The organism is Bacillus sp. FSL K6-2869 (assembly GCF_040869405.1).
GTDB classification, from domain to species: domain Bacteria; phylum Bacillota; class Bacilli; order Bacillales; family Bacillaceae; genus Bacillus; species Bacillus altitudinis.
In genome coordinates, this window is sequence record NZ_CP152035.1 from 3,422,469 (window position 1) to 3,537,811 (window position 115,343).

The 115,343-nt window shown below is 42.1% G+C and carries 125 protein-coding genes (1 of these 125 only partly in view); 26 read left to right on the forward strand and 99 right to left on the reverse strand.

Annotated features, from left to right (window positions below; all coding sequences use genetic code 11):
* Nucleotides 1-11: 11 nt before the first annotated feature.
* On the reverse strand, nt 12-242 hold the full coding sequence (locus tag MHI58_RS17675; protein ID WP_025208130.1) for a DUF1146 family protein: 231 nt from the start codon (nt 240-242) through the stop codon (nt 12-14).
* A gap of 170 nt (nt 243-412) precedes the next feature.
* Here MHI58_RS17675 and MHI58_RS17680 point away from each other — a divergent pair, with 170 nt between their 5' ends.
* Nucleotides 413-889 carry a hypothetical protein gene (locus tag MHI58_RS17680; protein ID WP_045033929.1) on the forward strand — a complete coding sequence of 159 codons (477 nt, stop codon included), beginning with the start codon at nt 413-415 and terminating at the stop codon, nt 887-889.
* A gap of 42 nt (nt 890-931) precedes the next feature.
* Here the strand turns inward: MHI58_RS17680 and MHI58_RS17685 are convergent, their stop codons facing one another.
* From MHI58_RS17685 to prfA, 21 genes are all read right to left on the reverse strand, one after another.
* On the reverse strand, nt 932-1,327 hold the full coding sequence (locus MHI58_RS17685) for a F0F1 ATP synthase subunit epsilon (protein ID WP_008343393.1): 396 nt from the start codon (nt 1,325-1,327) through the stop codon (nt 932-934).
* A gap of 24 nt (nt 1,328-1,351) precedes the next feature.
* A complete protein-coding gene (gene atpD, locus MHI58_RS17690) occupies nt 1,352-2,773 on the reverse strand; it encodes a F0F1 ATP synthase subunit beta (protein ID WP_008343395.1) in 1,422 nt (473 codons plus the stop codon).
* 24 nt (nt 2,774-2,797) lie between these two features.
* Nucleotides 2,798-3,664 (reverse strand): F0F1 ATP synthase subunit gamma, encoded by an 867-nt coding sequence (locus MHI58_RS17695; RefSeq protein WP_007497628.1) that lies wholly within the window; start codon nt 3,662-3,664, stop codon nt 2,798-2,800.
* Between the two features lie 88 nt (nt 3,665-3,752).
* On the reverse strand, nt 3,753-5,261 hold the full coding sequence (atpA, locus tag MHI58_RS17700; protein WP_008343398.1) for a F0F1 ATP synthase subunit alpha: 1,509 nt from the start codon (nt 5,259-5,261) through the stop codon (nt 3,753-3,755).
* Between the two features lie 16 nt (nt 5,262-5,277).
* Nucleotides 5,278-5,823, reverse strand: a complete 546-nt coding sequence (locus MHI58_RS17705) for a F0F1 ATP synthase subunit delta (protein ID WP_007497632.1) — start codon at nt 5,821-5,823, stop codon at nt 5,278-5,280.
* Nucleotides 5,820-6,332, reverse strand: a complete 513-nt coding sequence (gene atpF, locus MHI58_RS17710; protein ID WP_007497634.1) for a F0F1 ATP synthase subunit B — start codon at nt 6,330-6,332, stop codon at nt 5,820-5,822. Before atpF ends, MHI58_RS17705 begins: the two co-directional genes overlap by 4 nt.
* 120 nt (nt 6,333-6,452) lie before the next feature.
* Complete coding sequence (gene atpE, locus MHI58_RS17715) at nt 6,453-6,665, reverse strand: F0F1 ATP synthase subunit C (protein ID WP_003214968.1); 213 nt, start codon at nt 6,663-6,665, stop codon at nt 6,453-6,455.
* Between the two features lie 48 nt (nt 6,666-6,713).
* The gene (gene atpB, locus MHI58_RS17720; RefSeq protein ID WP_007497637.1) at nt 6,714-7,448 is read right to left on the reverse strand and encodes a F0F1 ATP synthase subunit A; all 735 of its coding nucleotides are present in this window, start codon (nt 7,446-7,448) and stop codon (nt 6,714-6,716) included.
* 7 nt (nt 7,449-7,455) lie between these two features.
* On the reverse strand, nt 7,456-7,839 hold the full coding sequence (locus MHI58_RS17725; protein WP_007497639.1) for an ATP synthase subunit I: 384 nt from the start codon (nt 7,837-7,839) through the stop codon (nt 7,456-7,458).
* 498 nt (nt 7,840-8,337) lie between these two features.
* Nucleotides 8,338-8,967 carry a uracil phosphoribosyltransferase gene (upp, locus tag MHI58_RS17730; RefSeq protein ID WP_003214553.1) on the reverse strand — a complete coding sequence of 210 codons (630 nt, stop codon included), beginning with the start codon at nt 8,965-8,967 and terminating at the stop codon, nt 8,338-8,340.
* A 147-nt stretch (nt 8,968-9,114) separates the two neighbouring features.
* Nucleotides 9,115-10,362 carry a serine hydroxymethyltransferase gene (gene glyA, locus MHI58_RS17735; RefSeq protein ID WP_024718755.1) on the reverse strand — a complete coding sequence of 416 codons (1,248 nt, stop codon included), beginning with the start codon at nt 10,360-10,362 and terminating at the stop codon, nt 9,115-9,117.
* Between the two features lie 177 nt (nt 10,363-10,539).
* Nucleotides 10,540-11,079, reverse strand: coding sequence for a TIGR01440 family protein (locus MHI58_RS17740; protein WP_045033928.1), 540 nt, complete (start codon nt 11,077-11,079; stop codon nt 10,540-10,542).
* Between the two features lie 12 nt (nt 11,080-11,091).
* On the reverse strand, nt 11,092-11,541 hold the full coding sequence (gene rpiB / locus MHI58_RS17745; RefSeq protein WP_045033927.1) for a ribose 5-phosphate isomerase B: 450 nt from the start codon (nt 11,539-11,541) through the stop codon (nt 11,092-11,094).
* A 141-nt stretch (nt 11,542-11,682) separates the two neighbouring features.
* The gene (locus MHI58_RS17750; RefSeq protein ID WP_045033926.1) at nt 11,683-12,141 is read right to left on the reverse strand and encodes a low molecular weight protein arginine phosphatase; all 459 of its coding nucleotides are present in this window, start codon (nt 12,139-12,141) and stop codon (nt 11,683-11,685) included.
* A gap of 63 nt (nt 12,142-12,204) precedes the next feature.
* The gene (locus tag MHI58_RS17755) at nt 12,205-12,759 is read right to left on the reverse strand and encodes a manganese efflux pump MntP family protein (protein ID WP_045033925.1); all 555 of its coding nucleotides are present in this window, start codon (nt 12,757-12,759) and stop codon (nt 12,205-12,207) included.
* A gap of 60 nt (nt 12,760-12,819) precedes the next feature.
* On the reverse strand, nt 12,820-13,872 hold the full coding sequence (locus MHI58_RS17760; RefSeq protein WP_024718758.1) for an L-threonylcarbamoyladenylate synthase: 1,053 nt from the start codon (nt 13,870-13,872) through the stop codon (nt 12,820-12,822).
* 161 nt (nt 13,873-14,033) lie between these two features.
* Nucleotides 14,034-14,477: a GNAT family N-acetyltransferase gene (locus MHI58_RS17765; protein ID WP_007497650.1), complete on the reverse strand. Its 444-nt coding sequence runs from the start codon at nt 14,475-14,477 to the stop codon at nt 14,034-14,036.
* A 63-nt stretch (nt 14,478-14,540) separates the two neighbouring features.
* Nucleotides 14,541-15,191 (reverse strand): stage II sporulation protein R, encoded by a 651-nt coding sequence (gene spoIIR, locus MHI58_RS17770; RefSeq protein WP_007497652.1) that lies wholly within the window; start codon nt 15,189-15,191, stop codon nt 14,541-14,543.
* A 163-nt stretch (nt 15,192-15,354) separates the two neighbouring features.
* Nucleotides 15,355-15,834 carry a hypothetical protein gene (locus tag MHI58_RS17775; protein WP_045033924.1) on the reverse strand — a complete coding sequence of 160 codons (480 nt, stop codon included), beginning with the start codon at nt 15,832-15,834 and terminating at the stop codon, nt 15,355-15,357.
* A gap of 137 nt (nt 15,835-15,971) precedes the next feature.
* Complete coding sequence (gene prmC, locus MHI58_RS17780) at nt 15,972-16,859, reverse strand: peptide chain release factor N(5)-glutamine methyltransferase (RefSeq protein WP_045033923.1); 888 nt, start codon at nt 16,857-16,859, stop codon at nt 15,972-15,974.
* Entirely contained in the window at nt 16,849-17,916 is a 1,068-nt protein-coding gene (gene prfA / locus MHI58_RS17785) for a peptide chain release factor 1 (protein ID WP_008343422.1), read from the reverse strand. The genes prmC and prfA overlap by 11 nt, the downstream gene beginning before the upstream one ends.
* Nucleotides 17,917-18,126: 210 nt before the next feature.
* Between prfA and racA the strand changes: the two genes are divergently transcribed.
* Nucleotides 18,127-18,678: a chromosome-anchoring protein RacA gene (gene racA, locus MHI58_RS17790; protein WP_045033922.1), complete on the forward strand. Its 552-nt coding sequence runs from the start codon at nt 18,127-18,129 to the stop codon at nt 18,676-18,678.
* A gap of 34 nt (nt 18,679-18,712) precedes the next feature.
* Here racA and MHI58_RS17795 read toward each other — a convergent pair whose 3' ends face one another.
* From MHI58_RS17795 to MHI58_RS17840, 10 genes are all read right to left on the reverse strand, one after another.
* Nucleotides 18,713-19,669, reverse strand: coding sequence for an AEC family transporter (locus MHI58_RS17795; RefSeq protein WP_007497662.1), 957 nt, complete (start codon nt 19,667-19,669; stop codon nt 18,713-18,715).
* Between the two features lie 91 nt (nt 19,670-19,760).
* The gene (gene malS / locus MHI58_RS17800; RefSeq protein WP_024718762.1) at nt 19,761-21,461 is read right to left on the reverse strand and encodes an oxaloacetate-decarboxylating malate dehydrogenase; all 1,701 of its coding nucleotides are present in this window, start codon (nt 21,459-21,461) and stop codon (nt 19,761-19,763) included.
* 278 nt (nt 21,462-21,739) lie between these two features.
* Nucleotides 21,740-22,342 (reverse strand): thymidine kinase, encoded by a 603-nt coding sequence (locus MHI58_RS17805; protein WP_007497666.1) that lies wholly within the window; start codon nt 22,340-22,342, stop codon nt 21,740-21,742.
* Between the two features lie 87 nt (nt 22,343-22,429).
* A complete protein-coding gene (gene rpmE, locus MHI58_RS17810) occupies nt 22,430-22,630 on the reverse strand; it encodes a 50S ribosomal protein L31 (protein ID WP_003215407.1) in 201 nt (66 codons plus the stop codon).
* A gap of 130 nt (nt 22,631-22,760) precedes the next feature.
* A complete protein-coding gene (gene rho / locus MHI58_RS17815) occupies nt 22,761-24,044 on the reverse strand; it encodes a transcription termination factor Rho (protein WP_007497667.1) in 1,284 nt (427 codons plus the stop codon).
* 364 nt (nt 24,045-24,408) lie between these two features.
* Complete coding sequence (gene glpX, locus MHI58_RS17820) at nt 24,409-25,374, reverse strand: class II fructose-bisphosphatase (protein WP_007497670.1); 966 nt, start codon at nt 25,372-25,374, stop codon at nt 24,409-24,411.
* A gap of 32 nt (nt 25,375-25,406) precedes the next feature.
* Complete coding sequence (locus MHI58_RS17825) at nt 25,407-26,696, reverse strand: UDP-N-acetylglucosamine 1-carboxyvinyltransferase (protein ID WP_017360051.1); 1,290 nt, start codon at nt 26,694-26,696, stop codon at nt 25,407-25,409.
* 246 nt (nt 26,697-26,942) lie between these two features.
* Complete coding sequence (gene fsa, locus MHI58_RS17830) at nt 26,943-27,581, reverse strand: fructose-6-phosphate aldolase (protein ID WP_003215343.1); 639 nt, start codon at nt 27,579-27,581, stop codon at nt 26,943-26,945.
* A 111-nt stretch (nt 27,582-27,692) separates the two neighbouring features.
* Nucleotides 27,693-28,550 (reverse strand): class II fructose-bisphosphate aldolase, encoded by an 858-nt coding sequence (locus tag MHI58_RS17835; protein WP_007497678.1) that lies wholly within the window; start codon nt 28,548-28,550, stop codon nt 27,693-27,695.
* A gap of 178 nt (nt 28,551-28,728) precedes the next feature.
* Nucleotides 28,729-29,103: a response regulator gene (locus MHI58_RS17840; RefSeq protein WP_003214681.1), complete on the reverse strand. Its 375-nt coding sequence runs from the start codon at nt 29,101-29,103 to the stop codon at nt 28,729-28,731.
* A 180-nt stretch (nt 29,104-29,283) separates the two neighbouring features.
* Between MHI58_RS17840 and MHI58_RS17845 the strand changes: the two genes are divergently transcribed.
* A complete protein-coding gene (locus MHI58_RS17845) occupies nt 29,284-29,814 on the forward strand; it encodes a DUF2529 domain-containing protein (protein ID WP_008343445.1) in 531 nt (176 codons plus the stop codon).
* A 41-nt stretch (nt 29,815-29,855) separates the two neighbouring features.
* On the opposite strand, the gene pyrG is transcribed toward MHI58_RS17845, so the two are convergent.
* Both pyrG and rpoE read right to left on the reverse strand, forming a co-directional pair.
* Complete coding sequence (gene pyrG / locus MHI58_RS17850; protein WP_017360053.1) at nt 29,856-31,463, reverse strand: glutamine hydrolyzing CTP synthase; 1,608 nt, start codon at nt 31,461-31,463, stop codon at nt 29,856-29,858.
* Nucleotides 31,464-31,701: 238 nt separating this feature from the next.
* Entirely contained in the window at nt 31,702-32,238 is a 537-nt protein-coding gene (gene rpoE, locus MHI58_RS17855; RefSeq protein ID WP_017360054.1) for a DNA-directed RNA polymerase subunit delta, read from the reverse strand.
* Nucleotides 32,239-32,609: 371 nt separating this feature from the next.
* Here rpoE and MHI58_RS17860 point away from each other — a divergent pair, with 371 nt between their 5' ends.
* On the forward strand, nt 32,610-33,089 hold the full coding sequence (locus MHI58_RS17860; protein WP_100324682.1) for a DUF2798 domain-containing protein: 480 nt from the start codon (nt 32,610-32,612) through the stop codon (nt 33,087-33,089).
* 13 nt (nt 33,090-33,102) lie between these two features.
* Here the strand turns inward: MHI58_RS17860 and MHI58_RS17865 are convergent, their stop codons facing one another.
* The 6 genes from MHI58_RS17865 to MHI58_RS17890 all read right to left on the reverse strand — a co-directional run bounded on the left by MHI58_RS17865 (nt 33,103) and on the right by MHI58_RS17890 (nt 39,987).
* Complete coding sequence (locus MHI58_RS17865; protein ID WP_034647437.1) at nt 33,103-33,300, reverse strand: hypothetical protein; 198 nt, start codon at nt 33,298-33,300, stop codon at nt 33,103-33,105.
* A gap of 130 nt (nt 33,301-33,430) precedes the next feature.
* Nucleotides 33,431-34,573 (reverse strand): acyl-CoA dehydrogenase, encoded by a 1,143-nt coding sequence (locus tag MHI58_RS17870; RefSeq protein WP_047945753.1) that lies wholly within the window; start codon nt 34,571-34,573, stop codon nt 33,431-33,433.
* A gap of 16 nt (nt 34,574-34,589) precedes the next feature.
* Nucleotides 34,590-35,702, reverse strand: a complete 1,113-nt coding sequence (locus MHI58_RS17875; protein WP_045033917.1) for an acyl-CoA dehydrogenase family protein — start codon at nt 35,700-35,702, stop codon at nt 34,590-34,592.
* An 11-nt stretch (nt 35,703-35,713) separates the two neighbouring features.
* Nucleotides 35,714-36,577, reverse strand: coding sequence for a 3-hydroxybutyryl-CoA dehydrogenase (locus tag MHI58_RS17880; protein WP_045033916.1), 864 nt, complete (start codon nt 36,575-36,577; stop codon nt 35,714-35,716).
* Nucleotides 36,578-36,596: 19 nt separating this feature from the next.
* Entirely contained in the window at nt 36,597-37,772 is a 1,176-nt protein-coding gene (locus tag MHI58_RS17885; RefSeq protein WP_045033915.1) for an acetyl-CoA C-acetyltransferase, read from the reverse strand.
* A gap of 103 nt (nt 37,773-37,875) precedes the next feature.
* Nucleotides 37,876-39,987, reverse strand: coding sequence for a (Fe-S)-binding protein (locus tag MHI58_RS17890; protein ID WP_045033914.1), 2,112 nt, complete (start codon nt 39,985-39,987; stop codon nt 37,876-37,878).
* 143 nt (nt 39,988-40,130) lie between these two features.
* Here MHI58_RS17890 and cls (MHI58_RS17895) point away from each other — a divergent pair, with 143 nt between their 5' ends.
* The 3 genes from cls (MHI58_RS17895) to MHI58_RS17905 all read left to right on the forward strand — a co-directional run bounded on the left by cls (MHI58_RS17895) (nt 40,131) and on the right by MHI58_RS17905 (nt 42,630).
* Nucleotides 40,131-41,327, forward strand: coding sequence for a cardiolipin synthase (gene cls, locus MHI58_RS17895; RefSeq protein WP_019743242.1), 1,197 nt, complete (start codon nt 40,131-40,133; stop codon nt 41,325-41,327).
* 12 nt (nt 41,328-41,339) lie between these two features.
* Nucleotides 41,340-42,302, forward strand: a complete 963-nt coding sequence (gene uvsE, locus MHI58_RS17900; RefSeq protein WP_041507907.1) for a UV DNA damage repair endonuclease UvsE — start codon at nt 41,340-41,342, stop codon at nt 42,300-42,302.
* A gap of 73 nt (nt 42,303-42,375) precedes the next feature.
* On the forward strand, nt 42,376-42,630 hold the full coding sequence (locus tag MHI58_RS17905) for a hypothetical protein (protein WP_017360064.1): 255 nt from the start codon (nt 42,376-42,378) through the stop codon (nt 42,628-42,630).
* 153 nt (nt 42,631-42,783) lie between these two features.
* Here the strand turns inward: MHI58_RS17905 and MHI58_RS17910 are convergent, their stop codons facing one another.
* From MHI58_RS17910 to cls (MHI58_RS17920), 3 genes are all read right to left on the reverse strand, one after another.
* A complete protein-coding gene (locus MHI58_RS17910; protein ID WP_045033913.1) occupies nt 42,784-43,782 on the reverse strand; it encodes a S66 peptidase family protein in 999 nt (332 codons plus the stop codon).
* Between the two features lie 209 nt (nt 43,783-43,991).
* Nucleotides 43,992-45,707 carry an ABC transporter ATP-binding protein gene (locus tag MHI58_RS17915; protein ID WP_041507909.1) on the reverse strand — a complete coding sequence of 572 codons (1,716 nt, stop codon included), beginning with the start codon at nt 45,705-45,707 and terminating at the stop codon, nt 43,992-43,994.
* A 105-nt stretch (nt 45,708-45,812) separates the two neighbouring features.
* Complete coding sequence (gene cls / locus MHI58_RS17920) at nt 45,813-47,315, reverse strand: cardiolipin synthase (RefSeq protein WP_041507910.1); 1,503 nt, start codon at nt 47,313-47,315, stop codon at nt 45,813-45,815.
* 151 nt (nt 47,316-47,466) lie between these two features.
* Here cls (MHI58_RS17920) and MHI58_RS17925 point away from each other — a divergent pair, with 151 nt between their 5' ends.
* Nucleotides 47,467-48,435, forward strand: coding sequence for a S66 peptidase family protein (locus MHI58_RS17925; protein ID WP_045033912.1), 969 nt, complete (start codon nt 47,467-47,469; stop codon nt 48,433-48,435).
* Nucleotides 48,436-49,066: 631 nt separating this feature from the next.
* Complete coding sequence (locus tag MHI58_RS17930; protein ID WP_045033911.1) at nt 49,067-49,387, forward strand: hypothetical protein; 321 nt, start codon at nt 49,067-49,069, stop codon at nt 49,385-49,387.
* Nucleotides 49,388-49,438: 51 nt separating this feature from the next.
* Here MHI58_RS17930 and argS read toward each other — a convergent pair whose 3' ends face one another.
* The 5 genes from argS to speE all read right to left on the reverse strand — a co-directional run bounded on the left by argS (nt 49,439) and on the right by speE (nt 53,852).
* Nucleotides 49,439-51,112, reverse strand: coding sequence for an arginine--tRNA ligase (argS, locus tag MHI58_RS17935; protein ID WP_008343507.1), 1,674 nt, complete (start codon nt 51,110-51,112; stop codon nt 49,439-49,441).
* Complete coding sequence (locus MHI58_RS17940) at nt 51,109-51,531, reverse strand: DUF1934 domain-containing protein (RefSeq protein ID WP_045033910.1); 423 nt, start codon at nt 51,529-51,531, stop codon at nt 51,109-51,111. The genes argS and MHI58_RS17940 overlap by 4 nt, the downstream gene beginning before the upstream one ends.
* 124 nt (nt 51,532-51,655) lie before the next feature.
* A complete protein-coding gene (locus MHI58_RS17945; RefSeq protein WP_035389831.1) occupies nt 51,656-52,003 on the reverse strand; it encodes a hypothetical protein in 348 nt (115 codons plus the stop codon).
* Between the two features lie 76 nt (nt 52,004-52,079).
* Nucleotides 52,080-52,952 carry an agmatinase gene (gene speB, locus MHI58_RS17950; protein ID WP_045033909.1) on the reverse strand — a complete coding sequence of 291 codons (873 nt, stop codon included), beginning with the start codon at nt 52,950-52,952 and terminating at the stop codon, nt 52,080-52,082.
* Between the two features lie 69 nt (nt 52,953-53,021).
* On the reverse strand, nt 53,022-53,852 hold the full coding sequence (gene speE / locus MHI58_RS17955; protein ID WP_045033908.1) for a spermidine synthase: 831 nt from the start codon (nt 53,850-53,852) through the stop codon (nt 53,022-53,024).
* A 225-nt stretch (nt 53,853-54,077) separates the two neighbouring features.
* On the opposite strand from speE, the gene MHI58_RS17960 reads away from it, so the two are divergent.
* Nucleotides 54,078-56,147, forward strand: coding sequence for a transglycosylase domain-containing protein (locus MHI58_RS17960; protein WP_045033907.1), 2,070 nt, complete (start codon nt 54,078-54,080; stop codon nt 56,145-56,147).
* A gap of 125 nt (nt 56,148-56,272) precedes the next feature.
* On the opposite strand, the gene MHI58_RS17965 is transcribed toward MHI58_RS17960, so the two are convergent.
* A complete protein-coding gene (locus MHI58_RS17965; protein WP_012011599.1) occupies nt 56,273-56,791 on the reverse strand; it encodes a YwhD family protein in 519 nt (172 codons plus the stop codon).
* Between the two features lie 12 nt (nt 56,792-56,803).
* Nucleotides 56,804-57,460, reverse strand: coding sequence for a site-2 protease family protein (locus tag MHI58_RS17970; protein ID WP_234710282.1), 657 nt, complete (start codon nt 57,458-57,460; stop codon nt 56,804-56,806).
* A gap of 113 nt (nt 57,461-57,573) precedes the next feature.
* On the opposite strand from MHI58_RS17970, the gene MHI58_RS17975 reads away from it, so the two are divergent.
* Nucleotides 57,574-57,759: a 2-hydroxymuconate tautomerase gene (locus tag MHI58_RS17975; protein ID WP_008343530.1), complete on the forward strand. Its 186-nt coding sequence runs from the start codon at nt 57,574-57,576 to the stop codon at nt 57,757-57,759.
* A 53-nt stretch (nt 57,760-57,812) separates the two neighbouring features.
* Here the strand turns inward: MHI58_RS17975 and MHI58_RS17980 are convergent, their stop codons facing one another.
* The 4 genes from MHI58_RS17980 to MHI58_RS17995 form a co-directional block, all read right to left on the reverse strand.
* A complete protein-coding gene (locus MHI58_RS17980) occupies nt 57,813-58,625 on the reverse strand; it encodes a zinc-dependent metalloprotease (RefSeq protein ID WP_045033905.1) in 813 nt (270 codons plus the stop codon).
* Nucleotides 58,626-58,847: 222 nt separating this feature from the next.
* Nucleotides 58,848-59,348, reverse strand: coding sequence for a YwgA family protein (locus tag MHI58_RS17985; RefSeq protein ID WP_045033903.1), 501 nt, complete (start codon nt 59,346-59,348; stop codon nt 58,848-58,850).
* A 30-nt stretch (nt 59,349-59,378) separates the two neighbouring features.
* Nucleotides 59,379-60,680 (reverse strand): HD domain-containing protein, encoded by a 1,302-nt coding sequence (locus MHI58_RS17990; protein ID WP_007497716.1) that lies wholly within the window; start codon nt 60,678-60,680, stop codon nt 59,379-59,381.
* 170 nt (nt 60,681-60,850) lie between these two features.
* On the reverse strand, nt 60,851-61,072 hold the full coding sequence (locus MHI58_RS17995) for a DUF1450 domain-containing protein (protein ID WP_045033902.1): 222 nt from the start codon (nt 61,070-61,072) through the stop codon (nt 60,851-60,853).
* A gap of 242 nt (nt 61,073-61,314) precedes the next feature.
* Here MHI58_RS17995 and MHI58_RS18000 point away from each other — a divergent pair, with 242 nt between their 5' ends.
* A complete protein-coding gene (locus MHI58_RS18000) occupies nt 61,315-62,115 on the forward strand; it encodes an RsfA family transcriptional regulator (protein ID WP_045033901.1) in 801 nt (266 codons plus the stop codon).
* A 35-nt stretch (nt 62,116-62,150) separates the two neighbouring features.
* On the opposite strand, the gene MHI58_RS18005 is transcribed toward MHI58_RS18000, so the two are convergent.
* The 16 genes from MHI58_RS18005 to pta form a co-directional block, all read right to left on the reverse strand.
* Nucleotides 62,151-62,384 carry a DUF5970 family protein gene (locus MHI58_RS18005; protein ID WP_045033899.1) on the reverse strand — a complete coding sequence of 78 codons (234 nt, stop codon included), beginning with the start codon at nt 62,382-62,384 and terminating at the stop codon, nt 62,151-62,153.
* A complete protein-coding gene (locus tag MHI58_RS18010) occupies nt 62,381-64,657 on the reverse strand; it encodes a glycosyltransferase (RefSeq protein ID WP_045033898.1) in 2,277 nt (758 codons plus the stop codon). Before MHI58_RS18010 ends, MHI58_RS18005 begins: the two co-directional genes overlap by 4 nt.
* Before the next feature lie 103 nt (nt 64,658-64,760).
* On the reverse strand, nt 64,761-65,246 hold the full coding sequence (locus tag MHI58_RS18015; RefSeq protein WP_045033895.1) for a tetratricopeptide repeat protein: 486 nt from the start codon (nt 65,244-65,246) through the stop codon (nt 64,761-64,763).
* 35 nt (nt 65,247-65,281) lie between these two features.
* Nucleotides 65,282-66,127 carry a lipoate--protein ligase family protein gene (locus MHI58_RS18020; RefSeq protein ID WP_045034058.1) on the reverse strand — a complete coding sequence of 282 codons (846 nt, stop codon included), beginning with the start codon at nt 66,125-66,127 and terminating at the stop codon, nt 65,282-65,284.
* Nucleotides 66,128-66,363: 236 nt separating this feature from the next.
* On the reverse strand, nt 66,364-66,759 hold the full coding sequence (locus MHI58_RS18025) for an SMI1/KNR4 family protein (RefSeq protein ID WP_045033894.1): 396 nt from the start codon (nt 66,757-66,759) through the stop codon (nt 66,364-66,366).
* A gap of 32 nt (nt 66,760-66,791) precedes the next feature.
* A complete protein-coding gene (locus MHI58_RS18030; protein ID WP_045033893.1) occupies nt 66,792-67,067 on the reverse strand; it encodes a hypothetical protein in 276 nt (91 codons plus the stop codon).
* A gap of 254 nt (nt 67,068-67,321) precedes the next feature.
* Nucleotides 67,322-67,759 (reverse strand): SMI1/KNR4 family protein, encoded by a 438-nt coding sequence (locus MHI58_RS18035; protein ID WP_008355101.1) that lies wholly within the window; start codon nt 67,757-67,759, stop codon nt 67,322-67,324.
* An 8-nt stretch (nt 67,760-67,767) separates the two neighbouring features.
* Nucleotides 67,768-69,555 carry a T7SS effector LXG polymorphic toxin gene (locus MHI58_RS18040; protein ID WP_045033890.1) on the reverse strand — a complete coding sequence of 596 codons (1,788 nt, stop codon included), beginning with the start codon at nt 69,553-69,555 and terminating at the stop codon, nt 67,768-67,770.
* Between the two features lie 11 nt (nt 69,556-69,566).
* Nucleotides 69,567-69,845, reverse strand: a complete 279-nt coding sequence (locus tag MHI58_RS18045; protein ID WP_008343583.1) for a YwqI/YxiC family protein — start codon at nt 69,843-69,845, stop codon at nt 69,567-69,569.
* Between the two features lie 4 nt (nt 69,846-69,849).
* Nucleotides 69,850-70,248, reverse strand: a complete 399-nt coding sequence (locus MHI58_RS18050; protein ID WP_045033888.1) for a DUF5082 family protein — start codon at nt 70,246-70,248, stop codon at nt 69,850-69,852.
* A gap of 170 nt (nt 70,249-70,418) precedes the next feature.
* A complete protein-coding gene (locus tag MHI58_RS18055) occupies nt 70,419-70,685 on the reverse strand; it encodes a hypothetical protein (protein WP_045033886.1) in 267 nt (88 codons plus the stop codon).
* 13 nt (nt 70,686-70,698) lie between these two features.
* Entirely contained in the window at nt 70,699-72,033 is a 1,335-nt protein-coding gene (locus MHI58_RS18060; protein ID WP_045033885.1) for a TRAP transporter large permease subunit, read from the reverse strand.
* 43 nt (nt 72,034-72,076) lie between these two features.
* The gene (locus tag MHI58_RS18065; protein ID WP_045033883.1) at nt 72,077-72,955 is read right to left on the reverse strand and encodes a prephenate dehydrogenase/arogenate dehydrogenase family protein; all 879 of its coding nucleotides are present in this window, start codon (nt 72,953-72,955) and stop codon (nt 72,077-72,079) included.
* 11 nt (nt 72,956-72,966) lie between these two features.
* Complete coding sequence (locus MHI58_RS18070; protein WP_082055539.1) at nt 72,967-73,638, reverse strand: RraA family protein; 672 nt, start codon at nt 73,636-73,638, stop codon at nt 72,967-72,969.
* A 142-nt stretch (nt 73,639-73,780) separates the two neighbouring features.
* Nucleotides 73,781-74,632, reverse strand: coding sequence for a MurR/RpiR family transcriptional regulator (locus tag MHI58_RS18075; protein ID WP_045033879.1), 852 nt, complete (start codon nt 74,630-74,632; stop codon nt 73,781-73,783).
* A gap of 136 nt (nt 74,633-74,768) precedes the next feature.
* Complete coding sequence (pta, locus tag MHI58_RS18080; protein WP_045033878.1) at nt 74,769-75,740, reverse strand: phosphate acetyltransferase; 972 nt, start codon at nt 75,738-75,740, stop codon at nt 74,769-74,771.
* A 239-nt stretch (nt 75,741-75,979) separates the two neighbouring features.
* Here pta and hemQ point away from each other — a divergent pair, with 239 nt between their 5' ends.
* A complete protein-coding gene (gene hemQ / locus MHI58_RS18085) occupies nt 75,980-76,750 on the forward strand; it encodes a hydrogen peroxide-dependent heme synthase (protein ID WP_024719459.1) in 771 nt (256 codons plus the stop codon).
* A gap of 417 nt (nt 76,751-77,167) precedes the next feature.
* Here hemQ and MHI58_RS18090 read toward each other — a convergent pair whose 3' ends face one another.
* On the reverse strand, nt 77,168-78,136 hold the full coding sequence (locus tag MHI58_RS18090; RefSeq protein WP_110487176.1) for an alpha/beta hydrolase family protein: 969 nt from the start codon (nt 78,134-78,136) through the stop codon (nt 77,168-77,170).
* A gap of 84 nt (nt 78,137-78,220) precedes the next feature.
* Nucleotides 78,221-78,700 carry an Lrp/AsnC family transcriptional regulator gene (locus MHI58_RS18095; protein ID WP_056408380.1) on the reverse strand — a complete coding sequence of 160 codons (480 nt, stop codon included), beginning with the start codon at nt 78,698-78,700 and terminating at the stop codon, nt 78,221-78,223.
* A 145-nt stretch (nt 78,701-78,845) separates the two neighbouring features.
* On the opposite strand from MHI58_RS18095, the gene MHI58_RS18100 reads away from it, so the two are divergent.
* The 6 genes from MHI58_RS18100 to MHI58_RS18125 all read left to right on the forward strand — a co-directional run bounded on the left by MHI58_RS18100 (nt 78,846) and on the right by MHI58_RS18125 (nt 84,948).
* Nucleotides 78,846-80,078 carry an MFS transporter gene (locus MHI58_RS18100; RefSeq protein ID WP_056408384.1) on the forward strand — a complete coding sequence of 411 codons (1,233 nt, stop codon included), beginning with the start codon at nt 78,846-78,848 and terminating at the stop codon, nt 80,076-80,078.
* 149 nt (nt 80,079-80,227) lie between these two features.
* Nucleotides 80,228-80,833: a bacilysin biosynthesis protein BacA gene (locus MHI58_RS18105; RefSeq protein WP_017368256.1), complete on the forward strand. Its 606-nt coding sequence runs from the start codon at nt 80,228-80,230 to the stop codon at nt 80,831-80,833.
* Nucleotide 80,834: 1 nt separating this feature from the next.
* The gene (locus tag MHI58_RS18110; RefSeq protein ID WP_056408389.1) at nt 80,835-81,542 is read left to right on the forward strand and encodes a cupin domain-containing protein; all 708 of its coding nucleotides are present in this window, start codon (nt 80,835-80,837) and stop codon (nt 81,540-81,542) included.
* On the forward strand, nt 81,539-82,300 hold the full coding sequence (locus MHI58_RS18115; protein WP_056408391.1) for an SDR family NAD(P)-dependent oxidoreductase: 762 nt from the start codon (nt 81,539-81,541) through the stop codon (nt 82,298-82,300). The genes MHI58_RS18110 and MHI58_RS18115 overlap by 4 nt, the downstream gene beginning before the upstream one ends.
* Before the next feature lie 15 nt (nt 82,301-82,315).
* On the forward strand, nt 82,316-83,737 hold the full coding sequence (locus tag MHI58_RS18120) for an acetyl-CoA carboxylase biotin carboxylase subunit family protein (RefSeq protein WP_045033870.1): 1,422 nt from the start codon (nt 82,316-82,318) through the stop codon (nt 83,735-83,737).
* Nucleotides 83,738-83,751: 14 nt separating this feature from the next.
* Nucleotides 83,752-84,948, forward strand: coding sequence for an aminotransferase class I/II-fold pyridoxal phosphate-dependent enzyme (locus tag MHI58_RS18125; RefSeq protein WP_082055538.1), 1,197 nt, complete (start codon nt 83,752-83,754; stop codon nt 84,946-84,948).
* A 15-nt stretch (nt 84,949-84,963) separates the two neighbouring features.
* Here MHI58_RS18125 and MHI58_RS18130 read toward each other — a convergent pair whose 3' ends face one another.
* From MHI58_RS18130 to MHI58_RS18185, 12 genes are all read right to left on the reverse strand, one after another.
* Complete coding sequence (locus MHI58_RS18130) at nt 84,964-85,755, reverse strand: SDR family oxidoreductase (RefSeq protein WP_272871307.1); 792 nt, start codon at nt 85,753-85,755, stop codon at nt 84,964-84,966.
* Between the two features lie 92 nt (nt 85,756-85,847).
* On the reverse strand, nt 85,848-86,303 hold the full coding sequence (locus MHI58_RS18135; RefSeq protein ID WP_008343612.1) for a dTDP-4-dehydrorhamnose 3,5-epimerase family protein: 456 nt from the start codon (nt 86,301-86,303) through the stop codon (nt 85,848-85,850).
* Nucleotides 86,296-87,150, reverse strand: coding sequence for a dTDP-4-dehydrorhamnose reductase (gene rfbD, locus MHI58_RS18140; protein WP_045033867.1), 855 nt, complete (start codon nt 87,148-87,150; stop codon nt 86,296-86,298). The genes MHI58_RS18135 and rfbD overlap by 8 nt, the downstream gene beginning before the upstream one ends.
* A 3-nt stretch (nt 87,151-87,153) precedes the next feature.
* Nucleotides 87,154-88,119, reverse strand: a complete 966-nt coding sequence (gene rfbB, locus MHI58_RS18145) for a dTDP-glucose 4,6-dehydratase (protein ID WP_050826716.1) — start codon at nt 88,117-88,119, stop codon at nt 87,154-87,156.
* A complete protein-coding gene (locus MHI58_RS18150; protein ID WP_056408393.1) occupies nt 88,116-88,856 on the reverse strand; it encodes a sugar phosphate nucleotidyltransferase in 741 nt (246 codons plus the stop codon). Before MHI58_RS18150 ends, rfbB begins: the two co-directional genes overlap by 4 nt.
* A gap of 2 nt (nt 88,857-88,858) precedes the next feature.
* Nucleotides 88,859-89,887, reverse strand: a complete 1,029-nt coding sequence (locus tag MHI58_RS18155; protein ID WP_056408399.1) for a glycosyltransferase — start codon at nt 89,885-89,887, stop codon at nt 88,859-88,861.
* Entirely contained in the window at nt 89,884-90,624 is a 741-nt protein-coding gene (locus MHI58_RS18160; protein WP_056408415.1) for an NTP transferase domain-containing protein, read from the reverse strand. The genes MHI58_RS18155 and MHI58_RS18160 overlap by 4 nt, the downstream gene beginning before the upstream one ends.
* A complete protein-coding gene (locus MHI58_RS18165) occupies nt 90,614-91,738 on the reverse strand; it encodes an N-acetylneuraminate synthase family protein (RefSeq protein WP_056408418.1) in 1,125 nt (374 codons plus the stop codon). Before MHI58_RS18165 ends, MHI58_RS18160 begins: the two co-directional genes overlap by 11 nt.
* 1 nt (nt 91,739) lies before the next feature.
* Nucleotides 91,740-92,615: a GNAT family N-acetyltransferase gene (locus MHI58_RS18170; RefSeq protein ID WP_056408421.1), complete on the reverse strand. Its 876-nt coding sequence runs from the start codon at nt 92,613-92,615 to the stop codon at nt 91,740-91,742.
* Entirely contained in the window at nt 92,612-93,790 is a 1,179-nt protein-coding gene (locus MHI58_RS18175; protein WP_045033856.1) for a DegT/DnrJ/EryC1/StrS aminotransferase family protein, read from the reverse strand. Before MHI58_RS18175 ends, MHI58_RS18170 begins: the two co-directional genes overlap by 4 nt.
* A gap of 21 nt (nt 93,791-93,811) precedes the next feature.
* Nucleotides 93,812-95,224: a CDP-glycerol glycerophosphotransferase family protein gene (locus MHI58_RS18180; RefSeq protein ID WP_045033854.1), complete on the reverse strand. Its 1,413-nt coding sequence runs from the start codon at nt 95,222-95,224 to the stop codon at nt 93,812-93,814.
* A gap of 6 nt (nt 95,225-95,230) precedes the next feature.
* Entirely contained in the window at nt 95,231-96,001 is a 771-nt protein-coding gene (locus MHI58_RS18185) for a glycosyltransferase family 2 protein (RefSeq protein WP_039165390.1), read from the reverse strand.
* A gap of 175 nt (nt 96,002-96,176) precedes the next feature.
* On the opposite strand from MHI58_RS18185, the gene MHI58_RS18190 reads away from it, so the two are divergent.
* From MHI58_RS18190 to MHI58_RS18200, 3 genes are all read left to right on the forward strand, one after another.
* The gene (locus tag MHI58_RS18190; protein ID WP_045033852.1) at nt 96,177-96,851 is read left to right on the forward strand and encodes a YIP1 family protein; all 675 of its coding nucleotides are present in this window, start codon (nt 96,177-96,179) and stop codon (nt 96,849-96,851) included.
* 341 nt (nt 96,852-97,192) lie between these two features.
* Nucleotides 97,193-97,726, forward strand: coding sequence for a spore coat protein GerQ (gene gerQ, locus MHI58_RS18195; RefSeq protein ID WP_041091352.1), 534 nt, complete (start codon nt 97,193-97,195; stop codon nt 97,724-97,726).
* Nucleotides 97,727-97,857: 131 nt separating this feature from the next.
* Nucleotides 97,858-98,475 carry a cupin domain-containing protein gene (locus tag MHI58_RS18200; RefSeq protein ID WP_045033850.1) on the forward strand — a complete coding sequence of 206 codons (618 nt, stop codon included), beginning with the start codon at nt 97,858-97,860 and terminating at the stop codon, nt 98,473-98,475.
* A gap of 40 nt (nt 98,476-98,515) precedes the next feature.
* On the opposite strand, the gene MHI58_RS18205 is transcribed toward MHI58_RS18200, so the two are convergent.
* The 3 genes from MHI58_RS18205 to MHI58_RS18215 all read right to left on the reverse strand — a co-directional run bounded on the left by MHI58_RS18205 (nt 98,516) and on the right by MHI58_RS18215 (nt 100,631).
* Nucleotides 98,516-98,887 (reverse strand): DUF423 domain-containing protein, encoded by a 372-nt coding sequence (locus tag MHI58_RS18205; protein ID WP_003215282.1) that lies wholly within the window; start codon nt 98,885-98,887, stop codon nt 98,516-98,518.
* Between the two features lie 67 nt (nt 98,888-98,954).
* Entirely contained in the window at nt 98,955-100,265 is a 1,311-nt protein-coding gene (locus tag MHI58_RS18210) for a purine/pyrimidine permease (protein ID WP_041507947.1), read from the reverse strand.
* Between the two features lie 33 nt (nt 100,266-100,298).
* Nucleotides 100,299-100,631 carry a YwdI family protein gene (locus tag MHI58_RS18215; RefSeq protein ID WP_008343634.1) on the reverse strand — a complete coding sequence of 111 codons (333 nt, stop codon included), beginning with the start codon at nt 100,629-100,631 and terminating at the stop codon, nt 100,299-100,301.
* A gap of 172 nt (nt 100,632-100,803) precedes the next feature.
* Between MHI58_RS18215 and MHI58_RS18220 the strand changes: the two genes are divergently transcribed.
* On the forward strand, nt 100,804-102,162 hold the full coding sequence (locus MHI58_RS18220; RefSeq protein WP_045033846.1) for an aldehyde dehydrogenase: 1,359 nt from the start codon (nt 100,804-100,806) through the stop codon (nt 102,160-102,162).
* Nucleotides 102,163-102,188: 26 nt separating this feature from the next.
* Here MHI58_RS18220 and MHI58_RS18225 read toward each other — a convergent pair whose 3' ends face one another.
* Complete coding sequence (locus tag MHI58_RS18225; protein WP_045033843.1) at nt 102,189-102,875, reverse strand: uracil-DNA glycosylase; 687 nt, start codon at nt 102,873-102,875, stop codon at nt 102,189-102,191.
* A complete protein-coding gene (locus MHI58_RS18230; RefSeq protein WP_045033842.1) occupies nt 102,872-103,699 on the reverse strand; it encodes a glycosyltransferase family 2 protein in 828 nt (275 codons plus the stop codon). Before MHI58_RS18230 ends, MHI58_RS18225 begins: the two co-directional genes overlap by 4 nt.
* A gap of 127 nt (nt 103,700-103,826) precedes the next feature.
* On the opposite strand from MHI58_RS18230, the gene MHI58_RS18235 reads away from it, so the two are divergent.
* Both MHI58_RS18235 and MHI58_RS18240 read left to right on the forward strand, forming a co-directional pair.
* On the forward strand, nt 103,827-104,132 hold the full coding sequence (locus tag MHI58_RS18235) for a general stress protein (protein ID WP_045033840.1): 306 nt from the start codon (nt 103,827-103,829) through the stop codon (nt 104,130-104,132).
* Nucleotides 104,133-104,258: 126 nt separating this feature from the next.
* A complete protein-coding gene (locus MHI58_RS18240) occupies nt 104,259-105,068 on the forward strand; it encodes a bifunctional hydroxymethylpyrimidine kinase/phosphomethylpyrimidine kinase (RefSeq protein WP_008343648.1) in 810 nt (269 codons plus the stop codon).
* A 45-nt stretch (nt 105,069-105,113) separates the two neighbouring features.
* Here MHI58_RS18240 and MHI58_RS18245 read toward each other — a convergent pair whose 3' ends face one another.
* The 10 genes from MHI58_RS18245 to MHI58_RS18290 all read right to left on the reverse strand — a co-directional run bounded on the left by MHI58_RS18245 (nt 105,114) and on the right by MHI58_RS18290 (nt 113,792).
* The gene (locus tag MHI58_RS18245) at nt 105,114-106,190 is read right to left on the reverse strand and encodes a chitobiase/beta-hexosaminidase C-terminal domain-containing protein (RefSeq protein WP_045033837.1); all 1,077 of its coding nucleotides are present in this window, start codon (nt 106,188-106,190) and stop codon (nt 105,114-105,116) included.
* A 155-nt stretch (nt 106,191-106,345) separates the two neighbouring features.
* Nucleotides 106,346-106,600, reverse strand: a complete 255-nt coding sequence (locus MHI58_RS18250) for a hypothetical protein (RefSeq protein WP_008359596.1) — start codon at nt 106,598-106,600, stop codon at nt 106,346-106,348.
* Between the two features lie 387 nt (nt 106,601-106,987).
* On the reverse strand, nt 106,988-107,113 hold the full coding sequence (locus MHI58_RS18255; protein WP_073413072.1) for a DUF2651 family protein: 126 nt from the start codon (nt 107,111-107,113) through the stop codon (nt 106,988-106,990).
* A gap of 45 nt (nt 107,114-107,158) precedes the next feature.
* Entirely contained in the window at nt 107,159-108,277 is a 1,119-nt protein-coding gene (locus tag MHI58_RS18260; protein ID WP_045033834.1) for a hypothetical protein, read from the reverse strand.
* 66 nt (nt 108,278-108,343) lie between these two features.
* Nucleotides 108,344-109,153, reverse strand: a complete 810-nt coding sequence (locus MHI58_RS18265; RefSeq protein ID WP_045033832.1) for a septation ring formation regulator EzrA — start codon at nt 109,151-109,153, stop codon at nt 108,344-108,346.
* Between the two features lie 96 nt (nt 109,154-109,249).
* On the reverse strand, nt 109,250-109,468 hold the full coding sequence (locus MHI58_RS18270; protein ID WP_350168605.1) for a DUF5839 family protein: 219 nt from the start codon (nt 109,466-109,468) through the stop codon (nt 109,250-109,252).
* A 41-nt stretch (nt 109,469-109,509) separates the two neighbouring features.
* Nucleotides 109,510-110,967 carry a sucrose-6-phosphate hydrolase gene (locus MHI58_RS18275; RefSeq protein ID WP_045033830.1) on the reverse strand — a complete coding sequence of 486 codons (1,458 nt, stop codon included), beginning with the start codon at nt 110,965-110,967 and terminating at the stop codon, nt 109,510-109,512.
* Nucleotides 110,968-110,986: 19 nt separating this feature from the next.
* Entirely contained in the window at nt 110,987-112,375 is a 1,389-nt protein-coding gene (locus tag MHI58_RS18280; RefSeq protein WP_007497804.1) for a sucrose-specific PTS transporter subunit IIBC, read from the reverse strand.
* Nucleotides 112,376-112,628: 253 nt separating this feature from the next.
* The gene (locus tag MHI58_RS18285; RefSeq protein ID WP_024719487.1) at nt 112,629-113,462 is read right to left on the reverse strand and encodes a PRD domain-containing protein; all 834 of its coding nucleotides are present in this window, start codon (nt 113,460-113,462) and stop codon (nt 112,629-112,631) included.
* Between the two features lie 51 nt (nt 113,463-113,513).
* A complete protein-coding gene (locus MHI58_RS18290; RefSeq protein WP_041091342.1) occupies nt 113,514-113,792 on the reverse strand; it encodes a hypothetical protein in 279 nt (92 codons plus the stop codon).
* Between the two features lie 501 nt (nt 113,793-114,293).
* On the opposite strand from MHI58_RS18290, the gene MHI58_RS18295 reads away from it, so the two are divergent.
* On the forward strand, nt 114,294-115,343 hold the 5' end (the start) of the coding sequence (locus tag MHI58_RS18295; RefSeq protein WP_024719489.1) for a S8 family serine peptidase. Its footprint extends 1,374 nt past the window's final position; the window shows 1,050 of its 2,424 coding nt (coding positions 1-1,050); the start codon lies at nt 114,294-114,296; the stop codon falls past the right edge of the window.

A 115,343-nucleotide genomic window follows, 5' to 3' on the forward strand; every position in this document is an offset into this window, starting at 1 on the left:
AACCTTTTATGTTAAAACATATAAGGGATTTGTCTGGAGAAATTTAAATAATCAAGGAAGAAATTGCTGACTGCCGATGCAATAGCAATCGTGATCAGCATCATGAGCAATCTAGCTTGAATAATTTTTCCTTTTTTAATCAGTGGATCGATATTCACCGCAAGCAATGCCCACCACGTAATGGCAATAAAAAATAGGTGGATCACAATACTGACAATTGCTTGTTGTCCTACGTCTTCCATACACTTGAATCCTCCTTTTATTGATTTCTGTAAAGGAAAACTCCCTTTCATTATATCCTCCAAAATCGGAAAGATGAATCATTTGGAAAAAAGAGCTACATTTAGAGTGAATCCCCTCTTATTCTGATGCGAAGGAGATGATATACTGCGGTGGAAGGAGCTGATCATATTTGAAAGATTCTTTTCCTGACTTTGTTGATTTGTACGGAGAACTGGTTCCCTCATTTGAACATGAATGGGAAGCCATTGCTTTCTACTTTGATTATAGACAGACACAGCTAGAAGAATTAGCACAATTGTGTCATTTTCATAACATTTCTTTGGATTACTCAGAGGAAAGCCTTTATCAGTTAGAGTCATTATACTTCGATGCCTTCCGTCAGCAGCTTTTTGCTGAGTGGAAAATGCCAATAGATGCATTAGAAGCGATGATGAGTGTGTATTTAGGAGAGGTTGTCATCCGTCATCATTCAGATGCTGACTGGGTCGTGCGGCCTTATATGGACTCTTCGCACCAATATACGCTTGGCTTACGTAGAAACAATAAAACATGGCATTGCAGTACGCAATTTTGCGAGCAGTTATATCTTGAAAAGCAAGCATCTCATCCGTATGTGTCGATGTATCAATCTCTCATGTCATCCTAAAAAAAATCCTTCTTATCATTGTGATAAGAAGGATTTTCTGTTTTATTTCCCTGCTACATTTAAACGGTTTAATGCCCGTTTTAATGCGAGTTCCGCCCTGCGTACATCACTTTCATTCGGGTGGTTCAAATGCTCTTCAGCACGCTGTTTCGCTGATTTTGCACGATCGACATCAACTTTGTCTGATGTTTCAGCAGCCTGAGCAAGAATGGTTACTTTTTCGGGGCGAACTTCAACAAATCCACCGCTTACTGCAACCAATTCAGTTGATCCACTATGTTTTAAGCGAACTGCACCGATTTTTAGCGGAGCAACCATTGGAACGTGGCCAGCTAAAATCCCAAGCTCACCGCTTTCTGCTCTTACACTGACCATTTCCACATCCGCTTCATACACTGGGCCGTCGGGAGTAACGATATTGACTTGAACGGTCTTCATGCTTTTACCCTCCTAAGGACCAGATTAGGCCTCTACACCCATCTCTTTGGCTTTTTCAACCACTTCTTCAATGCGGCCGACTAAGCGGAATGCATCTTCTGGAAGGTGATCGTATTTACCAGATAAGATTTCCTTGAAGCCTTTAACAGTTTCTTGCAATGGCACATAAGAACCTTTTTGGCCAGTGAACTGTTCTGCTACGTGGAAGTTTTGAGATAGGAAGAATTGAACACGACGAGCTCTGTGTACCACAAGCTTATCGTCCTCAGATAATTCATCCATACCTAAAATGGCAATGATATCTTGCAATTCTTTATAACGTTGCAATGTTTGCTGAACTTCACGCGCGATCGCATAATGCTCTTCGCCAACAATCTCAGGTGCAAGGGCACGAGATGTTGAAGCAAGTGGATCTACCGCTGGGTAAATCCCCATCTCTGTCAACTTACGCTCAAGGTTTGTCGTTGCATCAAGGTGAGCGAACGTTGTAGCTGGAGCTGGATCTGTATAGTCATCCGCAGGTACATAGATCGCTTGAATCGATGTAACCGATCCTACGTTTGTAGACGTGATACGCTCTTGAAGCTGACCCATTTCTGTTGCAAGAGTTGGCTGATAACCTACCGCTGAAGGCATACGTCCAAGAAGGGCTGATACTTCAGAACCTGCTTGTGTAAAACGATAGATGTTATCGATGAAGAACAATACGTCTTGACCTTGTTCATCACGGAAATGCTCTGCCATTGTCAAACCAGTTAGAGCTACACGCATACGTGCACCTGGTGGCTCGTTCATTTGGCCGAAGACCATCGCTGTTTTTTCGATAACGCCAGAATCTTTCATTTCGTAGTAAAGGTCATTTCCTTCACGTGTACGCTCTCCAACACCAGCGAATACAGAAATACCGCCGTGTTCTTGTGCGATGTTGTTGATCAATTCTTGAATCAGAACGGTTTTACCAACACCGGCTCCACCGAATAGACCGATCTTTCCACCTTTGATGTAAGGAGCAAGAAGGTCAACAACTTTGATACCTGTTTCAAGAATTTCAACTTCTGTAGAAAGTTGATCAAAAGAAGGCGCTTGTCTGTGGATTGGGTCTCTTTGCGCTTCCACACCAAGTGGCTCATCTAAGTCAATGTTATCTCCCAGTACGTTGAATACACGTCCAAGTGTTACGTTACCAACTGGTACTGAAATTGGTTTTCCAAGGTCTACAGCTTCCATACCGCGCTTCACACCGTCTGTTGATGCCATTGCGATGGTTCTCACTGTATCATCACCTAAATGTAGTGCTACTTCTAAAGTTAAGTCGATATCAACTTCACTTTCGCTTTCCGCTTTATGCGAAACTTTGATCGCATTATAAATCTCAGGCAAGTGACCGTCTTCAAAACGAACGTCTACGACTGGTCCCATGATCTGACTGATGCGTCCTGTTTTCATTGCATTCCCTCCTGACAATTATTTCTATTCTAAGGCAGCTGCTCCGCCGACAATTTCTGTAATCTCTTGTGTAATCGCTGCTTGACGAGCACGGTTGTAAGAGAGTGTCAGGCTGTCGATCAATTCTTTTGCGTTGTCTGTTGCACTCTTCATTGCTGTCATCCTTGCAGCATGTTCACTTGCTTTGCTGTCAAGAAGCGCACCGAAAATCAAACTCTCTGCATATTGAGGAAGGAGAACTTCAAGAATTTCTTCTTCAGAAGGCTCAAACTCATAAGATGCGGAACGTTTATTTGGTGTCGCTGCGGCCGAAAGGTCCGTTAGCGGCAATAATTTTTTCTCTGTTACTTCTTGCGAAATGGCACTGACGAAATGGTTATAGAACATGTAAAGCTCATCAAACGCTTCATCAGAGAACATTTGTACTGTACTGCTTGCTAATTCTTTAATATCAGCAAACGCTACTTCGTCTCCAAGCCCTGTGACTTCAGAAATAACTGGAATACCACGCTTTTTGAAGAAGTCGCGTCCGATTTTACCAATCACAATCACCGCATATTCATCAGCAGATTGATGACGAGATTGAATGGCTTGGTAAGCGGCACGTAAAATCGAGCTGTTAAAAGGTCCTGCAAGTCCTCGATCAGATGTAATGACGAGATACCCTGTTTTCTTAACAGGTCTTGAAAGAAGCATTGGGTGCTTAGCACTTGTTCCAGTTGCGATTGCCGCAACGACTTCTTGGATTTTCTCCATGTAAGGAACAAAGGACTTCGCATTATTTTCAGCACGATTCAGTTTCGCAGCTGATACCATTTGCATCGCTTTTGTGATCTGACTCGATTTTTTTGTTGACGTGATCCTTGACTTAATATCGCGTAATGAGGCCAAAGATTTCACCACCTTTTTTCAGGAATCCGTGTTCATTTACGTGAAAAGAGAGAAAAAGAGAATCTTTTTCTCTCGGAAAGATTACTAATTAGTTGCTTGGTGCAAACGTACGTTTAAAGCCTTCGATCGCTGCTTTCCACTCTTCATCAGCAGGCATGTTTCCTGTTTGAGAGATTGTGTCAAACAAGTCTTTATGGTTTTCTTCAATGTACATGAATAACTCAGCTTCAAAGCGTTTGACATCAGCAATCGCTACATCATCTAAGTATCCTCTTGTCAGTGCATAAAGAATCGCTACTTGTTTTTCAACTTTCAGCGGCTTGTTCAAGTCTTGTTTTAAGACTTCAACTGTTCTAGCACCACGGTTTAATTTAGCTTGAGTCGCTTGGTCTAGATCAGATCCAAACTGAGCGAATGCTTCAAGCTCACGATAAGAAGCAAGATCCAAACGAAGTGTACCTGCTACCTTTTTCATCGCTTTGATTTGTGCAGAACCACCTACACGAGATACAGACAATCCTGCGTTTACCGCTGGACGTACGCCTGAGAAGAAGAGATCCGATTGTAAGAAGATCTGTCCATCTGTGATTGAGATAACGTTTGTTGGGATATATGCAGAGATATCACCAGCTTGCGTTTCTACGAAAGGCAATGCTGTGATAGAACCGCCACCCTTTTCATCACTAAGCTTCGCTGCACGCTCTAATAAACGAGAGTGAAGGTAGAAAACATCACCAGGGAATGCTTCACGACCTGGAGGACGACGAAGCAATAATGAAAGCTCACGGTAAGCTGCCGCTTGTTTAGAAAGGTCATCATACACAACAAGCACATGCTTGCCGTTATACATGAATTCCTCACCCATCGTTACACCTGCATAAGGAGCAAGGTAAAGAAGTGGAGCTGGCTGTGATGCAGAAGCTGTGACAACGATTGTGTAGTCGAGCGCACCATGCTTACGAAGTGTTTCAACAACACCACGAACAGTTGATTCTTTTTGTCCGATCGCTACATAGATACAGATCATGTCTTGATCTTTTTGGTTCAGGATCGTATCGATTGCAACAGATGTTTTACCTGTTTGACGGTCCCCAATGATCAATTCACGCTGTCCGCGTCCGATTGGAATCAAGGCATCAATTGCTTTAATTCCCGTTTGAAGCGGCTCATGTACCGATTTACGATCCATAACGCCTGGTGCTTCACTTTCGATTGGACGTGTTTTGCTTGTTAAAATTGGACCTAGTCCATCAACAGGCTGACCAAGTGGGTTCACAATACGTCCGATTAACTCTTCTCCTACTGGAACCTCCATGATACGACCTGTACGTTTTACGTCGTCACCTTCACGGATATCTTTGTAAGGTCCTAAGATTACGATACCTACGTTAGACTCCTCAAGGTTTTGAGCCATACCCATTACACCGTTAGAGAACTCAACAAGCTCTCCTGCCATAATGTTGTCAAGGCCATGTACACGCGCGATACCGTCCCCTACTTGAATGACTGTACCGACATCTTTTACTTCAATTTCAGATTGATAGTTTTGGATTTGCTGCTTTATCAGCGCGCTAATCTCTTCAGCTTTGATACTCACTAAGGTTTCACCCCTTCTAACGATTTTCGCCTGCAAGCTGACGTTCAATGCGGGAAAGCTTTCCGCTGACACTGCCGTCATAAATGCGGTTTCCGATACGGATTTTCACTCCGCCTATTAGATCCTTGTCAATCACGTTTTCTACACGCAGTGATGTGACTCCGGCTTTTTTGGCAAATACTTCAGATAAAGATTGAATTTCAGCTCCGCTGAGCGGTTTCACTGAATACACGATCGCATCGTCTATTTGTTTCGTACGGTTTGCAAGTTTCACAAACTCAGACGCCATTTCAGGAAAAATATTCGTGCGTCCACGGTCAATCAGTAAATACATTGTGTGCAAAACATATGTCGAAACACCTTTGAAAGCTTCTGCAATCAGATGTTTCTTTTTGTCTGCCGTAATCTTCGGATGAACAAGAAAGTCATTTAATTCTTGGTCAGCCTTGAGAACTTTTTTGATCTCATTCAGCTCTTTTTCAGTTTCGTCTACTGCCGAAGAAGCAAGAACGATGTCAAAAAGAGCAGAAGCGTAACGCTTAGAGACAATAGTCACGCTCATCGGCTTTCGCCTGCCTCTTTAAGATACTCTTGGATCAATTTCTCTTGTGCTTGCTCATCAAGTTCTTTTTCAATCACTTTAGAAGCAATTAATACAGAAAGTGATGCAACTTGCTCGCGCAGTGCAGCCACAGCTTGTTCTTTTTCTTTCACGATTTCAGTTCTAGCAGACTCTTTCAAGCGCTCTGATTCTTGACGTGCTGCTTGAATGATGTCTTCTTTTTGTTTCTCACCAATCTTTTTCGCATTTTCGATGAGTGTATGTGATTCTTCGCGTGCTTCTTTCAATAAGACACGTTGTTCTTCAAGAAGCTTTTCAGCTTGAACGTGCTTTTCTTCAGCACTTGAAATTTCATTTCCTATATAATCTTCACGCTGTTTCATAATCCCTAATAAAGGCTTAAGCGCAAATTTCTTTAAAAGTGCAAGCAGGATGAGCATAGCGATCAGCTGGAATATGATATCTCCGGTGTTTAGACCTGCTCCTAAAACTACTGGTAACTGAGACATTTAGTACGGCAACTCCCTTCTTTAAATAATATGTTAAGAAACAAAACATAAAGGAATGGCGAAGTTTCGAACTAATCTGATCTTCGCCATTAAAATTCATATTAGAACGCTTCTCACATATTAACCAAAGAATGCCAAGAATGCGATAACGACAGCGATAATTGGAAGTGCCTCAACTAAAGCTACCCCGATGAACATAAGAGTTCTTAGTTCTCTACCAGCTTCTGGCTGACGAGCGATTCCTTCAACTGTTTTAGATACGATTAGACCGTTACCAATACCTGCTCCTAGTGCTCCTAAACCGATTGCAATTGCTGCTGCTATTAAATTCATTAAAAAGCTCCTCCTTTAAAATAACGTCCTTTTTGGACTCTCAATTTTTTAGTGTTCGTCGCTGACTTTATGGGAGATATACACCATTGTCAGCATGGTGAAGATAAATGCCTGGATGGTTCCGACAAACAAACTGAATGCCTGCCATACAATCATCGGCACTATGGCACCTAATGTACCAATGATACCTAGTGCAAGGTTTTGCGAATAGAAATTAGTCGCAAGTCCTGCAAGTAAACCAAGAAGAATCTCTCCAGCGAAAATATTTCCATAAAGACGCAAACCAAGTGTTAATGTGTTTGCAAATTCTTCAATAATTTTCAGCGGTACTAAAAGTGGGATTGGTCTAAAGTAGTCTTTTGTATATTCCTTGACTCCTTTTGCTTTAACACCATAGTAGTGTGTCAATCCCATGACCATAACCGCTAGTGTCATTGTGATTGCAGGATCAGCAGTTGGTGATTTCCACCATAAGTTGTGATCGACCGTAATCGAGAATGGCAGTCCAAGCATGTTTGAAACAAATATGTACATGAGTAATGTAACGCCAAGCGCTAGAAATGGGGCTCCTGTTTTCATGTCCATCGAACTACCTATGATATTTCGAACAAAATCAACAATCCATTCCATGAAGTTCTGCGCCTTTGTCGGACGAATAGCCAGAACACGAGTAGTCAGCACCGCTATGAGAAGAACGATGATACTAGCAATCGTAATCATGAGAACATTGGATAAGTTGAACGTTAACCCTAAAAATTCTGTAGTTTTTGAACTGTGACCCAAAGAGTATTCACCTCTCTTCCATAGTAGAACGTTTAAGTTGAATGAAGGAATCTATCATAATGACAGGATATATTGTCATTAATCCTATAACAACACCTGCCAGATGAACTTCGTTAGGGTAACGCCAAGCAATCGCTACTGCGAGAATTGCGTTGGCCCACCTGGCTGTACTTCCCATTGAACGAATAGATTTTCCTTTTTTAACTGCTCGATCAAAAGCATGCATTCTCCGAATAAGCAGGAATAAATTAAAGAAAGCAAAAATTGTGCCGATAATGAAACCAAGAAACAGTGGTTTAAAACCAGGCATGGCATAGCCAAACACAAAAATTGCCAATAAATAGAACATATATTTACTCTGTCTGCGGAAAATGACGTTTGGATCGTTCATTCATCTGACTCCCGATGAAAAATATTGTAAAAAAGGTGATAAATGGTGATGAAAACTGCGTAGAAGACGCTTATGATAAGCCATCCTGTTTGAAAAAAATCAATCACCCATCGGTCTAATTGTGCAATCAGACTTGAAATCTTTAGATCTATGGGATTCTGCTTCATTCGCTGATACAAACCCTGATTATTAAAGGGTTCACAATGAGGATTAGTAGAGTGCTATAGGCTATGAAAACCTTACCATAATACCCTCGTTTAGCATACAATAGCGTCTATGATGTGTCAATCCGTTGAAAGTTAAAAAACTTTTCTATAATGAGAGAGCACACAAAATGTTCACAATTTCATCAAACTTTAGGAGAGTTGTGACATTCATGCAAAAAAACTGCTAATGTTCAGTATACATTGATTTTTCTAAGAACGATATCAACCGTTTGTCATATTTTTCAAAAAAGCCCACATGCACGTTTGCATGTGGGCTTTTCATGAATCATTCTTATTTTGTTCCATACATACGGTCACCAGCATCACCAAGACCTGGGATGATGTAACCTTTTTCGTTTAACTTCTCATCTAATGCCGCAATGTAGATATCAACATCTGGATGATGTTTTTGCATTTCTTCTACACCTTCTGGCGCAGCAATCAGACACATGAAGCGGATGTTTTTCGCACCGCGTTTTTTCAAGCTGTTTAATGCTTCTACAGCTGATCCGCCCGTTGCAAGCATTGGGTCTACTACGATAAATTCACGCTCTTCCACATCAGATGGAAGCTTCACATAATATTCAACAGGCTTTAATGTCTTCGGATCACGGTATAAACCGACATGTCCCACTTTGGCAGCTGGAATGAGTTTCAAAATCCCGTCTACCATTCCAAGACCTGCTCTTAAAATCGGCACAACTCCGAGTTTTTTACCTGAGATCACGTTTGATTTAGCGACTTGTACAGGTGTTTCTACATCTACCTCTTCAAGCGGTAAGTCTCTTGTGATTTCAAATGCCATTAATGTTGCGACTTCATCCACTAGCTCTCTAAATTCTTTTGTTCCTGTATGAACGTCACGAATATATGTAAGTTTGTGCTGAATAAGCGGGTGATCAAATACATAAACCTTTGCCATTGCTTGCTACAACTCCTTTTCTGTCATCTTCCGGTGAACTTTGCACACTTCCTACAATTCTACATAAAAAGACATCATCTTTCAATATGATTCGCAAATCCTACAAAAAAAACCCACATGCCAAAAATAGGCAAATGGGTCTGCATCTTAATAATCTAATTCTTGATATAGAGGGAAACGAGCTGTCAGATCAGATACACGCTTTTTCGCCTCTTCTAATTTCGCTTCATCTTCATGATGTTTCAGAGCAAGCGCAATAATGGAACCGACTTCTTTCATCGCTTCTTGATCGAAGCCACGGCTTGTCACTGCTGCTGTACCTACACGTACACCACTTGTAACAAATGGCTTCTCTGGATCATATGGAATTGCATTTTTGTTCACCGTGATACCAATTTCATCAAGAACGTTTTCTGCAATTTTTCCTGTAATGCCAAGAGAGCGCAAGTCGATGAGAACAAGATGGTTATCTGTTCCACCAGATACAAGCTGAATATCCTCAGATAAAAGTGTTTCAGCTAGTTGTTTTGCGTTATCAATCACGTTTTGTGCATATGTTTTGAAATCTCCGTTCAATACTTCACCGAAAGAAACAGCTTTTGCAGAGATCACATGCATGAGTGGTCCACCTTGAATACCAGGGAAGATCGATTTGTCGATCTTTTTACCAAACTCTTCACGGCATAGAATCATTCCGCCGCGAGGTCCGCGCAATGTTTTGTGAGTTGTCGTTGTCACAAAATCAGCGTAAGGAACTGGATTTGGATGAAGACCTGCTGCAACAAGACCCGCGATGTGAGCCATGTCCACCATAAAGTAAGCACCGACTTCATCGGCAATTTCACGGAACTTTTTGAAATCAATTTGACGTGGGTAAGCACTTGCCCCCGCTACGATTAGTTTCGGCTTATGCTCACGTGCTTTTTCAAGTACATCTTGGTAGTCGATATGTTGTGTTTCTTTATCTACACCGTATTCTACAAAGTTGTACTGTACGCCACTAAAGTTTACAGGGCTTCCATGTGTTAAATGCCCGCCATGTGATAAGTTCATGCCTAGCACTGTATCGCCATGCTCAAGGATTGTAAAGTATACGGCCATATTCGCTTGAGCACCTGAGTGAGGCTGTACGTTCACATACTCAGCGCCAAAAATTTCTTTTGCGCGGTCACGTGCGATATCTTCTACAACGTCTACATGTTCACAGCCGCCATAGTAGCGTTTACCAGGGTAACCTTCTGCATATTTGTTTGTTAAGACAGAGCCCTGCGCTTCCATGACTGCTTCGCTTACGAAGTTTTCTGATGCAATTAATTCGATTTTGTCCTGCTGGCGTTTCCGCTCTAGTTGAATTGCTTTGAATACTTGTGCGTCTTGCTCAGGTAAATGTTTCATCAGCGAAATCCTCTCCAATCTATTTCCATTCGATGTTTTCACCATCTCATTGTACACGGTTTTTGAGTAAAATGTAAAAGTTTTTTTTGGAAAATCGACTTCTTTTTTATGAAAACCCGAATATTCAAAGGGTGAAGCGTCTTCATCATTCAACATTATATTAGAAATATATCCGAACTATGAACTTGTATAAACGGCTCGTTCTCCGCCAATCAGCTTTGGACGAGTTTTTGCAAACGTCACATGTGCTTGTCCTAATTGATGACGGCTGAGACGGACCGGTACAGCTACCCGCTTTAAGTGCATGCCGATTAATGTATCACCGATATCAATCCCTGCATGCGCTGAAATGGATTCAACCAGCACAGGGTGTTCCATTTGCTGATACGCATGCGCCGCCATAGAACCACCCGCCTTACGGACAGGTACTGCCGCTACAATTTCTAAGTTAAGCCGGTACGCCACCTCTTCTTCCACAACGAGGGCACGATTCAAATGCTCGCAGCATTGGAAGGCCAATTCAATTCCTGTCTCGCGTCTCAGTTGATCGAGCTCTTGATAAATAGCTTCAGCAATTTGCTCACTTCCCGCTGTCCCAATGTGCTCGCCAGCCACTTCTGATGTACTGCAGCCAATCACTAAAATGTGGCCGGCTCGCAGTTCAACTGTTTGATGAAACTCTTTTAACATTTCAAGCCAATCTTGACCAATGTTCATGTTAAGCGCTCCTTACAGGTGCTTTTCTTCGTAATCAGCGATTTTACCAATCCGCACAGCATGACGTCCTGCAGTAAATTCTGTTGTCAGCCAAATGTGAGCAATCTCTCTTGCCAATCCTGGTCCAATGACTCGTTCTCCCATCGCAAGAACATTTGTATCATTATGTTCTCTCGTCGCCTTTGCACTGAATGTATCATGCGCCAGTGCACAGCGGATGCCTTTCACTTTGTTTGCTGAAATGCTCATACCGATACCTGTCCCGCAAATCAAAATGCCTCGATCGACTTCCCCGTTTGCCACCATATTGGCTACAGGAAAAGCATAGTCAGGGTAGTCTACAGAACCTGATCCACATTCACAACCCATATCAATGTATTCAATCATTAATTCATCCATTAGTTGTTTGATTTCTTCACGAATATTCGTTCCGCCGTGATCGGATGCAATGGCTACTTTCATCGGGCAATTCCTCCTAAGGGTGAGTTAATCTGTCATGTCTTACATTCATTCTTTATTTACAGTTATATTTTAACCTCTGCCTAGTCATTTGCAAACAAAAGCAGAAAAACCGTTTGCACAACGGTTTTACAGGTTGTCCATTTATGAGGATTTATGATCCTGTTTAAGCTTTTTAGCAAGTTGATACAATAGCGTTTCTAGTTCATCTCGTGTCTCCTGATAAATGGAGAGACTCCCTCCAAATGGATCCGACACGTCACCTTCTGATCCTGTAGCAAATTCTTTAAGAGTGAAGACCTTGTCTTTCACATGAGCATATTGCTCCACAATCAACTGCTTATGCTGAATCGTCATGGTGAAGACATAATCTGCTTCATGAAGAAGTTCTTCTGTTAGTTTAGACGACGAGTGATTCAGTGGAATGCTTTTCTCAAATAATGCTTCGACTGCTTGAGGAGAAGCCTTCCCTGCATCAGAGGTGAAGATGCCCGCTGATTTTACAGTGACCTGTAAGCCTTTTTCATCTGCAATGGAGGAAAAAAGGGCTTGAGCCATCGGACTTCTGCAAGTATTTCCCGTACAAACAAATAAGATATTCATCTTTCGACCTCCTTTTCTTCTATTATATAGCATTTCATTCTACATGTTATGTAAGGAGACTGGCTAGAGCGGAAATAATAATTTGATTCCAAAGGCTAGTAAAATCAATCCGCCAAGCGCCCCGCTGTATGAACCTACCCATGACCGAACCTGTTTACCGAGTAATAATCCAAGCCATGTGAGCATCATACTAAAAAAGCCAAACAATAAAATGGTCATCAACACCCGAGAACCGTAAATCCCCAGGCTTAAGCCAACGGAAAAACTATCTAAACTCACACTTGTTGCAAAAAGAACGAGACCGGCCCCAACAGGTGCGATAAATGGCTTATCTTCTTTTCGGATAGAAGCGATGATCATTTGCAGACCCAGCACCAAAAGCAGCGCCCCGCCTATATAGGTAGCAAGGAGACCGAGCCAGCCAGATAAAAGCTGACCTGTTAGCATGCCAAAAAGAGGCATAAACATATGAAATATCCCAATGACAAGTCCAATATATAGGATCTGGCGGAATCTCAGGTGAATCATCCCCATGCCGAGTCCAACCGAAAAGGCATCCATTCCAAGTGCAAAAGCCATGATACTGAGTGTCAGCAATTCGCCAGCTAGTTCGTACATGTAAATCCCCCTTGGACACGCATTCTCCTTTAACCTATGTTTGTCCAAGAGAGGTTAGAACTATTTGAATGAAGAGAGAGTGCGCCCTCCTGCCGCTTTTTGCAGACGGTTCATGATCGCAGAACCAACTCCCTGCTCTGAGAAGGCTTCTGAAATGATCAAGTCTACATCCGTTTCATCAAATTGTCTCAACACACGATATAAGTTTGCCGCAACCGTTTCAGGCTTTTCTCTCCATCCACAGCTAAAGATAACATCTGCCGCAAACCATTCCTTCTTTTCTTCTGTCGTCAGCACACCTACTTTTAGTCCTTCAGCTCGGTACTTCTGAATGTGCAGCTGCATGTCTTCATCACTTCCATGAAATATATACATTTGTGCTTCAGGTGCATAATGTGTGTATTTCATTCCCGGCGATACAGGCGCCTCGTCCTTTTTCGTCAACCCTGGATCCGTGTTGACTGTTCCTACGACCTCTTCTAACGCTTCTTTTGTAATACCGCCCGGCCTTAAGATCACTGGAATCTCGTCTACACAGGATACAACCGTTGACTCCACGCCAATACCTGTTGAACCACCATCGACAATGCCAGCAATTTTCCCATCAAGATCACTCGCGACATGATCCGCAAGTGTCGGCGACGGTTTTCCCGAACGGTTGGCACTAGGCGCGGCAATTGGCAGACCAGCTGCTCGGATGAGTTCAAGCGCAACAGGATGATCAGGCATTCTTACGCCTACTGTCGTTAAACCTGCCGTCACCTGCTTTGATAATGTGCCCGGCTTACAAGGTAGAACAATGGTGAGAGCGCCTGGCCAAAAGGCATCCATCAGCGCTGTTACTTTTTCATTTTCTATTTGCGCAAATTCATGAAGCTGTTGAACGTCCGCAATGTGAACAATCAACGGATTATCACTTGGGCGTCCTTTCGCTTCATAAATTTTCTTCACAGCCTCTGTCTCTTTTGCATTTGCCCCTAGTCCATAAACCGTTTCTGTCGGAAAAGCGACCACTTCATTCTGCCGCAACAACAGAGCTGCTTGTTCAATTTGTGGATAGTATGTGGATAAATCCTTTTTTAAATCCACAGACCACCTTTTTGTATTTAACATCATACAAACTCCTTTTAAAAAAGATAAAACTGTTGATATATCTCAATTATCCTTTTGAAAGTATAAAAGATGCTGCTAAATAAAACAAGCGTTGTCCACAATTTGTGGATAACGCTTGTTTTACAGTGGATAAGTATGTGAATAAGTCCGGTGTTTTGTGATTAACTCGCTGTTTTTTGCAGCACAACCGCCTGCTCTTTTCCCAAAGACTCTTTTGCATGCGCAGATACCCACACACTTTCTGGGATTTCCTCTATAGGCGTAAAGCCCATCAGCGCTAAAAAATCATGCGAAGAGGAGTGATTGGCTACAACATAAAAGGTGTCCACACCTTGTTTTTCCCCTAGCGTTTGAACACTTTGGAACAGAGAAACGATATGCCCCTGACCAAGTTTATCTGATATCACAAGTGATCTTAGCAATCCTTCTTGTTCATTTAGTCGTTCAAGACCTAAACAGCCTGCAAGCTCACCGTCTGCATCTTCCATGACCACAAATGACGTACGCTCTGCAATCGTCACCCCGCCTTTTGCTTGGCCTTTTTCAAGAAAAGCATTAATGGCCGGGGCATCTTCTTCTGTCGCTATTCTTAATTGATAATACATGCTTTCACCTCTTTTTGTTCTCTTACTTCAACTCTATGAGGCAAAAACAGATTTAGACCTTTTTTAAGAGAAAAGACTAGAGACCCATTCGAACAGAAAGAATTTCACTTCACCCGTCTCTTCTTCTTTTACCACTTCATTTACAGATTCATTTGATGGCTCTGCGGCTACCTGCTCTTTATCATCTCCTTCTGGTGAGGCGATCGCTTCTCCGTTTGAAAAATCGATAAAGCAGAGAGGTGGGAATAACACACACCACCAATTGGCTCCGTCTCCTTCCCCTAACGTAATCAAAATGGCTTCATATTTCCCAGCAGGATAAACAAAGTTGCCATATAGCTTTGTTGGAAATGAGGCTTTTTGAAAGCTGACCGATACGGATTGATCAATGTGTTGTTCCTTTAATTTTGCTTTGGCAATACGATTGATGTCTGGAAGCTTTGAACGAATCACACGTCTAGCTTCTTCAATGGATGTGAGGTCTTTCACCCATTCCGTTATATTGGCATTGACCTCATCTCGAATACTTCGTTTCACATCTTGATCTGCCGACCGGTCACTGTTGGCTAAAATGCGTAAACGAATGGCTTCATCTGGAATCACAACAGGCTGATTGGCAGAAGCAGCCGCCGTCTCCTCTTTTCCAAGGTTTGCAAAAGCACCACATAATAATAGAAACATATAAAGACAAATCATCATTTTACTTTTGAACATAATGTGTTCCCCCCACTTTATCTCTTCGCTACAAACATTGTGTCCAGGAAACGCATCTCGTAAACAGCAAAAATGATTTTTTTAATAGATTATGAGTAAAAAACAACTACATGAGGTGAGCGAATCAATGTTTTTTCTGCATGAAAAAAAGCCATTCAACAACTTATGAACGGCTTTTTAGTGAGGATTGGTAATCGGAAGGGTACAGTCTTCCATCCCAATCTCGGCTGATTTTTAATCCCGAATCTGTTTTGATAACTGTCATTGCACCTTTTTTCTCAATTTCCTTTTTGACCTTTCCTTTATGGTCAATAAATTGAATGATCATTTCATAGTCAAATTCAATCCTGTCATCGCTTTCATCTGAAGGTGTAAACGTAATTTTTTTCAGTTTAATTTGACAATCTTGATCTTTTGCTGCTTCTAATACACTTGGAAACATACTGTCTTCTGTATATTCTTGATATTCATGCTCGGTTAAATAATCCTTCAACTTCTCCTTCATGTCAGATAGGTCATCCGTCCGATTCACTGTGTATTGTGCTTTTTTATAGTTTTCCCCAAATGCTGCTGCTTCTTTTTTAAAGCTCGGTTTACCGCAAGCACTCACAATCAATAGTACACTGGCGATGACCAACACCATCGCATACCTTCTGTTCACACCATTCGCTCCTTCAAAACAAATTTATGTAAAAAATCATGATCAGAATGTTCATTCTTCTATATATACGTTTCCCTTTTACCATAAGTTTCATCTTTACATAATAAAATAGTCCGACTTTATTCAGCCGGACTTCCGTTTTGAATGTGTGCGCAAACCGCTCGATCCTTTCCGTTGATGTCCTTGATGATATGAACATCAGCTGAAGGGAACGCCTGCAAAAGAAGCGCTTTTACATCTTGTGCTTGTGTATGTCCTATTTCAAGGACAACCACCGCTTGCTGATGAAGTACTTTGTGGAGATCACAGGCGATACGCTCATAAAACCACAGGCCATCACGCCCATCTGTCAGCGCATTGACAGGTTCATGCTTTGTGACAACCTCTGATAAACCATCCATTTCTTCTGCCGCAATATAAGGCGGATTGGAAATAAACACATCGACTTTGATGCCCTGAGCCATAATCGGTTCAAGTAAATCCCCTTGGACAAAATGAACGTCTGCACCAAGCGCTTCTTGATTTCGCTTTGCTACTTCAAGTGCTTCATGTGAAATATCCGTCGCTGTCACAGTGAGAGATTCTTTTTCAAGAGCTAACGTAATCGCAATTGCACCGCTACCTGTTCCTACATCAACAGCTTTGAGCGGCTGATCATTAGGAAACACACGATTCATCATATTCAATGCCGCCAGCACCACTTCCTCCGTTTCAGGACGAGGAATCAGAACGTGTTTGTTTACCTCAAAAGGACGCCCATAAAAAAATTCAACACCCGTTAAATGCTGCACAGGCACTCCACGCTTGTGCTGTGCGACGAACTTGCTGAATTGTGAATCTTGCTCCTCTGGCAGTGGATCATGAAAACGGGCAAGAAGTTCACTTCTGCTCCATCCAAGCACATGCATCAACATTAACTCTGCTGCGTTTTGGTCTCTGCCCGCTTCCGTTAACAAAGAAGAAGCCCATTTAAGGGCTTCAAAGATCGTTCGCTCTTTATTTTGCATTTTGAAGTTTTCTTGCTTGGTCTTCCATAATTAATGCATCAATGACCTCGTCAAGTTTTCCTTCTAAAATTTGATCAAGCTTTTGAATCGTCAATCCAATGCGGTGGTCCGTCACACGGTTTTGCGGGAAATTGTACGTACGGATACGCTCTGAACGATCCCCTGTTCCAACAGCAGATTTACGGGTTTGATCATATTCAGCTTGTGCTTCACGCTGGAATTTATCATAAATTCTCGCACGCAAAACTTTCATCGCTTTTTCTTTGTTTTTGATTTGTGATTTCTCATCCTGACAGGAAACCACTACACCTGTTGGAAGGTGAGTCAAACGAACAGCAGACATTGTGGTATTAACACTTTGTCCCCCTGGTCCGCTTGATGCGAATGTATCCACACGAATATCTTTTTCGTGGATATCAATTTCAACTTCCTCCGCCTCTGGTAATACAGCAACTGTCGCTGTTGATGTATGAATACGGCCGCCTGACTCAGTTTCAGGAACACGCTGCACGCGGTGTGCACCGTTTTCAAACTTTAGTTTAGAATATGCACCTTTACCGCTAATCATAAAGATGATCTCCTTATAACCGCCAGTTCCAGTGACACTCGCTTCCATGACTTCCGTTTTCCAGCCTTGCATTTCAGCATAACGGCTGTACATACGGTACAGGTTTCCTGCAAACAGCGCAGCCTCTTCTCCGCCCGCTGCACCACGAACCTCCACAATAACGTTCTTATCGTCATTCGGATCTTTCGGGATGAGCAAGATTTTCAGCTCGTCTTCTAAACGTTCTGTTTCCTCTGTGAGCTCTGAAATTTCTTCTTTGACCATGTCGCGCATATCGGCATCGAGCTTATCTTCCAGCATGGCTTTCGCATCACTTAGCTGATCATATGCCGCACGATATTGTCTATATACCTCAACAGTTTCTTGAATATCAGATTGTTCCTTCGAATATTCACGAAGCTTCTTAGGGTCGTTCACCACTTCAGGGTCACTTAAATATTCATTTAGCTTTTCATAGCGTTCTTCAATTGATTTTAAACGGTCTAACATGGTCTTCACCTCTGTTTTGTGCGTAACAGTCTAATTATAGTATAGCGGGGTATGACAGTCAAAAAAATTTCCAAAACAATTGATTTTCTGCAATTTTTCACTAGAAAACACGATCTTTGGCGATTGGTTACTTGTTTTGTCTAACGTGAAGGAACGGATGCTCACGAAAGAGAATGGTACTTGTAATTGAAAAAAGGGAGGGCATTTGGTTTGAATACAAATGAGGTTGCAAAGGAAATTGGTGTATCTTCAAAAACCATTCAGCGCTGGGTTAAACAGCTCAACATCCCTGTCGCCCGGAATGAACTTGGACATTACGAATTTCATGATGACATTGTCCAGCTGCTCAAAGAGGTCCAACACCAAATGAACGAAGGTGTGATTCTCCATGACATTAGACTGCCGATCCATGAAGAAACCGCCCAGCAATTATCACCTGCTGTAGAAACTTCTGACTCATCAAAACGGATAGAAGCCTTAGAAGAACAAGTGAAACAGCTCCTTCAAGAGCAATCACATGTCAGTCATATTGAAGCCCGTTTCCAAGAAATAGAACGGAAACTCGCTAAGAAAGCAGATGAAGGCGTTTCCTACCAGCTCCTCCAGCACAGAAGAGAAATTGAAGAATTAACTGCAAAATTAGAACGCCTCACAACCACATTGACAAAACCAAAACCATCAAAAGAAGAAGAAAAGGAAAAGGCACACCCCGACATGAAAAAAAAGCGCGTGCTCTTCCCTCTGTTTCATTCATTTCGCTAAGAAAGGCTGCCTATAAGGCAGCCTTTCTACTATATTATACGGTAAGTGCAATAATGATCGGTAATGTAATGAGTGACATGATCGCACTGATCACAAATGCCGATGCTGTTTCTGCTTCCTGTTTCTCAAATCGAGTGGCGATCATGGCCGCAACAGCTGAACCTGGGAAGGCAACAAGCAATACAGCTTTTGTAATTTCATCCGCCGAAAGACCCATAAGAATGGCGATAAAATACATAAGTAACGGTTGTACAGCTACTTTGAGCAATGCGATACTGAAAGCTGGTAAGCTCAGTTTAATTTTGCGGATACCGACTGTGACACCGACTGCAAAGAGCGCAACCCCTGATGTCACACTTCCAATTTCCTCTAGCATTTCATGTCCGATTTCAGGAAGTTTAAATCCTAATAGAACAAGAATGATACTTGCTAACGGTGCAAGCGCAAGCGGCTCTGATAAACCGTGCAAAATCGCTTTCGTCGTCATTTTCAGGAAACTTTCGCCGTCTTTGGCTTTTCCTTTTGTTTTTTCACCGACAGTTGACACAATAATAGCAATTGGATCAAGCAATGCATTTACAACTATTCCGGTAATAGCAATCGGAATTGCAACTTCTTGAGCCCCAAATAAACTGCCCAAGACCGGAATCCCCATAAATGCAAAGGTCGGTTGTGCTGAGTTTAATGAGAAAACAGATGAATCTGTTAAATCATATTTAAAAGCAAATTTCGTAACTAAAAGGATAATGATATAAAAGCCTACGATTCCGAGAATCAATGCAACGAAAAATGGAATTTGACTATAGAATTTATCTTTTGGTGTTGACAGAATGCTGGCGATAAAGTGCGCTGGTAAAGCATACTTTGTAACAAGTGTACTTACACCTTTTGCAGATTTAGCGTCATAGCTGCCGAAGTTCCCTGCGAACCAACCCAGCGCGATAACGAAAAAAATCGGTGCTAGGAGGATCAAAATATTTAAAAAGTCCATCTTACTATTCCTCCTTGAATCCTTTACATGTTTCTTATTTTATAGCGGCATTGCTTACATTACCCGAAACAATGCCGCGTTACACATTTTATTATGCTCTTACAATTTTTTTATATTCAGGAATCCACATAGCATCTTTCACAGCTTGTTCGATGTTGTCAGGTGTTCTTCTTGCGACACCATCTTTAATTGCTGCTTTTGCTACTTCAACAGCTACCTTGATTGATACTTCTTGCAATTTATCAATGCTTGGAAGCAGTCCAGCGCCTGGTTTTTCATGATCAACCATTTCAGCGATCGCATTTGCAGAAGCAACGAACATGCCTTTTGTGATAATTTTTGATTCCGTTACGATTGAACCAAGACCAAGTCCAGGGAAAACGAACGCATTGTTTGATTGTCCGATTTCATGTTCAATTCCGTTATACTCGACATTTTCGAATGGGCTTCCAGTTGCAACAAGCGCACGACCGTCTGTCCATTTGAATAGATCTTCCGGTACTGCTTCAGCAAGTGGAGTTGGGTTAGACATCGGCATGATCACTGGACGCTCTGTATGAGCTGCGATTTCTTTAATAATTTCTTCAGTGAATGCGCCGCCTTGACCTGATGTACCAATAAGAATGGTTGGCTTCACCTTGCGAACAGCTTCAGCAAATGAGATTTGTCCTTTTTCATCACGAGCCCAGCCTTCTACTTCATCAGAAGAACGAAGGTATGGTTTTTGGAAATCAAGCACTTCATCTTCAAACTGATCTGTTAGCAATCCTCTGTAGTCTAACGTCCAGAATGCATTGTTTGCTTCTTCTTCACTTAGACCTTCAAGAACCATTGTGTCACGCATTTGATCGGCGATTCCGATTCCAGCTGATCCAGCTCCGAAAATCATCACACGGTGATCTTTCAATTGAGTACCAGTTTTCTTGACAGCTGCAAGAACACCCGCTAAAGTAATGGCACCAGTACCTTGGATATCATCATTAAATGTTAAGATGTTGTCGTTGTATTTTTTCATGATGTTACGCGCATTTTTGTTTCCAAGGTCTTCCCAGTGAAGCAATGCTTTCGGGAAGAATTTAAGTGCTGCTTTGACATACGCATCAATGAACTCTTCGTATTTTTCACCTTGTACACGTTTGTGGTGGTTCCCGATGTACAATGGATCATTTAATAGTTTTTCATTGTTAGTTCCAACATCTAATACAACTGGAATCACGCGGCTTGGATCAATCCCTGCTGCAGCCGTGTAAACAGCTAATTTACCAATTGCGATGTTGATACCACCAACACCCCAGTCACCAATTCCAAGAATACTCTCAGAGTCAGTTGCTACGATGAGGTCGATGTCGCCTGCTGTTGCATGTAAGTTTTCAAATGCTTTCTCAATACCGTCAATGTTGTCGATTGAAAGGTAGACACCATGAGGTCTTCTGTATTCATGGCTGTATTCTTGAATCGCTTCACCAACAGTTGGTGTGTAAACAACAGGAAGCATTTCACGAAGCTTGTCCGTTAGAAGCTTATAGAATAATACTTCGTTACGGTTTTGCAAATCACTTAAGTATACGTTTTGACGAAGACGATCTGGCTGAGCTAGAAATTGCTTGTATGCTCTCTCTGCTTGCTGTTCTAAAGTCAGAACAGTTGGAGGAAGTAATCCTTCTAGTCCAAGCTCTTGTCTTTCTTCTTCAGAGAAAGCAACGCCTTTGTTCAACGTTGGAATCGATAATACATCTTTACCTGTCAAAGTGGTTTCGAGGTACCCTTCTTTTGTTTTCTTCACGTTGTTCATCAAAAACTACCCTCTTTCTAAAATATAAATAAAGTGAACTATTAATACAAAGAACGATCAAGGAGAAAAATCCTTAATCAAAAAAATTATGACAAGAAATCGAACTTTTCGTTTAAATGCTTTACACTACAGTTAGTCATTTTATGCCTGCTTATACCAAAACGCAAGCGTTGAAAATTAGATAATTTTTTCGTAGCGTTATTTAATTTATTTAAGTACAAATGATGGGTGTTCAGCCAAAACTCGAAAAACGAAACACAGCGGCATTTGCTATTTTTTTAATTGTCAAGTGTTGTACCAACATCTAGTTTTGGTACTTCATGGTGATGTCTGCATCGTGCTTCGTATGATTCCTGCGCACCTACTAAAATAATGGGATCATCATAAGATGCGGGTTTACCGTCGATCAAGCGTTGTGTTCTACTCGCTGGGGAGCCGCATACCGAACAAACTGCTTGAAGTTTTGTTACAAGCTCTGCACATGCCATTAAATGCGGAACAACACCAAATGGCTCTCCTCTGAAGTCTTGATCAAGGCCTGCAACAATGACTCGGTAGCCTTTATCAGCCAATTGAGTGACAATATCAATGATTGTCTCATCAAAAAATTGCACCTCATCAATGCCAATGACATCGGTTCGTTCTGATATGTGCGTTATTATGTCTTTTGGTGAGGTTACTGCAATCCCATCGACGGATGAACCGTTATGTGACACAACTGAGCTTGTGCTATACCGGTTATCAATCGCTGGTTTGAATATTTTTACTTCTTGTTTGGCAAAGGTGGCTCTTTTGGCTCTCCGAATCAATTCTTCCGACTTTCCAGAAAACATACTTCCGCAGATGACTTCAAGCCAACCGCTTTGTTTCATCACATACATAAGGTCTTCTCCCCCGTTTTAAAGTTCCATCAATCCACGTAAAAAAACAGGCAAGAACGGATTCCTGCCTGTTTATTGTATCTATTATTACTTAAGACCGTATTTTTTGTTAAAGCGGTCAACACGTCCATCAGCAGAAGCGAATTTTTGACGGCCTGTATAGAAAGGATGGCACTCAGAGCAAATCTCGATGCGTACCTCTTCTTTTACTGATCCAGTTTCAAACTCATTTCCACAAGCGCATTTGACTGTAGCTTTTTTGTAGTTAGGATGAATTCCTGTTTTCATCTACTGTCATCTCCTTCCGCCCTGAATCCAATTCGGAAACAGAGTTAATATCTCAGAATAAATTCTGAAACGCACATGATAAAATTATAACAGTGTGAGTCTATGATTGCAAATGTATTTTTTCAGGAAGCTATCTTCTTGATGCAGACATATTTGCTTGTTTCCACTCTTGCGTTAAAATATCGAAAAATTCTTGGTTTGTCTTTGTTTTTCTCATTTTGCGCATGAATTTCTCAGCGAAATCAGGTGTATCTGACATTGATTTTCTCATCGCCCATAGACGATCAAGATGTTCTTTAGGCACAAGCAGTTCTTCTTTTCTTGTACCGGAACGACGAATGTCGATGGCTGGGAAAATTCTTCTTTCTGCAAGAGAACGATCTAAATGGAGCTCCATGTTTCCTGTTCCTTTAAACTCTTCATAAATCACATCATCCATACGTGATCCCGTATCAACAAGTGCAGTAGCTAAAATGGTCAAGCTCCCACCTTCTTCGATGTTACGCGCAGCACCAAAGAAGCGTTTTGGACGGTGGAAAGCCGCTGGATCAATACCGCCGGAAAGCGTTCGGCCGCTTGGCGGGATGACAAGGTTGTATGCACGAGCAAGCCTTGTGATGCTGTCCATTAAGATGATGACATCTTTTTTATGTTCAACTAGACGCATCGCACGCTCTAATACAAGCTCTGCTACTTTAATGTGGTTTTCCGGTACTTCGTCAAAGGTTGAGCTAACGACATCCCCTGCAACAGAACGTTCGATATCTGTTACTTCCTCTGGACGTTCGTCAATAAGAAGAACAATCAGTTCTGCCTCTGGATGATTTTCAGAGATGCTGTTGGCAATTTCTTTGAGCAAAATGGTTTTCCCAGCCTTAGGCGGTGCAACAATTAAACCACGTTGCCCAAACCCAACTGGCGCCATCATATCCATAATTCTAGTAGACAGGTGATTAGGCTGTGTTTCAAGAATCATTTGACGATCAGGGAATAGCGGCGTGAGTGCAGGAAAGTGAACACGTTCCTTAGCTGATTCTGGGTCGTCCCCATTTACCGCTTCGACATGAAGGAGGCCATAGTAGCGTTCATTCTCTTTTGGAGGTCGTACCTTTCCAGACACCTTATCACCATTTCTTAAATCAAAGCGTCTGATTTGTGAAGCTGAAATATAAATGTCTTCAGAACTTGGGGAGTAGTTAATTGGTCTTAAGAAACCAAATCCCTCTGACTGAATAATTTCTAGAACCCCTTCCATAAATAAGAGATCCTCTTGCTCAGCATTCGCCTTTAAGATGGCAAAAATTAATTCTTTTTTTGTTAGTTTGCTGTAATAAGAGATTTTGTACTTTTTTGCTAACTCATACAGCTCTTTTAATTTCATATTTTCCAAAGATGAAATCGAAACATCTTTCAATATGGACACCACACTTTTCTAGTCAATGTATTTCATTACAAATGCATGACCATTGTATTTGATTAGCTTTTAATTCCGTTTTTGTTGGAATGACCTCGCTCTCATGGTAACGCTCCCACTCGTTTTATCGTAAAGATAGGAACAATGTGAAATTGAGCTTTGTCAACATAGAGAAGGATAATGAGTATATCGTCATGATGCGGCAGTATTTAAACTTGTTGAAGCTTAAAAGAAGTAAATTCGCAGAAAATTTCGCAGCACTCTTTAGTTTTACCTCATTTGCAGGGAATATTCAACTTTAAAAAGAAAATGATATATATTTGACACCTATATGAAAAGCGGGTAAAGAATACCCGCTTTCAGATTACGGACGAATGACAAGATTCGGTTTTTTCTTTAAACTGTGTCTGCCATCGACGAATCGAACAGTACCTGATTTCGCACGCATGACAACACTATGTGTTGTTCCAACAGAGCCTTTAAATTGAACACCTTTTAATAACTCGCCATCTGTTACACCTGTCGCTGCAAAAATGGCGTCATCGCCTTTCACGAGGTCTTCCATTCTGAGGACTTTTCCAACATCCAGCCCCATTTTCTCACAGCGTCTCAGCTCTTCTTCACTTTGTGGAAGAAGCTTACCGTGGATTTCTCCACCAAGTGCTTTTAACGCAACAGCAGAAAGGACACCTTCAGGCGCTCCACCTGAACCAAATAGAATATCAACACCTGTGTGATCAAATGCTGTATTAATGGCTCCTGCAACGTCACCATCATCGATCAGCTTGATTCTTGCTCCAGCTTCTCTCAGCTCAGCAATGATCTTTTCATGTCGCTCTCTGTTTAAAATTGTCGCAACAACATCTTCAATATCTTTGTTCTTTGCTTTTGCAACAGCACGAAGATTGTCAATGACAGGCGCTTCAATGTCGATGCAGCCTACCGCTTCTGGACCTACTGCGATCTTATCCATGTACATATCAGGTGCATTCAGCAAGTTGCCATGATCTGCAACAGCGATAACAGCTAAAGCATTCCAGCCGCCGCTTGCTACAATATTTGTTCCTTCCAATGGATCAACAGCGACATCCACGCGAGGTCCATATCCGTTTCCAAGCTTTTCCCCAATATAAAGCATTGGCGCTTCGTCCATTTCTCCCTCGCCGATGACCACAGTTCCCTTCATCGGAATCGTATCAAATACATCACGCATGGCACTTGTTGCAGCATCATCCGCTTCGTCTTTTAAACCTCTACCCATCCAACGAGCAGATTTTAATGCAGCTGCTTCTGTCACCCGTACTAGTTCCATCGATAAACTTCTTTCCATTTTTGTCCAAATCTCCTCTCACAGTCAAAGCCTTATGAATTTTGAAGTTCTTCTATTTCTTGGTCACTCAGCTTTTCACGCCAGATGGTTGCACCCAAGCCTTCAAGCTTCTCCTCAAGCATACTATATCCTCTGTCTATATGTTCAAGCCCTGTGATTTCGGTCACACCGTCTGCCATTAACCCTGCAACAACGAGACAAGCACCTGCTCGCAGATCACTTGCTTTGACCTTTGCACCTTGAAGCTGCGTTTGACCTGTAATAATGGCAGATCTTCCTTCCACCTTCATATTAGCACCCATTCGACGCAATTCGTCAATGTGTTTAAAGCGGGCAGAGTAAATGGTATCTGTCACGACACTCGTGCCTTTCGCTTTTGTTAACAAAGCCGTCATCGGCTGTTGAAGATCGGTCGGAAAGCCCGGATACACAAGGGTTTTGATATCGACAGGCTTGAGTCCTTCATTTCTGCCAACGATCAGCATTTGATCGTTGCTTGTTTCAATTGTGAACCCCATCTCTCTAAGTTTCGCCGTAATTGATTCTAAATGAGTTGGGATCACATTATCAAGCACAACTTCATCCCCCATCGCTGCACCTGCAATTAAAAATGTACCTGCTTCTATGCGGTCAGGGATGATGGAATGCCTGCAACCATGGAGAGATTCCACACCTTCGATCCGAATCACATCCGTCCCCGCACCTTTGATTTTAGCTCCCATGCTTGCAAGCAGTGTCGCTACATCAATAATTTCGGGTTCTTTTGCGGCATTTTCAATCACTGTTTTCCCTTCAGCCAGCACGGCTGCCAGCATGATGTTGATGGTCGCACCTACACTGACAACATCAAGATAAATTCGGGCTCCGACTAATTTTTCAGCGCGCAAATAAATCGCACCCTGTTCGTTTGTCACCTCGGCTCCAAGTGCTTCAAAGCCTTTGATATGCTGATCGATCGGTCTAGGTCCTAAGTGACATCCCCCTGGCAACCCAATGACAGCCTGCTTGAATCTACCGAGCATGGCGCCCATTAAATAATAGGATGCTCGTAGTTTCTTCACTTTCCCATTAGGAAGCGGCATACTGATCATGGAGGTAGGATTGACAACCATCTCACCTTTTTCAAACGTGACCTTTCCGCCAATCTCTTCTAACAGATCTCGTAATGTGTCAATATCTGAAATATGCGGAAGGCCTTCAATGGTTACTGGAGAATCAGCGAGAATCGTGGCAGGAATCAGTGCCACAGCACTATTTTTCGCACCACTAATATGTACGGTCCCGCGCAAGGGGTCACCGCCGGCAATGTTTAACTTTTCCATATTTGTCTCCCTTCTTAAAGAAGATCACTGTTGGAGTTATACTGTTTGTGGATGTCGCGCTTTAAAAGGTCTTGTCCAAAATTTAGCCAATATCAAGAGAAAGAATACAGGTTAAACGAAATTTGTCGGAAGAAAAATAATCGAAGCTTTGCGAGGCTGTGATGTTCTCTTCTTTGCACAAAACATTTCTTAGCGTATTTAAGGAAAACTGCGGCAAACGGATGCGTATCCGTCTGCCACAATCACTTATTTATTCCAGTCTGCTAAAAATTGCTCAATGCCTGCATCCGTTAATGGGTGTTTTGTCAGCTGCTTGATGACTTTCAGCGGCATTGTGCCGATATGAGCACCTCTAAGCGCAGCTTCTGTCACATGTTGCGGGTGACGAATGGATGCAGCAATGATTTGTGTATCTAATCCATGAACATCAAAAATGGTTTTCACTTCACTAATGAGATCAAGACCATTTTGGCCAATGTCATCTAAGCGGCCGAGGAATGGAGAGACATACGTCGCACCAGCTCTAGCTGCAAGAAGTGCCTGGTTTGCACTAAAAATCAACGTGACGTTTGTTTTAATCCCAAGGTCTGTTAACGCTTTGACCGCTTTAAGACCGTCTGTTGTCATTGGGATTTTCACTGTGATATTTGGCGCAATAGCAGCAAGCTCTTTTCCTTCTTCGATCATTTCTTCTGCTTTGAGAGAAATGACTTCCGCACTAACTGAACCTGATACCACATCAGTGATTTCACGAAGGCGGTCGTGGAACGATACGTCCTTTTCTTTCGCTACTAAACTAGGGTTTGTTGTCACGCCTGCTAAAATGCCAAGCTCGTGTGCCTCTTTGATGTCTGCGATATTCGCTGTGTCTACGAAAAATAACATAACTGTGCCACTCTCCTATCAATAAATTGTCTGAAATGTAAATTTGATTGCGCTTTCTCAAGATATGGAGAAAACCGCCTGTGACTCAGGCGGCTTTCGGTTCTCATCAAATTATGCTTGGTTAGAAGAACCAAATTCACGCATTTTGCCGATAACAGTCGCTTTAATTGCGTCACGAGCTGGTCCAAGATATTTACGTGGATCATACTCTTCTGTTTTTGCAGCAAGTGTTTCGCGAACTGCTTTCGCAGAAGCAATTTGGTTTTCAGTGTTTACATTGATTTTTGCTGTACCAAGTGAAATCGCACGCTTGATGTCAGCAGTTGGGATACCTGTTCCGCCGTGAAGAACAAGTGGAAGTCCAGTTGTTTTACCGATTTCTTCCATTTCAGCGAAACCAAGGTTTGGTTCACCTTTGTATGGACCATGAACTGAACCTAGTGCAGGCGCAAGGCAGTCAATACCAGTACGTTCTACAAGCTCTTGGCACTCTTTTGGATCAGCATAAATAACGCCCTCAGCGATGACGTCGTCTTCTTGTCCACCAACAGTTCCAAGCTCAGCTTCTACAGATACACCGTGGAAATGTGCAAGCTCAACTACTTTTGCAGTTGTCGCTACGTTCTCATCAAATGGATGGTGAGAAGCATCAATCATCACAGAAGTAAATCCTGCATGAATGGCTTTTGCACAAGATTCAAAGCTTGAACCGTGATCTAAATGAATCGCAACAGGAACTGTTACATTATATTCTTCGATTAACGCTTTTACCATTGCGACAACTGTTTTAAAGCCGCCCATGTAGCGTCCTGCTCCTTCAGATACTCCTAAGATAACTGGAGATTTCTCTTCTTCAGCAGCTTGTAAAATCGCTTGCGTGAATTCTAAGTTATTTAAGTTAAACTGTCCAACAGCGTAACCTTTTTCCTTTGCGTCTTTCAACATTTCTGTCATTGAAACTAAAGGCATGATGAAAAATCCTCCCTATGTAGCTAATTTGCTTACTAAAAAAAGCTCTCCACCCTAGCATGACCAGAATTTCTCGCCATATGTAAACTTTCAAAGTCAGATCGCTTTCTTCTTCTTATCTAGAATACCAATTATTCGACAAATCGGCAACAGAATGACTTGATTCAATCATTTCCATCTAGCCATTTGTTTCGAGCGGCAAGTATTCTTTGACTGCATCACGGATTTCATCAATATCAAATGGTTTAGCAAAATGCGTTAATGCACCGAGCTCTTTAGACTCTTGAATCATATCTAGTTCGCCATAAGCTGTCATAATGATCACGCGGATGTCTTCATCAATTAATTTCATGCGTTTTAAAATCTCAATGCCATCCATTCCGGGAATCTTCATATCAAGCAGGACGAGGTTTGGTCTATGGTTTTTCACAATATCTAATGCCTGTAGTCCATTAGCGGCTTGAAAGGTTTGATAGCCTTCTTTATGAAACACTTCATTCAGCAATATTCTAATACCGTACTGATCATCGACAATTAAAATTTTCTCATTCATCTGTTACACCCCATTGCTTTCATTTTTCGCCATAAAAAGAGCTGTTGTTAAATAATTCTGTTTGATTTTCACATTTCCTTTAATTATAATAGTTTACTTTACGACATTTTCTGAGCATTTTTCCTAATATTCTCTTTATATTCTATTATAAAATGATCTGACAGAAGGAGGAAATGAGTCTTGTTAAAAATTTTCACTACCCAATTATCAGGTATTTTTTCACGTATTGGAGATAAGCAGGCCGAAGCGATCGAAGACGGTGCACGCCTTCTTGCTCAGGCCGTTGTCAGTGGACATGCCGTGTATTTTCATGGCAAGAATGAACTGGCGGCTGTAGCCTTAGAGGCATCTGAGAGCAAGGAGCCGTTTCCGGGTGCGAAGGTTCTGCCGCTGGATCAAAAGGAGCGCAGCTTACTTCATCCAAGTGACAGGGTGCTTTTATTTTATTCAGATCCAGAAGATCAAGAGATTCAATCCCTTGTCAAAGAGCTGCACGAACAAGGTACACCTATTGTCGGGGTCGGTCCTGCACAAAAGGAGACATCATTCATTGAAGAGCATTGTGATGTCCACATTGATTTTCAGCTCAAAAAACCACTTGTGCCTGCTGAAGATGGAACAAGGTTCGGCTATCCTGCACTGATGACCTGCTTATATGTCTACCATGCTCTATCGTTTACTGTGAAAGAAATCGTTGAGGAATATGAATAAAAAAACTGCCGAGAAGATGATATTCTCGGCAGTTTTTTGTTTTATTTTGATTCAGATGCCTGTAGTGAAGCACCAACGAAATCTCTAAATAACGGCTGTGGTCTTGTCGGTCTTGAAATGAATTCTGGATGGAACTGAGAAGCAAGGAACCAGGGGTGATCCTTCAGTTCAATGATTTCAACAAGGCGTCCGTCTGGGCTTGTACCAGAGAAGACAAAACCTGCTGCTTCCATTTGCTGTCTGAATTCGTTATTAAACTCATAGCGATGACGGTGGCGTTCGTACACGACTTCGTCATTGTATGCAGCAAATGCTTTTGAGTCTTCGTTTAATTTACAAGGGTATAGGCCGAGGCGAAGTGTTCCACCTAAGTCATCAACATCCTTCTGTTCTGGAAGAAGGTCGATGATTGGGAATGCTGTTTCCGGATCAATTTCAGCGGAATGTGCTCCCTCTAAACCTAGTACGTTTCTCGCATATTCGATAGATGCGACTTGCATACCTAAGCAAATTCCGAAGAATGGCACTTTGTTTTCGCGCGCATATTGTGTTGCAATGATTTTCCCTTCTACTCCGCGGTCTCCGAAGCCTCCAGGAACAATAATGCCGTCTACATCTTGAGCGAAATCAGCCATATTTTCTGCTGTGACTTCTTCTGCGTTGATCCATTTGATTTGAACATCCGCATCAAATGCATAGCCCGCATGACGAAGTGATTCAACGACAGAAATGTATGCATCTTGCAGCTCAACATATTTCCCTACAAGACCAATTGTGACTTGTTTTGAAAGGTTTTGCACTTTATCAACAAGCGCCGTCCACTCCGTCATGTCCGCATCTTGACAGTCAAGCTTCATGTGCTCACATACAAGCTTGTCTAATCCTTGTTTTTGTAAATCAAGCGGAATCGAATAAAGGGTATCTGCATCCTGACATTCGATGACTGCTTTCGTATCAATATCACAGAATAGCGCAATTTTGTCCTTCATGTCTTGTGCCAATGGCATTTCAGTTCTGACCACAATGACATTTGGCTGAATACCTAGACTACGAAGTTCTTTTACACTATGCTGTGTTGGTTTTGTTTTCAGTTCGCCTGCAGCACGGATGTAAGGAACAAGGGTACAATGAATGTACATCACGTTTTCACGGCCGATGTCACTCTTCATTTGACGAATCGCTTCTAGGAATGGAAGGGATTCGATATCTCCAACTGTTCCACCGATTTCTGTAATGACAACATCTGCACCCGTTTCTTTCCCTGCACGGTACACACGGTCTTTGATTTCATTTGTAATATGGGGAATGACCTGTACGGTTCCACCTAAATAGTCGCCGCGGCGCTCTTTTTTCAGGACTGTAGAATAGATTTTACCAGTTGTGACGTTGCTGTATTTATTCAAGTTAATATCAATGAAGCGCTCGTAGTGACCTAAGTCAAGATCTGTTTCAGCACCGTCATCTGTGACAAATACCTCTCCGTGCTGATATGGACTCATTGTCCCTGGGTCTACGTTGATATATGGATCAAATTTTTGAATGGTGACATCCATCCCTCTATTTTTCAGAAGGCGGCCTAACGATGCAGCCGTGATCCCTTTTCCAAGTGAGGAAACAACTCCTCCTGTTACAAAAATATACTTTGTCATTTCGTATGCTCCTCTCTTTTTTACCCTTGCATGACTAGACATGCACAGCTTCATCCTTTTAGAGTGTATCCCTAAATCTCTTGAAAAATAAGAAAGCTCCCTTTCAAATAAATGAAAGGGAGCGTAAATGAACGTATCTTTACGTACTCTTTTTTAGAGAGCCCAAAATACATACTACATAGTTCGCTCTGGAAAGTCAAGACGGTTTTGTCCTGTTTTCAGGACCGGTTTGTGAGGGTTATTTGTCTTCCTCATCATCGTCTAAATCGTCTTCATCAATTTCCGTTAAGCCGTCATCATCTTCATCATCATCTTCGTCGAACTCTTCTATCTCTTCATCGATTTCTTCATCGTCTAGGTCAAGGTCCTCGTCGTCTTCAACAAGATCAAGATCTTCTTCAAGCTCGTCGATTTCTTCTTCCTCTTCAATATCATCGAAGTCTTCTTCAACGACAGCAGCTTTTGTTTTTTTCTTTTTCGCTTTTGTTTTCACAGCTGGCTGAACTTCTTCTTCGATTTGATCAACTGGATACCAGCTGCGAAGTCCCCATCTCTGATCACCTAACGAAATAAAGCGGCCATCTATATTTAAGTCTGTATAAAATTGAGCAAGTCGATCATCAAGATCAGATTTTTGTATCCCTTGCAAACGGACCATTTCATCTATTAACTCGGAAAACGTAATCGGCGTTTTGCTGTCTCTGAAAATTTCATAAGCAAGTTCAACTAAAGACATTTGTTTGAGCTGTTCCTGTGAGTATTCTTTCAAACTCAAGGTCAGACACTCCCTTTCTATTACATGTATGTATCCATTTATCAGTGAAATAATAAGTATTTATACCTTATTCTTACGACAAACCATACCTCTCATTATAAACAAATTAGGGGAGTTTATGCCACCTTTATTGATGTTAATTTTTGATTTTTTCACAAGAGGAGCCTCTAGCGGTCAATCATTTGTGCCGAATTGGCACAATTCATGTGTGAAGCACACGTTTTGCATGCTTTTTTGTCTTCTCTTTTGATGAATACAAAGCCATTTACTCTTCTTAAAAAAGGGGAATTATTCCTTCACAAAATGTTCACTTACGACGAATTGAAACAGAAATCTATAATAAATAGACTAATTTTGAGAGGTTGATCGAATTGCCAATGACAAAAAAAGAAGATATACAATTTGGTGTCTTGATGTGTTTTTGTATGTTTTCAGTGATGTTCTTTTATAACCTATTTCTAAATGGACGGCTTGGACATATGACATGGTTAGAAGGTGTACTCACCTATGTGATCGGTTTTGCCATCACGTTGTTGATTGAGATGTGTATTGTTGGGCCTTCAGCAAAAAAAGCAGCCAACCGTTTTGCCCCAAAAGGCAAGAAAATCTATTTTATTCTCACTCTTTCTATCTTTATCGTGTTTGGGATGGTGTCTCTCATGTCTTTATGCGGATATGTCGTTCAAAGCATCAGCACAGGATTTCAAACACAATCGATTCTATCTGATTACTTAACGATTTTCGGTCATAATGTCATGTTGGCGTTCCCTTTGCAAATGTTGATTATGGGACCGCTTGTCCGTTTTGTTTTTTTCAAATGGGTGAAATTAAAACAGACAGCAGCGGTTTAGTCGAATGGATATGTTACAGCTGGATATTCTGAATGAGTGAAAAAACCAAAGGTACGGTGAATAAAGTGCCCGCAGACACGAGTACAATGAGTTTTCTGCGGCTGTTTTCTTTTTCTTCCTTCCTTTTTGGAGACTTTGAAAGCTCTGTGGAGACCATAATCCATATGATCATCGTGACGATTCCTAAAATGCCAATAAATGTTGTGTTCATCAAGATAACCTCCATTTTGGTTCTTTTCCCAATTTTACCATAGTGATCAGGTGATATGAGATCATATTGGAGAGATTTCACATTTCACACAAAAAAAGACCACCTCATATCAGGTGGTCTTTCTTGGTTTCTACATATCTAGCAGTTTCCGTGAGATGACCAGCCGTTGGATTTCTTGTGTACCTTCATAGATTTGAGTGATTTTCGCATCACGCATGTATCGTTCGACTGGGTAATCCTTTGTATAGCCGTATCCGCCGAAGATTTGTACGGCTTCTGTCGTCACCTTCATGGCTGTATCACCGGCAAAGAGCTTGGACATAGCTGATTCTTTCCCATACGGAAGCCCTTTCGTTTCAAGCCATGCTGCCTGATAGGTGAGCAGTCTTGAGGCCTCAATTGCCGTTGCCATATCCGCTAACTTAAAAGCAATGCCTTGCTGCTGAATGATTGGTTTGCCGAATTGTTTACGCTCCTTTGCATAATTGACTGCTGCATCCAGAGCACCTTGAGCAATACCAACAGCTTGTGCGGCAATACCGTTTCTGCCGCCGTCAAGTGTCATCATCGCTATCTTAAAACCTTCGCCTTCTTGACCAAGCCGGTTCCTTTCGGGTATACGACAGTCTTCAAAGATGATTTCTGTCGTTGGCGATGAGCGGATGCCCAGTTTGCTTTCTTTTTTGCCTATTGAGAAGCCTTGCGTCTCTTTTTCTACGATAAAAGCGGTTGTATTACGGGATGAAGGATCTTGGTCGGTAACGGCAAACACAATATAATAATCCGCAATGCCTCCATTGGTAATAAAAATCTTTGCCCCGTTCAAGACGTATTCATTCCCTGCTTTTACTGCTGTTGTTTTCATTCCGCCGGCATCTGAACCCGAGCCGCTCTCGGTCAGTGCGTATGCGCCGATCTTCTGTCCTTCTGCAAGCGGCTTTAAATACGTCTCCTTTTGCTCATCTGTTCCGAATGTATAGATTGGCCATGAGGCGAGTGATGTGTGAGCAGATAGGGTGACGCCTGTTGAGGCGCACACTCGTGAGAGCTCTTCAACCGCTATGACATAGGCCAAATAATCACTACCAATCCCCCCATTTTCTTCTGGCCAAGGGATTCCCGTTAAACCAAGCTCCGCCATTTGACGAAAAATAGCGGGATCATACGATTCTGTTTCATCTCGCTCTGCTGCTGTTGGCTCCACTTCATTTTTCGCAAAATCTCTCACCATTTTTTGTATCATTTCGTGTTCGTCACTTAATTGGAACTGCATCATGAGCCACCTCACTTCATATTAGCTGTTTACAAATAACCAGCCTTTGTATTTCACTTGTTCCTTCATAAATCTCACAAATTTTCGCATCACGAAAGTACCGCTCTGCTCGGTATTGCTTCGTGTAACCGGCTAGACCAAGCAAATGGATGACTTCAGTACTAATATCAACCGCTGTTTTAGATGCAAATAACTTCGCCATCGACGCTTCCTTCGTGACAGGGCGATTGGCCTCTTTATAAGAAGCTGCTTGATAGACAAGAAGTTTTGCCGCTTCCAGCTTGGTGCCCAGATCGCCCAACCGAATGGTCGTTTCAAGGCCAGCTGGATGCTGCTTTAAATGCGTGACCGCCTCAGCTAATGCGGCTTCTGCAATACCAAGGCTTTGAGCCGCAATACCAATTCTCCCCGCATTTAAGCTAGACATGGCAATCCGAAAGCCTTCTCCTTCTGCTCCGAGCAGCTGTTTTTTTGGAATTCGAACACCGTCAAAATGAAGTGTGACTGTTTTTGATCCATGCAGGCCCATCTTCTTCTCATCTTTTCCGATCGTAAATCCTGGTGTCCCCTTCTCCACAATGAACGCTGATATATTTTTCTTAGCAGAAGCAGGGTCTGTCACGGCAAATACAAGATAGACTTCCGCTTCACCGCCGCTTGTGATAAAAATTTTCGTTCCATTTAACACATAGTGATCGTCTGCCCGTTCTGCTTTCAACTGAATACTAGAGGCATCTGATCCTGCCTTCGGTTCAGTTAGACAAAAGGCGCCCAGCTTCTGCCCGGACGCAAGCTTGGGAACGTAGGATTCTTTTTGTTCAGTCGTTCCAAACGCCAAAATCGGCATCGTCACAACAGATGTATGAACGGATACAATGACACCGATGGTTGCACTTACTTTGGATAATTCATGAATCGCCATGATATAGGTTGTGAAATCTGCCCCTAATCCGTGATACTGATCTGGGATCGGAATGCCTAAAAAGCCTTGCCGACCCATTTCAGCTAAAAGCATTTTCGGGAACACGCCCTGTTCCATCGCTTCTATTTCAGGGAATACATGCTGGCGTGCAAATTCTGCTACTCGTTTTCTCCAAAGACGTTGTTTTTCTGTCAGCAACACATCCATCTTGACTCCCCCTATGAGTGGTCGTGGTAAGTGTAAAAACCTCTCTTTGTCTTTTTGCCTAGCCAGCCTGCGTTCACGTATTTTTTCAAAAGAGGACAAGGTCGATATTTGCTATCTCCAAGACCCTCGTGAAGGGTATTCATAATAAATAAACAAGTATCGAGCCCGATGAGGTCGGCGAGACGAAGCGGGCCCATTGGATGGTTCATTCCAAGCGTCATGATGCCGTCAATACTTTCTACATCTGCTACGCCTTCATAAAGGGTATAAATGGCTTCATTGATCATTGGCATTAAAATGCGATTTGACACAAACCCAGGGAAGTCTTCCACTTCAATTGGCGTTTTGTCTAATGTCTTTGCGGTGTCAAAAACAAATTGGTACGTGGCATCATCCGTTTGTAGCGCACGGATTACTTCCACAAGTTTCATCACGGGAACTGGATTCATAAAATGCATGCCAATCACTTTCTCAGGCCGTTTCGTCACGGCTGCTAATTCTGTGATCGACAAGGAAGACGTATTTGTCGCAAATATCGTGTCATCAGGTGCAAATTGATCGAGGGTTTCAAAGATTTGTTTTTTGATTTTCATTTGTTCAGATGCGGCTTCAATCACTAAATGCGTCTGCTGTACATCCTTTAAATCTGTTGAAACAGCCAGTCGCTGTGTAATATCACGGACTGCCTGATGTGCCAGCTTTCCTTTTTCTGCTCGTTTCGTCAGTTGTTTGGTCATAGAGGAAATGGCTCGATGAATCTGCTCCTCTTCCGTATCATGGAGCAGGACTGTATAACCTGACTGTGCAAATACTTGGGCAATACCCGTGCCCATTTGCCCAGCCCCAACGACCATGACGGTCTCTTCTATACTCATGACAATGAACGCCTCCCTTTTAATCCACCTTGATCATGATCGCATCACCTTGACCCCCGCCGCTGCAAATCGCCGCAATGCCGATACCGCCGCCTCTTTGTCTGAGTGCATGGATCAAGGTCAATATAATACGTGTTCCGCTTGCTCCAATCGGGTGACCAATCGCGACTGCCCCTCCGTTCACATTCATTTTCCGCCGATCCAGTCCAAGAATTTTTTCGCATGCCAATGCAACCGCTGAAAAAGCCTCATTGATTTCAAACAAATCGATATCCTCTACTCGCTTCCCTGTTTTCTTTAACACTTTTTCGATGGCATAGGCTGGTGTTTTCGGAAAATCCTTTGCCTCTACTGCTACTTGCGCATGCCCAAGCACAACTGCCATAGGTTTTTCACCTTGCTGCATGGCGTATGTGTCTTTCATTAATAGAAGCGCACTTGCACCATCATTGACACCCGGTGCATTGCCAGCGGTAATCGTACCTGCCTGATCGAAAACGGGCATCAGTTTTGACAAACGTTCATATGACGTATCACGCCGCGGGGCTTCATCTTCTGAAATCAGCTGATCTCCTTTTTGATTCTTGACGGTAACGGGGATGATCTCATTTTTAAAAAAGCCGCTTTTTTGCGCCTCAATGGCTCGTTCATGACTTCTTAACGCCCAAAGGTCTTGTTCTTCTCGTGTAATGCCAAGCTCTTTCGCCGCCATGCTTCCATACTCACCCATATGAACACCTGTAAACGAACAGGTTAATCCATCTAAAATCATGGCATCTTGTACTGCACCATCTCCCATTTTGTAACCCCATCGTGCTTTTTTCAGAAGATAAGGAGCATGAGACATGGATTCCATGCCGCCTGCCATGATCACCTTGGCATCTCCCGCTCGAATGATTTGATCGGCTGTCGTGACACTGCGCATTCCTGAAGCACAGACTTTGTTGATGGTTTGCGTCGGAACCGACCAAGGGAGATCTGCATGTCTAGCTGCCTGTCTTGAAGGAATTTGACCTTGTCCTCCTTGAAGGACACTGCCCATGATGACTTCATCCACTTCATGGACATTTGAGGCTCTATCCAGCGCAGCTTTTATCGTCATCCCGCCTAATTCTGCAGCAGTCAAACGACTTAAAGTCCCACCTAGTTTTCCAAATGGTGTTCTCGCCCCAGATACAATGACCGTCGTGCTCATTTCTTCCCCCTCCTATTTGTTACCGCTTACATAAATGCTAGACAGTTCATAAAATATCGGTGTCCACTGGCCGATGAACAGTCGATCCATCGGCCTGACACCTTTATGAAGCCTGCGTTCTCGTTTCGCCAAACACTGATTTTTCAAGAAGTTCTGCGACATCAAATGTGCCGACCTGCTCTTCTACTTCCTTCGCTTTCGTCCCATCCCCAAGCATGGTTAAACAATATGGGCACCCTGAGCTGATGATGGACGGCTGTACCTGTAAGGCCTGCTCCGTCCTCGCTGTGTTAATTCGAGTACCTGTCTCTTCTTCCATCCACATTAAGCCGCCGCCGGCACCACAGCACATCCCCGATTCACGATTCCGTTCCATTTCTTTCAGTGTCACACCAGGAATGGCTTTTAAAATATCTCTTGGCGGATCATAGACCTCGTTATATCTGCCTAGATAGCAAGAATCGTGGAAAGTAATGACTTCGTTCACTTCATGAATAGGCGTTAATTTCCCCTCTTTTACTAGCTCTGCCAGTAATTCTGTATGATGATACACCTCTGCCTCAAGTCCAAAGTCTGGGTATTCATTTTTAAATAAATTGTAAGCATGCGGATCGATCGTGACGATTTTGGTTACGTCATTTTTTTGAAATTCTTCGATGTTTTTTGCAGCAAGCTCTTGGAACAAAAATTCATTCCCAAGTCTTCTCGGTGTATCACCTGAGTTTTTCTCTTTATTGCCTAGGATGGCAAAAGAAACCCCTGCTTCATTGAGCAGTTTTGCGAAGGCAAGAGCAATCTTTTGGCTTCTATTGTCATATGCACCCATCGATCCAACCCAGAATAAATAATCGAAGGTTTGATCTGCTTTTTTCAGTTCTTTCACTGTCGGTACGTGCACATCTTTTCTTAGATCACGCCAGTTTTCTCTTTCTTTTCGATTCAATCCCCATGGGTTCCCTTGTCGCTCGATGCTTGTCATCGCACGCTGTGCATCTGCATCCATTTTTCCTTCTGTCAGCACTAAGTATCTGCGCATATCAATGATTTTGTCGACGTGTTCGTTCATGACAGGACACTGGTCTTCACAGTTTCGGCATGTCGTGCATGCCCAGATTTCTTCTTCTGTAATGACCTCACCAATGAGAGAAGGATGGTACATCGCGCTCGCCGCAGATTCTTCCGCTCCAGCTCCCCTTGCCTGTAATGCCAGCTGATTTCCTGTCGTCTGTTTGAAAGCAAGTTGCGGAACCCACGGTGTTTTTGAAGTAATGGCAGCCCCTTTATTTGTTAAATGATCTCTTAATCGTAAAATCAAATCCATTGGAGACAGCATTTTCCCCGTCCCTGTCGCCGGACACATATTCGTACAGCGCCCGCACTCCACACAAGCGTAAAGATCGATCAGCTGAGATTGACGAAAATCTTCAATTTTCCCAACGCCGAACGTTTCTTGTGTCTCATCTTCAAAATCAATTTTTTGCAGTTTGCCTGGCGGGTCCAATCTGCTGACAAATACGTTGACCGGGCCAGCGATGAGATGGGCATGCTTAGACTGCGGGACGTACACTAAGAACGTCAGTAAAATAAGAAGATGCACCCACCATGCGACATAGAACACAATTGTTGCCGCAAGTGGTGACAGCCAGCCCAGCAAGAAAGCAATGCCGGAAGCAATTGGCTCAGTTGCTGATAGTGAGTGCCCATGCCAAATGATGTTCATTCCGTTTCCCAGTAATACGGTCAGCATCAATCCGCCAATAAACAAAAGGACAAGCCCTGATTTAAAGCCTCTTTTTAAACGGACTAACTTCTCGACATATCTTCTATGGAACGCCCAAACCACCGCCACTAAAATGAGAAGTGTGACTACCTCTTGGAAGAACGTAAAGACACCGTAAAGCGGACCTAATGGTAGCCCGCTGTCTGGAACAAGTCCCTTCATAATAAAATCAAGGGCTCCGAACTGCACTAAAATAAATCCATAGAAAAACAGCACATGAATGATGCCGCTCTTCTTGTCCTTCAGCAGTTTCTTTTGCCCAAACACATTCACCCAAACACGTTCTAAGCGTTTTTTCATGTCTTTCTGAAATTCTTCTTTTTTGCCAAGACGAATATACGCGGCTCGTGTTCGAATGAGATAAATAAACAAATACACAGCGTAAGCGGTCACTGCCGCAAATGCAATCAAGTTAACAATTAAAAGGCTATTCATCTTGCTCCCCCTTTCATTCCCCAAGACCCACTTTGTTCCGTTTCCATGTTGTACCTCTATCATAAATAATGAATGAGTATTCAGTCAATATTTTTTGCCCATTTGGGTACACTATCGTCATATGTAAAAAAGGAGGAACCTTCATGATCGCATGGATCATTCTACTCGTCGTCTTCGTCATTGTTCTACTCGTCAGGCTAGATCTTTATATAGGGAGAAAATATTTTTCTACCCATGCTTTTGAACGGTCTTTTGACCAAACAAGCGGCGATGCAGTTTTTTATCATGATGGCGAACCACTGTTTGATCAGCTGCTTACGGATATACAGCAAGCCTCTTCTTCTATTCATATGATGTTCTTTATTGTAAAGAACGACAAGATTGGGCAAAGGATTCTGCAAGCACTTAAAGCGAAAGCAGAGCAAGGTGTTTCGGTTTTTTTGCTCACTGATCGGTTAGGCTCCTATCCATTTGATCAAACATCCATTCAGATGCTCGAGAAAAGCGGCATTCAATTTTACTTTTTAAACAAACCACGTTTTCCTTTTTTCATTTATCGCTTGAACATGAGGAATCACCGGAAGATCACGGTGATCGATGGGAAGATCGGCTACATTGGCGGGTTTAATATCGGCGATGAATATGTAGGGAAAAACGGCAGGTTTGGCATTTGGAAAGACTATCATCTGCGCATGACAGGACAGGTTGTCGCAGACCTCCAGCATGTGTTTCTGAATGATTTGTACCGGTCATCTGGTATTCACCAGCTGCAATACGAGGTTTTTCCTACACTGGAACCGGGAACATTACAGTGCACTACACGTGCGACGGCAGGTTTTTCTTTAGAAGCCTTATTTCTTCACGATATTCAACAGGCGAAAAAGCAAATCACCATCTGCACGCCCTATTTTATTCCATCCGCTCCTCTTCTAAGCGCCCTTCTTGACGCACGGAAGCGAGGCGTGACTGTCGACATCATCATCCCAATGAAAGCAGATCACCCGCTTGTGAAAGAAGCTGGATTTCATTATTTGAAGGATCTGATCGCTGCCGGATGTCTTGTGTATCGTTTTTATAAAGGGTTTTATCATGCGAAAGCCATTCTCATCGATCATAGCCGTTGTATGATCAGTACAGCGAACTTTGATAAACGAAGTTTGTTTTTCAACGAGGAAGTGGATGTGGCCATTGATGATCCCGCCTTCACCGCACACGTAGAGGAAAAGATTCGTGAACACATGGAAGTGTCAGAACTGATGACTGAAGAAAAATACAAACAGCGCCCACTTCTCACGCGTCCGATTGAGTGGATAGGCGCCCTGTTCTCGTATTTTTTATAAAGGAGTTGACCTATGCGTTATCGATTTGGTTATGTATCCAACGCCGTCACTTTATGGGAAGCTTCACCTGCCAAGTCGCTGACCTTTGCAAGATACAGTAAGCTCTCAAAGGAAGAGAGGACAGAGGCTCTATTACGAACGACGAAAGCCAACCTCGTCAATACATTAAGAACGCTTTATTTTGCGATTGCCCATGATATTCCGCTTTACCGTTTTTCAAGCTCGATTGTCCCGCTCGCCACCCATCCTGAGGTGCGGTGGGACTTTGTGACACCCTTTTGCAAAGAATTTCTAGAGATTGGTCAACTCGTAAAGCGCCACGGATTACGAGTGAGCTTTCACCCCAATCAATTTACTTTGTTCACAAGTCCAAAACCATCCATTACAGAAAATGCCGTCATCGATATGACCTATCATTATGAAATGCTTGAGGCCATGAAGCTTGAAAAGGAAGGCTATATGAACATTCATGTCGGAGGTGCATATGGTGACAAGGCATCTGCTTTACAGCGTTTTGATGAAAATATAAAGCAGCTTCCTGCACATATCAAGGCGAGAATGACGCTTGAAAATGATGACAAAACATACACGTCATTAGAAACGCTTGATGTTTGTGAAAAGCATGGCATCCCGTTTGTATTTGATTACCACCATCACATTGCAAACAAAGATGATGATGCGGCACTTGATGACATTTTGCCAAGAGTGTTTGACACGTGGGCAAATACTGGCATACCGCCTAAAATCCACTTATCCTCACCAAAATCAGAAAAGGCGATACGAAGCCATGCGGATGGAGTGGAGATGTCCTTTGTATTGCCACTTTTTCAAGCTTTAAAGCCGTATGGTCGTGATGTAGATTTTATGATTGAGGCAAAGAAAAAGGATCAGGCCTTGCTCCGTCTTGTTGAGGAGCTGTCAGCGATCAGAGGCAATCGGCGGACGGGCGGAGGCACCATTGAGTGGAAATCGTAGAGAAAGGTTTACCTCTATCACAACGGGGGTAACAAAGCTATTGTGAGAAAGTATTTAACAGGAGGATATGAAGATGTCACAAATCTATTCAATCCGAATTGCTGCGAAAGCATTGAATTTACATAAGCTTATTTCTCTATACGAAAAGTGCCAACACGCTCAGCATCGTTTATATGTATATTCTAAAAAAACAATGTGCAACATTAAGAACATCGTAGAGCTAGAAACCTTTAGGCTCACTCATTTAGAATCAGACTATTTAATCGTGGTAGAAGGAAAAGAGGCACAAGACCTTCTTCAACCATTTGAAAAAGAACATGCTTCGTAAAGGCAGTCTTAAGGCTGCTCTAGATTGTTGATAAAGGGCTAAAATAAAATTTATTTTAGCCCTTTATCTTCTTTTCAGTGTGATAGAAAACCTTTGACGTCTAGGAAGGACGAGGAGCGGAGCGAATTGCGCATTCGTGAGCACCTCTTTTTCTTATATCCATGCTTCTGTCAGCCAAACCTCACCTGACGATGCATTCATTTTTACTTGTGTACCGATTGGCATCGTGAGCATCGGATGCGTATGGGCACTGTCAAATTCCGCGATGAGCGGCCTCTTTGTATCTCCCAGTACTTCAAGTAAAAGATCGTGCGGCCTTTTGCCCGTTCCTTCATCATCAAACAGCTCATGTTTCCCTAAGAGGATACCAGATACCCGTTCAAACACACCATTTATCTTTAACAGAGAGAAGTTCTTTTCGACGATGGAGGCGGTTTTCATACAATCTTCAATGAGAAGGATATCGCCCTTTTGGATTTGAGGCATGAATTCACTTCCCCATATGCCATACATGGCATTTAGGTTCCCGCCGATCAGTCTGCCTTCTGCCTGCCCTTCAATGACGCACATCCAATCGTTTGGATGTTTTTCTTTTTCTCGTATTTTCTGTTCCCAATTGATCCGTTCGTCCGTCCAAAAGGGTGGTTTTTTCACCTGATATGGGATGGGCTGCGGATGAATGAGAATGTCCTCGAAAGATTGATATGTATGATTGACAAATGGTTCAAACTCTCCAAAAGACGGCACAAGTGCAGGCCCGTAAAAAACAGGCAGACCCGTTTTTTCATAAGCCGCTAAAAGAATCGCCGTCGCATCTGAATAACCAATCATGATTTTCGGATGCTTCTTCAGCAGCTCAAAATCGAGATAAGGCAGCAAACTATTCGAGTTCGTCCCCCCAATCATCGACATGATACAGGACAAATCTTCTCTCGCCATCAGCTCATTCAGCTCAGCTGCTCGTTCTTGAATCGTTCCCGAACGATAGTGATCCTCTTTCCCTGTTAATGATCCTGGTACCACAATGAATCCTTTTTGTTCAAGCCATTCCTTCGCCCGCTCATACCTAAGAGGCGAGGTGGCAGATGCTGGACTTGAGGGAGAATAAATACCTATTTTATCGCCCTTCTGTAACTGCCGAAGCCCCTTCATTCCATCAGATCCTTCCTACACGAGTTTTTACTATCCTAGCAAAAAAAGCCCTTTTTCAAAAGGGCCTCGATTTAAAAATAAAGTACACTTCAATTTAACAGCTTAAACAGGCCAAATATGATGACAGTAAAACTGATGACCAGCGTCGCAAATATCTCAATACGAAAAAGAGCCCAGCTTAATAACTGGACTCATTCAATCACTTCTCTTCAATGACCAAACTGCGCTTCATGCAGTCTGCTGTATACACCGCCCATTTGAATTAAATCTTGGTGACGGCCTTGTTCTTCAATGCCTTCCTCTGTCACGACGATGATTCGGTCTGCATGTTTAATTGTCGCAAGGCGGTGAGCAATGACGAGTGTCGTCCGACCGACTGCCAGTTCGCTTAGTGCGTCTTGGATCGCTTTTTCTGTTTCTGTATCAAGCGCTGACGTCGCTTCATCCAAAATAAGAATAGACGGGTTTTTCAAAAACATCCGTGCAATTGACAGGCGTTGTTTTTGACCGCCGGATAGCTTAACGCCGCGTTCACCAATGACCGTATTCAACCCTTCTGGGAACCGCTGAACGAGCTCCTCTAAATGGGCACGTCGCACCGCCTCCCAAATGTCTGCATCATTCGCTTCTAGGTTGCCGTACGCAATATTCTCACGAATGGTACCTGAGAATAAAAAGACATCCTGCTGCACAATGCCAATCTGCTGTCTTAAAGAGGACAAGGTCATCGATTTCGTGCTCACACCATCAATGGTGATGTCTCCTTCGTCCACATCATAAAAACGAGGCAGCAGACTGCAAATGGTCGATTTCCCCGCTCCTGATGGCCCGACAAACGCAACAGTTTCCCCTTGTTTGATCTTTAAGTTGATATCCTTCAATACATGACTGTGCTCATCGTAGCCAAATGTCACGTCTCGATACTCAATTTCACCTTTCAAGCCATAAATATCACGTGCTCCTTCTGTATCCTTCACATCTGGCTCTGTTTCAAGCAAATCGACATAGCTTTTAAAACCGGCAATGCCTTTTGGATACATTTCAATCACCGTGTTGATCTTATCAATTGGTCTGAATAACACATTTGTGATCAAAACAAAGGCGATAAATCCGCCTGCCGTTAATTGACCTTGAAGGACAAACCATGTACCTGCCAGAAGGACAAACAGCGTCACAAGTCTTGTGAGAATATAGCTGATTGATCCGTTAACTGACATAATTTTATAGGAAAGAAGTTTCGCTTTTCGAAAGCGGTTGTTATTTTCAGCAAAACGCTTTTTCTCAAAATGTTCATTTGCAAAGGCTTGAACAAGACGAATACCACCAATATTATTTTCAACCCTTGCATGAAAATCTCCAATGTCATTGTTGAGTTGTGTAATCGCCTGTGTCATTTTTTTATTAAAATGAAGGGCTAACCAGATGATGACTGGCATAATCAAGAAGGTTAAAATGGCAAGCTGCCAGTTAATCATGAGCATGACGGCAAAGGCGCCAAGAATGGTCATAATCGCAATAAACAAATCCTCAGGTCCGTGATGAGCCACCTCACCAATGTACATGAGGTCATTGGTCATTCGAGACATAAGCTTACCCGTTTTGTTGTTATCAAAGAACTTAAATGAGAGACGCTGAAAATGATCAAATAGCTTTTTTCTCATATCGGTCTCAATGTTAATGCCAAGCATGTGTCCCCAATACGACACGATAAATTGCATCACTGAGCTGAGTGCGTAAATGACAAACAGCGCAAGTGCGGTCCAGGCAATGACCGTCCAGTTCCCTGTTGGTAATAATGTATCAATGAAGTAGTTCACGATCAGCGGGAAACCTAGTTCCATGAGTCCGACGGCCACAGCACAAAAGAAATCTAAAAAGAACAGACCACGATAGGGCCTGTAATAGGCAAAAAAGCGTTTTAGCATATGTAAAAGAACCTCACTTCCTCTATAATTGATAATCATTTTCAATTATAGAGGAATCATTATCGAAATACTAGATCAGGAAATGATTTCTTTCCCTGGAAACCCTCACAATACACCTGAAAACAATCGCGCAAACGATTCCTTTAAACGTTCCTTTAAGCCCCTTTTATAAAAATGAACCGGCCCCATTTGCTCACATTCTTTCATATCTTCCTCATAATGAGCCATCAATTGCTCGATCGGTTTCTTTGCCGCTGTAAAGACATTGACCTCAAAATTGAGTTGGAAGCTTCTCATATCAACATTGGCCGTTCCGACAGAGGCAAGCTCTCCATCTGCAATCATGACCTTTTGATGCATGAACCCTTTTTGATAGTGATACACCTTGATGCCCTCTTTCAAAAGCTCAGAAAAATAAGATCGTGTGGCGTATTGCGTGAGAAATCCATCATTAATCTCAGGCACCATCACACGCACATCCACCCCTCTTGTCGCCGCAATTTTTAACGCTGTGCGAATGGATTCATTTGGGACAAAATAAGGCGTCGCAATCCAAACAAATTGCTGTGCATTCGAAATGAGCGCATCGTATAAATCACTCATACTTTCCTTCATATCAGGTCCAGTCGGCACGACCTGAATGACATCTTCTCCTGTCACAGGATGCGGGGTGTGATACTTCGGATCATCAATTAACACTTCATCTGATACATACTCCCAGTCCAGCATAAATATGGAGTGAAGTGTCTGAACGGCTTCACCCTTTAACATCGTATGCGTGTCACGCCAAAAGCCGATGTTTTCATCGCGTCCTACATATTCCTTCCCGACATTGAGCCCGCCAACAAATCCTGTTTCTCCATCAATAATCACGATTTTTCGGTGATTTCGGAAATTGAATTTTTGATTAAAGAATCCGTATTTTAATGGCAGAAAAGGAGCGACCTTTATCCCCGCCTGCTTCAATCGTTTAATATCTTTTCGTGAGAAGCGAATGCTGCCAGCCGCATCATAGATGAATCGAACCTCTACTCCTTCTTTCACTTTTTCAATCAGGATCTCCATCATCCGGTGACCGAGGAAATCAGATTTGAACATGTAATATTCTATATGGATAAACGTTTTTGCCTTTTTTAATTCTTCAAAAATACGTGGAAAGGTTTCCTCTCCATTCTTTAAAATCTCCATATCACTATTTGTATTTACATGCATCCCTGTCGCTTTTTCTGTGTAATGAAAAAAAGCACGCTGATTATCGGTTAAACGCGACTCATCCGGTTTACTCTCAAGCTCTGATATTCTGCGTAATTTTTCTCGGTTATACATTCTCTTTGATTTAAACAAATGTCCTTTGACATATAGCTGTCCTGAGAACAAATAAAACATATAGCCGATGATCGGGAAAAAGATCAGTACATACATCCATAACAGCGTGTGCTGTGATGTCCGGTTCTCTAGCATGAGCGAAATAATACTAAATAAAATGATGGCGATGTAACTAGCTGCGTAAAGCTGAAAACCCCACGCCGGCACTGGCCACCAAAACACCACATATGCCCCGAATATCATGAAATATAAAAATAGAAATTCCAGTCTCCTCTTTTTCACATTCTCCGCCCTCATTCTGTCTTTTTCTTTTCCATACCCTTTGCACAGCTCGTCTGAAACGCACGGTCTGCTGCTTTCTTTTAGCTTTTACAGACTGGAGCGTTTTGATCCGATATAATGGAAAATATGTGAAGGGAAGGATGAATGACTTATGCGTACACCATCTGCTTTAAAAAAGGGAAGCCACATTCGGGTAATTGCTCCAAGTCGAAGTGCCAGCATTTTATCAAAAGAAGGAATGGCTCAGGCGAAAAAACGTTTAGAGGCATTAGGGTTCACTGTTTCTTTTGGACAACACGTGTTTGAATGTGATCTGCATTCCTCTTCTTCTATTGAACACCGTTTATCTGATCTACATGAGGCATTCTCAAATGATGAAGTCGACGGCATTTTGACAGCAATCGGCGGCTTTAACTGCAATGAACTTTTGCCTTATATAGATTATGATTTGATTCGTCAGCACCCAAAGGTTCTTTGCGGCTACAGTGATATTACCGCACTTGCAAACGCCATTACCGCCAAATGTGACATGGTGACGTACTCAGGTCCTCATTTCTCCAGTTTCCAAATGGAACAAGGACAAGAGGAGCAGACAGCCATGTTTCAAGCGTGCGTGATGAGCAGCGAGCCATTTGATTTCACCCCTTCTACAAAGTGGAGTGATGATACGTGGTATCTTGATCAAGCAAATAGGCAGTTTCACCCGACAACATGGGGGATTTATCAGGAAGGAACAGCTGAAGGCACCTTGTATGGCGGAAATCTTTGTACACTGAACTTACTGCAAGGGACACCCTTTATGCCTCGCATCAAGGATGCCATCTTATTTGTAGAAGATGATGACTTGGTCTTTCCTGAAATGTTCGCCAGAGACCTTGCCTCGCTCTTGCAGCATGCCGAATCCATTAAAGGGTTAATCATCGGACGTTTTCAAAAGAAATCCAAGATGACAGAGGAACATTTGAGGTTCATTCTAGATAAACATCCAATGCTCAAACACATCCCGGTGATCTATGATGTAGACATAGGACATACACAGCCAGTCTTCACCTTGCCGATTGGCGGGAGTGCCGACCTATCCTGCTACGGCGGACAAATCCAATGGCGTGTTCATGCATAAATAAAACCTAAAAAGCACCCACATATGAGGGTGCTTTTTCTATGCCATTATTTTTTTAAAAATTTTTTTAGAAAAAGTGATCCAACCTTTCATCCCCTTCGTTAAGTAGATGTAAAAAGAAAAGAGAGGAGGCAAAAACATGTTCTCTGATGTACTTAGCCAATTATTCGATTCTATCTCTAACATTATTAATACACTTGGATAATCCCATTAACGCACACATACTACATGCTTGCCGAAGGGAGGATACAAACTATGTTTTCTGATGTACTTAGCCAATTATTTGATTCTATTTCTAACATCATTAACACACTTGGGTAATTCCTATGACACGCACATACTACATGCTTTCTGAAAGGAGGATACGCTCATGTTCTCTGATGTACTTAGTCAATTATTCGATTCTATTTCTAACATTATTAATACGCTTGGGTAATGTTCAACATCCGCTGTCTCTAGTAGATAGCGGATGTTTTTATTTAACAGATTCTGAATAGAGCAATTAAATAACTATAAGGAACCTTGCTTGATTATCATCAAGTCAAAAAACTCTTTATGAACTTGTTTCTACAAACACATTTGGATGTTATGATCTATTTTAGGAATATATTAACTGTATGAAGGAGATATAATGATAAAACGTCTAATTGGTTTGTTTTTTGTTACTCTTTGTATTGTTGGATTAAGCTTCACTTCAAAAACTCTCACCCTTTCTGAAGAGGAATTAGATGAAAAGGTCATCCAAGTATTGGACTCATTATGGGAAGAGCATGAATTGGTTAACTATCAGATTATCAAGACAGATCCCACAATTTCCATCGGCATCAATACTTCAAAAGATATGGCAGGTTTGCAATCTGCATTAGAAAAGCAACTTCCTAAACAAGCATTAAAGGATTACGAAATTGAGATTTTCCAGAGACATAAAAGTGATTTAAAAGCTGAACGATGAAAAATACAAACAAAAAACCCACTCCTTTTCCGAGTGGGTTTCTTCGTATAATTACATCTTTTCCGGAGCCGATACGCCAATGAGTTTTAATGCATTCGCAAGCGTAATTTGTGTCGCCTTCATCAGTGATAGGCGTGCTGTTGTTTTTGTTTCATTTTCAACATCAATGACCTTCTCGGCATTGTAGAAACTGTGAAGGGCTGATGCTAGATCATAGATATAGTTTGTGACGCGGTGCGGAATACGTTTTTCTGCTGCTTCTGCTACAACCTCTGGGAAGCTACCGATGATTTTCAGAAGATCGTATTCTTTATCGGACTGAATGTGAGAGAAATCTGCTTTTTCAAGGTTTGGCTCGTAGCCTTTTTCTTCCCCTTGACGAAGCATGCTGCAAATTCTCGCATGTGCATATTGCGCATAGTACACAGGGTTTTCGTTAGACGTAGAAATCGCTAAGTCTAGGTCAAAGTCCATATGAGTCGCCGCACTTCTCATCGCAAAGAAATAGCGAGTAGCATCTAAGCCTACTTCTTCAATCAAGTCACGCATTGTGACGGCTTTACCTGTACGTTTACTCATCTTCATCTTTTCACCGTTTTTGTAAAGGTGAACGAGCTGAATGATTTCGACTTCCAGTTTGTCCGCTGGATATCCGAGTGCTTGGATAGCCGCTTTCATTCGAGGAATGTAGCCGTGATGATCCGCTCCCCAAATGTTGATGAGCTGGTCAAAACCTCTGTCCAATTTGTCTTTGTGATAAGCGATATCTGGAAGCAAGTACGTAAAGCTGCCATCTTTTTTAATCAGGACACGGTCCTTGTCATCACCAAAATCAGTTGAACGTAACCATGTTGCGCCGTCTTCTTCAAAGACATAGCCTTTAGCGCGAAGTGTTTCTAGCGCTGGTTCGATTTTTCCGTTTTCATATAAAGACGTTTCAGAATACCACACATCAAATGGGACACGGAAATTCTCTAGGTCGACACGTAGTTTTTCTAGTTCATATTTTAAACCGTACTCACGGAAAAATTTCATACGCTCTTCTTCTGATTCATGCACGAAACGGTCACCAAATTCATCCGCAAGTTTCTGCCCGATGCCTTTGATGTCTTCTCCTCTGTACCCGTCCTCTGGCATTTCTTTTTCAAGACCAAGCGCCTCAAAGTAGCGTACTTCTACAGATAGAGCAAGGTTATTGATCTGATTGCCTGCATCGTTGATATAGTATTCACGACTCACGTCGAAGCCTGCTTTATCAAGGATGTTGCAAAGAGAATCTCCTACAGCTGCGCCGCGGGCATGTCCAAGGTGAAGGTCACCTGTTGGGTTGGCTGAGACGAATTCGACTTGCACTTTTTGACCGCCGCCTGTATTCGTTTCGCCATAAGCCTCTTTTGCTTCAAGAACTGCCGGAATCAGTTTCGTTAGATATTGATTGTTCATATAAAAGTTGATGAATCCTGGACCTGCAATATCCAGTTTTTCAATAGAAGCTTTCCCTTTATCAAACGCATTGACGATGTCCTCGGCGATTTGACGAGGTGCTTTTTTCGCAATGCGTGCAAGCTGCATCGCCATATTGGTGGAATAATCACCGTGAGTTTTGTCTTTTGGCACTTCCAAAAGAACATCCGGCACCTGGCTTTCATCAGCAAGTCCTGCTTTGACGACTGCCGCAATGATTTCTTCTTTTAACGCATCTTTGACCTGTTCTGCGATATTCATGAACGTAAATCCTCCTTATATGAAATCGATAATGTATGTAAATGCTTTTGATCTTCACCTGTCAGCATATCGTACGTAATGTGTAGAAGCCCATTGTCTACATCAAGATCAATACCATGTGTGTGCACATCGAGTTGAAGTGTGCCAAATGGCATCGTGTAATGTGTCACGGTCGTTTCTCCAGTGAGAAAGCGTTGCTTCATTTGAATCGCACCTGATCTCATGACAAAAATTTCTTTTTCACTTATTTTGACAACAGTTTTTACTTGACCCATTTCATGTTCTTCATGGTAAGTGAGATACGTTTTGTCATTCTTCTCTTGATACGTTCCAGTTGTTCGGAATTCGATCGTTTCAGCCGGTTCCGTCTCTGGTTTCATCACTGACTTTACATGAATTGAAATTCGGTTTTGTGTCATTTTGCACTTCCTTTGCTAAGACCCGTTTAACTAAAATAGTATACCATAATCCCGATTGCCTATCATCCCATCATTTCTCATCTTCGTGTGGATGAAACCCCCTTTTTGATCTTCACATGTCTCTTTAGAAAAAAAGAAAAATGAAGCTCACGCCTATCACGAGTCCAGTCTTGAGCCCTGCGCTTTTTCGATTGATGAGATAAAACAGTGCTTGGATACCTGAACTTGCCAAAAATGCCTGAAAGAAATCAAATGGGAGAAGATGCCCTTGCTTATAAACAAATAGCATAAACAGCGCTATGCCAGTAAGATAGAAAAAGCCTCGATCCTGAAACAGATGAACCATCTCATCCTTTGCCTCTTTTTTCGAGGTGAACGTGGGCGGACTCGCTGCAAGCTCTCTTTTCAGCGTAAGAAAGCCTGCCGCTAACACACATAAAGCGAGTAATACCATCAATACAGAAGAAAACACGACCTGCCTCCTTTATCATGTCACCAATGTAAAAAAAGAGCTTGTCCATATGAGATGACAAGCTCCTCTATCAATGTTATTTCACAAAACCAAGCAGCATTTCACGTAAAAGTTTGCTTGCTGTATTCGCCGTTTGATCGGAATGATCATATACAGGCGCTACCTCTACAAGGTCTGCACCGACGACATGCACATCAGAACCAGCAATGGCATGAATAGATGCCAGCAGTTCTTTTGACGTAATACCGCCAGCATCTACCGTTCCTGTACCAGGTGCATGAGCTGGGTCAAGTACATCGATGTCAATTGTCACATACACTGGGCGACCTTTCAGCTTTGGTAATACTTGTTTCAATGGCTCCAGCACTTCAAATTTAGAAATGTGCATGCCTACTTCTTTTGCCCATTCAAATTCTTCTTTCATCCCTGAACGGATGCCGAAAGAGTATACATTTTCAGGTCCAATAAGTCCTGCAACTTTACGAATCGGTGTCGAATGTGAAAGCGGCTCACCCTCATATTCCTCACGAAGATCGGTATGTGCGTCCATATGGATGATTGCCAAATCAGGGTATTTCTTATACATCGCACGGAAAACCGGCCAAGACACAAGATGCTCGCCGCCCATTCCTAATGGAAACTTCCCTTTTTCTAAAATGCTGTCGACATACTCTTCAATTAAATCTAAGCTTTTCTGTGCATTGCCAAATGGAAGCGGGATATCGCCAGCATCAAAGAATGGCACCTCGTGCAGTTCACGATCTAAATAAGGGCTGTATTCCTCTAATCCAATGGATACTTCACGAATACGGTTCGGGCCAAAACGTGAGCCTGGACGGTAACTGACGGTCCAATCCATCGGCATCCCGTATAAAATGACTTTCGCATCTTCCCATGTCGGATGACTTCCAATAAACACTTTTCCTGAATAAGCCTCGTCGAATCTCATGCAAGATTCCTCCTTTTACGCTTCAAAAAATGCGCAAACGGTCATTTGCGCATTTCCACTTCGCTTGATTTATTTGATTAAGTCGCTCACAAATTTCGGCAGAACGAATGCCGCTTTGTGCAATTCTTTTGTGTAATATTTCGTATCAATATCAAAGAAGCGGCTGTCTTCTACAGCAAGTGGATCATACTTCTTAGAACCGATAGTAAATGTCCAAAGACCGCTTGGATATGTTGGGATATTCGCTGTATATAACTTGGTAATCGGGAAAATTTCTTTTACATCACGCTGTACATTTGTAATTAACTCAGGTGTGAACCAAGGGTTGTCCGTCTGTGCAACGAAAATACCGTCTTCTTTGAGTGCTTTTGAGATTCCTGCATAGAAACCTTTAGAGAACAAGTTCACAGCTGGTCCAACTGGCTCAGTTGAGTCAACCATGATCACGTCATATTCGTTGTCGGCTTCTGCAATGTGCATAAAGCCGTCTCCGACTTTCACCTCTACACGAGGATCGTCTAGTTTCCCAGCAATTGAAGGAAGGAACTTCTTCGAGTATTCAATGACCTTGCCATCAATATCAACAAGTGTCGCTTTTTTCACACTTGGATGCTTCAGGATTTCACGAATGACACCACCGTCTCCTCCGCCTACGACAAGAACATTTTCCGGGTTTGGATGAGTGAAAAGAGGAACATGTGCCACCATTTCGTGGTATACAAACTCATCTTTCTCTGATGTCATCACCATACCGTCTAAAAACAGCATATTGCCAAACTCTTCTGTTTCCACCATTTCTAAATGCTGAAAATCTGTTTGTTCTGTGTGAAGGGTCTTCTTTACCTTCAATGTAATGCCAAAATTCTTCGTTTGCTTCTCTGTATACCAAAGTTCGCTCATTGTTCATCTTCCTCTCATCCAATAATAAACAAACATCTATTGTTAGCGCCTTTTATCGGCTATGACTATATCGATTGTCCAAGAAAAAAGTATAGTGGATTCATATCAAATTGTAAAGAACCGCATGAGATAACTTCATTTTTAAAGCACACCCTTGCAGTCGCCTGTTTAAAACGGTTTTCTTTGTCCCATACTGTTAAAAAACCGTCAAAATGGGGGCTTTGCATGGACACAATCATGAGTAATAAAAAAATCCGCATGACCGTGAAAACGATTCGGGCCTGTTTTTTTATCGGCTTGCTCGCTTTTCTATTTGCAGGCACAGTCTTTTTGACGATTCTTTTACTAGCTAAGTGGCAAGGCGCTCCCTCTGTTCAAGTTCCCCAATCCACGACCATTTATGCAGCCGATGGGTCTAAACTTGGCGAATCGAGCTTTGGAGAAAAGAGATACTGGATTCCGTTAAAGGACATGTCCCCTCATATACAGCAGGCAGTGGTCGCGGTTGAGGATAAAACCTTTTATCAGCATCACGGCTTTGATGTGAAACGAATGGCAGGTGCTGCGGTGGCAGATATTCGTGCAATGGCAAAAGTACAAGGCGCCAGCACGATCACCCAGCAGTACGCACGAAATTTATATTTAGATCATGATAAAACATGGAAGCGAAAGTGGAATGAAGCCTTTTACACCATCCGCTTAGAACAAAACTATACAAAAGATGAGATATTGGAAGGATACTTGAACACCATTTATTATGGTCACGGCGCATACGGTGTGGAAGCGGCATCCCGCCTTTACTTCGGGAAAAAAGCGAAGAACTTAACTTTAGCTGAATCTGCCTTGCTTGCCGGTATTCCAAAGGGGCCTTCTCTCTACTCCCCTTATGTGAATGAAGAAAGAGCCGAATCAAGAAAAAAGATGATCCTACAGCAAATGCAAGAGGATGGCATGATTACGAAAAAAGCAGCTGCTGATGCCAGCAAGGAAAAGCTGTCCTATCGCCCGCTCAAACAAAAGCAGCTGCAAGCAAAGCAGGCCCCGTATTTTTATGATGATGTGATTCGTGAACTGAAACAAACGCTGGGCTTAACCGAGGAACAAATTGAAACGTATGGTCTTCATATCGAAACGACCTTACAACCTGAATTACAAAAAATCGCTGAAAAGACTTTAACCAACATCATGGATTCTGAATCAGATATCCAAATCGGCTTTGCTGCCATCCATCCCCAAACAGGGCATGTACTCGCCCTCATAGGCGGAAGAGATTACGAGAAAAGCCCATTCAATCGGGTCACACAAGCGAAAAGACAGCCGGGTTCAACAATGAAACCACTTCTCTATTACATGGCTTTGCAAAATGGGTTTACACCAGCAACCGTGATGCGCAGTGAAGAAACTGTTTTTGAACTGGATGATCAAGGAAGCGGGGCTACTTATTCACCAAGCAACTATCACGGCTATTACGCCAATGACGGTATTACGATGCTTCAGGCTTTGGCTCTATCTGATAACATTTATGCGGTCAAAACCCATCTATTTTTAGGAATGGAACAGCTTGTACGTGCAGGCAAGACGTTCGGGATTCACGAAAAACTAGATCAAGTGCCTTCACTTGCGCTAGGTACTTCACCTGTCAAACCAATCGAAATGACCAATGCTTACGCGATGCTGGTCAATGGAGGAAAACGCGTCAAGCCAACCTTTATTACGAAAGTAACGGACGCAAAGGGCAACGTACTCTTTGAGGAGAAACAAAAACGAGAGCAAGTACTAGATGAAAAAGCAGCATTTGTCACCACTGACATGATGTCAGGGATGTTCAATCATCAATTAAATGGCTATACAAGTGTCACAGGTCGTACCATTTCAAAAGATCTTACCAGAACGTATGGAGGGAAATCGGGGACGACAGGTGCTGACAGCTGGATGATCGGCTTCTCTCCCCAACTCGTCACAGGTGTGTGGACCGGCTACGATAAAGGACGCACCATTGACTCGGTCAAAGAAACCGCCTATGCGAAAAAGATATGGGCTTCCTTTATGGAATCAGCCCTCTCAAACCAGCCAGCCTCCTCCTTCATGCCGCCAGACGGTGTAAAAGGCGTATATATCAATCCAAAAACCGGTGATCTCGCAGGCCCAGGATGCGAATCAAAGGTGTTCACCTATTTTATAGAAGGAACGGAGCCGACCGGTGTCTGCTATGGTGCCGGGAACAAAGCTTCTGAGCAAGACACGGCTCAGGATCAACAGCCTAAGAAATGGTGGGAAAAGTGGCTGAAACGTTAAAAATGGACATGAAAAACCCCGAGATCTGCATCTCGGGATTCTCCATGTCCTAGCTTTAACACCAGTTTACTGAAAAAACGCTTGGAATTGGTATCCATTCATCATTCTTCACAAAAATTTCACAATTACTCAGGAACAGCCAATCCTTCTTTTAATTCATCTGTAGATGCTTCCCATAACGCTTCATTGTGACTCTTCAAGAAATCAGCGAGCACCTTTTTCGATACATCATCCATATGACTGACAACGATTTTACGCTTCATGGATTTATCCATTAAATTCACATGCTCAGGAAGTGACTTATATCCTCTGCGGATCGAGCGGTCAACTGTCATTTCACAAGCTGTGACTCCTGCATAATATGGCCCCTCTTCTCTGCGGTCAATCGTCACCCATACGAGCCAATACGGTTTTCCGTTAGGTACCTCTTCTTTGGTTTTTAAAAATTTAATTCCTTTTTCGACGGCACTTCTTGCATGCATCGCACCAATATCAATGACGGCTTCCTTTTCCTCCACATCAATGATCACCGGCGAGATATTATCAAGGCTGAGGGCACCTGCCCCAAAACCTCCATGCCCATCCGTTGCATCTGTTTTTTTAATGATATTAAAACCAATTGGTTTCTTCTTTTTACCTTCCATTCATTAGACCTCCTAAAGCAGCGGCTTCAAAATAAGATTAAACCAGTATATGATTTGATCCCGCATTCCGATCAATGGAACAAAAACAAACTGACCTAGCGGTGTGATGACGAAGATGAGGAAAATGATGATCCCATACTGTTCAAATTGCGTCATCTTTGCACGGATGCCGGGACTGACAACGTCCTCAATAATACGATATCCATCCAGCGGCGGAATCGGTAATAAGTTAAATAGGAACAAAATCACGTTCAAGTTAATAAAGATTTGGAAGAAATAATCGACCCCCGGCTCAAAGCGCATCAGCGACTCCCCGCCAAATTTCTGAAGAAGCACATACACAAAAAAGCCTAGAAACGCCAACACCAAGTTACTTAATGGGCCTGCAATCGAGACGCAGATTCCTGCTAAGCGCGGGTTTTTGAAATGGTACCGATTCACAGGTACAGGCCTCGCCCAGCCAAACCCAGCCACAAAGATCAAGATCGTCCCGAAAATATCAAGGTGCTTCAATGGATTGAGCGTCAGTCTCCCTTGATTTTTAGCTGTCGGATCTCCAAAACGATACGCAACATATGCATGCGCAAGCTCGTGCATCGTAAAAGCCACAACAAGCGTAATGGCGACATATGGAATCAGTTCTAATGGATAAACAAGAAATTGGTCCAAAGGCATGAATCCCTCTTTCTTTCTATACAATGATTTACTTCATTCAGTATACTATAAGAAGTCCCTTAAACTAAAGGGAAGCGTAGCACTACAGGAAAAAGGAGGTTGCCATCATGCCGATTATCACCGTTCAAATGCTTGAAGGAAGAACAGATGAGCAGAAAAGAGCTCTTGTGGAGAAAGTCACAGATGCCGTTGTTGAAACAACAGGCGCAGGTGCAGAAAAAGTCTCTGTCATTATTGAAGAGATGAAAAAAGAACATTATGCTGTAGCAGGAAAGCGAATGAGCGACCTGTAAGCATATAAAAAGGACAAACACTTTTTCGGTGTTTGTCCTTTTTTTCTCTTACCTTATCTGTACCAAGCTTTATTACGGTTCACCTGATTTTTATGAGCCGCATCGAAGAAATCGACTGTGTAGGAATAATCATAATTCATTAAGCAGACAATGCCGCTTCCTTGAGGGTCGTGCGGTAAGCCAAAGTTATGGCCGTATTCATGCGTAGCCGCTTTTGCTGTATTCGCTGTTCCTTGGTCAAGGTTAACGGCGAATGCACTTCCGCTTGGTGCACTATTGTAGACATAAGCGATTCCGCCAGCATCAAAGTTTGGATTTGCTGTAAATCCTGTGACAAAATCGTAGCCTCTGCCATCAAAGCTGCGCTGAAGGTTAGACAAAATTTGTGATGCATTTGATCCTGAAGACGTCCAAGATCCTACGGCTTGTACGACAAAGTCCACATCATGATCACGGTTAAATGTCACATCCGCTTGCTCAATGATGCTGACAATGCGCGTCTGCCAATCACTGTATTTCGCACGATACTGCGCATCAGCTACTGCATAGACGGACACTTTCTGACTGCCTGTACTAGCTTTTGTTGAAATCGAATCTCCTGTATTTGCTTTAAAGGTTCTAGACCCTACCTGTTTACCAGACTCATCTAAAATCTTTGTTGTCACATCTCTTTCAATAGGAGGTGCCTTTGTCAAATCTTTAAAATCGTTTGCCTTTGGCAACCCTTCACTAATATGTGTTTCAAACGGCGCATGACCATGATCATGCCCATGACCTGCACTTGCAACTGGTGCAGATGCTGAACTTACCCCCGGTAACAAACTACCTACCAATAAAAATGACAAAAAGACTGAACGCTTTTTCATTCCTATCCCTCCTTTGTTTTTCACAAGGTTATATATTCACTGAAAATTCACCATTTTCCTTCTATTCAGTCAAAAACAGGGAATTGGATATACAGGAAGAAAGTCGAAACATGTCATTTTCACTAATTTTTCGGATATTTTGACACACATTTTATTCAAAATAGCGCTTTCGGTCCGGGTCTTACAAAACAAAAAAAGCCCAAAAATTGGGCTTTTGCAAAGTTAGTTCAATTCCTTCAACTGATCAATATACGCAAGAGCCGCCTCAAATTCTTCGTCCGTATAGCGCTGCTTGCTTTTAATGGTGAAGACCTTTTCCTTTACCTCATCTTTTGGCAGATCGTCAAAGTATAAAATCGTTGAGACAAGCTCTAGAAAGCGAGACGATTGCTCATTCATCTGCTTCGTCAGTACTTTGAGGTCAGGCATGTCCACTTCACACTGATCGAGAAACTCTTTCCCATTGTCCGTCAGCGAATAGCGATATTGAAAGTATCCGCCCTTTTTTTCCTTCATTTCGTCCAAGAATCCAAGGTTGCACAGCTCTTCAATTCTGAGCGTCAACTCCTCTGAATAGGGGCCATAAAAATGAAAATCGTATTTCTCGTAAAAAGGCAAATCTAGCTTTTTTGCTATGTAAATCATTTTTTGCAGCTTCTTCCGTCCAACGATTTCCCCAGATTCAGAGAACACCTTCATCAACTTTGCATGCTCTTTCAACAAATTCCCGACATCTCCTTTTTCAGTACTTCCTTATCCCAATCCAAGCAGCTTCATGATCGCCTTCTTTTCTTCAGCTTTTTCCGACATATCTACAATTAAGTCCATCGGGAAATAAAGTTTATGATCGGTTCTTCGTTTACCGGAAATGGCGTCAACAATATCTGACTGTCTCGACAGTTCTTTAATATGACCACTTTGCGTCAAGAGATGGATCGGCAGCCGTTCTTCTTCTTCGCCCGGTCTATAGAAGTCATAAGGCAAATCAGAGGAAGAGTCGACCACTAAATAATAGTCAGGATCAATTCCTGCTTCTTTGAACAAAGCCGTCAGCTTGAAATATTTCGTCATTTCTTCATTTGGATTAAACTCTGTATATTGGAATAAACGGCGGTTCATAAAACGGCGGCACAAATCAGCCAGCACGTGATCTTCTTCATCTTCCCACGCCTGAAAATAAAATAAGACAATGGATTCATCCAGCTTAATATAGTCCTCTGTGGTGACATTCCCTTCAAAAATCGAATAAAAATGCACAGGGGCATGTGTGAAAATATATCCCGTTTCATGCAGCTCTTTTGCACGATGGAGAATTTTCGTTAAAATGACTTCCGCACTGCGTGTCACTGGGTGGAAATAGACTTGCCAGTACATTTGATAGCGGCTCATAATATAATCCTCTACGGCATGCATCCCGCTCTGTTTCATCACAATCTGATCTTCTCTTGGACGCATCACGCGTAAAATACGTTCCATATCAAAGTGACCATAGCTGACGCCTGTATAGTAAGCATCACGCTGCAAGTAATCCATTCGGTCGGCATCAATTTGACTTGAAATCAAACTGACCACCTGTTTGTTTTGATACGTTTTGGCAATGACTTCTGCTACATGCTTTGGAAAATCGTCACTAACCCGGCGCAGCACTTCATTTACTTCCGTCTGCCCTAAAATGATATCTCTTGTAAACGATTCATGATCTAAATGAAAGACCTTTTCAAAGGAATGAGAAAACGGACCATGTCCAAGGTCATGAAGCAGGGCGGCACTCAGTACAAGCTCACGCTCCCCTTCATCCCATTCGGGTCTTCCTTTAAACACATCATCCACAATTCGTCTGACAATCTCGTATACACCGAGTGAATGATTAAATCGGCTGTGTTCTGCCCCATGAAACGTTAAATAAGTGGTGCCTAGCTGTTTAATTCGTCTAAGGCGCTGGAACTCTCTCGTTCCGATTAAATCCCATATCAATGCATCCCGTACGTGAACATAGCGGTGCACAGGATCTTTAAATACCTTTTCTTCGGATAATTTCCCTTTTGGATACGCCATCGTTTCGTCCCTCTTTTTTTAAGACGTGTTTCTATTATATCGGGTAACTTTTCCCGAAAACATCCTTGAATTTGCTAGCGAATGTGTTCTCATAGATTGAACGGACGTAAAAAGCCCGACCTGACAGGGACGGACCTCTTTTTAGGTCGACTGAACACATTCAGTGACATTTATTTGACTTTTTTTTGAACCTTTTCGAGTAACTCATCTTCTGTTGGTGCGGATAATGGGCGATTGTTCACAAACGCAAAAGCCTTTTTTCGTCCTGGACCGCAATACGATTGACAGCCAATCTCAATTTTTGCATCAGGGTCAACCGATTTAAGTCGAGGCAATAACGTTTTTAGGTTCGTCGCACCACAATCGTCACATACGCGAAACTCATTAGCCATGTTCTTACGCTTCCTTTCAATGATGAAACTTCATTCTATATGAAACAGTTGGACAACTAAGAGTGAATAATATACCACCCAACATTGTACATCGAAGCGACTGGAGTTGCAAGATGCATTGTCAGCACAGAGACGTATTCACATAAAAGCTAGTATTTTCCACTATCCTTTTAGCAAACTTGTATAAACCTTCTTCAACTTGGCTAATCTAATACCATCAAATCTTATGGGGGTTTAAACACATGTCAAAACAAAGACAAGATGCTTGGTCAGAGGAAAATGATCTCCTTCTGGCAGAAACCGTCTTACGTCACGTCAGAGAGGGCAGTACACAGCTGAACGCATTTGAAGAAGTGGGAGACAAGCTAAACCGTACCTCAGCGGCATGCGGATTTAGATGGAATGCTGTCGTGAGGCATCAATATGAAAAAGCATTGGCACTTGCCAAAAAACAGCGTAAACAACGCATGCGTGCACTCGGCAATGGGCAGCCTGCGAAAAAACGTTTGCTCTATCAGCCGCAAGTTGAAGAAACGATCACACAGGAAGAGTTCTCTCAAGAACTGGAACCTGCGCAAGAAGAAACGTTTGCACCTGCAGCCGAAACAGCCGAACAGCTTCAGTTTGTGGATCAAAGCTACAATGAAGAGTTAGCTAGTTTATCACATTTATTGTCACAGGCTTCTCAAGTGACAGAGAAAAAGCCAGAAACCAATCCATTTGGGCAGCGCCAAGAGCTAACCATTGAAGATATCATTGATTTCTTACGCCGCTATGAAGGCAATGGGCAGCAATCTTCTGCCTTACGCATGGAAAACAGCCGGTTAAAACAAGAAAACAATGAACTTTCACATAAAGTGTCGCAGCTAGAAGCTGAAGTGAAAAAGCTTGAAAAGGATCAGCTCACGATTCAAGAAGATTATGAAACACTCGTCAAAATCATGAACCGTGCAAGAAAACTAGTTTTGTTTGAAGAGGACGACAGTGCCGCACCAACCTTTAAAATGGATCGTAACGGCAACCTTGAAAAAATGGCTGAATAACCAAAAAGTGCTCCCCACCTGCGGGAAGCACTTTTTTAAATACCCAAAAACAGCATCACGCTAAAAAGGACATTGATCAAGAAGACGAACATAAAAATGTACCTGACTTGCCTCACCTGAAAATCACCAAACATAAAAATATAAAGCCCTGCGATACCAAGCGTCAGTACAGGCTGAAGAAACGGCACGAAAAGCGAAATGCCGTAACCGGCTCCTATGATGACAGGAAGCCATAGTAAATAGAGGTAACTGCCGTTTTTAGATTTCAAGAAACCACTCCCTCTCTTTCTTCTATCTGCTTGATTTCAGGCTGAACAAACTTGAGTCCAGCCATTGTACGTCTGCGTTTTTGTGATGTCCAAACCGCAATCGCCGGCTGATCCGTTAGAGACTCTGTGTCAATGGTGATCAGCACTTTCCCATTTAATTCAATTGAATCTTCAAACTCAATTTTGCACCCAGATAAACTGATATCATGTATGATCACCGGCACCTTCTCTTCTAGTCGGTCCTCATAGGCGATCGTGCCTGTCACACCTTGCAATGGCCTTCTCATCCATTTGCGCCGTAGAGCCTTTGGTACCTTCTCCGTTTCTCTTAAAAAGCGGAGAAACGTCCGAACGGCATACGATTTTTTCTCACGATCCGTCATTGCTACATGCTCTCGTGTGAATAAGAAACGGATCAGTGATAAATACTCTGATTTTTGTGTGTCAGTAAAAGCAACACCAACCATCAGCTGGTCTCCCTCTGGATAGCTCCAAACCACGTCACACGACACGCTTTCATTCTCTGAAAAAAACAATTGCGTTTGTCCTTGATAAAGAGAAGACGCTTGGTCCAATGGAATGGATAGACGTGCACCTGAATCACTCATATCTAGTAGAAAACAAGCAATCGACTGATCTTGATGATCAGAACGAAGATGCCCCTCTTTTTCAATGACAAACCGCTCTGATTTCCGATAACGCGGTCGATCAAATGCCACAAGCAGTGCCATGAATAAGCCTGCACCGTTATAAAGCACCCAAAAAATATTAATCAACATGAGATCAGCGTTCATCGTCCCATTTACCTTCACATCGTAACCTATTTTCACAAGGGCAAGCAATGAGAGCAGCAAGAAGATCAGATGGGGAATCATCGTTTTCAAATGAAAATGTCTTTTGTCCGTTTGAATTCCCTTCGGTGTCACCAGAAATTCAACACGTTTTTTCAAGAACAGTTCACTGAGTGCCACACCAGCTAAGTGGAATGCCATAGAACTTTCATAAATATGACTCCAAAACATGCTTCTCTTTTGATTCGACACAAGTTTAAATGCTAAATAGGAACTAAAGAATGCCGGTAGCCAAAACATGAAAACGGACTGGAAATCTGCCCAGAAACTTTGAATACCAAACAATAAAAACAAAATCGGTGTGAGAATATAAATCATTTTAAACAAACCGTTAAACCAATACACAATGCCATCTAAATAAAGAACTCTCTGCATAAGCGTTAAGCCGCGCACCTTCAAAGGATTAAACTTACGGGCACACTGAATGTTCCCTCTCGACCAGCGATCTCTTTGCTTTAACAGATCAAGCCAGCTTTCAGGTGCCAGACCGACGGCTAATACTTCTCCGACAGACACAGATTTGAATTTCCCTTGGAGAAGCATTCCTGTTGCCATGTCTTCTGTAATCACTCCAGTAGCAAATCCGCCAATTTCATCTAATGCCGTTCTTCTAAATACCGTATTACTCCCAACATACATAACGGCATTAAACCGATCCTTACCAGCTTGGAGAGTTTGCATGAAAAAGTCCTGCTCATTTGGAATCCGATCTTTCGAGAACATATTATATTGGAAAGGATCTTCGTTATAAAACGCCTGTGGAACTTGAACAAACGCAGTTGCTCCATCATGAAAATAGGGCACTGTTTTTTCTAAAAAGGAAGGAAGAGGGACCATATCTGCATCAAGTGTCAGAATCAGCTCTCCATCCGTTTGAGACATCGCATGATTTAAATTACCTGCCTTAGCAAATCTGTTATCTGTTCTTGTCAGATAATGAACACCGAACGCAGAAGCAAGCTGCGCTACAGCTTCCCTATTGCCATCATCACATAAATAAATTTGAACGCTTTCCTTCGGATAAGAGAGATTCAAACAACCTGCAACAGCGCGTTTCAGCACCTCAATTGGTTCATTATATGTAGCTATGAAAATATCAACTGTTGGCAGCCTTTCAAGATCACTGATCATGACTTGTTTCCGGTTTGAAGGCTTCCAAACAAGTGTATAAAACACAAGCAACTGGATAAACCCAATGCATTCACAGACAACAAGCAAAATGCCCATGACAACATTAAAAGTACCTTCATGCGGCAATGTAAAGAAGAGACGCCAGCAAATATAGGCAGCATTTGTTAACACACATAGCACAATGATGACTTTTTTCACAGTAGAGGCCATTGGCTGTATACGATATATCATATACAACAGAGACAACATACAAAGCATAAACAGCGGGTAATACGTGGTGATGAATGACAATACATTTTCCTTCTTTCTTATGTCATAAAGGACTATCACATATAAAATGTCATAACAAAGGAGGGGATTCTTCCATTAGATTGCCCCTCCATTTCTATATAAATCATTTCCACAATCGATCTAACTGATTTGAATAAAAATCAATGGCCCTTCGATAACTCAAAATAGCAGGATCATTTGTCGTTTCAGTTAAACAGTTCAGTAATATTTCCATTGCTTTGCTATGTTCATTTAAATTATACAAAGTCATGGCATAAAACGTTTGAATGGCTTTATTATGCGGATAAGCTTCCATCGCATGGAGGAATAATTGTTTTGACTTTTCATATTCCCCTAAGGTTCTGTATGTACTTCCTAATCCTAAGAAAGCATCTTCTCTTTCTTCTGAAGACAAACCTAGTTCAAGGGCCCTCTCATAAAAAAAGACAGCTTGTTTTTCCTTCCCTAACACATCATAACTCCAAGCACATTGATAGTGAATGGAGGCATGATCTGGATACTCTTCTACAAGACGAATGAGCATGTCATTGGATTCTTGAAGATGTCCACTTTCTCGAAGTTCAATAGCTTTCAGAAGTTTCGTTTCCATTACATCACCCCTATTTTTAAGATGGGACGATATGTTTACGAGAACACTTTCTCATTCCGCTCAATCATCCGTGTCATGTTCTTCTCAAACTCCAGTTGTTCCTCGGTGGTCAACCCTGAAGCAGTCAGTTGCTCGCTCAGTTTTTGAAGTTCTTCTAGTAAAAGACGCATGAGAAGCGCACAATCAATGGGTTCTCCAGTTAATTCTGATAGAGATGCCATCGTATCAGGCTGTATATCAGGGAATACCGCTTTCACCTCATGCCTTCTATCCTTTAAGGCCGCCTCATAAAAACGGCGAATCAAATCAGCTCGTTTTCGACCGCTTCCATCTGCACACAAATAGATTTGCACAGCGACCCCTCCGCGTAATCTACGCTGAGAAATGCCGGCAAATTTCTTTCCATTGATGCTCAAATCGTAGCTACCTGGACAGTAAGAGCCGACAATTTCATAGGCTTCAATGTCCACCTCATACATCGACAGCATCCGGCGGATCAATTCCACCATCGCATCATATCCACGGTCAATATCAATGCCCTTCTTTTGTTCCGCAAAGATTAAAGACACATTTAGTACGCCTTCATCCAGCACAACAGCAAGACCACCTGAATTGCGCACAATGACGCGATATCCCTCTTCCTCAAGAAGCTTTACACCCTCTTGGAGAAATGGAAGTCTTGTATCCTGAATCCCAAGAACGACCGTATTGTGGTGTACCCAAGAACGCGCTGTCGCTGGTGAGAGTCCTTTCCCGACCGACGCACAAAGCGTATCATCCATCGCAAAAGATTGCTTCGGGTCCACATAAAGACCAAGGCTCGATTGATCTATGATTCGCCATGTCGGCTGTGTCAATAACTCAATAGGTTCATTTTTCATGTCCTGCATATCCTCTCGTTCATAAACTGTGTTTATTATAACATGGAGGGAGAATGAGAGAGAAAAAAGCTCTATGACAAGGAACGTCACAGAGCTTTTCAACTGGATGCTTTGGTTTTCTTGCTCTTCCTTTTCGAGATGAAATAAACAGTTGCAATCAAAACGACAGGAACCCCAACCACGAGGCCCGCAGCGATCAATGTGTTCCACGGCAAATCGATCATCTCCTTAATAGACTAAACTTCTATGAAACAGCCGTGACTTACCCAGCTTAACAAGTCTTCAGCCACCAATTCCGCATGCTGAGGGTCCATCACACCAGCATCGACGATCCACACTTTTTTCTCCTCTTCTGCCTGCCGCATGAGAAGTACTCGCCCACCGCCATCGTCACCAATGGCTACATAGCCGCTGGCATAATGATGGACTTCCCATGTTGCATTGCGTTCCACTATTTCCTCAGTTCCATATAGTAGAACGTCGCCTTCGACGGAACATCCATTTGTCTGTTTTAGTAATGCTTTATATGTATGGGGCAGCACCATGTTTAACTCGGATTCTGCCTCTTTGATATGTATATCACTTGCTGGTTTGTTTATGACCAGGTTGGGAATCTGAGAAAAATGAATCATTTTGAAAGCCCCCTAAAAGGATGTACAAGCGTTTATTCAGCTGATTTTGGCATAATTCTTTTATACACCCGCAGGAGCACTTTTAATAGAAAATAGAAAATGATGACATCGAGTATAAAACCAAAAAATAGAAATTCAACACCATAATTTGAATGCAGGACTAGCCAATCAATGGGAAAACCTCGATAATCCGAACCGGCATGTGGGACATAAACCCCTCTCATAAAAGCTGTCCCAATGACGAGAAGAACACTGATGCTTAATAGCCAATTGACTGTTTTTTTGTTTTTGTGTTGTTTACGTTCCATATGAATTCCTTTCCCTGTTTGACTACCTACTACAAAACTTGATATTTCCTTATTCCTCTAGATATCAAACCTATTTTACCATTTTCTAGAACAATAGGCAGCAGTTTTATCTATGGGAACAGTTCTTTATTTATTGGCAAACAAAGTGATATTATTTCGCATAAAGTAGTTGATTAAAATAAAGTAAAAAACCTTGAAAAGCAAGTCATAGCCATTCAAGGTCTATTGATTTTCATTATTTATTCCGATTAAGTCTAATCCTCAATTAAATCTAGATAATATTCATTATTATTGAGAAACTTTTTGAAAAAATCCTCTAACGATTCAGCTATTTGAGTATCAAAATAATATACTGGGTTATTAACTAATTTTAAATCTAATGAAATATAAACACCTTCGTTTACTTCAAAAAAAATAAGTTTATTTTCATCATCAAAAAGTTCATCTAAATCTGGATCAAATTCAAAAACACCTTCTCTTAATCTAATATCTGCTACTGTCCCTGGTCCCATAATTCTATTTATTGAGTTAGCACTTTGACCTTTAATAAAACCATAGCCAATTTCTAAATATAACTGTCTTAAATCATTTGGAAAACTTATATCCATTCTTTGTTCAGCTTTTAAAATATCATCTTCAGATACCTTATAAGTTTTATTTTCTAGTTCATTAATAAATTTAAAATTAGCCATATTCTATTTTACCTCCTTGGAAATAGTTTACCTGATGGAGCTCCCTTTCCATGTATCCCTGATTGATGTTCGTTAGGATATTTAGCCGGATGAATATTCCACCACTCATGAGCGCCACCAAAGTTATTCTCTATGATATGATGAGCATCATACGGTTGACCAACCCTCCGAGCAACCTCTCCATTCTTATCAAGTACTTCTTCTTTATATCTTGGCCACTTTTGTTTGGTTTTTTCTTCCCACTCTGCAATTAATTTATCTTTCAAGCTTGATGTAAATTTGCTTCTATGCTTAGCAGTCTCTTTTGGTGTCAATTTTTCATAGTTTTTGTTTCTTAAGGCTTCTTTAATCAGATGAATTTGATCTTTATTAACCTTACGTCCAGTTTTAGCCTCTATATCCCTAAGATAAGCTTTTGCTAAATCTTTATTAAGTTCACCCGCACCTTTACCCGGCTTCTCAACCCTCTTCACCACATTCTTCCCTTGATCAATCTTAAAGACATATTTCCCGCCTTTAATGATTTTCATAAATGGGATAATAGAGGCTGCGGATAGGGCTTGGTCGGTGCTGCTAATATTTTTGCTGGTTTCTGGGTCTTTGCCAGTAACGGCTCGGTAGCCGTCGTAGATGCCGCTGTATTCTAAAATGATGTTTTCGGCGGTTGAGACGACCTCACCGTCTAATATGCGTTTCGCATTGCCTCGGCTGCGGCTTTCTGGGATGTTGTCGACTTCTTCTATTCTTACTTCGCCGTTTGCGATATACGTTCGAATGATTTGTTTATTGGCGTAAACGGTGTATCTCCCGCCTATAAAATCAATGTTCGACGGATCTGTGACGACTTCATCAGCGATGTCGAATTCTTTTAGCTTTTTGATGCCTTTTACGTTATATAGTTTACCATTTACGACCCTGATTTCTCTATGAATCTTGTTTTTCCCGTTCACAGCTTCCCTTTGCAATGTCGTAAGTGATGGATCGTTTGCTGTGACTTGTTGATTAATGTTTTTATGAGATTCGTCCCGAACCACCGTCTCCACATTCGCCTGTTGTTTCTCTCTCAGTTTCTTCAGCATGATCATCATCGGGTTTTCTTTCATGTTGTCTATTTTGTCATTCAATCCACTGATGGTGTTGCTTATTTTTTCTTCTTTTCCATTTTTGAAAATAGACCCTTTTTGATAACTCGTGATGTCGATTTTTGGGCCGGTGAACATGGTGCTTAACGTGTTGATGAATTGTTTCATTGTTTGAAGGGAGCTTTTTGTTTCTTGCAAAGCACTTGTCTGCTCCCTGTCAAATGCATGAAGCAGACCAATGGTTCTTGAGGTCTCAAGCCATGCCTTTTGATAGTTTTGCTGAAAAGCTGATTCGTCTACACTTGGCAAGTGAACAATATGACCAACTCTGCCAATGGCGTGGTTCACCTCTGATACGATTTCAGAAATCGCTCGCTCCGCTTTTTTTAAGCCTTGATCAAGTTCGTGTTCAATAAATGCTTGTGATATAAAGCCGTGCTGATTTGATTCAAGTGTATGAAGCGCCTGCTTTGTTTGTTTGAGCGCAGAGCTGTATTCCTCAATGACAACCTGAAAAAATTGCAGGAAGGGAATATGGCATTCTGTATAAAAGGAGCGGATGGCTTGTCCCGCCTCTCCCTTTAGTGCGCCATCAAGTGAGATGATCTGTTGGATTTGTTTTTCTATGGAGCTAATCTGTTGTGATTGCTGCTTTAATGTATTCAGCGTTTGGTCAATTCCGTTTATTAGCGCAAAAGCATCAAGGGTTTTCATTGCGTTCTCCTTTATTTTCTTTTACTGCTGGAAGCAAGCGCCTTGTCCGTTTCGATCATGGTGTTCACCGCTTGTTCTGTTTGTACAAGTTGTTTCTGAAGAATGTCTATATAGGATGTACTTAATTCGTTCAGCTGCTGATTGATTTTTTCTAATGTGTCTGCCGTCAGGAGCTGATTTCTTCCTTTGATGGTTGTTGGAAGTGTTGCATTCATTTGAGCGCCTGATTGTTTTGCATGCTGTAATACTCGTTTGACCTGACTGGCATCTATTTTAATTTCTCTGCTCATGTGACTACCCTCTTTTTTCTTCCAATTGTTTCTGCTTTTCTTTCTCTATTTTTCTTTCAACCGAATGAATTTCATGTTCTAATGAATGGATCTCTGATTTTAAGTCGCTGATTTTCTCATCAATTCGATTCAATAGATTGGTCAGCTGTACACTTTTTATGTCTTCACTGGCGGATGCCATCTCGTCTCGAATGTCATCAAACGTATCTGCGAGATGGCCAAACCATGTATGTGATGTCAGATCTGGATGAGTCATTTTCTTGTTAGCATCTGCCAGAGCAGACTTTGCTTCTTTGATTTCTTTTCGACACATGTTCAGTTCTATGATTTGTTCTTTTTTTATGGATATGTCTGCCTTTAACGAATACAAGGCTGTTGTATAACCGATGATAGCTCCAGACATCGTCAAACACCTCTATTCCTCAAATAGTCCTCCGTTATGTTACCATTCACTAGCACAAGAGGCATATGATTGAAAACGAATTCACTAAAAAATGAATCGTATGTATTGGGTTTTTATACCTAATTCACATAAAAAAGCTGAATCCTTCGATAGGATCCAGCTTTTGATGGTTATTTTAAAGTTTCAGTGACTGATGCTGGGTCATGATCGTTACATGCAGCGTCTTTCTTCTCAGGGATATAATGGAGTGAAAACCCGACAAGGCTAAAAAAGGCACTTAACACCAGTGTTGGGTTTTTAAATAGGTTCGTACTAGCAATGATCATATCTCCCTTTTGCAAGAGTATTCCTAGTATTTGACCGAATACCAACAACGTTCCTGACGTTAGGAATAGGACAAGCAGCACTTTAAATAAGAATTCCATCAATACTCTCATCTGTTTCTCCTTTCTATACGGGAAGTATCTCCATTCCAATGAGCCAGCCAATGCCAACGATCGGAAGCATATAATAGAGGATCAGTGGGATAAAGGTTTTTTCTGGTCTGGCCCCTGCTAGACCAGAAGCGATAAATATGGACCCTGATGCAGGCGGGGAAGCGCCTTCAGTTGATGAAAAAGCAAGAATGGCAACTACAGCCACAACTGGGTCCACTCCAACTGAGATCAAAGCTGAAAATGAGACAAGCCCAACAGCAGTTAACGTGGCTGTTGAAGATAGAGGGCCTGCCACCAGTGTGACAAGAACACCCACAATGAGCACCATGAGCCATTTCGGAATGGTAAGTACTGATGTGATTTGCGTCAAATCTTCTGCGAGTCCTAATTCAGCAAGCACTTGACTAGCAGCCACTGCAAACAGCATCAAAGCGCCAATCGTTGTAAACTTAGGAATGGCAGACTTGAAAAACTGAGACCAATCTAAAGCAGACGCCTTGCTTCTTCCAATTGTTAAACTAATCAGCATCATGAGAATCGGAATCCATGTAATTAAAGATATTTGATCCATTGCCTCTGGTCCGATGTTTGGGTTACTTTTTAAATAGTTTGCCAGAGGACCAATCGTGACAATGATAGGAATCAAGGCACCGAAAAAAATAAAGATCGACTTCCACCCTTGTTTTACAGCTTCCCAGAAAGGAAGAATATCATCTGGCGGCATGGCCTGAATTTTATTCTTTTTCACCAGGAGATACACCAAAATAAATCGGTATACGACTTGATACAGTCCTCCTATTAGAAGGGCAATATATAAATCTCCCTCAGATACAAGGGCGGCAACTGGGGCAAACCCAAGCATGATAAACATGGAAGAGTTCGGAGGCAGTGCCGCTCCAAGTCCGCCATTCCCTGCTAGAATCGTGGCCGTATGGGTCCGGCTCCACCCGGATTTAATCATCCAAGAGGCCGTGATAGAGCCAGTCGCAGCTGTGTTTGCAGAATTTGAACCTGAAAGAGCGCCTAAGACTGCTGAACCTAACGTACTCATATAAGCTGCTCCACCAGGAAGTTTCCCTACAACAGAATTCAAGATTCGTAAGAGTGCATGAATTAATTCCAACTTTTCGATTAAATAGGCCATGAATACAAATGCGACAGCTGCATAAAGCACCTCATATGTGGATGCAAAGATTAAACCATCCCAGAAAAGTCTTAACGCATCCAATCCGCCAAATAATGTGGTCGCAATAAAGCCTAATAGCATGGCTTCTCCCATATTCCGCTTCACGACGACATTCCATATAATGATGACAGCTATGAACACAATCAACGCAATAAAACCCATATCGTTTCTTCGCCTCCCCTTCATTAAATAAAACGCTTACAAATTATTCCCCCTGCTGCATCACGTCAATGACTTCTTCCCAGCTAGCAGGTTTTACCCCGTCAAATCGTTCAGCAAAGTGAAAGTCTGCTAATCTCTCAAGCTTCTGTTGTGCTGCCCGAGACATACTGGCATCAATCTCTGCTTCATCCAGCATTTCAATAGAGCCAAGCAGCTCAACCGCCCGTCTTTTTGCATGCAATGCACTCCCTGTCACAAGACGGTTCATGGTCTCTTCAAAACTTTTACTATCGATTGTATCGCTTAGTGAAGAAATCACTTGATGTTCCACATTATATTTTTTAGAAATTTCCAAAAATTCAATCAAGAGACCGACAATCCCCTTCATATAAATGCTTCTGATTAGCTTTAGTGCCGAAGCATCTCCTGGCTGGTCACTAATTTTTGTGATATTCATACCATAAGCATTCATGACTTTCATGAATTGGTCAATTCCACTGCCGCTTGCCGTGATCGGAACCTTGTGTTTGTTGATTGGAAGAGGCCCTAGCATGGCAGCATCGACAAATAGCGCTTCTTGCTTTTCAATTTCGTTTGCTACTTGTTTTTTGATGTCTGGTGTTGATGCCGATACATCTACATATAATTGATTCTTTTTCAAACTTCCCGATACGGATTGTGCTACTTCTAAGGTTTTATTCGCTGGTACAGCTGCAATCACAAGATCAGATTTCTCAATGACTTCGCTAATACTGCTCGTTAATTGAACGCCTGTCTGCGATGCTTTTTCTTTCAACGAGCCAGCTAATTTCTCACTTTGTAATAGGACATCATACGCATAAAATTGGTCTAATCCTTCTGTTTTCAAACCCGTTGACAGCTCATATGCTGCTTCACCATATCCGATAAAGCCTATTTTCATCACCGATTCCCCTATCCTTGAAATTTTCTCATTCTGCCTTCCAGCCATGCCGGTGCTAAGAGACTGATGTCTTGCTTTCCTTCGTCCACATACTGTTGAATCGTTTTTAGTCTCTGATGTTCATACGCTTGTTTCTCTTCCGCTAGTGTCAGCAGGTGTTCCGCCTTTTCCTTTGGAACGATGACGACTCCATCATCGTCAGCAATGACTAGATCACCTGGGGCTACTTTGACACCGCCGCACGAGATAGTTTGATTCAATTCCCCAGGACCATCTTTATAAGGTCCGTTTGGCATAAATCCCTTACTGTAGATTGGCAAAGCCAGCTCCTCTAAAGCGAGTTTGTCGCGAACGAGCCCGTCAATCACGATTCCTTCTATTCCTACAGCCTTTGCTGAATGTGCCATCAATTCCCCTAAATAGGCATGACCCTTATGGTCTTTCCCATCAACAATCAGTACATCTCCTTCTTTAGCAGAGTAGATCGCTTGATGAAGAAATAAATTATCCCCTGGCCGTAAGCTAACAGTAAAAGCTGTGCCGACTACATTCATGCCTTTCGCAACTGGTTTGATTTGATGATCCATCGCGCCGGTGCATCCCATTACGTCTGACAGCAAGGTCGAGTTAAGCTTTTTTGCCCTAGTGATAAGATCCTTCGACACGAAATGAACAGTACTCATTGTTTCCATCATCCCCTTTGAGTTATATTCATTACAATTATTTTTATTAAAGTAATATTTATTACTTTTGTGATATGATCATACCACCTCATTTTCAATTAGTAAAGCGCTTTCAAAAAAATAAAAAATGAGTTCCACACGACTAATGTGTTGTGTGGTAACTCATTTTCGTTAACATATGATTGATTTGATCTAAACGTGGTTTTGTTCTTTCAGGATCATTCATCGCTAAGGCACTTAAAATGTAATCGACGATAAAGATAGCAGATACGACAGAGTTATGAGAGCCTACACTTGCTGAGGAACATGGTAATACATATTGTGCATATTTGGTTAGTGGAGAGCTGTAACTGTCTGTGACTAAAAGCACTTCCACCCCATAAGACTTCGCTGCTTCCAATAAGTCCTTCATGCGTTTTGCATAACGCGGGTAGCTGACCGCTATAATGAAATCACTAGAGTTGAAATGAACCAAATCATCCACCCAATCACTTTGGTCTGCATCAATGTATTGGCAATTCCCCAATAACCGATTGATTCCGAGTGACAGATACTCACCAACAGGTCTTCCACTTCGAACACTTGTACACAAAACGTGGCGTGCGCTGGCTATTTTCCCAACAATCTGCTGAAAGGTTTCTTCCGTGATATTGTCTAGTGCGTACTGGATATTTTGAAATTGAAGTTCTACATGGTCATGCAAGAGCTTATTCTTATTTGAATGCTTAAGATTCGCTTCCAGTCTCGTTTGAGGGTCGGCTTTATGCTTCATAGCTGATTGAAGCTCTTTTTGGAACTCAGAAAAACCGGAATACCCCACAGCAGCAGAGAATCGCATGATCGTTGCTGTACTCGTCCCAACTTTTGAAGCCAATTTATCGACAGTTAAAAAAGCGACTTCCATTGGATTTTGTACGATATAATCTGCAATTCTCCTCTGCGCATCGGTTAAAAATGCGACCTTATGCTGAAGTTTATATATTAAATCCTCCATTATAGCACCTGCCTATCCTATCGGCTTTATCTACGATTCGTGTTTTCTTTTCACTCTTTATTGTACACATTTGGACAAAATAAAAAAACAGCCAGCACGAATCTATCGTACTGACTGCTCTAGTCGAGATGCTATTTTATAGTGCTTGAGCTGCTGTAATAAGCGCAAGATTGTAAACGTCTTCGGCATTACAGCCTCTTGAAAGATCGTTTACTGGCTGATTTAAACCTTGTAGGATTGGACCTACAGCTTCAAAGTTACCTAAGCGCTGGGCAATTTTGTAGCCAATGTTTCCAGCTTCAAGGCTAGGGAAAACAAATACGCTAGCATCGCCTTTGATGACGGAATCTGGTGCTTTTTTCGCTGCCACTGAAGGAACGAAAGCTGCATCGAATTGGAACTCTCCATCAAGAACAAGCTCAGGTGCTTTTTCTTTTGCAATGCGAACCGCTTCAGATACTTTGTCTGTTTCGTCTGATTTTGCTGAACCTTTTGTAGAGAAGCTAAGCATTGCTACACGTGGTTCGATGTCAAACATTTTTGCTGTGTTTGCACTTTCGATCGCAATTTCAGCAAGATCTTGGCTGTCTGGTGCAATGTTGATCGCACAATCAGCAAACACATATTGCTCTTCGCCGCGAGCCATAATGAAGACGCCAGAAGTTTTCTTTACGCCTTCTTTTGTTTTAATGATTTGAAGTGCTGGGCGCACTGTATCAGCAGTTGAGTGTGCTGCTCCGCTTACAAGGCCGTCTGCAAGACCTTTATACACAAGCATTGTACCGAAGTAGTTTTCATCCAGTAATGCTTTTCTCGCTTGCTCTTCTGTCGCTTTGCCTTTACGTCTTTCGACGAAAGCTTGTACAAGATCTTCAAAACCTTCATATGTATGAGGATCATACACGTCAACACCATCAAGTGTAAGACCTAATTCTTTTGCTTTTGCTTCTACTTCTTCTTTCTTACCTACAACAATTGGGTGCAATACTTTGCCATCTGCTAGTTTTTGAACGGCTGTTAGAATGCGTTCGTCCATTCCCTCAGGAAAAACGATCTTAACTCCTTTACCTGCAACCTTTTCCTGAACTGTTGAAAAAATATCTGCCACTTCAATACCCTCCTTGATTTTACAAAAAAAGCGTTCTCTTTTAAGCATACTCTTCTTCTACATAAATTCAAACTACCAACTTACATTATAGCGCTTACAATTTAAATTCTTATTTTTCAAACTAATTAAATCAATTTCTAGAAAAGCGTTTTCGTCGTTCAAGTTTTGATCACATCTTCATTTGGACAAACTATGTTATAGTTGGAACAGATGGAAAACTGTAAATAGGAGTGAAAGAAATGAGTGAACAACATACAACAAATGAAGCAGCTCAAACACTAGATGGCTGGTATGCGCTGCATGATTTTAGAACGATCGACTGGACAGCTTGGAAGCTGCTGACAAGCGATGAGCGTCAAGCCATCATTCATGAGTTCACAGGTCTATTAGAAAAATGGAAAACAGCCGAGCACAATCAGGCTGGAAGCCAAACAATCTATAGTATTGTCGGCCAAAAAGCAGATATTATGCTCATGATTTTACGTCCGACCATGGAAGAACTGGGTGAAATTGAACTTGAATTCAACAAGACACGACTAGCAGAGTTTACGATTCCAGCTTATTCTTACGTGTCAGTTGTTGAACTCAGCAACTACTTGGCAGGAGGCGGAGATGGCGGAGACCCTTACGAGAACCCGCATGTACGTGCGCGCCTCTATCCAGAGCTTCCTTCTTCTCAATATGTCTGTTTCTATCCAATGGATAAAAGACGTTCTGGCAATGACAACTGGTACATGCTTTCAATGGATGAACGTAAATCCCTTATGAGAAGCCATGGTTTAATTGGCAGAAGCTATGCTGGGAAAGTAAAACAGATCATTACAGGTTCTGTTGGCTTTGATGATTATGAGTGGGGCGTCACTCTTTTCTCTGATGATGTGCTTCAATTTAAAAAATTGGTTTACGAAATGCGATTTGATGAAGTGAGTGCACGTTACGGCGAATTTGGTTCCTTCTTTGTTGGAAACCGATTAGCAAACGAGCAACTAGCGTCTTATTTCCATGTATGATAAACTCTTAAGGCTTCGGATCTCTCCGAAGCCTTTTTATGTATTTGTTTAGAAAGGTGATCTCATCATGAAAAACTTCCCCATCGCTATTTTTGCGTTAACGCTCGGTGCGTTTTCGATTGGCATGACTGAATTTGTGATCATGGGACTTTTGCCAAATGTCGCAAATGATCTTCATGTACCATAATCATGATTGCATAAGCTGTTCCATAATATCCAATCGATGATGTCTTGTAGTGGATCAGTTGTAGCTGGCTATATGCACCCTCCAAGTAATAAGATAAAATTACACTTAAACCAACAAATCCCCCCCAAAAAACCAATAAAACTGTCCCATCTTGTTTTTCATTTTCAGGATAAGTAAGAAACAAAACTAAACTCATGGCCCACAACAATGCAGTTAGGATGAGCATCATTTTATTCCTTTAGCCTACTTTCAATAAATTGAAGTGTGTCGGCTGCTATTCTATTTCTAGATAGAACAATTCCAGCATGCCCACAACTGTATACGTGCCTTTTAGGTTGATTCCAGCTATTCCACAGAGTATCAGCATCGTTTATGTCAATATACATGTCATATTTTCCTGATATTAAGAGTACATTTTCTTTGTCTACGAGAAGTTTTGCTTTACTAGGATTCATAATATCCCAAGCTTTGTCGAGTTCTTCATACGTTGTCCCATGTTCCTCCAGATCTCTTCGTATATACTTCCCAGGAAGAGTGTTCCAGATGGAATGCGCAATATTATTCGCATAAAAAGCTGATACAACAATATTCACATGTTTCTCGACTGTTGCTAATAAGTTTGTTAGCCACCCTCCTAAACTAATACCAACTAAAATTATTTCTCCACCTTCATTTTCCTTGATCCATTTAATCAGCCCTCTAAGTTCAACAATAGCTTGCTGGGAGGATTGCACTGTTCGACTTATATTGGCGCTAATCATGTGTTCACCAGAATATGTTGAATTTTGTGGTTCCCTATTGAAATGATAAGGCAGCGTGTAGTAATACATATTCCAATCATAATTTTTAACAATTTTATCGTGAAAAATCTTCTTGATTCTGTCGTATGAATCCATTCTCCATCCATGTACAAAGATTACATTGGGTTTGTGCTTTGACTCTTTTCGTAAAAACACTTCCCCAGAAACCTTGTCATTCTTATCTTCACCAGATTTGATGCTTGAATGAAAAGAAAAGATTCCACTTTTTAAATTTGCTGTATGTTGATCGATGTGAAATTCTAAATCAATTGGCTGAGCACTAAAAAAAAGATCCCTATCACATACGTCAATAGGCAAATGATTATAGTGACTTTCTTTGCTTCTTGTCCTGTGCATATCCATTAATGCTGCGTAATCTATTACTTTTAAAAGCTTCAAAAGAATTAACTCCTTTAATCACAAATGATTACTATACGAATATTTTAGTATAGAGGAAAAAGGACCTGAGGGCAGGTCCTTTTTCTATTTCACCACGGTCATTTCTGGCTCTTCTATTTGTTTCACACGTTCCTGAATGGGATGAGAAAAAGAATGCTCTGATAAGACAATATGAGAGACCGTTTTTGTAAAGCCAGACACATCTTGAATAAACGCTTCAATTTCTTCAAGAGAAGAAACAGACAGCTTAATGAAAAAACAGGACTGTCCTGCCACTCGATAAGCAAAGAACGCACGTGGATGCTGGTTCATAAATGTCACAAAACGCTGATACTCCCCATTTAATACGGTGACTTCCAGTAAACAGTCTATCATCAGACCCAGCTTTTTATAATTGACTTGAACAGAATACCCTTCGATAATCCCTGCATCCTCTAGTTTTCGCACTCTTTCTGCTACCGCAGGTGCTGATAAATTCACTCGTTTGGACAATTCCCTCATTGATAAGCGGGCATCTTCTCTCAACTCGTTTAAAATATGCACATCCACATCGGTGATTTTCATTCGTTACGCTCCTATCCCAAAATCGTTCCATTTGAAAAGTATTTTATGATGATACTTATGATACGAAATGTAAAATAAAACTAAATAATGGTAGAATTTATTTTAACGGAATTGAATGAAAAAGCAAGTATGGAGGGATCACTTGATGAAAGAATCTTTAGACAGCCAGGCTTCTAAAACATTTCCCATCACACTTGCCATCGCACTCACACTTGGCGTTTTTGCAGCGGGATCGGAGGAACTGGTGATTTCACCACTGCTGCCTGATTTATCAAACTCCTTTCAGCACTCTCTTGATGTTCTCGCTCTTTCCATCAGTATTTATGGGTTAGCTGTGCTGGTTGGAGCTCCGCTGCTCGTTCCTTTAGGGGACCGATATTCAAGAGAGCTGTGTTTGATGATTGGGCTGTCTTTCTTTTTGATTGGAACAGTGATGTGTGCTGCTGCCCCAAATTTGGCCGTGTTTTTTGCAGGCCGTGCTATTTCAGGGCTGGCAACTGGTGTATTTGTGCCAACAGCCTATGCTCTTGTGGGCGACCGGGTTCCATACGAATACCGCGGCAAAGTGATGGGACTCATTGTATCGAGCTGGTCTCTTTCTCTTGTCCTTGGTGTGCCCATTGGCGCCTTTATCGGCCAGAGTTTAAACTGGCGCTGGACGTTTTGGATCTTCGCTATGATGAGTCTCATTGTCCTGCTGCTCGTCATCCTTGAATCAAGAAAACAAGTCAGAGCAGCTGATACGAAGACATCAAAAGCTAGAGAGAAAACAGGCTCTTTATGGGGGGCTTTGAAAATTGATCGTGTGCCTGCCTATTTGACTGTGACGTTTTGCAATATGCTTGGATTTTACGGCATGTACTCGTTTTTAGGTGCTTATCTGCAAAGTCTGTTTGATGGCGGACAATCAACAGCTGGACTTCTTATTATGGCTTATGGCGTCGGCTTTTCTATGAGTATGTTTACTGGAAAATTAGCAGACTGGTTCGGTAAAACCCGTTCCCTTGTCTTTGTGCTGGGTGGAATTGCGCTTGTTCTAGCCTTGCTTCCTTATGCGCCATTCTCGTGGATGTTGCTGATTTTCGCCCTATTTATTTGGGGTGCTATGCAAAGCTTATCTGTCACGCTTCTAAGCACCGTTCTAAGCGACTGCTCTCAAACCCATCGCGGGAAAGTGATGGCTTTTTACAGCCTGGCCTCCAACTTTGCTGTTATGCTCGGTTCCGCACTGATGGGACCCGTTTATGTCCATTTCGGATATCATACGGTAGGTCTTGTCTGTGCATTGATCACACTTGTTGGTTTTATCATCAGCTTTGGCAGCTATAAACGAGAACGTGCCTTACAGAAAAAACAGCCAACTACTCTTGAAACGTAAGCACATTTCACTGCACATCTCGATATGTGCAGTTTTTTAGATCAATTTTTAATATCATCATATATTACATTTTTTATAAAATTTGTTGACAATTACCAATTTTAAATTTTATAATCTAGTAAAAATTTGAAAAAGATTGGATGGTAAACATGATCCTAAAGAATGATGATGTGTTTCATTTCAAAGAAGAGCCAAGCCCTTCACCTAAGATGTTTACAGTCAACACACTAGGCCCTAAGGGGACAAGCAGTGAATACGCAGCAAAACATTTCATCTCTCAATCCACCACTACACTCGGTACTCATACGAAACTATCCCTTTATGACACATTCGAAACTTGCATTGAACATACTCTCTCTCAACCACTTCAATTTACTCTCGTTCCACACGCATACGAAGGCATCAAACACTTCTACATGAGACCAGATCTACAGCTTTTACAAATTTTCAGATGTGACACGCCCATGTATGGTTTGGCTGTCAGACCTGATTTCCCATTCAATGAACAAATGCTCCACCAATTAAAAATTGTCTCACATCCTGCACCTGTCAATTTAATTCAATATTTCATTCACCAAAATGCTGAATTTGAACTTGTTAATTCTACAAGTACTGCCGCGCAGAAAGTAAGGGACGGCGAATTTGATTTTGCTTTAACGAATGAGGTGGCAAGAGCCACATATGGCCTCATCTTCATTCGAACGTTTAAAAGTATACCCATGAGCTGGTCCATATTCGGAAAAGGAGAGATATAAGATGCAAACTGAACAAAAGACGCAAGAACGATATTTTCCTCAAGCGAAAAAATTAGAATGGGATAATGGCGTTATCCAATATTCCACTGTAAGAGGCGGTACTGAAGTGTTAATTTCATACGTCCCTCCCCGCACGATCATTGAACCTCACGAACATCCCGAAGCACAAATCGGTATTGTGTTAAAGGGCGAGCTTCAAATGACTGTCGGCCAATCGACTCAACTGCTCACCCCATTAGAATCAGCCTATATCGCACCACCGTTTGTCCCTCACGGCGCTTCAAATCTGACAGATGAAGGAGTGATCGCCATTGATATTAAGAGATTAAAGGATGACGAAGAATATACAGCTCCCCCCACTTATTTCTTAGACATTTTCAAAACACGGGATTTACTCCCTGGCATGGAAGTGACTTTTTTTGTGGAGGATTGGATGGAGCTGATGATTGCCAATATCCCTGGGAACGGTGGAGAAATGCCTTTTCATAAACATAGAAATGAACAAATCGGCATTTGCATCAGTGGAGGGTATGATATGACAATCGAAGGCTTTACAGAAAAGATGGAATTTGGCACCACCTATTTCTGTGATCCAAGGGAAGATCATGGGGCCATCAATCCAAAGCCAGAAGCATCAAAGTCTATTAATCTCTTCTTCCCTCCTCGCTATAATCGCTTAAAACCAAAAGCATCTAAGGTGAAGAAATGAAGCTGGATGGAAAAGTTGTCCTCATTACAGGGGGTGCGTCGGGGATTGGGCTTGCTGCCGTCAAGCTCTTCCTCGAGCATGGAGCAAAAGTAGCTGTCGCTGACATCAATGAAAGCAGCGGCAACCAACTCATTGAATCATTGCCGCATGAGCACCTTGCATTTTTTAAAACAGATATTACGAAGGAGTCTGACTGTCGCCAAACCGTTCAGAGCGTGCTGAGCCGATTCGGTGCCATTGATGTCCTCATTAACAATGCAGGCATCGAAATTGTCTCACCTATTCATGAGATGGCACTGGAGGATTGGCATCGTATTCTTCAGGTCAACCTGACCGGCGTCTTTCTCATGAGTAAGCATACATTGCCGCATATGCTTGAAAAGAAGAGTGGAAGTATTATCAATACCGGATCTGTCGGAGGTCTTGTGGGCTGGCCTGACATTCCGGCATACAATGCAACAAAAGGCGGTGTCATTCAGCTCACCAAATCAATGGCCATTGACTATGCCGCTCATCAAATCAGGGTGAATTGTATTGCCCCTGGCATTATTGATACACCATTAAACGAGAAGTCCTTTTTAGACAACCACACAGAAAGTCTCGAGATCGTCAAAAAGGAAAAAGCAAAGGTGAATCCTATGCTGCGGCTTGGAAAACCTGAAGAAATTGCTGGCGTGATGCTGTTTCTCGCCTCTGATCTATCCAGCTATATGACTGGAAGTGTCGTCACAGCAGACGGAGGTTACACCGCTAGATAAAAAGGAGTGCTTTCATTGAGTAAAAAAACTGTACTTGTCATTGCTGATCTAGGTGGATGCCCGCCCCATATGTTTTATGAAAGCGTGGCGGCATCATACCATATCGTTTCTTATATCCCGAGACCCTTTGCGATTACAAAGGGACATGCCGAGCTAATCGAAAAATACTCCATTGCCGTCATCAAAGACCGTGATTATTTTGAGACACACCCTTCTTTTGAACACCCTGATTCTATTTACTGGGCACATGATGATTATCCGAAATCAGAAGAAGAGGTTGTAGAAGACTTCATTCGAGTGGCTTCCTTTTTCAAAGCAGATGCAATCACGACCAATAATGAATTATTCATTGCACCGATGGCAAAGGCCGCTGAACGTCTTGGGCTGCGAGGTGCCGGTGTCAAGGCAGCCGAAATGGCGCGTGATAAAAGCCAAATGAGGGCTGCATTCAACGCCTCTGGCGTCAAAGCGGTGAAAACTCAGCCTGTCACGACTTTATCTGATTTCCAAAAAGCCATTGAGTCTATCGGAACACCGCTCATTTTAAAGCCTACATATTTAGCCAGTTCTATTGGCGTCACCTTGTTTCATGACAAGGCTGGAAGTGATGATCTGTTTTTACAAGTACAATCGTATTTGGAAACCATACCAGTCCCAGACGCTGTCACGTATGAAGCACCGTTTGTCGCTGAAACGTATTTAGAGGGTGCTTACGAAGATTGGTATGAAGATGAAGGATATGCTGATTATGTCAGTGTAGAAGGGCTGGTCGTAGAGGGCGAATATCTCCCTTTTGTCATACATGATAAAACCCCTCAAATCGGTTTTACAGAAACGGCTCATATCACTCCGACGATCTTAGACAATGAAGCAAAGCAAATCATCATTGAAGCAGCAAGAAAGGCAAATGAAGGACTAGGTCTTGAACATTGTGCAACCCATACAGAAATCAAACTCATGAAAAATCGAGAAACTGGATTGATCGAATCAGCGGCTCGATTCGCTGGCTGGAATATGATCCCGAATATTAAAAAGGTCTTTGGCGTCGATATGGCCAAGCTATTGATTGATGTATTAGTTGATGGTAAAAAGGCTGTACTGCCAAAACAGCTGCTTTCTGGACATACATTTTATGTAGCGGACTGCCACCTGTACCCTCAGCATTTTAAAGAGAGTGGGCATATCCCACCTGAAGCCACACATATCACCATTGATCATGTGTCTATTCCAGAGGAGGCATTCGTTGGAGATACTGCGATTGTCAGTCAATCATTCCCTACCAAAGGGACTATGGTGGATCTTGCTTTATTTGAAGCTTTTAATGGAATCGTATCTCTTGAATTAAAAGGATCATCCTCACAAGACGTTGCTGCGTCCATTCGCAACATTCAGAAACAGGCAACGATTCAGTTAATGGATGAATTAGTGAAGGGATAGAAAGAGAGGCTGCTGTGGAGAAAATGTTAGCATCTAAAATGATTGAACGGCTGCCTGAACAAAAATTCGGCACCGTCTTTGAAAAAATTGCTCAAAAGACAAAAAACGGAGCAAACATCATGAATCTAGGTCAGGGAAACCCTGATCTACCAACCCCTGCCCATATCGTGAGTGCCCTACAGGAGTCAGCGGGTGTTTTGCCATTTCAACAATATGCCCCTTTTAGAGGCTTTGACTTTTTCAAACAAGCCATTGCAGATTTTTATAGATCGGAATTCGGTGCTGAGATTGATCCTCAGAAGGAAATTGCTCTTTTCACTGGCGGAAAAACGGGACTGTATGTCATGAGTCAGTGTCTTCTTGATCCAGGAGATATCGCACTCGTTCCCGATCCAGGATACCCTGAATATCATTCAGGCATTTTGATGGCGGACGCCAAGCCATACAGTATCAAACTTGAAGAGAAAAATGGCTATTTACCAGATCTATCCTCTATTGATCGTGACGTAGTCAAAAAAGCAAAAGTACTGTTCTTGAATTATCCGAATAACCCAACGGGTGCTGTCGCAAATGAGGCATTCTTTGAAGAGGCTGCTGCCTTTGCGGCCGCTCACGAACTGTATGTTATTCATGATTTCGCCTATGGTTCATTTCATTATGAACAAACACCGGTGAGCTTCATGAATACTCCTCTCGGGAAAAGTGTAGGCGTCGAATTATATTCTCTATCAAAGACTTTTAATATGGCAGGATGGAGAGTCGCTTTTGCTGTTGGAAATGAGGAGATCATTCATGCCATCAATACCTTCCAAGACCACGTGTTTGTCAGTATGTATGGCGGATTTCAACATGCAGCGACTGCTGCCTTGCAAAGTGATGACTGTCATATTCAATCATTAAGGGCGGTATACCTTGAACGAATCAATTTCTTCATCCGGCAAGCGGCGAGAAAGCTTGGCTGGACAATCAAACGTCCACCCGGCGCCTTTTATTTATGGGCTCCGATTCCTGATGACTTTGAACATTCTCATGCCTTTGCTGACTATTTACTCGAACATGCCGATGTTGTCGTCACGCCTGGAGGAGTATTTGGAGCCAATGGAAGCCGTCATGTACGCATTTCAATGGTTGCCCCGATTGAAGAGCTTGCTCTCTTTATCGACCGTCTGTCCATCCTCCCCATTCGATTTCATCAAAAAACCCGCCTATAGCGGGTTTTTTTCAGTTTATATACTTTTCATCGTTCCACCGTCTACGGAGATTTGTTGGCCTGTGATATAAGAAGCTTCCTCTGATGCCATAAAAGCTGCCAATGACGCCATCTCACTCGCTGAGCCTACTCTTTGCATTGGGATACCTGATGCGACAGCTTGTACAGCCTGCTCTCGTGACACTCCCTGCTTCGTCATCATATTGCCGATAAATTGTTCATACCGATCGGTTGCAATAAAACCTGGATTTAAACAATTCACCGTAATACTAGACGACGCAAGCTGTGTGGCTGCATTTTTACTGGCATTAATAATCGCTGCATTCATCATACTATTCGTAAACATTTGTTCACCAGGTTCCTTCCACAGGTTCCCGACAATTTGAATGATCCGTCCATATTCATGTCTTTTCATCAATGCGGCTGCACGCTTCATTGTATCTACGTAGGCGATGGCTTTTTGGGAGAAAGCAGCCAGCATCTGGTCAGGTTCACATGAATCAAATGTATCTGGTTTTCCTCCTGGAATGTTATTGATCAGCACATCGAGTCTGCCAAACTCCTTTTCTATTTCTTCAAAGGCTTCCGACCTCACCGCTTCAACCGACATATCTCCACAGAATAGAGACAGCGGTTCCTTTGTTTCTATCATATCTTGAATATGCTGTTTCGTCTGTTCAAGCGAGGCCATATTTCTAGAGTTGATGATCACCTTCATATCGCTCTGGGCGGCAAGTTTTATTGCGATTGCCTTTCCAATGCCTGTACTTGCCCCTGTGACAAATGCAATTCTTTGAGACAAACTCATCCACATCCCTTTTCATCAATATACATAAAATGACGCATACAGAATATATTTCAACAAAAAAAGACCTTTCTCCTGCGAAAGGCCTCTCTTCTCTATTTAAATGTCGTTTCCCAATTAAATCCGATCGCCTCATCATTCCACGCAATTCTCTTCTCATCTGGGTTTTTTGGGTCGTACGATTCTGTTGTAAAATACACAATCTGCAGCGGCGTCTCTCCTAATACGCGGTAGCCATGGGCAACTCCCTTTGGGATGAGGAGCAGCATCGGATTATCTTCTCCCATATAATACACATCGGTTTGACCCTTTGTCGGGGAATCCTCTCTTAAATCGTATAAAACGACCTGTGCATGACCAGCTGGGAAAAACCAAACATCGTCTTGTTTTTCATGATAATGAAAGGCTTTGATCACTCCTGGGAAACTTTTCGACCACGACGCCTGCCCAAATCGTTTTAGCATCGGTTCGTCATCTCGAATAAGCTCTGCGAAAAAGCCGCGATCATCACAATGTTTCATGAGTTTTTTCGTTTGTACACCATCAATCATGCTGCTCGAATCTCCCTTCTTTCTGCAAGTATTCGTGAAGTGCATCCTTCCAATGTCTTGGCTTCCAGCCTGTCGCTTCAATCGCTTGCAGGTCTAAAACAGAGTAGGCGGGCCGAGGTGTTTGGAAACCATACTCTTCAGTGGAAATGGGCTCAATTGTCGTAGACAGACCGCTTGCTGCCACAATTTCTGCCGCAAAGTCAAACCATGAACAGCTTGCTCGGTTACTGACATGATAAATACCTGCTTTCTGGTCAAACAAGTGAATCAAAGCTTCTGCGGCATCCTTTGTATAAGTAGGAGACCCTAACTGATCATTGACGATGCGCAAATGATCCTTCGTTTCAGCCAGCCGAAGAATGGTATTCACAAAGTTATGTCCCTCATGTCCATAAAGCCACGATGTCCGAATGATCTTCACTTCATCTGACACAAGATGAATCAATTCTTCTCCAAGTTTTTTACTCTTTCCATAAATGGTTTGAGGATCTGCTTGTGCATCAACTTGGTAAGGGGTATCCGCTTGCCCATCAAACACATAATCTGTACTGACATGTAATACATCAGCCCCTACGTTTTTAGCTTCAAGCGCTGTATAGTAGGCGCCAATCCCATTCACAAGATAGGCTTTTTCCGTTTCTGTTTCGCATTGATCCACAGACGTATAAGCAGCCGCACTGACAACAATATCCGGACGGAAATGTCTCATTGCATGTCTGACTGCCTGTTGATCTGTGATATTCAGCATACTCCTTGTTAAAGCAATGACTGTGATGTCTTTTTCTTTCAGCTGTTTCGTCAATTCTTTCCCTAATTGGCCGCCTGCACCGGTGATTAAAACTTTCATCGGTCACCCTTCTTCACTTTGATCATATTTGGCACGATACCAATCGATCGTTTTTTCGATACCTTTTTCGAATGAAGTTGCCTGCACCCAGCCAAGCTCTTCTTTTAGCTTACTGGCATCAATGGCATACCGCCTGTCATGCCCTTTCCGGTCTTGAATAAACGCGATTTGGTCATGGGAGATGCCTAGATGTGTGAGAATGGTTTTGGTTAAATCAAGATTTGTTTTCTCGTTGCCGCCGCCAATATTGTACACCTGACCGGCTGTTCCGTTTTCTACTACTTGTTTTACGGCTCTCGCATGATCCTCTACATACAGCCAATCGCGAATCTGCTGGCCGTCTCCGTATATCGGAATCTTTTCACCATTGACCGCTTTTCTAATAATGGTTGGGATTAATTTTTCTTCATGCTGATAAGGTCCGTAGTTGTTGCTGCATCTTGTGATCATGGCGGGTAGTTGGTGGGTGTGGATATAAGATTTCACAAGCAGGTCTGAACTTGCCTTGCTTGCTGAATAAGGATTATTCGGTGAGAGTGGTGTTTGTTCTGTGAAAGCAGGATCATTCGGCTCCAAATCTCCATATACTTCATCTGTGGAAATATGAATGAGTTTTTTCGCCTTTCCCTTTAAGACAGCTTCAAGCATACGATAGGTACCAAGGACATTTGTTTGGATAAAGGGTTCTGCTGACTCAATACTGCGATCGACATGTGATTCTGCTGCGAAATGAATGATGGCATCATAGGCTTCATCAAATACTTGATCTAGTTCGTCTTGCAGCGTGATATCTCCTTGGACAAAACGGAAATGAGGCAGCTTTGATAAATATTCCATCTCCTCTGGATGACTGGCATATGTTAATTTATCAAATACGGTAAGCCGGACATCGGACTCTTGAAGCAGCAGCTTCACAAAATTCAGTCCAATAAACCCTGCTCCACCTGTAATTAAATAAGACTTCGTCATTCGTATCCCTCTTTTTCCTTCATCGTTTCAAACATTTTTGTAGATGCTTCGTGGAGAGATTCATGTGTTCCTGCATCAATCCACCACCCTTTTAACATATCATAGGTTAGCTGGCTATTTGAGATGTAGAGATTATTCACATCTGTAATCTCTAGTTCACCTCGATCTGACGGCGAGATTTCCTCGATATATTGAAAGACGTCTTGATCATAAAAATAGATGCCCGTGACGCAGTAAGATGACCTCGGGTGCTCTGGCTTTTCTTCTATTGATAAAATTCGGTGATGAGCAGGATCAATTTCTGCAATGCCAAACCGTTTTGGATCTGCCACCTCTTTCAATAAAACCTTGGCTCCGCTTTCTTGCTGCCGAAAGACGTCAACAAAAGGGCGTAATGAATCTTCAAATACATTATCACCAAGCATCAGCACAAATTTTTCCCCTTGAGCAAAGGGCTTTGCATAGGATAAACCATCGGAAATGCCAGACGCTTCTGGCTGTACTTGATACACAATGTTCATCCCAAGTTCACGATCATCTTCCAGTAACTTTTGAAACAACGGTATTTGTTCTTCCTGTGAAATCAGCATCACATCTACAATTCCTGCTTCTTTCAGTTTGAATAATGACCAATAAATCATCGGGTATGGACCAACCGGCAGCAAGTGTTTGTTGAAAATCTTCGTTAATGGTGCCAGCCGTGATCCTTTTCCTCCTGCTAAAATAACTCCCTTCACATCTACACATCCTTATGTTCTTTTTGGTGTGAATTCATGAGGTGTATAAGAATGTTTTTCACTCGTTCGATTCCTTTTCCATCAATGAGTGAACGTCCATTAAGATGAATGCTTCTGCGGAGAAAATAGCTGTCAGACAGTTTTTGAACAGCTTGCAACAGGTCTTTTTCTTCCACAAGGTCTCCTAATCCAAGGTGAAAACAAGCGCCCTTTTGCGCAAACATGCTCGCTGTCACGGCTTGGTGGTCTACTTGCGATAGGACAATGCTGGGCACCCCGATACAAATTACCTCATATAACGTCATACCGCCTGCTACGATAGCCACATCAGCTTCTGATAAAAGAACCGGTAGTTGATCTGTATGTTGAATGAATTGGATATGTTCCGCCTCTACTTGCTCTTTGATGTGAGAGGCTTTTCCTGCGACCGCTAAAATGTCTAGGTGATTTGTTTGAAGAAGCGCCGATACAGCCTTTGATAACAGGCCGCACGGATCACTGCCACCAAGGCTGACGACCACCTTTTTACATTCTTTTCGAACCTCATATGTGTCTTTGAATCGATTAATCTCGTGATCTAACAATAAATAGGGCGTTCCATGATAATAAGCCGTGCCATTAACCTGCTCGTGCTTCCCGTCCAGACCGCCATAAATGCCGTTTATGACCGTGTCTGCAAGCTGACAGGCTTCCTCTCTTTTTTCCTCAAATAAGACCAGCCTCGCACTACCACAGGAGTCTTTGATCATTTGAAGAAACTGAAGATCACAATCAAGGACATCTATGACTAAAAGGTCAGGCATCAGCTTTTTGATATCTTGTTGGATTTGGAGAAGCGCATTCGGCTCATGCACCATCTGAACGTGCCACTCTGAGTGCGAAAGCATTTCTACACAAATTTGATCATTTGTATAGAAATATAAATCGTTCCCTTCTTGAAGCAGTTCTTTTGCCAAACGTTTCATTCTGACGACATGACCCATTCCTCTTAAAAAACCCCCATAAACAACAATCATGATTTTTTTGTTCATTCAGCATCCTTCTGTCTCACAGATTGATTCAAACGAACAATGTCTGGATGTTGTTCACAGATAGAAATGAGCTCAGCTGTCGGCACAGCAATAGAACCACCAGCTTTCTCTAATAAACAGGTAGCAAACACATAATCTTCTTCTGTATCAATCGTGAATCGATAAGCAGGATATGCAAGTTCTTTGGGCGGTGTGAATAATTGAAGGTGAAATTGCTCGGGATGCTTTCTGATATACAGCGTGACATGCTCACGTTCTGAATAAGTGAGGGGAAATTTGTCGATTTCACATAAAATAGATGCCTCAATCATTTCCCCGGAAATACCGAGTGGTGTTCCGTTCGTATATGTGTAATCAGCCTTTTCCTGTCTATGTTTTTCAAGCATTTTCGACAAAAGCGAAGGATCTATAAATGGATTGTCTCCCGTTAAACGTACAACCGTTTTAGGTTCAAATTGGCGGACAATCTGCGCAAACCGCTCAAGCACATCTGTCTCACTGCCTCGAAACACCTTATAGCCCTTTGACATACAGTATTGAGCCAAATAGTCATCCTCTGGCTCGACCGTTGTGGCAATCATAAGGTTTTGCATTTTGTGATGGTAATCATCTGATTGCTTCACCCGCTCCACAATCAAATCAATCAGCGCCATGCCGCCGATCGGTTTCATCACTTTTTTGGGCAGTCTTGTTGACCCCATCCTAGCCTGAATGACAAAAAGTACATCATGCATCATCTCGAGACTCCTGCATGAGTACGTCTTTCCACGAAACACCTGTATGAGCTGGGATGTCTCTCACAGCCTTTGTGCCAAGTAAAATCGGCATATATCGCGGATGCAACCCCTGATTTTTTTGTCCAGGGCGCAGCACAGCTACATTTTCTGACGTGAGGGTCTCTCCCTTTGCAATGCCTTTTGTCGTAAAAATTCCTCGATACGCAAATTCTCGAATCTGCCCTTCAATGGCTGTTGTCGTTTTATAAGAACTGCCAAGAAGCTCCTCTGGTAATGAATGAACGTCTATTTCCGCTTGATTCCGCTGCTTTTCTGCTGCTCGAATGTGCTGAACCATTTCCTTTAATTCTTCAGGATTAAGAGCAAATGAATGATCCGCTCCGGGTAATGTTTTATCTATTGTAAAATGTTTTTCAATCATTGCTGCCCCGAGCTTCACAGCGGCTACTGGCGCTTCCGTCGGGTGTTCACTATGATCTGAAAAGCCAATGACTGCTTCAGGGAAAGCGGACCTTAAGGTTTGAATCACCCGCAGGTTCGTATATGCTCTAGGCGCTGGATACTTTGCCACACAATGCATGATAGCGACTTGCTTATTTTGCTGGCTCGTAATCGTTTCGTATGCTTCATGAACATCAGCAATGGTGGCTCCAGCTGTTGAAAAAATGATCGGCTTTTGAAAAGAAGCCGTATGACGCAAAAGAGGCAAATGGTTGATTTCATAGGATGCCAGTTTAAAAGCAGGTGGATTCGTTTGATTCAATAAATCTGCCGATTCTTCATCACACACGGTGCTTAAAAACATCAGTCCTTTTTCCTTACAACGTCTCAATAAGACAGGTAGCCATTCCGGCGGCAGCTCCATTTGTTCCACTAAAGAAAAAATAGACACTTCTTCTCCTTTGGCCGTTTCGTATAACCCCGGTTCCTTTTGATACATCCGATCCGCTTGAAACATTTGAAACTTCACCGCATCAGCCCCTGCTTCTTTTGCCACATCAATTAAAGCAAGTGCCTGATCCAGCTTTCCATCATGGTTAATGCCTGCCTCTGCAATGATAAAGACAGGCGAACCATCTCCCACTTTGCGATCTCCGATATAGAAATGCGCCATCTTACCTCTCTCCTTTTTTCGGCCACACATGGTAATACAGAAAAGTATTCATTGTCCTAAACCCCATCTTTTCGTACAGCTGAATGGCTGTCGTATTATGAAGCTGTGTCCCCGCAGAAATGAAGTGATGCCCTCTGTGATGAGACACTTTCATCATCTCAATAAACAGCTTTTTTCCGATCCCTTTTCCTTGAACATCCGGTCTAATCGCAAAAAGCTCAAGCCCCATCTCATGCCCCTTTGTCATACCTTGAATCAAGCCAACCACTTCATCATTCACCTTGGCAACGAGGTTGATATCTGCGCGTCCGAGTAAGTTGTTTCTCATCCACTCCTGATAAAAATGCTGAACAACACGCTGGTCTAAATATGGATCAAGGGCATAACGGCTTTTCACAAAAGCCTGATCACCTAGTAAGACCGCCTCATCGTAATCCTTTTCATCTGGCACACCCATCACCACATCTTGATCTGATGATGGCATCTCCATGAGGGCAGGTGGTGCCTCAAGCCTAGTGAGACCACCGACATAATACACATGGGATAGTTTTTGAACAATGCGGTTTTTTTCAAGATCAGCCGCCTCAAGACGTAAAAAGAAAAAATCACATTTTTCTGTTCTCATCCAATTGATGAATCTCTCCATCAATTCTTTAAAGAGCAGCGCTGATTCAGCTTCCACAAACTTCACATGAAAAATATGCTTGTCAAAAATGCCGCTCTCCCATTTGGACCATTCGTATAACAGCACTGCTTTGAGCTTAGCGCCGCTGACAAGAGCAAACTGCTTGAATCCTGTCATGCGTCCTGCTTCATGACCATATGTTTTCAGCCAAGCTGCCAGCACCTGATCATCTATTGCATGAACGACTTTCATGAAGAGGCCTTCTTGTCTTTTAAAATTGACACAACTGCGGTGATGACATCCTGCACATCTTCATCTGTCATACTTGGATAGAGCGGGAGCGAAAGCGTTCGTTTGTAATAAGTGAGTGCCTCAGGGAAATCCTCTGGTGAATGGTTGTAGGTCTCTTGATAATATGGATGCAAGTGAACGGGAATAAAATGAACACTCGTGCCGATTTTATATTCCTTTTGCAGCTGATCAATCATGTCATCGCGTGTGATCAGTGCTTCTTTTGGATCAACTTGCAGCACATATAAATGCCACGCATGTCTTCCCTCATCATGTACAGGCGGCAAGATGAGACCAGCTTCATGTTGAAATGCCTGATTGTATGTCTTCGCAATCTGTTCTCTACGTGTCTGCATCTCCTTCAACCGGCTTAGCTGAACGAGCCCTAACGATGCTTGCACGTCAAACATGTTCATTTTATAGCCCGGTTCCTCGACCTCGTAATACCATGTTCCCTTTTCTCCATAACGATTCCACGCTCCCTTACTCATCCCGTGAAGCGCCAGCCTTCTGATTCTAGCCGCAAGTGCATCATCATTTGTCGTCAGCATGCCGCCTTCACCAGTCGCTATGTTTTTCGTTGCATAGAAGCTAAAAGCGGTCGCATCACCAATTGATCCAATCGGTTGATCATGATAGGTCGTATAGAGGGCATGAGCGGCATCCTCCAGCACGAACAAATCATATTTTCTGGCAATCGCTAAAATTTGGTCCATATCACACGATTGACCAGCAAAATGTACAGGGACAACCGCTTTCGTATGTGGTGTAATGGCCGCTTCTAATTTTTTCGCATCTAGATTGAGTGTCGCCGGATCAATATCCACGAAAATAGGGGCTGCCCCCGTATGGATGATCGTATTGGCTGTTGCGCAGAACGTCAGAGGCGTTGTGATGACCTCATCACCAGCTCCAATGCCTCTCGCCTTTAACGCTAAAAATAGAGCAGCTGTACATGAATTGACTGCTATTGCGTGCTTCGCTCCAGTCAGCTGCCTAAACTCTTCTTCAAACTGTCTAACTTTTGGTCCGGTGGACAACCAGCCGGACTTTAATGTTCCAATGACTTCATCAATTTCTTCCTGTTCAATAAAAGGCAGTGCATAAGGAAGAAATTGTGCTCTCTTTTGTCCCATATCGCTTGCACACCCCTATCTTCATCTCTGAAAATCCACGCCTGTTTTTGTTTTAAGCAGAGAAAGCAGAACATCGGTCGATTGTGCATGCGGATAATGCTCTTGAATGAAACGAGCACCTTGCTGTTTCGCCAGCTTCATTTCTTGTTCATCCGATAAAATACGGATCGCTTTCTCGGCCAACTCAATAGGGTTTTCCATGTGGCAGCTGCCAAGCGACTCGTAATAAGGGTATCTTCTGCCTTCTGTCATTTTTCCAATCAGTACACTCTTTTTAAAGAGCATTGCTTCCAGACCAACTGTTGATGTGAGCGTTATGACCATATCCATATACGGCAGGAGGTCATACAAGTCGATCTCTTTTTTAATTAATCTCACATGGTTCCCCGCACGTTCAATCGTTGTATAGTCATTTAAACGATTTCGAGCGATTTCCCACGGATGCGGCTTCATAATCAGCTGAATATCTTTCCGTTTTGCAATTGTTTTAAGAACATCACCGTAAAAGGCTTCTGAAAACGGCTGTGTCGCCACAAGCACAGTCTTTTTGGCAGGATTGAAGTTCAATTTACGAAAGACCATTTCCTGTTGAAGCGGTGTTCGCTCCTGCACCAAATCAAATCTCGGGTGACCTGTGATCTCCACCTGCTCAGGCTGACAGCCTTTGTCTACATACCAGTCCTTTTCATATTTTCCAAACACTCCGTGGCAGGTGGTGAAAATCGGCAAAAAGGCTTCGTCTCCCATGAGCGCACCGTGCTGAAGACAAATACTTGTGAGATGGCGCTTCACGGTTTGCAAGGCGAGCACACGGCTATATGCATCCTCCGTCGTACCAACCACGACAGCTGTGATCGGCTGCATCTCAAATAGCGTTTCTATTTGGTCAATCACATCAATAAATTGCACAATGTCCTTCCGAAGCTTTTCTCTAAAAAAGACATTGCCAAAGACAGGATGCTGGGCGTAAGGTTTCAATAGAGCATTTGCTTTTTCAATATATTCAACATGGGCTTCTTTATTAACCTCTCCGGCTAATTCCGGCTTGCTGATCACTGGTAATCCGAAATAATCAGCCTTCTTCCAGCGTGCGAGCACCACTGTTTGGTTCGGATGGAACCGCGTGTAATTTTGTTCAGTAAAACGCAGGTGTTCAAAGTGAAGCAGCACCTTTCCATGACTCGGACGATAAGGGATACGCTTGATCTGCTGTTTATGCTGATCAAAAAATGGCTGAATGTCTTGTGGCTTTGGACAAGTTGTTGTCAGCTCTTCACCAAACGCCTCATCTTCCATACGTTCCCTCACTTCAGGGCTGATGTATTGATAAAAATTACTGATTAATCCAAGGGGTATGTGGCGATAGGATAAGTCTTTCATCAGATTCACATACTCAAAGTACACCTGCCAATAATGATGAATATAATGCGACACTTAAGGTCACCTCCCATGTCTTTGTTTTAATATATGGCGGAGCTCCCTGCAGGTAGACTGCGGAGGAAGTGCTTGAATAAAATCGCTTTTCTCATCTTCTGCCAACTGATAATGAATAGACTGTTCTGTGATGTAGTTTGTATCCAATACCTCATCAAAAGGGTAGAACGGATAAAAGTGATTTAATCTAAAAAAGAACCGCGCATCCCCTATTCGATAAAAATGCGGACTCTCGTCCCAGTAGGATCCAAACTCAGCTTGAATCTTTGTTAAAATGGATGCACGATGTACAACTGAACAGTGATCAATAGCACAAGGTGCATTCCACTGCACCGTTTGCGCAGGTCGAATCGTTTCCTTTACTGGCTCTTTTTCGCTATTTAAATAGATAACTTTTGAACTAGAATAGACAATATGTTCATTCGGACGAGCATCTAAATAATTCGTGAGCTTCTCTAAACGGTCTGGTGCATAGACATTGTCATCTGTGGCATAGGAAATATACTCGCCCTTTGCCTGTTCTAATGCTTGATTAATGAGGACGGCATAGCGTGTTTTCGCCGTTCTTTCCTCCAGCGTTTTCACCCCGCTTTGGATAAAATGGATGCGTGGATCTTTACGGAAAGGCTCAATAGCAGCAAGGGTTTGTTCGTTTGATCCATCATCCATGATAAAAAGTTCAAAGTCTGACAAGGTCTGCTGCAGCACCGCTTCAATTGATCTTCCAACGTAGGCCGCTTTGTTGTAGCTCGTCATAATGACCGTTACTTTCGTCAATGTTTTCACCTCGGTCTCTTTTAAACTATGGTTATCATATGTGTCTCCTCTTAAAGAGACTGTAGAGTGACCTATTTTTTATAAAATTGGATTTTTTTCATGATCTATCTTTGAAAAACGTAAAAATTTTGGTAATATAAGTAATCATTTATGTGTATTAAAGGAGTAAAGAACATTGGAGTATATGAAGAGTGATCTCTCCCAAGAAGAGGAAGCAAAAGGTTTTTTTCGATTCTTTAAAATTTTTGTCGCGACAAAAACGATTATTCGCTCATATGAACATACCTCTATTCCCATTTGGCTGATGATACTCCTTGCAAGTATCGCTGGTACAAGCTGGATGTACGAGGGGTATTTTAGTGAGTATATGGGCAATCATATTCCATATCCTTTTATTCTGTTACACGGAGCAGGTTTTGGTATTTTAGTAGGCAATTTTCTTCTATTTTTCGGTTCATTCATTTTACAGTGGTTAGGACGACTGTTTTTTGGCAATAAAGCGCTGTATCGAGATGTGCTCAAAGCTTGCACATTGACGGTCATTTTCCCTTCCACCTTATTTGCTCTTACTTGGTTTTTTACTGTGGGGTTGCTTGGTCCGTATACATTTGTGAAAATCTCACCCTATTTAGACCAGCACTATGAAGTATGGTATTATCTCAGTGTTTTACCACTGGTTGATGCGTATACCAAGACATGGATATTTGGGATGGCTGTTTTAGGCCTTGTTGCTGTGATGAAGCTGAGAATATGGCAGGCCTTTATCATTGCCATCACACCGATCGCCTTATTTTTTCTCACGATGACCCTTCTCTATGACGTCCAGCGGGCTATGAATTGGTTGATGTAAACAGACATTCCTTAGATTGTTGGAAACCTTTGCAGTCTAGGCAGTACGAATACGGGGTTTGTCTTCTTTTCAGCGTGATAGAAAACCTTTGCAGTCTAGGAAGGACGAGCATCGGCGCGGAGCGAATTTGACATTCGTGAGCACCGAAGCGCAGGACTGACACCGAATGCGAGGGTTTGTCTACACGCTGAGGAACTGCACAAAGCAGTTCCTTTTTTTCGTTCAATGTACATATTCTCTCTTCCTGTCTCATAGTGTGAAAGAGAAAAAGAATGCTATGGAAACAACAGGCGCTTTTCTGCCTTCTGTTTAGAACACCATGAGGAAAGAGGAGGAACGTTATGAAATTGAAAAATCAATTTGGGCAAGGTTCGGGTTTCGAAGGTCAAGATTTTCGCCAGCAACAATATGGAGCAAATCCGTATCCTGCGCAGCAGATGGGTTATTCAGTCCCTCCCCAAACGCAGGGTCAAATGCAAGGTCAAATGCAGCAGGGGTATTCGCCAATGCCGTCTACTGGTACTTCACAAGGTGGGCAAAGTGGCGGGCAGCCCTATCAAATTCCTTCGGGACCGATTTATCAGCAGAACGTCACCGGTCAGCTGCCGCTTGAGCAGTCCTATATTGAAAATATTTTACGATTAAACCGCGGCAAAGTAGCCACGATCTATATGACGTTTGAGGCAAGTAAAGAATGGAACTCTAAGATTTTTAGAGGGGTCATTGAGGCCGCAGGACGTGATCACATTATCATCAGTGATAACAAAACAGGGACACGATACTTATTGTTAACAATCTACCTTGATTACATTACGTTTGATGGGGAAATTCAATATGACTATCCATACTCGATGTCTACGTATTCTCCGAGATAACCTCAAGGTCATATTAGCAGCAAGGTGCAGACGCCCTTGCTTTTTTCTTTTGTCTAGGTTTTTGACACACCTTCGGGGGAAGGCTCATAAGATGCCTAGTAGTTTTTATTAAACGCCTAGAGGTGACATCAATGACTGTTGAGCTGGATTATACATCGCCGAATGTCAAATATTCATTTGATTTGAACCAAAGCCCCCTTGTGAAATATGACCAACACAACCTGATTAATGTTTTAGGAAAAAAACAATTAAATTCGCTCGATCAAGTATCTCTGCTGGATATATATTTGAGTAAAAGCAAAGTAGTAGAGCCTCATTATCATCAAAATGCTGCCGAGCTTGTTTATTGTATCGCCGGCTCTGCTGCTGTATCCATGTTGAACCCTTTTACAAAAAAGCTGTCCACCTACACCATTACCCCTGGGCAGGTAGCCAATGTGCCACAAGGCTGGTGGCATTACGAAGTCGCCTTACAGGACAAAACCCATTTGTTAGCCATTTTTAACGCATCGACGCCAGAAGTCATCTTAGGTTCAGACCTTCTAACCCTCACGCCTTCACACATCATGGCACATACTTATTGCATGAACGAAACGCAGTGGAAGCAGGCGACGCATCCTGTGAAACCTGGTGTGTTTATCGGGCCTTTCTGCCACCGGGAGGAAGAGACACAAACGCACCCTGTCCCCCCTTCTCACTATGTACCTTATTATCAAGCACCTCCGAACTATTCTCCTTATTGGAGTTAAGAAAAAACCGATGCCCCTATGAGAGCATCGGTTTTTTATCTTATAAATTTTTTGCTGCTGCAATCACTAGCATGATCCAAGAAGCGATAAATGCCACTCCGCCAATTGGTGTAATGGCACCTAGAATCTTCACCTGAGTCAAGGCAAGCACATAAAGGCTTCCTGAGAAGAAAAGAATGCCTGCCAGCATCACCCAGCCAGCGGTCGGCACTAGAGAAACACCTGACAGCTTATCTGCCAGAAAGGCGACAATAAATAGGCCAATGGCATGGAACATCTGATATTGAACCCCTTTATTCCATATCTCAATATACTTTTCAGGAATTTTCCCTTCCAGTCCATGTGCACCGAAGGCTCCAAGACCAACCGCAAGCATGGCGTTAATGGCACCTAATATGAAAAATAGTTTCATTCGTCATTCTCCTTATCTCATCAATTATGTTTATCATAGCGCGGGTCTTATCCAACATTCAACTTTCCTATGATGCTGACACGAGATTGTCGGATTTCTTCTTCTTTCGCAGTAGCACTTGATCGACCACAATCGCAATCAGCGTGCCAAGCACAAGACCATTGCTCAATAAAGAAATCAGCACAGGATGCATGCCTTTCAATGCCCCCTGCGGCACAAACATTGCGCCCACGCCTGCTAAAACAGCGATGCCAAGCACAAATCGAATGCGCGGGATGTCTTCTTTTTCATACTGATCGAATTCAGACATAGCAATCCCAATCATAGAAGAGAACACCACAAAGTTCACAGCCAGCCCCACAGGAGAAGGCAATGCAGAGAAAAAGCTCATCAATAATGGAAATAAACTAATGAGGACAATGAGCAGACTGCCAATAAAAAATGGCTTTCTCGATGGAATTTTGGTTGTTTGTATAAAGCCCGCTGCCCCTGAAATAGGAACAGGCGCAATCGCTCCAATCAGTCCGCTTAGCAAATGACCAAATGCGGCGACAAAACCAGCCGGTCTGGCTCGTTTTCGCTCACGCAGTTCACCAAATGCCTTCACGGAACTTTCCACAATTCGAATACTTGCCAGCATATTCACAATGAGTAAGATCGTAATAAAAAAGGACGTGACAAGCAGTCCACTGTCAAAGACTGGCATGCCAAACGGAAACAGCTTTGGAAACTCAATGATCTGCTCAGGAATGCGAACAGGCTTCGCTAGTCCGAGTAAAGCAAATAACAGCCAGCCGCCTGCAAGTGCGAATAACACAGAAAACTGTCTTAAATAATGCCATTTTGAGCGGCTGATCATGAAGGTGATGACAATAATCAAGATTGATAGACAAAAGACAAGCCCATCTACCTGATTTCCCCGATAACCGATCCCCATCAGCCCTTTCATGATTGGCTGACTTAACTGCACAACAAGCAGCAGCAAATAAATACCTGTGACAACCGGCGTAAATAAAGACGCGAGCCAATTAATGATTTTAAAGAGACTAAAAATAAAAAAGAACGCAGCACTAAAAATTAAAGCACCTTGTAATGCTTGCAAGGTTTCAGGATATGTGGCAAAAATCGTCCCTGTCATGCCTGCATATAGGGTATATACCCCCCACCACAGCCCTGCTGGACTTTCATTGATTGGCAACATATGACCGCATAAACACTGCACCATCGCCACAAGTCCAAGTGAAAAGAATGTACTCTGAATCAGTTCCGCCGACTGCACTTGATTTAATTCAAATGCTTGTGCAATCGCAATCGGCACAGCAATAGAAGCTGCGATAAAAAATGCCATCCACTGAATGGCGCCCAAAAATAGTTTCAACCCGATCACCTTCCCTTTGTCGTGACAAGACCATTAAAAATCAAAAATAGAGTCACCGTTGCCATCTTTCTCTTGTTGACCCTCTTCTTTATGCTGAAATTTCTTTGCACCGCTAGTGCCCATCAATTTCTCTAGCATGGCTTGATCCGTAGACACAGCCGGTGCAGATGGTGTCTGTATAGATGGGGGTGGTGAAATGACCGAAGACTGCGGCATTTGCACCTGTGATGATGTGTCGAGAATGACATCACATAGTGAAGAGATGACCGCCGCTTGACGTTTCACCTCTTCATCATTTCCACTTTGTTTTGCTTTTTGAATGGCTTCCTCCATTTTTTGAAGCAGACTTGATATATGAATATTCAAGGGTAGACCCTCCAATCTAAAAAATTCGTTTTCCAACATTATTTTACCAAATGAACAAACCGAATGGGTTCATTTTTTCAAAGCTGTGTGCTTCTGATCCTCTTATTTGACCCTTACCCAAGATTCACACATAATAAAAAAGAAACAATATCGTCTATGAAAGGACTGAAAGATGAGCAAACTCACTGAACTCATTCACAAACAAAAAAACGTGCAAACACCAGCGGTTCAAGATCGAATCCGTCTTCTTAACGATTTGAAAAAAGCCATTAAACATCATGAAAAGGACATATTACAAGCCTTAGCCCATGATTTACATAAATCCGAACAGGAAGCCTATACAACAGAAATTGGCATGGTATATGAAGAGATCAATCATACCGTCAAACATCTTCACAAATGGGCCAAACCATCTCGCGCGAAAACACCTCTGACCCATATCGGATCGAAAAGTATGATCATTAAGGAACCGTACGGAAGTGTTCTGATTATCGCCCCTTGGAACTATCCTTTCCAATTGGCCCTCTCGCCATTAGTTGGAGCCATTTCTGCCGGAAATGCCGTTACTTTAAAACCGTCAGAATTAACGCCGCACGTCTCAAACGTGATTGGCACGATTGTGGAAAGCGTGTTTCAAGAAGATCTTGCAGCGGTCGTTGAAGGCGGTGTGGATGTCAGCACTGAGCTTCTGAAACTGCCTTTTGATTATATTTTCTTTACTGGGAGTGTAGCCGTCGGCAAAGTCGTCATGGAAGCGGCCGCAAAACATCTCACACCTGTCACACTTGAGCTCGGCGGAAAAAGTCCATGCATTGTCATGCCTGATGCAGACATCAAACTCGCTGCGAAGCGAATCACCTTTGGTAAATTCACGAATGCAGGTCAAACATGCATTGCACCAGACTATTTACTTGTTCATGAATCGATCAAAGAGGACCTATTGCGTGAAATGACGACCTGTATCCGTGACTTTTACGGGGACCAGCCTGAAACAAATCCGCATTTCGGAAAAAATGTCAGCCAGCGTCATTTTGATCGACTTTCACAATTTCTCTCAAATGGCACGATTGTGACAGGTGGACAGCGTAATGAACAAGAGCTCAAAATCGCACCGACCATTCTAGATCAGATTACATGGGAAGATCCTGTGATGCAGGAGGAAATTTTCGGACCTATTTTACCTGTCATCACATTTGACTCTCTTCAAGAGGCAGCTGACATGATTAAGGCAAGACCGAAGCCGCTCGCTCTTTACTTATTTACAACCAATAAAGAAACAGAAGCCTATATTCTAGACAACCTCTCATTTGGCGGAGGCTGCATTAATGATACGCTGATGCATGTCGCCACTCCATATTTACCATTTGGAGGCGTTGGTGAAAGCGGCATCGGACGATATCATGGAAAAGAAAGCTTTTTCACCTTTACACATGAAAAAAGTGTCCTGCGCCAGACCAATCGCTTTGATTTTTCTTTCCGATATCCAAATGCGAAAAACGGACTCGACATTGTCCGCAAATTTTTAAAATAAACAGGACGAAGGGATTTTCCCTCGTCCTATTTTGATTCTATGTCCTTGATACACCAGTTGATTTCATCGATCCCGATTTGCTTTAAATAGGCGTTTACTTTTGAGAACGGACGGCTGCCAAAAAAGCCGTTTCTTGCAGAAAAAGGACTTGGATGGGGTGATTCAATGATGTAATGCTTGCTTTGATCAATTCGTTCTTTTTTATTTTGCGCATGTCTGCCCCAAAGCACAAAAACGACTGGCTGATCTCGGTCATTCAGGACGTCGATGACGCGGTCTGTCACACGTTCCCAGCCTTTTCCTTTATGCGAGTTCGCTTCTCCTTTTCTTACAGTGAGCACGGTGTTTAACAGCAAGACACCCTGCTCTGCCCAGCTGACAAGCGAGCCATGGTTAGGGACCGGACAGCCAAGGTCATCCTTTAGCTCCTGAAAAATATTTCTCAATGATGGCGGATGTTTGACACCAGGCTGAACAGAAAAGCTTAATCCGTGTGCCTGTCCTGGGCCATGATAAGGGTCTTGTCCCAAAATCACAACCTTCACATCTTCATACGACGTCAAATGGAGGGCACGATAAATGTCATCTGGCTTTGGAAACACGATCTGCGTACGATATTCTTCCTTTACCCACTCACGTAATTCCTGATAATATGGCTGTTCAAATTCACTTTTCATCACAGCCCACCAGCTATCATTTAAAAATGGCTTCATTGCGGTTGTCCTCCTTCTGTCTGCTGTGCCAATCTTGAGATCATCGGTTTTCCATCCCATACAATCTCACTCTCTGATTCTCGTTTTTTCATCGCTGGTTCTTCTAATAGGACAGCAAAGTTTGCTGTCGGCAAATCACCCAGCCCATGCTTTTCACTCAGATCATCTAAGTAGGTCTTCCTTGTTTCACCAAGATCACTCGACTGATTGCCCCCACCATCAAAGAACGCATAGATCACACTGGCAGCTGGCACTCGTTTGGCTCGTGCATGCTGCGTAACACGCAGGAAAAAGTCCCAGTCCCAGTAGTGATGCATCGCTGGATCAAAATAGCCGATCTCATCGTGAATGCGGCGTTTGTACATACTGCCAGAAGGAACGTATGTAGAAAAAACACGCATGTCCTCAATATCCGCTGTATAAGCAAACAAACGTCTTGATACTGGAAAACGAGTCGCACCTCGTTCTTCAAACGAAACAATTTCCGCATCCGAAAAGACAAAATCAGCGTCTTCCAGCGCCTTGCTCATACGTTCAATATGACAAGGTGTAAAATAATCATCGTCATCACTCAGCATAATGACGTCACCTGTCAGCTCCCGCACCCCAACATTTCTTGCGTTCACATGCTGGACATTCTCATCTAAATGAATCAAGCGGATTGGCAGCTCTGGATAGAGTTCCTGAATCACGTCCACTCGCTCTCCTGCATCATTTACGACCACAATTTCAAAAGGCTGTACGCTTTGTCTCGAGATGGATTCAAGCAGTTCACACAATGCGCTCAGCCGGTTATGTGTCACAATTAATAAAGAAATCTTCATATCGGCCTAACTCCTTTAATAGATTCGTCTTTTTCATTAAAACATAAATCGGCTTTCTTCTCATGATATAAAAGACGGTTTGATTGATCGAAAAAATGGGAATTTTTGATGAAAAGGAGTGATGATAATGGAATTTTTCACGGTTGAGAATAGTAAAGAAGCCAAACAGACGATCGAACAGATACAATCAGCAAAGGACGATGTGTTTGTTTTTGCGTATGACCCCGAACGCTCTGATACCGTTACTGAGTACACGAAAGCAAAGAGCATGACAGCTGTCGATCAAGGGATTTTAGATCAAATCGCCAATGTCATTCGCACCAGGGATGATGAACTGATGGCCAAAATGATGTCGACCGGCGCCGATCAAGAATTAGCCTTAACGCTTTTAGAGGAGCTGAAAAAAGGAAAATTGGTGATTTGTAAAAGATAAAGAATGAGGCGTTCCATGAAGAGTGGAACGCTTTTTTATGCCGTTTCATTGTGATAAATGGAAAAGCTGATTATAATAAGGGGTAGAACAGTAACTGTTACACATCACATTGGAGGTTCAGCAACTATGTCTATGAATAAAGCACTCACCATCGCAGGTTCGGATTCAAGCGGCGGTGCAGGTATCCAAGCAGATTTAAAAACGTTTCAAGAAAAAAACGTCTACGGGATGACAGCTTTAACCGTTGTCGTTGCAATGGATCCTCATAACAACTGGGATCATCAAGTGTTTCCAATCGATACATCAACAATCCGCGCGCAGCTCTCGACGATCGTGGAAGGCATCGGTGTAGATGCGTTAAAAACAGGTATGCTGCCAACAGTTGACGTCATTGAACTCGCAGCTGAAACGATCAAAACATATGAGCTGAAAAATGTCGTCATTGATCCTGTTATGGTATGTAAAGGTGCGAACGAAGTCCTTTACCCAGAGCACGCTGAAGCATTGCGCGAAAAGCTCACGCCACTGGCAACAGTTATCACACCTAACCTTTTCGAAGCAGGTCAATTAAGCGGCATTGGCGAAATCAAAACGATGGAACAAATGGAAGAAGCCGCAAAACGCATCCATGAACTTGGTGCAAAATATGTGGTCATCACTGGCGGCGGTAAGCTAAGCCCAGATAAAGCGATTGACTTGCTTTATGATGGACAAACCTTCGAACGCCTTGAAACAGATAAAATCGACACAGAATACACACACGGCGCAGGCTGCACATTCTCAGCCGCAGTCACAGCTGAACTAGCCAACGGTTCAGACGTGAAAGAAGCCATTTATGCAGCAAAAGAATTCATCACAGCTGCCATTAAAGGCTCTTTCCAACTAAACGAATACATCGGACCAACGAAACATTCCGCACATCGTTTGGACAAATAAAACAATAAAAACCGATCCGCCGCTTGGGTGAATCGGTTTTTTTGTTTATCGTAAGCTGAGTCTCTGTGCGAATAACCAATCTGTTAAGCCTGGCGTCTCATAAGCAGGCGTCCATGATGCATGATCATACCCATACTTGCTTGCATACTCGGTATAAATCGGTCTTCCACCAGCTTTTTGAATAGCTTGAATTGTATTTCTCGCATAACTGATAGGAATAATGGAATCATCCTCTGCATGAAATGCCCATATTGGCTTGTTCGCTAAAATTCCTGCCTTACTTGGATCTGCACCCCCCGCAATAGGAATCATCGCTGCAAACAAACGAGGATATGTGATGTTCAACTGATACGAGCCAAATCCGCCTTGAGATAAACCAGTCGCATAAATCCTTTTCTGATCAATCTTATAAGAAATTAACACATGCTGAAGCACATCATACGCTTTGTGTAAATCTGGTGAAAATTGAAACACATTTGTCAGGTCGATTTCATTTTGCGCATTTCTTGTTAAAGCAAAACCCCCATCCACAGCATTTCGAGCCTGAGGTGCTAGTACGTATGCAGGATGTTTCTTTTGAACTTCAGGAGAAGCCCATAAAACTGCACCATCATTTGCAAGTAACTGCTTTTGATTATCGGTTCCCCGCTCCCCTCCTCCATGTAAGAACAGGACGAGAGGATAAGCTTTACCCCTCTTATGATTTTTCGGAATGTATAACCGATAAGGCATTCCTTGATATTCAAAAGATAAAAAAGATGAGGCAATGTCCTCTCGTGTGACAAAACGATAATTGTACGTAGACGTAGCAAGGCGATGTCTATTTTTGTAAACGCTTACTTTTAAAGTCGTATCGGTATCAATTTGAATAGGCTTTGTATATCGCTGACTTTGAGTTGTCGGCTGGCTGCCATCTGTTGTGTAATAAAGAGAAGCTTTTGGCACCTGAGAATGGAGTGCCACCTCTTGTGAGCGATAATATTGACCAGATGGTACGGAGGCAGTAGGTGTAAAAAATGATGTGTGTTGCGTTCGGGCAGATGAAACGGAAGGATGAAGAAAACTCATAGAAAATAGCACAATGATAAAGGTGATCAGACATTTCTTGGTTGCATGGTTCATATCGTTCCTCCTGTATATGCTCAGATGAATTTTTATTTATTTTGTATCATGACAAAAGAAATGTCAACGCTTTCATTTAATTTTTCTGAATGATCTGACTAAAATAAAAAAAGCATACCCGCACCCAGGTACACTCTTTCACCATACTTTTTTACCTACTTTTGCTGATCGGATTCTTTCGCCATTTTTCGAATAAAGGCTTCAATGGATTCAACAAATAAGGCATATTCTTTCATTTGTTTATACGTATCTGACAGCTTCTCTTTTAATTCTTCCTGCTCTAGAGAAGGTTCACCGAGAATAGATTGGACTTGAATCAGCAATTCTTTATATTCTTCACGTTTATCTTCAACATGATCTGCCATTGTCTCCAAGCGTTTTCTAGTCGTCGGCTGCTGTTTTGAATTCAAGTAAACAACCCCTTTTTGTCCTACCGCATTTGGATAAACGTCAGCCTCAGCTGTATATATTTTAAAATGATACCATAATTGAACCTGTTATCATATATGTAAAACGTCATCAAACCGCTTCAGGCCAACCTTGTATATACATGATATAGGCTTTAAGATACAGGCTGATCTCACTAGAAAAAAGCAGATCATTGATCTGCTCAGATTGTAGAGAAAGCCATGTTTTTATACAATTTTTTGCGTAAGTATGATGAAGTGCTTTAATGAAAAAAAGTCTCCCATAAACCGAACATTTTTTCACAAGCAACATTTATTTTTTGCAAAAATGAACGACAGTTCCGATTGAGTTTATCCTCTTTCTATTGACAACTGTAAGACTAAGTATAATCATATGAAAATGGTTGATGTGATAAATGTGATCATTAGCACCACATAAACCTTCTTAAAAATTAAATAGCCAATAACTCCCCAAGCTAAATACAACAACGGCAATGTGAATAACACAAGACCCATGGGTTGAAGATCTTGTAAGTAAATATACTCCACTCTCCTATACAGCTATCTTATAACTTCCATGCTTGTCATTTCCCAATCTTTATCAGATTTTAGTGATATCTCTTTAGATTCCTTGCTTTCAATATTATATTCAATAATTCTGCCAATAGTCCCATTCTTATCCCTGTCAGACATCTTTACCAATGCAAAAACCTTGTCATCTAAAATCTTAACATCTTCTAAATGCTCGTTATCTGATTTTAAATTAAGTGGAATCTTTTCAGAAGATATCTCTTTGAGGTCTTTGTTGAATGTCTTGACTTCTCCTTCATAGGAGGCTATCGTGACTCTATCCTTGTCTACATTAGTCTTGTAGATAGTGAAGCCTTCATCCATGACAATCTTTCTTTTCGTATCTAGAGTTTTCTTGTCGAGTATAACCAACATAGAATTTTGCTTACTGTCAACGGCATCATTTACTGCAACCAACAATTCTTTATTGTTTAATGACTTCAAAGATTCATTGTTGTCAGGGAAGAAGACCGAGTCCATGTCTATCTCTTTTCGTTTTTCTTTATGATTTTTTGGGTCTATGGAAGACGCTATAACACTATCGTTATTATTATTAATAACGGCATATATTTTCCCATCTTCAAATACTGCCGAAGTCAACGCCCCTTCAAGTTCAACCTGTTTCTTATCGTCGCTATCTTCTTTCCAGTAGACTAATTCTCCTACTAAGCCATCCTCTGTAAAACCAACGTTAATGTCGTGTAAAACATACCCATTAGAGTAGTTAATAAAGAATGCACCCTCGTCATCTGTAGATTTTGAAAGTGATTTTGTACTCAAAGCCTTTACCTTTCCAGTCTTCATATTTAAAGACACATGATAGTTAGACCTGTTGGATGAAAAGTAGATATTATGATTGCTCTGAGTAGATGAGGTACATCCCACGCAGTCTTTCATTATTATACTCGACAATTTCTTTCCTTTATCGTTGTAGTTGACCATCTCGCATCCTCTGTCCATTGCCTGTGAATATATGATAGCAAATTTACTATCTTTCATATGGCTCAATTCTCCCTTAGAAGAGTCACCCACAGCCTCCTCTTTCTTTGAACATGCTGAACAAACAAGTGCTATGGCGCAAGCAAATAAAAATAACTTAAAGTATTTCATTCAATCATCTCCTTTCGATTTTAAACAAGCAAAGCAATCGGGGAAAATCCCCGACTGCTTAATAACTTACTTTTTATGATAAAAAACCTTCGTGTTGTTAGAGTTTACTAATTCCATTGGCGACACGATTAAATCGTTTTTATAATGGTCAATATCGTGACCTTGATTTTTCCAGGCTCTCCAAGCTAATTGAGAGCAATAGAATTTTTTTGTAGTTTTCTTGTCAAACCAGTTCAGATTGTATGGCTTCTTTTGATTAGCTTGTTTTTCAGCATACTTAGCTGCATTTACATATTTGGTATTATTAGACTTCTTTACCCACAGCCCATATACCTTCTTTCTTTTTCCCCAAGTATTATTATAGAATCTAACTCCATGCTGTTTAATTGGACTCCAACTTTTGTGCCAAGACTCTACGGTATTTGTCTTAGTTCTCGACACAACAGCCGCATGTCCAAAGCCAAACGCCGAACTACCTGAATTCAAGTCGTAGCTAACCAATACATCGCCTTTAGTCCCTAATGCAGTAGCATTTGTATTCATCTTTTCTTTTTCTTCATTGTACTTAGGTAGATACTCATCAATCACACCATCTTTGATATATTGTTCGATATCTTTCTGCGACTCTTCGAATATCGCTTCTGCTTTTGCTTCCGTAGATACAGAATCATATTCCTTTTTGCTCATCTCTTGAAGTTCTTTAATCTGTTCAGAGGTCATTCCCTCTGCCTTCATTTCTTCTATTTCTTCTTTGACTCTTTCATCGTTCATAGAAGGAAATACATCTTTCGCTTGCGCATTTCCCTCCAATCCAAATCCAGTGAATAATAGAGATGCCGACAACAAGGATGTGACAATAACATTATGTTTTTTCATATTACTACCTCCAATTACTTTTTTAGCGTGGTCCACATTTACCATAATATTGGTTAATATGGATCATGTAAACATAAATAGGATTTTAAGGATATTTTAATATGTAATGAATTGACATGTTAATTTTGAGTGAATTTTTAAATTAAAAAAGAGACTATTCGTAATAGTCTCTTTTTCACACAGGTACATTTTCTTATTGTCTACTCGATCCAACATCTTGATGACTCTCTTGTAATGACAACCTGTTTCCTCTAATTCTTCTCTTGAAACATCAATGTCTAGGAGTGGCTTCTTTTTGTCTTTAGAATTAACCAAGGCGTAGCAGACGTAGACATTTTCTCTACTTGTTTAGTAGATCAAAAACCTGCTTCTTTTTGCAAATGCCACGTCTTCAATTTAAGCTTCGTTTCATTTCTACCACTGATGGAGATTGATTTATTTCCCGGGGAAGGAAAGTAACGTGCAGTAAATACTTCCCGGCCTCCGTTGACAAAAATCTCAATCGATGATGCATCAATAAAGATATGCAGATCCTGTAATTCCTCAATTTCTACTTCACGAACTTCCTTTGTTCGATCTTCAAATCGATCTCGCTCTAACGTTAGTTTACCTTCATCTTTATCATAAATGATACGAGCAGCAGCACGGATACAGCATTCAAATCCTTTTTGTGTTTCAATTTGATCAATGAATACCTCTGCGCTCGTCAAATCTTCAACAGGAATGGAGTGAACAGATCGTTTAACGTGAAAAACATGCTCCTGCTCATTTGTCCGCATAGATCGAAGTTCACTTACCGGCTTTTGAATAAGACGTCCTTCATCATCTAAACGAAGCTCTCTCGGAATCGTCAAACAATGGATCCATTGATAAGAGATGGTTGGATGATGCTCTTCCCCTTGATCTGGTACACCCATCCATCCCATTAAAATACGTCTGCCCGATTCATCTTGGAAAGTCTGCTGTGCATAAAAGTCAAAGCCACGATCGAGCTCCTCAAACGCTCCATGCGTATATTGGTAGGTACGATCATCCAATGTACCAACAAAATAACCAGATTGATGTGTATTATTATATTTGAATCCATCAGGCTTCAGCCCCTGTGGTGACACGATCAATACATCCTGACCGTCTAATTCAAATAGATCTGGACATTCCCACATGTATCCGAAATGATCTAATCCATTCTTTCCACTGCCTGCAATAATGCCTTGAAACGTCCAATTGTCTAATGTATCAGATGTAAATAAGACAAGATGTCCTTTGAGATCTTCACTTTGTGCTCCAAGGACCATGTACCACTTTCCATTCCGCTTCCACACCTTCGGGTCACGAAAATGTGCAGTGAATCCTGCTGGCAAAGTCGCCACGACACCTTTTTTCTCAAAATGAACTCCATCCTCTGACACAGCTAAACATTGATATGTCTCACGGTTCCCTTGCTCGTCACGGACATTTCCGGTATACATCACGTACATACGACCATCGTCAATGACTGCACTGCCAGAATAACAGCCATTTTGATCAAACCAATCACTTGGCGTGAGGGCAGCCTCTTCATGCTGCCAATTCACTAGATCGGTTGATGTGTAGTGACCCCAGAATTTTGCCCCATGTCCTGTTTTAAATGGCTGCCATTGATAAAACACATGGTAGACTCCCTTCCACTGAATCAATCCATTCGGGTCATTTAAAAGACCGACTGGCGGCATTAAATGGAAGTTCTGACGGTACACATCTTTTTTCACCAAATGCTCATAGTTTCGAATACGATCTGTTACCTTTTGACGAAGTGCTGCGTCCGTTGTTGTCATCACTGTGACCACTCCTTGATTATTTTTCGACTTCTTTGACTTTAAAGATGATGGTAAGAATAAATGAAACAGCAACAGCTATTAACATACCAATAACATAATTTACCACATTTTGTAAACCAAATGGAGCTGCAATGGCAATCATCGGAATCCCTGTTAAACCATAAGCGTTGGCGGCTACCTTCGTGAAGACGACAAACGCCCCGCCTAATGCACCCCCGATCATTGCAGCAATAAATGGCTTACGATAACGAAGATTCACACCGAATATGACCGGCTCAGTAATACCTAAGAAAGCAGAAAATGCTGCTGGTAATGCAATTTCTTTCGTTTTTGCACGCTTTGCTAAGAAAAAGACCGCTAGCCCAGCTCCGCCTTGAGCGACGTTAGACATGGCCCAGATCGGCAGCAAATAATTCCGTCCAATATCATTTAGAAGTCCTGCCTCAATCGCATGGAAGCTGTGATGAACACCTGTCAGTACAATTAAAGAATAAGCGCCTCCAAAAATAAGTCCAGCTAAGAATCCTGCATGGTCATAAACATAAGTGAGTGCATTTGAGATTCCTGTACCAAGCATTCTCCCTAGAGGTCCTACAGCAATAAACGTCACAAATCCAGTCACAATCACCGTCACAAACGGCGTCACAAGTAAATCAATACTGTTCGGCACAACTTTTCTTAAATTCTTTTCAATCACGCACATGATATACACAGTTAATAACACGGGAATGACCGTTCCTTGGTAACCAAGAAGAGCAATATCAAAATTGAATAGATGCATATATTCTGGTTTTGCGTCTGTCAGTCCCCATGGATTCAGCAAGCTCGGGTGAATCATAATGCCCCCAATGACAGCTCCTAAATATGGATTTCCACCAAACTCTTTGGCTGCACTAACACCAATTAAAATCGGTAAAATGATAAAGGCAGCACTTGAGAACATATCTAGCATTTGGAAGATGGCAGAGCTTGGATCAGCCCATTTGAAGGCTTTCATCATACCTAATAGGCCCATTAATAAACCGCTTGCTACAATCGCTGGAATGATTGGTACAAAAATATTCGATAGCGTCTTGGCAAAACGTGCAAGTGGATTCATTTTTTGCTTCACGGCTTCATCATGGCTGGCTGGTTTCTGATTCTCGTCGTCTGCCTCAAGACCCGTCTCACGAGCAAAAGGCTCATATACTTTGTTGACAGAACCTGTTCCAAATATGATCTGGAATTGACCCGAGCTTGAGAAGGCACCCTTCACACCCTCAAGTTCTTCAATGGCATCTTTGTCAATCAACGCTTCATCTTTCATCACCAATCGGAGTCGTGTGGCACAATGTGTTGCGCTAATGACATTTTCTTTGCCGCCTAATAATGTTGTTAATTCTTTGGCTGTTTTTTGATAATCCATGTTGTCTCCCCCTTTTTTAAAACAAAAAAGACCTAAAATTCACTAACGATTAAAGGACATACACGTCCCCTCGTTACGCAAATTTTAGGTCTTGCCTGCCTGACAGTCACAATCCCACGATATTGGTTTTTGATTACGCTTTCATCATAGTATAAGAGCGTGACCTGCGTCAACCTATTTTTTCGAATCAAATGACCCATATACACTAATTAGAGTAGTGTGCATAAAAAAAGCCTGCGGACAGGCACAACCTTTACACCAATTCGGCATCCTGCAGACGCTGGACATGCAGCGTGATGTAGCCGATCTCCGATTCAGGGAGATGAAGTTCATATTCTTTTTTCAGCAAATCAGCCAGTCCAAGTGCACACCGGTAAGCCGAATCATACTTTGTTTGGATAAAAGTCAGCATGTCATCGTCCATGATTTGAAATGCTTCATTCGATTCCAACCTGCCTAATGCATACCTCAAATGTGTCACAAGCCGCTGATATGAAATACTATCCTCATCAATCGAGCGCTCAAAAACGCTTTCGATATGCTCGATCATTTCTTTGATCATCGTTGTGTATTTGACCGTCTTCTTCATGGACTCCGTATTCATTTTGGCCGTATGAATATGAAGTGCCACATACCCTGCCTCATCGTCCGGCAGGTCAACCCCAAGCCGCTCCTTTACATAACGAATGGCATACTTTCCAATATCATATTCCTGCTTATATAAGACTTTGATCTCACCAAGCAATTTATTATATAGCACAATGCCTTTTTGAACGCGTTCAATGGCAAAGGATAAATGATCTGTCAGTGAAATGTGGATATGATCACTGAGCGGCATCATGAGTTCACCCTCTGCATAACTAATAATATGCTCTGCCACCTCAATATGCGCTTCTGGCAATGTCGCAAGAATTTGTTTAAACTTCTCATTTTCTTCACGCACAACAAAAATCTTCTCTATTTTTTGAACGGGAACGACGTCATTTTTCCCCTTCTGAAAAGCAATTCCGGGCCCCATCACAATTTTCTCCTGATCACCCTCCTTTACAACCACTGCATTGTTATTCAATATTTTATATATCTTCAAGGGGCATCCTCTCCCACAGATAACGTGTCTTATGTGGGATTTTACCCTGTTTCAACTTTTCTGTAAAGATAAGAGCGGACCGGCACGCGCCTCTCTCGTTGTCTTTTCATAAAGCATCATCAGACTTTCTTGAAACGGCTTTTCTGTCCTGCGCTTCTTCTTCTTTTCATCTGCCAGTTTCTCTAGCTTTCTCTCATTCACCGCAAGAAAGAATCCTCCATCCACTGCTGCCACTTTCACCCCTTGCTTCTTCAGCAGCTCACCAGGATTCACAAGCACATTCATCACAAAACCAAACCATACACTCAACCAGTTCTTCCATTTCTTCACTGAACATCCCTCCGATTTCCTTAGAATCTAGCAGTTCTAGCAAATTAACTGTTCCTATCATATCCCGAGAAAAAAGAGAGGTTTGTCACAATCTGGGTGAAAAAACGAACTAGTTTTCAGAAGTTTTGTTGAAAAGTGCAGAAGATGAGCATGTTCCACAATGTTTCTATGAAAATTTTATACACACACTATCCCAAAGATAAGCACATCTTATCAACAGGGTTTATCCACATATCAACACCCTCTTACTAGATTTTGTGTATGAGATTTTTTTATTTTCCATATATATATCTGAAAAATTGAGTTATCAACAGATTATTGTGCATAAGTGTGACTTTATAAACAAAATAGTTCTTTATGACTATGTAAAATAAGACCATTTCAGTAAAGGAATTGGTTTCATCGTATGGAATACTTAATAACGGGCAGTGAATCTTTCCTATTTATCCACAAAAAGAAAGGCTATCTCCCTAAATACACAGCTAGAAAGGGGAAAATTAATTGAAAAAAGTAATCTCTCGTTCTTCTGTTCTATTGTTCTCCACTATTTTTACCTTATCCACATTCTTTTCAGGTCAGGCTGCTGCCGCTCCATCGAACAAACAGGTGGAACTGGAAAAAGCAGAAATCTTCGGCGAAATCAATGTTAAGTCTAGAAAACACACCACTGTCATTGTTGAATTAAAGGAAAAATCCTTAGTTGAAGCCAAGCAAGAAGGCGAAGCACAAACAAAAGCCTCCCTCAAAAAATCTCGAACTAAAGTAAAGAATGCAGCACTCAAAAAGTTAGATAAAGCGAGTGTTCGTCAAGAATATGAAAAAGTCTTCTCTGGTTTCTCTATGAAACTTCCTGCAAACGAAATCCCGAAACTGCTCGCAGTTGACGGAGTAAAAGCCGTTTATCCGGATGTTACATATCAAACAGATGAAGTGAAAAAGAAAAGCGTCCAGCTTCCTCATGAGGATGTCTCTCCACTCATGGATAAAAGTGCTCCATTTATCGGTGCCCCAAAAGCTTGGGATGCCGGCTACTCTGGAAAAGGAGTAAAAGTCGCTGTCATTGATACTGGAGTAGATTATACCCACCCTGATTTAAAAGGAAACTTCGGATTATACAAAGGCTATGACTTTGTTGATAATGACTATTCTCCACAAGAAACACCAAAAGGAGATCCTAGAGGCGAATCGACAGATCATGGTACACATGTCGCAGGAACAATTGCGGCAAATGGACAAATTAAAGGTGTCGCAAAAGATGCTACCCTTCTCGCCTATCGTGTCCTTGGACCAGGCGGATCAGGAACAACTGAAAATGTCCTTGCAGGCATCGATCGGGCTGTCACTGACGGAGCCGATGTCATGAACCTTTCTCTTGGAAACAGTGTGAATAACCCTGATTATGCAACAAGCATCGCACTGGATTGGGCCATGTCTGAAGGGGTTGTCGCTGTGACATCAAATGGAAACAGCGGGCCGAACAGCTGGACCGTTGGATCTCCTGGGACATCAAGAGATGCTATTTCTGTCGGAGCCACTCAGCTTCCGTACAGT

What these genes read in the sequence shown, in the direction of transcription:
- speE (WP_045033908.1), bottom strand. Translation starts at nt 53,852, where the DNA reads ATGAGCGAACTTTGGTATACAGAGAAGCAAACGAAGAATTTTGGCATT.
- MHI58_RS17975 (WP_008343530.1), top strand. Translation starts at nt 57,574, where the DNA reads ATGCCGATTATCACCGTTCAAATGCTTGAAGGAAGAACAGATGAGCAG.
- MHI58_RS18155 (WP_056408399.1), bottom strand. Translation starts at nt 89,887, where the DNA reads ATGAACAAAAAAATCATGATTGTTGTTTATGGGGGTTTTTTAAGAGGA.
- upp (WP_003214553.1), bottom strand. Translation starts at nt 8,967, where the DNA reads ATGGCAAAGGTTTATGTATTTGATCACCCGCTTATTCAGCACAAACTT.
- MHI58_RS17980 (WP_045033905.1), bottom strand. Translation starts at nt 58,625, where the DNA reads ATGAAAAAGCGTTCAGTCTTTTTGTCATTTTTATTGGTAGGTAGTTTG.
- MHI58_RS18095 (WP_056408380.1), bottom strand. Translation starts at nt 78,700, where the DNA reads ATGAAAATCACCGATGTGGATGTGCATATTTTAAACGAGTTGAGAGAA.
- MHI58_RS18275 (WP_045033830.1), bottom strand. Translation starts at nt 110,967, where the DNA reads ATGACAACAACGGACGCAGCACTTCGTCAAAAGGTAACAGATCGTATT.
- MHI58_RS17865 (WP_034647437.1), bottom strand. Translation starts at nt 33,300, where the DNA reads ATGAACACAACATTTATTGGCATTTTAGGAATCGTCACGATGATCATA.
- MHI58_RS18115 (WP_056408391.1), top strand. Translation starts at nt 81,539, where the DNA reads ATGAAGCTGGATGGAAAAGTTGTCCTCATTACAGGGGGTGCGTCGGGG.
- MHI58_RS18165 (WP_056408418.1), bottom strand. Translation starts at nt 91,738, where the DNA reads ATGGCGCATTTCTATATCGGAGATCGCAAAGTGGGAGATGGTTCGCCT.
- atpD (WP_008343395.1), bottom strand. Translation starts at nt 2,773, where the DNA reads ATGAAAACAGGACGCATCAGTCAGATCATGGGACCAGTCGTAGACGTT.
- prmC (WP_045033923.1), bottom strand. Translation starts at nt 16,859, where the DNA reads ATGCAAAATAAAGAGCGAACGATCTTTGAAGCCCTTAAATGGGCTTCT.
- MHI58_RS17840 (WP_003214681.1), bottom strand. Translation starts at nt 29,103, where the DNA reads ATGAATGAGAAAATTTTAATTGTCGATGATCAGTACGGTATTAGAATA.
- MHI58_RS18230 (WP_045033842.1), bottom strand. Translation starts at nt 103,699, where the DNA reads ATGAAGATTTCTTTATTAATTGTGACACATAACCGGCTGAGCGCATTG.
- MHI58_RS18200 (WP_045033850.1), top strand. Translation starts at nt 97,858, where the DNA reads ATGACTGTTGAGCTGGATTATACATCGCCGAATGTCAAATATTCATTT.
- MHI58_RS18020 (WP_045034058.1), bottom strand. Translation starts at nt 66,127, where the DNA reads ATGAAAAATGAACCTATTGAGTTATTGACACAGCCGACATGGCGAATC.
- MHI58_RS17925 (WP_045033912.1), top strand. Translation starts at nt 47,467, where the DNA reads ATGCGTACACCATCTGCTTTAAAAAAGGGAAGCCACATTCGGGTAATT.
- MHI58_RS18035 (WP_008355101.1), bottom strand. Translation starts at nt 67,759, where the DNA reads ATGGCTAATTTTAAATTTATTAATGAACTAGAAAATAAAACTTATAAG.
- MHI58_RS17990 (WP_007497716.1), bottom strand. Translation starts at nt 60,680, where the DNA reads ATGGCGTATCCAAAAGGGAAATTATCCGAAGAAAAGGTATTTAAAGAT.
- pyrG (WP_017360053.1), bottom strand. Translation starts at nt 31,463, where the DNA reads ATGACAAAGTATATTTTTGTAACAGGAGGAGTTGTTTCCTCACTTGGA.
- MHI58_RS17890 (WP_045033914.1), bottom strand. Translation starts at nt 39,987, where the DNA reads ATGAATAGCCTTTTAATTGTTAACTTGATTGCATTTGCGGCAGTGACC.
- cls (WP_019743242.1), top strand. Translation starts at nt 40,131, where the DNA reads ATGATCGCATGGATCATTCTACTCGTCGTCTTCGTCATTGTTCTACTC.
- malS (WP_024718762.1), bottom strand. Translation starts at nt 21,461, where the DNA reads ATGAACAACGTGAAGAAAACAAAAGAAGGGTACCTCGAAACCACTTTG.
- MHI58_RS18040 (WP_045033890.1), bottom strand. Translation starts at nt 69,555, where the DNA reads ATGAAAACCCTTGATGCTTTTGCGCTAATAAACGGAATTGACCAAACG.
- MHI58_RS17775 (WP_045033924.1), bottom strand. Translation starts at nt 15,834, where the DNA reads ATGGTGTTGGTCATCGCCAGTGTACTATTGATTGTGAGTGCTTGCGGT.
- MHI58_RS17835 (WP_007497678.1), bottom strand. Translation starts at nt 28,550, where the DNA reads ATGCCTTTAGTTTCAATGACAGAAATGTTGAAAGACGCAAAGGAAAAA.
- MHI58_RS17795 (WP_007497662.1), bottom strand. Translation starts at nt 19,669, where the DNA reads ATGGACTTTTTAAATATTTTGATCCTCCTAGCACCGATTTTTTTCGTT.
- MHI58_RS17995 (WP_045033902.1), bottom strand. Translation starts at nt 61,072, where the DNA reads ATGGCTAATGAGTTTCGCGTATGTGACGATTGTGGTGCGACGAACCTA.
- MHI58_RS17740 (WP_045033928.1), bottom strand. Translation starts at nt 11,079, where the DNA reads ATGAACATTGGTCAAGATTGGCTTGAAATGTTAAAAGAGTTTCATCAA.
- MHI58_RS17750 (WP_045033926.1), bottom strand. Translation starts at nt 12,141, where the DNA reads ATGAATATCTTATTTGTTTGTACGGGAAATACTTGCAGAAGTCCGATG.
- atpE (WP_003214968.1), bottom strand. Translation starts at nt 6,665, where the DNA reads ATGAATTTAATAGCAGCAGCAATTGCAATCGGTTTAGGAGCACTAGGA.
- MHI58_RS18045 (WP_008343583.1), bottom strand. Translation starts at nt 69,845, where the DNA reads ATGAGCAGAGAAATTAAAATAGATGCCAGTCAGGTCAAACGAGTATTA.
- spoIIR (WP_007497652.1), bottom strand. Translation starts at nt 15,191, where the DNA reads ATGTTCAAAAGTAAAATGATGATTTGTCTTTATATGTTTCTATTATTA.
- MHI58_RS17915 (WP_041507909.1), bottom strand. Translation starts at nt 45,707, where the DNA reads ATGCTAAAACGCTTTTTTGCCTATTACAGGCCCTATCGTGGTCTGTTC.
- MHI58_RS18265 (WP_045033832.1), bottom strand. Translation starts at nt 109,153, where the DNA reads ATGAAAAAACATAATGTTATTGTCACATCCTTGTTGTCGGCATCTCTA.
- MHI58_RS18025 (WP_045033894.1), bottom strand. Translation starts at nt 66,759, where the DNA reads ATGATTCATTTTTCTCAGATTCCCAACCTGGTCATAAACAAACCAGCA.
- argS (WP_008343507.1), bottom strand. Translation starts at nt 51,112, where the DNA reads ATGAATATCGCAGAACAGGTCAAAGATGCGTTAAAAGAAGAAATCATT.
- MHI58_RS18100 (WP_056408384.1), top strand. Translation starts at nt 78,846, where the DNA reads ATGAAAGAATCTTTAGACAGCCAGGCTTCTAAAACATTTCCCATCACA.
- MHI58_RS18105 (WP_017368256.1), top strand. Translation starts at nt 80,228, where the DNA reads ATGATCCTAAAGAATGATGATGTGTTTCATTTCAAAGAAGAGCCAAGC.
- MHI58_RS17805 (WP_007497666.1), bottom strand. Translation starts at nt 22,342, where the DNA reads ATGTATGTGATGAAACAAAGCGGTTGGCTTGAAGTCATCTGCGGAAGT.
- MHI58_RS17875 (WP_045033917.1), bottom strand. Translation starts at nt 35,702, where the DNA reads ATGGATGTGTTGCTGACAGAAAAACAACGTCTTTGGAGAAAACGAGTA.
- rfbB (WP_050826716.1), bottom strand. Translation starts at nt 88,119, where the DNA reads ATGACGAAGTCTTATTTAATTACAGGTGGAGCAGGGTTTATTGGACTG.
- MHI58_RS18110 (WP_056408389.1), top strand. Translation starts at nt 80,835, where the DNA reads ATGCAAACTGAACAAAAGACGCAAGAACGATATTTTCCTCAAGCGAAA.
- speB (WP_045033909.1), bottom strand. Translation starts at nt 52,952, where the DNA reads ATGAGATTCGACGAGGCTTATTCAGGAAAAGTGTTTATTGGAAGTCAT.
- uvsE (WP_041507907.1), top strand. Translation starts at nt 41,340, where the DNA reads ATGCGTTATCGATTTGGTTATGTATCCAACGCCGTCACTTTATGGGAA.
- rpiB (WP_045033927.1), bottom strand. Translation starts at nt 11,541, where the DNA reads ATGAAAGTAGCCATTGCATCCGATCACGGCGGAACGAATATTCGTGAA.
- MHI58_RS17755 (WP_045033925.1), bottom strand. Translation starts at nt 12,759, where the DNA reads ATGTACGAACTAGCTGGCGAATTGCTGACACTCAGTATCATGGCTTTT.
- MHI58_RS18050 (WP_045033888.1), bottom strand. Translation starts at nt 70,248, where the DNA reads ATGTCTGGAGCTATCATCGGTTATACAACAGCCTTGTATTCGTTAAAG.
- atpF (WP_007497634.1), bottom strand. Translation starts at nt 6,332, where the DNA reads ATGTCTCAGTTACCAGTAGTTTTAGGAGCAGGTCTAAACACCGGAGAT.
- MHI58_RS18030 (WP_045033893.1), bottom strand. Translation starts at nt 67,067, where the DNA reads ATGGAACGTAAACAACACAAAAACAAAAAAACAGTCAATTGGCTATTA.
- MHI58_RS18000 (WP_045033901.1), top strand. Translation starts at nt 61,315, where the DNA reads ATGTCAAAACAAAGACAAGATGCTTGGTCAGAGGAAAATGATCTCCTT.
- MHI58_RS17725 (WP_007497639.1), bottom strand. Translation starts at nt 7,839, where the DNA reads ATGAACGATCCAAACGTCATTTTCCGCAGACAGAGTAAATATATGTTC.
- MHI58_RS17675 (WP_025208130.1), bottom strand. Translation starts at nt 242, where the DNA reads ATGGAAGACGTAGGACAACAAGCAATTGTCAGTATTGTGATCCACCTA.
- MHI58_RS17910 (WP_045033913.1), bottom strand. Translation starts at nt 43,782, where the DNA reads ATGAAGGGGCTTCGGCAGTTACAGAAGGGCGATAAAATAGGTATTTAT.
- MHI58_RS18170 (WP_056408421.1), bottom strand. Translation starts at nt 92,615, where the DNA reads ATGAAAGTCGTTCATGCAATAGATGATCAGGTGCTGGCAGCTTGGCTG.
- hemQ (WP_024719459.1), top strand. Translation starts at nt 75,980, where the DNA reads ATGAGTGAACAACATACAACAAATGAAGCAGCTCAAACACTAGATGGC.
- MHI58_RS18065 (WP_045033883.1), bottom strand. Translation starts at nt 72,955, where the DNA reads ATGAAAATAGGCTTTATCGGATATGGTGAAGCAGCATATGAGCTGTCA.
- MHI58_RS18060 (WP_045033885.1), bottom strand. Translation starts at nt 72,033, where the DNA reads ATGGGTTTTATTGCGTTGATTGTGTTCATAGCTGTCATCATTATATGG.
- fsa (WP_003215343.1), bottom strand. Translation starts at nt 27,581, where the DNA reads ATGTTATTTTTCGTAGACACAGCGAATATCGCAGACATCAAAGAGGCA.
- MHI58_RS17965 (WP_012011599.1), bottom strand. Translation starts at nt 56,791, where the DNA reads ATGGAAGGTAAAAAGAAGAAACCAATTGGTTTTAATATCATTAAAAAA.
- MHI58_RS18070 (WP_082055539.1), bottom strand. Translation starts at nt 73,638, where the DNA reads ATGAGTACTGTTCATTTCGTGTCGAAGGATCTTATCACTAGGGCAAAA.
- glyA (WP_024718755.1), bottom strand. Translation starts at nt 10,362, where the DNA reads ATGAAACATTTACCTGAGCAAGACGCACAAGTATTCAAAGCAATTCAA.
- MHI58_RS18280 (WP_007497804.1), bottom strand. Translation starts at nt 112,375, where the DNA reads ATGGATTATCAAAAAACAGCCAAAGAATTAACAACATTATTAGGCGGC.
- rfbD (WP_045033867.1), bottom strand. Translation starts at nt 87,150, where the DNA reads ATGAAAGTTTTAATCACCGGTGCAGGCGGCCAATTAGGGAAAGAATTG.
- MHI58_RS18205 (WP_003215282.1), bottom strand. Translation starts at nt 98,887, where the DNA reads ATGAAACTATTTTTCATATTAGGTGCCATTAACGCCATGCTTGCGGTT.
- MHI58_RS17870 (WP_047945753.1), bottom strand. Translation starts at nt 34,573, where the DNA reads ATGCAGTTCCAATTAAGTGACGAACACGAAATGATACAAAAAATGGTG.
- MHI58_RS18240 (WP_008343648.1), top strand. Translation starts at nt 104,259, where the DNA reads ATGTCTATGAATAAAGCACTCACCATCGCAGGTTCGGATTCAAGCGGC.
- MHI58_RS18015 (WP_045033895.1), bottom strand. Translation starts at nt 65,246, where the DNA reads ATGGAAACGAAACTTCTGAAAGCTATTGAACTTCGAGAAAGTGGACAT.
- MHI58_RS18075 (WP_045033879.1), bottom strand. Translation starts at nt 74,632, where the DNA reads ATGGAGGATTTAATATATAAACTTCAGCATAAGGTCGCATTTTTAACC.
- MHI58_RS18130 (WP_272871307.1), bottom strand. Translation starts at nt 85,755, where the DNA reads ATGAGTTTGTCTCAAAGAATTGCATTTGTCACAGGGGCAAGTACAGGC.
- MHI58_RS18245 (WP_045033837.1), bottom strand. Translation starts at nt 106,190, where the DNA reads ATGAACCATGCAACCAAGAAATGTCTGATCACCTTTATCATTGTGCTA.
- MHI58_RS17930 (WP_045033911.1), top strand. Translation starts at nt 49,067, where the DNA reads ATGATAAAACGTCTAATTGGTTTGTTTTTTGTTACTCTTTGTATTGTT.
- MHI58_RS18255 (WP_073413072.1), bottom strand. Translation starts at nt 107,113, where the DNA reads ATGGGTCTTGTGTTATTCACATTGCCGTTGTTGTATTTAGCTTGGGGA.
- rpmE (WP_003215407.1), bottom strand. Translation starts at nt 22,630, where the DNA reads ATGAAAACAGGAATTCATCCTAACTACAAAAAAGCTACAGTCAAATGC.
- MHI58_RS18260 (WP_045033834.1), bottom strand. Translation starts at nt 108,277, where the DNA reads ATGAAATACTTTAAGTTATTTTTATTTGCTTGCGCCATAGCACTTGTT.
- gerQ (WP_041091352.1), top strand. Translation starts at nt 97,193, where the DNA reads ATGAAATTGAAAAATCAATTTGGGCAAGGTTCGGGTTTCGAAGGTCAA.
- MHI58_RS18235 (WP_045033840.1), top strand. Translation starts at nt 103,827, where the DNA reads ATGGAATTTTTCACGGTTGAGAATAGTAAAGAAGCCAAACAGACGATC.
- MHI58_RS17885 (WP_045033915.1), bottom strand. Translation starts at nt 37,772, where the DNA reads ATGAGCACGACGGTCATTGTATCTGGGGCGAGAACACCATTTGGAAAA.
- MHI58_RS17825 (WP_017360051.1), bottom strand. Translation starts at nt 26,696, where the DNA reads ATGGAAAAGTTAAACATTGCCGGCGGTGACCCCTTGCGCGGGACCGTA.
- MHI58_RS17705 (WP_007497632.1), bottom strand. Translation starts at nt 5,823, where the DNA reads ATGAGCGTGACTATTGTCTCTAAGCGTTACGCTTCTGCTCTTTTTGAC.
- MHI58_RS18160 (WP_056408415.1), bottom strand. Translation starts at nt 90,624, where the DNA reads ATGATGCATGATGTACTTTTTGTCATTCAGGCTAGGATGGGGTCAACA.
- MHI58_RS18225 (WP_045033843.1), bottom strand. Translation starts at nt 102,875, where the DNA reads ATGAAGCCATTTTTAAATGATAGCTGGTGGGCTGTGATGAAAAGTGAA.
- MHI58_RS18175 (WP_045033856.1), bottom strand. Translation starts at nt 93,790, where the DNA reads ATGGGACAAAAGAGAGCACAATTTCTTCCTTATGCACTGCCTTTTATT.
- MHI58_RS17880 (WP_045033916.1), bottom strand. Translation starts at nt 36,577, where the DNA reads ATGAGTATAGAAGAGACCGTCATGGTCGTTGGGGCTGGGCAAATGGGC.
- MHI58_RS17905 (WP_017360064.1), top strand. Translation starts at nt 42,376, where the DNA reads ATGTCACAAATCTATTCAATCCGAATTGCTGCGAAAGCATTGAATTTA.
- glpX (WP_007497670.1), bottom strand. Translation starts at nt 25,374, where the DNA reads ATGGAAAGAAGTTTATCGATGGAACTAGTACGGGTGACAGAAGCAGCT.
- MHI58_RS18220 (WP_045033846.1), top strand. Translation starts at nt 100,804, where the DNA reads ATGAGCAAACTCACTGAACTCATTCACAAACAAAAAAACGTGCAAACA.
- MHI58_RS18055 (WP_045033886.1), bottom strand. Translation starts at nt 70,685, where the DNA reads ATGAGAGTATTGATGGAATTCTTATTTAAAGTGCTGCTTGTCCTATTC.
- MHI58_RS18135 (WP_008343612.1), bottom strand. Translation starts at nt 86,303, where the DNA reads ATGATTGATGGTGTACAAACGAAAAAACTCATGAAACATTGTGATGAT.
- prfA (WP_008343422.1), bottom strand. Translation starts at nt 17,916, where the DNA reads ATGTTAGACCGTTTAAAATCAATTGAAGAACGCTATGAAAAGCTAAAT.
- MHI58_RS17765 (WP_007497650.1), bottom strand. Translation starts at nt 14,477, where the DNA reads ATGTATTATCAATTAAGAATAGCGACAGAAGAAGATGCCCCGGCCATT.
- MHI58_RS17960 (WP_045033907.1), top strand. Translation starts at nt 54,078, where the DNA reads ATGGACACAATCATGAGTAATAAAAAAATCCGCATGACCGTGAAAACG.
- MHI58_RS17760 (WP_024718758.1), bottom strand. Translation starts at nt 13,872, where the DNA reads ATGTTAAATACAAAAAGGTGGTCTGTGGATTTAAAAAAGGATTTATCC.
- MHI58_RS17940 (WP_045033910.1), bottom strand. Translation starts at nt 51,531, where the DNA reads ATGACACAAAACCGAATTTCAATTCATGTAAAGTCAGTGATGAAACCA.
- MHI58_RS17685 (WP_008343393.1), bottom strand. Translation starts at nt 1,327, where the DNA reads ATGAAGACCGTTCAAGTCAATATCGTTACTCCCGACGGCCCAGTGTAT.